Genomic DNA, 112273 nt, shown 5'->3' with positions numbered 1-112273 from the left:
CGCAACAGGGCGGGAAACGTACGCGATTCGGACATAGGCCACAGGTTGCTGATCGACGGAAAAGCGTAGGCCATCGATCAGAGGTGCAGAAGCATCCGACTGTTGCCCAAGGTGTTCGGCTTCACTCGTTCGAGACCGAGGAACTCGGCGACACCCTCGTCATAGGAACGCAGGAGCTCCATGTAGACATCGGTGTCGACCGGGGTCTCGCCGATCTCGACGAAGCCGTGCTTCGCGAAGAACTCGACTTCGAAGGTCAGGCAGAAAACCCGGCTCACCCCGAGGGTGCGGGCGGTCCGCAACAACTGCTGCAGCACCTTGTGGCCCACGCCGGCGCCCTTCAAGCCGCGGTCCACGGCGAGAGTGCGCACTTCGGCAAGGTCTTCCCACATCACGTGGAGAGCGCCACAGCCCACCACCTGACTGTCGGAGTCGCGTTCCGCGACCCAGAACTCCTGGATGTCCTCGTAAAGGACGACCGGGGCTTTGTCCAGCAGGATCCGCTGCTGCACGTACTGGTCGAGGAGGCGGCGCAGCGCGGGAACATCACCGGTGCGGGCACGGCGGATCGTCACTGTTTCTGCATGTGCAGAGGAAAACTCTCCCATGGCTGCGGACGCTATCGCCCCGGCTCCTGCGGGCGCTCGGCGGAGTCCCCTTCGGCTTCCTGCGCGGCGGGGGGTTCGGCGACAGGTTCGGCGGGGGGTTCGGCCGCGGCCTCGGGGCCGGACTCGCCGTCGTGCTGGACGACCCGGACGGCGTCCCTGAGTGCTTCCCGCTGTTCCGCGGACATCATGCCGAAGAAGGCGACGAGGGCGGCCGCGGGGTTGTCGCTCGTCGACCAGGCTTCGTTCATCAGTGCGGCCGAGTAGGCGGCGCGGGTGGAGACCGCCGTATATCGATAGGCGCGGCCTTCGGCTTCCCGACGGACCCAGCCCTTCTGATGGAGATTGTCCATAACGGTCATGACCGTGGTGTACGCGATGGACCGTTCCTGCTGGAGGTCTTCCAGTACTTCACGAACGGTGACCGGGCGGTTCCACTGCCACACCCGCGTCATCACGGCGTCTTCGAGTTCTCCCAAGGGGCGAGGCACAACAGCACGATAGTGCTGCTTGTGGGGAATTGCCCGACTATTCGCTCGGCAACGCGCGACAAAATCGGGAGTGCGGCCGACGCGGCCCCACTCCCGTCGCCCAAGCGGCCAGGCCGTCTCTTTCGGATCTTGCCGGGGCCCGCGGCGGCTGGCACCGCACCTGGCCGCGTTGTCGGAGCGCCCCAGTACGTCCAGTACACGGGCGCCCCTCCGCCTTGCCATGCACGGCACCAGCCACCGCGGGCAAGGCCGACAAGATCCGAAAGAGACGGCCTAGTTCTGCTGGCGCGCGGCCTCGGCCCGGGCGATCACGGCGTCGACCGCGGCGTCTTCCTTGGCCTTGTTGGCGCCGCCCTGGCTCTTCACGATCGTCACCACGAGAGCGATGAAGAACGCGGCCATCACGACGGGGGGCACGAGCGCGGAGACGTAGTCCATGCCCCCCAGACTAGCTACCCGACGGCCCACTCGGCCGCCGGGGGCGGGGTGGGCTTGCGGCGCGGCGGGAACACCTCGCCGGGGGTGGGGACCGGCCGTTCGGGACGCGGCGGCTCCTTGGGCTGCGGAGCCGGCTTCGGCTGCTCCTCCCGCCCGCCGGCCAGCGCCAGCAGCCGGGTCCGGGGAGCGGGGGTCGTCGAGAGCCGGCGGCGTACGGAGCGCTCCGCGACGACCTGGGCCCGCTCCAGCAGCGCCGCGGCGACCGGGTTGGCGCGCAGCGCGCGCAGGGCGGCGAGGTCGTCGGGAGCCGGTTCGTAGCCGGCGGCCAGGGCGTCCTGGAGCAGCTCCAGGTAGCCCGTGAGACTGCCGGGCAGGGCGCCCCGGTAGCGGGCGAGGTCGTCGAGCAGGAACGCTCTGAGCCGGCCCGCCTCCTGGACCGCGTCGTCCACCGACTGCGCGAGGTGCAGGCAGTCCTGGACCTCCGCGGCCGCCAGGGGGGCCGGGGAGGGCTGAAGGGCGTGGGCGAGGAGACGCCTGAGCACGTGCAGCTCAGCAGCGCTGAACGCCATGCCGCCGCGGGATCCGTAGGGCGTGGGCATGGGCCGAAGATACGCGCTAATCGGACAAAATCCCCTGAGGGTGAGCCCTTACGGCGCGGCGGTTTCCTTGACGGCCCGGATGAAATCGGCCCAGGCGGCCTGCGTCGTGGCGAGCACGAGGTGCGCGGGGTCGACGCGGTCGGCGACCTTCACGAGGGCTCCGGGGGCCGTGGCGACATAGACGCAGGCGTCGCCCTCACTACAGAACGAGGACTTCCGCCACGTGGGCTGAGCGGTCATGGTGTCTCCTCCGGGCAACGGTGGCCGGTAATTGCCGTCGAGGGGACGGTAACTCCGACACCGGCCCGGACCGAGGAGTTTCCCGGAATTCGGTGATTCGTGGCGCAGCCGTGCACAGGGCCGCCGCCCCCCGCCGGAAAACCTAGAGCCGGGCCACGAAGTCGGCGGCGGCCCGCTTCACGTCGGCCTCCGTCCAGGCCAGCCCCGGCTCGGTGATGTCCAGTTCCGTCACCGCCAGACCCGGCGGCCCCTCGGCGGACCACCGGCGGAAGAGGACCGTGCCCGTCTCCTCCGCCAGCCGCAGGCCCGCCTCCGTCAGACGGTCCGCCTCGTACGGCAGCCACACCTGGAACTGGTGCGTGTGCGGCTCCTGCGGGTGGATCCGCGCCCACGGGACCGACGACTCCTCGAACGCCGAGCGCAGCGCTCCCGCCACCATCCGCGCCTGGGCCACGTACGACGGCAGCCGGGGCAGTTCCCGTTCCAGACCGGCCAGCGCGGACAGGGCCTGCGGGAACTGCCGGAAGATCTGGCCGCCGTACCGGTGGCGCCAGACGCGGGTCTCCTCCACGAACTCCCGCGGCCCGGCCAGGCAGGCCCCGCTCAGGCCGCCCAGCGACTTGTAGAAGGAGACGTACACCGAGTCCGCGAGCCCGGCGATCTCCGGCAGCGGGCGCCCGAAGTGGACGGTGGACTCCCACAGGCGGGCCCCGTCGAAGTGGACCACCGCCTCCCGCTCCCGGGCCGCCTCGACGAGCGCCTCCAGCTCGTCCCACGTGGGCAGGAGGAAACCGGCGTCCCGCAGCGGCAGCTCCAGCATCAGCGTGCCGAAGGGCTCCCGGACCGCCGCGACCTCCGCGGGCGTCGGCTGGCGGGCCTCCGTCGTCGGGTGCACCACCCTCAGCCCGGAGACGTTCGACAGCGCGTCGCCCTCCCACCGCTCCGGATGGCTCATCGGGTGCAGTGCCACCACCGGGTTCCCGGTGCGGCCCGCCCAGCAGCGCAGCGCGATCTGCTGGGCCATCGTCCCGCTGGGGAAGAACGCCGCGTCCTGGGTGCCGAGCAGCTCCGCGACCCGGCGCTCCAGCGCCTCGACGATCCCGTCGCCGTACACGTCGGCCGGTCCGTCCATGGCGTACGGGGCTTCGGCGAGCCCGGCGAGCAGCTCCCCCACCGTGGGTTCGAGCAGGCTGCGCGACAGCTTGCGCTCCGCTCCCCGCCAGGCCGCCACCTGCCGCTTCGTACGTTCCGTGTCGTCACTGTCGTCGCTCATGGAGCCCGATCCTCACCCACGTCGTCGCCGTCCGGCCAATTGCCCCAGGAGCTAGCATGGCGGCGTATCGTCCGGTACCCCCCGCGGACTGGAACGGAAGGCCCTCCCCGCGTGAATCCATCACAGCAGCCACGCCCTGCCCGGCTCGCCGTCGGCGTCGTCGGAGCCGGCCGTGTCGGTCCGGCGCTGGCCCGCGCGCTCCAGCAGGCCGGGCACCGGCCCGTCGCCGTCTCCGGAGTGTCCGACGCGTCCGTGCGCCGGGCCGCGCGGATGCTGCCCGACGTACCGCTCGTGCCGCCCGCGCAGGTGCTGGAACGGGCCGAGCTGGTGCTCCTCACCGTCCCCGACGACGCGCTGCCCTCCCTGGTGGAGGGCCTGGCCGAGACCGGCGCGATCCGGCCCGGCCAGCTCCTCGTGCACACCTCGGGCCGGTACGGGACCGCCGTGCTGGACCCGGCGCGCCGCGCGGGCGCCCTGCCGCTGGCCCTGCACCCCGCGATGACCTTCACCGGCACCGAGGTCGACGTGCAGCGCCTGGCCGGCTGCTCCTTCGGCGTCACCGCCCCCGAGGAGCTGCGGCTGGCCGCCGAGGCCCTGGTCATCGAGATGGGCGGGGAGCCCGAATGGATCGCGGAGGAGAACCGCCCGCTCTACCACGCGGCCCTCGCCCTCGGCGCGAACCACCTGGTCACGCTGGTCGCCCAGTCGATGGAGCTGCTGGGCGAGGCCGGGGTCGAGCACCCCGACCGGATGCTCGGCCCGCTGCTCGGCGCGGCCCTCGACAACGCCCTGCGCTCCGGCGACGGCGCCCTGACCGGCCCGGTGGCCCGCGGTGACGCCGGTACGGTCGCCGCGCACGTCTCGGAGCTGCGCCGGCACGCGCCGGCCGCGGTCGCCGGGTACCTGGCGATGGCCCGCACCACCGCCGACCGGGCCCTCGCCCACGGGCTGCTCAAGCCCGAGCTCGCCGAGGACCTGCTCGGCGTGCTCGCCGACACGGACACCGACGGGGGCCACCAGTGACCCAGCTGCTGCACACCGCCGAGGAGCTGCACGGTCTCGCGCGAACCGGCCGCCGGGCCGTGGTGATGACGATGGGCGCCCTGCACGAGGGCCACGCCACCTTGATCCGCACCGCCCGCGAACAGGTCGGGCCGGCGGGCCAGGTCGTCGTCACCGTCTTCGTCAACCCGCTGCAGTTCGGGGTGAACGAGGACCTCGACCGCTATCCGCGCACCCTCGACGCCGATCTGCTGATCGCCGAAGGGGCGGGCGCCGACGCCGTGTTCGCGCCGGCCGTGGACGAGGTGTACCCGGGCGGCGACCCGCAGGTGCGGATCACCGCCGGGCCGATGGGCGAGCGCCTCGAAGGGGCCACCCGCCCCGGCCACTTCGACGGCATGCTGACCGTCGTCGCCAAACTGCTCCACCTCACCCGCCCCGACCTGGCCCTCTTCGGCCAGAAGGACGCCCAGCAACTGGCGCTGATCCGGCGGATGGTGACTGACCTGAACTTCCCCGTCGAGGTGGTCGGCGTACCGACCGTCCGCGAGGAGGACGGGCTCGCCCTGTCGTCCCGCAACCGCTTCCTCTCCCCCGCCGAGCGGCACACCGCCCTGGCCCTGTCCCGCGCCCTGTTCGCCGGGCAGGACCGGCTCGCCGCGCAGGCGGCGCTGCGCGCCCGCGCCGAGGCCTCCCCGACCAGCGACGAGCGGGCCACCGCCCTGGCCCGGCTGGGCGAGATCCGCGCCTCGGCCGACGCCCACGCCGTCTCGGCCGCGGGCGGGGGGCTGCCGGACGCCGTACGGGCCGCCGCGCTGCACGTCCTGGAGGAGGCGGGCCGCCACGAGCCGCCGCTCGACCTGGACTACCTGGCGCTGGTGGACCCGCAGGACTTCACCGAGGCCGGTCCCGACTTCACCGGGCAGGCCGTGCTGGCCGTCGCCGCGAAGGTGGGCGCGACCCGGCTGATCGACAACATCCCATTGGAATTCGGAGCACACTCGTGAGCACCCCAGGCAGAGGCCCCGCCGGCAGCGACGGCGGAGACACGGCCGCGGGCACCGGCATACGCCTGCACGCGCCCGCCCCCGGCTGGTCCCTCGACGCCGATGTCGTGGTCGTCGGTTCCGGTGTGGCGGGCCTGACCGCCGCCCTGCGCTGCGCCGCCGCGGGCCGCCGCACCGTCGTCGTCACCAAGGCCCGGCTCGACGACGGCTCCACCCGCTGGGCCCAGGGCGGCATCGCCGCGGCCCTCGGCGACGGCGACACCCCCGAGCAGCACCTCGACGACACCCTGGTCGCGGGCGCGGGCCTGTGCGACGAGGAGGCCGTACGGCTGCTCGTCACCGAAGGCCCGGACGCGGTACGGCGGTTGATGGCCACCGGAGCGGTCTTCGACACGTCCGCGGAGACCGGCGAGATAGAACTGACCCGCGAGGGCGGCCACCACCGGCGGCGCATCGCGCACGCGGGCGGCGACGCCACCGGCGCCGAGATCTCCCGGGCCCTCGTCGAGGCGGTCCAGGACGCGGGCATCGAGACCGTCGAGAACGCCCTCGTACTGGACCTGCTGCACGACGCGCAGGGCCGCACGGCCGGCGTCACCCTGCACGTGATGGGCGAGGGCCAGCACGACGGCGTCGGCGCCGTCCACGCGCCCGCCGTGATCCTCGCGACCGGCGGCATGGGCCAGGTCTTCTCGGCCACCACCAACCCGTCGGTGTCCACCGGTGACGGCGTGGCGCTCGCGCTGCGCGCCGGCGCCGAGGTCTCCGACCTGGAGTTCGTGCAGTTCCACCCCACGGTGCTCTTCCTCGGCCCGGACGCCGAGGGGCAGCAGCCGCTGGTGTCGGAGGCGGTCCGCGGGGAGGGCGCGCACCTCGTCGACGCGGACGGCGTCCGCTTCATGGTCGGCCAGCACGAGCTCGCCGAACTCGCCCCGCGCGACATCGTCGCCAAGGGCATCATGCGCCGCATGCAGGAGCAGGGCGCCCAGCACATGTACCTGGACGCCCGGCACTTCGGCGCCGAGATGTGGGAGCAGCGCTTCCCGACGATCCTCGCCGCCTGCCGCTCGCACGGCATCGACCCGGTGACCGAGCCGATCCCTGTCGCGCCCGCCGCGCACTACGCGTCCGGCGGCGTACGGACCGACCTGCACGGGCGGACCACCGTCCGCGGCCTGTACGCCTGCGGTGAGGTCGCCTGCACCGGTGTGCACGGCGCGAACCGGCTCGCCTCCAACTCGCTGCTGGAGGGCCTGGTCTTCGCCGAGCGGATCGCCGACGACATCGCCGCGCAGCGCTTCGGCGGCAACGGCCCGGTCGTCCCGGTCCCGGCGACCGGCCCGCTGCAGCCCGCCGCGGCCCGGCACGAGGTCCAGCGGATCATGACGGAGGGCGCGGGCGTGCTCCGCTCCGCCGCCTCGCTGGCCACGGCGGCCGAGGCCCTCGAAGCGCTGTACGCGACCGCCCTGAACGACCTGGAGACGCACGGCAAGACCGCCGAGCCGGGTGTGGACACCTGGGAGGCCACGAACCTGCTGTGCGTGGCACGGGTCCTGGTCGCCGCCGCGCAGCGGCGCGAGGAGACCCGCGGCTGCCACTGGCGCGAGGACCACCCGGACCGGGACGATGCCCACTGGCGGCGTCACCTCGTCGTCCGGCTCTCGGCGACCGAGAAGCGGGCCCTGGTCGTCGTACCCACCGACTCCGCGGACTTCCCGTCCGTGCACCCCCTGAGCACCCCGAGCCTGGAGCAGTGACCGTGAGCACCCCCGAACTTCCCCTGATCGACCAGAACGACGGCGGCTGCGGCGACGACTGCGCCTGCGGTGACGGCGAGGAGAGCGGCCTGGACCCGGCGCTCGCCCAGCTGCTGGCCGACGCGGGCCTGGACCCCATCGAGGTCGAGGACATCGCGCACATGGCGCTCTCCGAGGACCTGGACGGCGGCGTGGACGTCACCACCGTCGCCACGGTGCCCGAGGAGGCCGAGGCGATCGCCGACTTCGTCGCCCGCGAGAACGGCGTCGTGGCCGGCCTGCGGATCGCCGAGGCCGTGTTCTCCGTGGTGTGCACCGAGGCGTTCGAGGTGGAGCGGCACGCGGAGGACGGCGACAGCGTCGAGGCCGGGCAGCTGCTGCTGTCGGTGCGCTCGCGCACCCGCGACCTGCTCACGGCGGAGCGCAGCGCGCTGAACATCCTGTGCCGGCTGTCCGGCATCGCGACGGCCACCCGCCGCTGGGCGGACGTACTGGAGGGCACCGGGGCGAAGGTCCGCGACACCCGCAAGACGACGCCGGGGCTGCGCGCGCTGGAGAAGTACGCGGTGCGCTGCGGCGGCGGCGTCAACCACCGGATGTCGCTGTCGGACGCCGCGCTGGTCAAGGACAACCACGTGGTGGCGGCGGGCGGGGTCGCGCAGGCCTTCAAGGCCGTGCGGGAGGCCTTCCCGGAGCTCCCGATCGAGGTCGAGGTCGACACCCTGGAGCAGATCGGCGAGGTCCTGGAGGCCGGCGCCGACCTGATCCTGCTGGACAACTTCACGGTCGAGCAGACCGCCGAGGCCGTGGCCCTGGTGGCCGGGCGCGCGGTGCTGGAGTCCTCGGGCCGCCTCTCCCTGGACACCGCCCGCGCGTACGCGGAGACCGGCGTGGACTACCTGGCCGTCGGCGGGCTGACCCACTCCTCGCCGATCCTGGACATCGGCCTCGATCTGCGCGAGGCGGTGTAACCCGTGCTCCTCACCATCGACGTAGGCAACACCCATACGGTCCTGGGCCTGTTCGACGGTGACGAGATCGTCGAGCACTGGCGCATCTCGACCGACCCGCGGCGCACGGCCGACGAGATGGCCGTGCTCATGCAGGGCCTGATGGGCATGCACCCGATGCTCGGCAGCGAGCTGGGCGACGGCATCCACGGCATCGCGATCTGCTCGACGGTGCCGTCGGTCCTGCACGAGCTGCGCGAGGTCACCCGGCGCTACTACGGCGACGTGCCGGCGGTCCTGGTGGAGCCGGGCATCAAGACGGGCGTCCCGATCCTGATGGACAACCCGAAGGAGGTCGGCGCGGACCGCATCATCAACGCGGTCGCGGCGGTCGAGCTCTACGGGGGCCCGGCGATCGTGGTCGACTTCGGTACGGCGACCACCTTCGACGCGGTGTCCGCGAAGGGCGAGTACGTGGGCGGGGTCATCTCCCCCGGCATCGAGATCTCCATGGAGGCCCTCGGCGTCCGCGGCGCCCAGCTCCGCAAGATCGAGCTGGCCCGGCCGCGCAACGTGATCGGCAAGTCCACGGTCGAGGCGATGCAGTCGGGTGTGGTGTACGGCTTCGCGGGCCAGGTCGACGGGGTCGTGGCCCGCATGGCGAAGGAACTGGCCGGACCGAACGGCGACCCGGACGACGTCCGCGTCATCGCGACGGGCGGGCTGGCCCCGATGGTGCTGGGCGAGTCCTCGGTGATCGACGACCACGAACCGTGGCTGACCCTGATCGGGCTGCGACTGGTCTACGAACGCAACGCCCCGAACTTCGACTGAGCCGTTACCCGCCGGGGCTCCGCCCCGCACCCGCGCCTCAGACGCCGGAGGGGCTGAAGTGTGCGGCGAGGCTGAATTGGGGGGCGGCCGGGCCGGTCGGGGCGGGGTCGGGTGTGTGTCGGGGTGATCCCCGCAGGGCGCCGAACGCAACGGGGCCCGGCTCTGCGACCCCTCGTCACGTTCGGCGTCCGAGGAGACGCCCCGGCGCGCGCCCGGCCCCGCCCCCACCGGCCCCAGCCGACCCCGTCCGAGCGGCACGGCCACGCGACGCCCCGGCCCCGGCGCAGCCGGCCCGGCACGACCCACCAGTCGGGTCCGTCAGCCGGTGGCGGCTCAGCAAGCCCGCGGCCGGCTCAGCATCCGGCGCAGGGCGGCGCGCCAGGGGTGGCCGGCCGGGCGGCCTTCCACCACGGCCTTGACCTGCTCGTAGGACCGGATCTCGCGCAGGACGGCGACGTCGTCGCGGCCGGGGGGCGGGGGCATCGGCTCCGCGTGCTGGGAGGCCCGCCAGGTGTCTATGAGGTACTGCTCGATCGCGCTCATGGCTCTACCCTCACCCCGTCGGCGGCACCGCGCACGACAGTTGACGTTCCCCGTCAATCGACGGCTCCCCACGGCCGCCCCAGGGCCGAACGATCACTCGTCCGGCCGCCGCGCCGGACGGCCCGCGGCCACTCGTACGGCGGCTGCGCACGGTCCCCCCGGCACCACCCTCGGTGAGCGGGACGACAGAATGGCCTGATGAGCGTCACCATCGACATCGCCGGACTCCCCGCAGAGCGGATCACCTTCGCGCCCTCCCCCCTCGCGGAGCTCTGCATGGCGCTGCACGCGCTCTCCCAGCCCGCCCACCACCCCGCCCTCACCTCCTGGACCACGGCCACCGCCGCCTCGCTCGATCCGTGCCTCGCGGACCGGCTGCTGGAGGGCGAGTTCATGTGGCGGAGCTCCTTCTCCGACATCTTCATGGCCTTCGCCGGGATCCCCGGCGGGACCGGGGTACCCGCCGGGACGCTGGCGCAGGAGCTCGACGTGCTCGACCGGCTGGACGACGAGCAGTTCGTGCTGGCCGCCCTGGAGCACTGCTGGCTGGCGCTCTACAACGAGGGCGGCGGCCCGTCGCCGCTGACGAACCCGGCGGCCCGGGCCAAGGCGCTGGAGGTGGCCGCCGCCCGCGGCCCCCACCAGCTGGAGTTCTCCGTACGCCTGCTGGACGACACCGCCGGCGTACGGGTGTGGATGCGCCGGCTCCTGGAGGACTGCGACGAGGCGTTCTTCGCGGAGACCTGGAAGCGCGTGGAACCGGGGCAGAGCGCCGACGCCCGGCACAAGACCGAACTGCTGCGCCGCAGGGGGCTGCCGGCCGCGCTGAGGGAGGTCTCGGCGGCGCTCAGCGTCGACGAGGGCCTCACCACCATCACCGTCGACAAGATGGTCCACGGGACGACCACCGCGACCGACGCTCGAATAGGCAGCGGCCTCGTCTTCGTGCCGACCAACTTCGGCTGGCCGCATCTGCTCGTGGGGCACGCCCCGGGCTGGCGGCCGGTGGTCCACTATCCGCTCGGCACCCCCGAACCGGTCTCCGCGCCGGGCTCGGTGGAGCTGCTCCAGCGGCGGATGGAGGCACTGGCCCACCCCATGCGGATGATGCTGTGCCGGAGCCTGGCGCGGGCCCCGTACACGACGAGCGAACTGGCGACCGTGTACGGGATCACCGCGCCGGAGGTGTCACGGCACCTGGCCGTCCTGAAGAAGGCCGGCCTGATGCACACGCGAAGGCAAGGCCGCTACGCCCAGCACCAGTTGGACCTGGGTGCGGTCGCCCGCATCGGGGCCGACTTCATCGAGGGCGTCCTGCGCTAGGCGGTACCGGCGGGCGTTTGGCCGGATTCGACCGGCGCAGAGTCACCGATATACGGAATTCATCAACCGGAAACAGCGAAAACTCTGGCCTTGATGGCCACTTGCTGTCTAACGTGCGCTCACTGTTGCCCCACCTGACGCGCACCGATTCCGCGTTTCAGCCGCACCACGTTCCACCGCGCCGTGCCCTGCTGTGCCTTGCTGTGCCCAGATCCGCCCGCCCTGCTCGTCTTTGTCGTGGAAGGACCTTCATGCCCTCACGCCGTATAGCCGCAGCAACCGCCGCCCTGGCCGCAGCGGCCCTCGTCTCACCGCTGCTGCTCGCCGGACCGGCCGGAGCCACCGGGAGCCCGCAGAGCGACGCCGCCCGCGGTGACGCGCTCGCCAGGAAGCTGGTCAAGGACGCGACCGGCAAGGGCGCCTACAACCACCTCAAGGTGCTGCAGTCCCTGGCCGACTACAACAACGGCACCCGCGTGGCGGGTTCCAAGGGCCACGAGCAGTCGGCCAAGTACATCGAGGCCGTGCTGAAGGCGGCCGGATACACGGTCACCCGCAACGAGTTCGACTTCGTCTACGTCGAGACCATCGAGCAGAAGCTGACGGTGGGCGGCGCGAACCAGCGCGACGTACCGATCCACCTGATGACCTACACGGCGAACTCCCCGGAGGGCGGTGTGACGGCCCAGGTCGCCGTCGCCCCGGTCGACGCGGACGGGACGAACGGCTGCGAACCCGGCGACTTCGCCCCGGGCACCTTCACCGGCAAGATCGCCCTGATCAAGCGCGGCGGCTGCACCTTCGCGGTGAAGCAGCAGAACGCGGCGGCCGCCGGCGCGGTCGGCGCGATCATCTACAACAACACCGCGGGCGCCCTGAACGGCACCATCGGCGACCCGGCCGCCGGCAAGGTGCCGACGGGCGGCATCACCCAGGAGGAAGGCCAGAAGCTCGCGGCCGAGGCCGCCGCCGGTCCGGTCGAGGTCACCCTCGACATCCGTGAGCTGCGCGAGAACCGCAAGACGTTCAACGTCATCGCCGAGACCAAGGGCGGCGACGAGAACAACACCGTCTTCCTCGGCGCGCACCTCGACTCGGTCGCGGCCGGCCCGGGCATCAACGACAACGGCTCCGGCTCGGCGGGCATCCTCCAGGTCGCCCAGCGGCTCGCGAGCGAGCAGAAGAAGATCAAGAACAAGGTCAAGTTCGCCTGGTGGTCGGCGGAGGAGTTCGGCCTGCTCGGCTCGGAGGCGTACGTCGCCGGGCTGACGGACGAGCAGAAGAAGCAGATCAAGCTCTACCTGAACTTCGACATGATCGCCTCGCCGAACTCCGCGTACTTCGTCTACGACGGCGACGACTCGGACGCCACCGGCGCGGGCCCCGGCCCGGCCGGCTCCGCCCAGCTGGAGAAGGGGATCACCGACTTCCTCGACTCCAAGAAGATCCCGCACGAGGGCACGGACTTCTCCGGCCGCTCGGACTACGGCCCGTTCATCGAGGTCGGCATCCCCTCCGGCGGCACCTTCACCGGCGCCGAGGGCATCAAGACCCCGGCGCAGGCCGCGAAGTTCGGCGGCCAGGCGGGCGTCGCCTACGACGTGAACTACCACGGCAAGGGTGACGACATCACCAACATCGACCAGAAGGCGCTCGACATCAACGTCGACGTCATCGCGGACGCGGTCGGCCACTACGCGTACGATCTGGCCCCGCTGGCGAAGCCGGTCACCTCGACGCCCACCAGCGGCTCGGGCAGCGGCGGCGGTCTCCACGACGGCCACGACGAGGTCACGCAGTAACGGCTCCCCCTCCCGAACCGTCGGGCGCGGCTGACCACCAGCCGCGCCCCACGGCGTACGGGGCCGCTCTCGCCCCGCCCCACCACCCGGCCGCGCCCGACGGACGACACCGCACGACCGCGTCAGCCGGTGGCGGCCCCGGGCCAGGCCGCCCGGATCCCGACCGGCTGGCAGAGCCACAGGAAGTCGCCGAGCCCGCCGCGTGCGGTGAGCTCGGCGGCTTCCCCGGCGGACGCCAGCGCCCGCACGTACGCCACCGGGTCGGCCGAGGCCAACGCCAGCGCGGGGCGGGAGCCCGAGATCCCGAGCCCCGACAGCGCCTCGCGCTGCGTCAGCAGGGCCGCGCCCGGCCCCGCGCAGGAGTCCAGCGCCACGTGCGCGGTGACGTCGCAGCTCCCGTCCGGGACGGGCGGGACCTCCCGGCCCGCACGGAAGCCCGTCAGCGTGCCGTACGGCGGCCGGGCGTCCCGCGTGTGGCCGTAGTCCACCGCCACCGCCAGCCCCCGCTCCAGGCTCGCCACGGCCCCCGCCCAGGCCTCGTCGCGCGCCCGACCGATCTCGGCCCGGCCGGTCTCGTCCGGGCCCACGCCGCCGGGCCACCACCGCTCCAACCAGTCCCGGTCCGCGCCGTCCAGCGGGCCGCCGGGGCTCTCCGTGCCGTCCGGGGCGACCAGGACGTAGCGCCCGTCCTCCGCGATCTCCAGCGGGACGTTGTCGAGCCACTCGTTGGCGAACAGCAGCCCCGTCGTCCCTTCGGGCGGCTCCCCGACCCAGCGGATCCGCGGGTCGAGCCCCGCGGGCCGCTGCGCCCGCTCCACGGCGTACGGACGCACCCGCGCGGCCGTCTCCGGCTCCAGCGCGGCCAGCACCCCGGTCAGCAGCTCGCCGCGCCCGGCCCCGACATCGATCAGGTCCAGCCCCTGCGGGTGCCCGAGCTCCGCGTCCACCCACCGCAGCAGCCGGGCCACGGCTCCCGCGTACAGCGCGGAGGCGTGCACCGAGGTACGGAAGTGCCCGGCCGGCCCCGGCCCGCCCGGGCGCACGTAGAAGCCGCCGGGCCCGTACAGGGCGACGTCCATCGCGTCGCGCCACCGGACCGGAGTCGACTGTCCACCCTGGGTGCTCACCCCACAAAGGCTAAGCTCGACTCCACCTTCGGGAGTACGCCCCCGAGGCCAGGTTCGAACCTCTGGTTGACTCCAGCACCTATCACCGTTCCCTACGCTGGGTTACGTGCAGCGCCTCTACGACTTCCTCCGCAGACACCCGACGGGCGTCGACAGCTTCTGGGCTGTCCTCCTCTTCGGGGTCTCGATGCTGAACGTCGTGGGCGAGCCCGACATCAGCCGGCCCCTGAAGTTCGCCGCCGTCCCCGTCGTGCTCGCCCTGAGCACGGCCGTGGCCCTGCGCCGCAAGTGGACGCAGGCGATGTTCTGGCTCACCCTCGGGGCGGGCGTCTTCCAGCTCTCCCTGGGGATCATCGCGGGCGTCTGGGACCTCGCCATGTTCGTGATCCTCTACACCGTCGCCGCGAGCGAGGTCCCGCGCTGGGTCTCGCGCACCGCGCTGGGCTGGGGGCTGGCGGCCGCGCCGCTCTACTTCGTCCGCTTCGGCGTGGACAAGGGCAGCAACGACGTCGACAACCTCCTCTTCGCCATCTTCATGATCATTCCGTTCGTGCTGGCGTGGGTGCTGGGCGACTCGCTGCGCACCCGCCGGGCCTACTACGCCCAGCTGATCGAGCGCAACCAGCGGCTGGAGAAGGAGCGCGAGGCCCAGGCCAAGGTGGCCGTGGCCGGCGAGCGCGCCCGGATCGCCCGCGAGCTGCACGACGTCGTCGCGCACAACGTCTCGGTGATGGTGGTCCAGGCGGACGGCGCGGCGTACGTCATGGACGTGGCCCCCGAGCAGGCCAAGGAGGCCCTCCAGACCATCTCCGGCACCGGCCGCCAGGCCCTCGCCGAGATGCGCCGGCTGCTGGGCGTCCTGCGCACCGGCGAGCCCCAGGAGTCCGAGGACTACGTGCCGCAGCCCGACGTCGAGCAGATCGAGGTCCTGATCGAGCAGGTGCGGGCGGCCGGGCTCGTGGTGGACTTCGAGGTCGAGGGCGCGCCGCGGCGGCTGCCCAGCGGGGTCGAGCTGACGGCGTACCGGATCGTGCAGGAGGCGCTGACCAACACCCGCAAGCACGGCGGCCCGGAGGCGACGGCCAGCGTCCGGCTGGTCTACTTCGACGACGGGCTCGGCCTGCTGGTCGAGGACGACGGCCGGGGCGCGGCCCACGAACTGTACGAGGACGGCGGCGCGGACGGCGCCGGGCACGGACTGATCGGCATGCGCGAGCGCATCGGTATGGTCGGCGGAACCCTGGACGCGGGCCCGCGTCCCGGCGGCGGCTTCCGGATCAGCGCACTGCTCCCCCTGAAGAACAGATGACGAGGACGAGGTAACTGATGTCCATCCGAGTGATGCTGGTCGACGACCAGGTGTTGCTGCGCACCGGCTTCCGGATGGTGCTCGCCGCCCAGCCGGACATGGAGGTCGTCGCCGAAGCGGGCGACGGCCTGGAGGCGCTGGAGGTGCTGCGGGCCACGAAGGTGGACGTGGTGCTGATGGACGTCCGCATGCCGAGGCTGGACGGTGTCGAGGCGACGCGGCGGATCTGCGAGCCGCAGGAGCACCCCAAGGTCATCATCCTGACCACCTTCGACCTGGACGAGTACGCCTTCTCGGGCCTGAAGGCCGGTGCGAGCGGCTTCATGCTGAAGGACGTCCCGCCGGCCGAACTGCTGGCGGCCATCCGCTCGGTGCACAGCGGGGACGCGGTGGTCGCCCCGTCCACGACGCGGCGGCTGCTGGACCGCTTCGCGCCGATGCTGCCCACGACCACGCAGGAGCCGCAGAACAAGGAGATCGAGCGGCTGACGGAACGCGAGCGCGAGGTCATGCTGCTGGTGGCCCAGGGGCTGTCGAACGGGGAGATCGCGGCCCGGCTGGTCCTGTCGGAGGCGACCGTGAAGACCCACGTGGGCCGCATCCTGACGAAGCTGGGGCTGCGCGACCGCGTCCAGGTGGTGGTCCTGGCGTACGAGACGGGCCTGGTCCGCGCGGGCGGCGGCGCCGGCTAGCCCCTCGCCGCAGGGCACGGGGGTCCTGCTCGGCTCACGGCTCCGGCTGCGTCATCCAGCGGTCCGGGCGGGCCGAGGCGCGGGAGGTGCGGGCGCGGACGGCCTGGGCGGCCAGCAGGGCGGCGGCCTCGTCGGCCGCCCGCAGCCGGGCCGTGACGGTACCGTTCGCGCCGGTGTCCACGTGCACGTCGGCGAGGCCGCCGGCGCGGGCCCACGGGCCCTGGCTGAGACGGACGCTCTGCGCCTTGGCGTGCGGGACGATCTCCGTACGGCGGCACAGGCGGCCGTGCCGGGCGGCGAACACCTCCGGGGAGACGGCCAGCGCGTAGCCCTTCCACCACACCGGGACCACCCAGCGCGAGCCGGCGCGCGGGGAGCCGGAGAAGGCCAGGGCCGCCAGGTCCACCCCGGGCAGCACCCGGGCGATCACGGCGTACGCGGCGGCCCGCGAGGCCACCGGGACCAGGACCTCGTTCTTCGAGCCGGCCACGGCCAGCTCCACGCGGACCCGGTCGCGCCGCCGCCACAGCAGCGGCTCCACGATCCGTACGGTCTGCACGCGCCCCGGCGGCACGGTCTCGTGGGCCCGGTCCAGCATGCCGTGGTCCAGGCGCAGCCCGTCCGGTGACTCCGCGACCCGCCAGTCGTACTCCGCGAGGAAGCGGCCGGCGGTGCCCGCCCAGACCGCGCCGAGCAGCGGGAGGAGGGCGACGACGGCCGCCCACGGGCTGGAGCTGAACCACCACACGGCCACCGGCGCGACGATCCCGGCCGCGAGCGCGCCCAGGACGCCGAGGCTGAGCAGCAGCGACACGACGAGCTCGCGCGGGCTCACGCGCAGCAGCTCCGTGTCGGGGGCCTCGCCCAGGCGCACCGCTTCCTCGGGGGCGAAGCCCGCCGCGCGGGCGAGGAGTTCGGCGCGCAGGGCGACGGCCTCCTTCTCGCCGAGGAAGGACAGCTGGTCCTTGTCGTCGGTGCCGATGACGTCGAGGCGCAGGCTGGCGACGCCGGTCAGGCGGGCCAGCAGCGGGCGGGTGACGTCCACGGCCTGAAGGCGGTCGAGGCGGATGTGCGCGGTGCGGCGGAAGAGCAGTCCGGTACGGATGCGCAGTTCGGTGTCGGTCACGGCGTAGTGGGTGAACCACCAGCTCAGGAAGCCGTACACGGCGAACACGAGGATGATGCCGACCAGCGCCAGCAGCCGGAGCAGGACGGACAGGTCCGCGACCCACTTCTGGGCCTGGTCGCCCTGCTGGGCGACCACGCCGACGGTCGCGGCGATCGGCACCCAGGCGCGGCGCAGCGGCGTGAAGGGGTGCAGCCGCCGTCCGTCCGCGCCGGGCTCGACGCCGGCGGGAGCGGCCGCGGGGGCGGCTGCGGGGGTCAGCGGGTCGCCGCCCGCCGGGCTTCCGGCGGTCACAGGCCCGCCGACCTTGCCTCGCCGAGGGCGGTGAGGCGGTCGCGCAGCCGCTCCGCCTCGGCCGGCGCCAGGCCCGGGATCTTGGCGTCGGTGGCGGCCGCGGCCGTGTGCAGCTGGAGGGAGGCCAGCCCGAAGCGCCGCTCCAGCGGGCCCGAGGTGACCTCGACCAGCTGCATCCGCCCGTAGGGGACGACGGTCTCCTCCCGCCACAGCACCCCGCGGCTGATCAGCAGGTCGTCCGCCCGCTCGGCGTACCGCCAGGACCGCCAGTTCCGGCCGAGGAGCACCCAGCCCCAGCCCAGGACGGCGAGCCACACCAGCCCGAGGGCCGCCCACCCGGGGCCGACCGTCAGCCCCAGGACGACGGCGGTCAGGGCGGCGAAGCCCGTCGCCCAGCTCACCAGCAGCAGCCGCCGCAGAGTGAGCAGCCCGCCCGGCAGTCCCACCCACACGGGCCCGCCCGTCTCACCCTCTGTCCCCGTATCCATCCACCAAGCGTAGGGCTGAGACAATGCCCGCATGACGGAGACCACGGTCGGCATCGGCGGAGCGGCGGAGAGCACCGACATGGTGCTCAACATCGGCCCCCAGCACCCTTCCACGCACGGCGTGCTGCGCCTGCGCCTCGTCCTGGACGGCGAGCGGATCGTCAGCGCCGAGCCGGTGGTCGGCTACATGCACCGCGGCGCCGAGAAACTCTTCGAGGCCCGCGACTACCGGCAGATCGTGATGCTCGCGAACCGCCACGACTGGCTGTCCGCGTTCTCCAACGAGCTCGGTGTGGTCATGGCCGTCGAGCGGATGCTCGGCATGGAGGTCCCCGAGCGGGCCGTGTGGATGCGGACCCTGCTCGCCGAGCTGAACCGGGTGCTGAACCACCTGATGTTCCTCGGCTCGTACCCCCTCGAACTGGGTGGGATCACCCCGATCTTCCACGCGTTCCGCGAGCGCGAGGAGCTCCAGGCCGTCATGGAGGAGATCTCCGGCGGCCGCATGCACTACATGTTCAACCGCGTCGGCGGCCTCAAGGAGGACCTCCCGGCCGGCTGGCTCGGCCGGGCCCGCGCCGCGATCGCCGACGTCCGCACCCGCATGGACGTCTACGACAAGCTGGTCCACGGCAACGAGATCTTCCGCGCCCGCACCCGCGGCGTCGGCGTCCTGTCCGCCGAGGCGGTGCACGCGTACGGGGTCTCCGGCCCGATCGCCCGCGCCTCCGGCGTCGACTTCGACCTGCGCCGCGACGAGCCGTACCTGGCCTACGGCGAGCTCCAGGACGTCCTCAAGGTCGTCACCCGCACCGAGGGCGACTGCCTGGCCCGCTTCGAGTGCCTGCTGGACCAGACCCACAACGCGCTCGAGCTGGCCGTGGCCTGCCTGGACCGGATGGCGGAGCTGGCGCCGGGGCCGGTCAACCAGCGGCTGCCCAAGGTCCTGAAGGCGCCCGAGGGCCACACGTACGCCTGGACCGAGAACCCCCTCGGCATCAACGGCTACTACCTCGTCTCGAAGGGCGAGAAGACCCCGTACCGGCTGAAGCTGCGCAGCGCCTCGTACAACAACATCCAGGCCCTGGCCGTCCTGCTGCCGGGGCAGCTCGTCGCGGACATGGTGGCGATCCTGGGCTCGCTGTTCTTCGTGGTCGGAGACATCGACAAATAAGGCCCGCCCGAGCGGCTCTGCGGCGGCAGACTGGACGGGTCCCGTCCGACGAGGAGGTCGCCCGTGCCCGTCCCGATCATCATCGACTGCGACCCCGGGCACGACGACGCGCTGGCGATCATGCTGGCGGCGGCGAACCCGGCGGTCGACCTGCTGGCGATCACCACCGTCGCCGGCAACCAGACGCTGGAGAAGACCTCCCTCAACGCCCGCCGGGTGTGCACCGTCGCCGGGATCACGGGCGTGCCCATCGCCGCCGGGTGCGACCGGCCGCTGCTCCAGCCGCTGGCCGTCGCGGACGACGTGCACGGCGCGTCCGGGCTGGACGGCCCGCGGTTCCCCGAACCCACGGTCGACCTGGTCCCCGAGCACGCGGTGGAACTCCTCCACCGGATCCTCCTGGACCACCCGGAGCCGGTCACGCTGGTCCCCACCGCCCCGCTGACCAACATCGCCCTGCTGCTGACCCGCTACCCCGACAGCGCCGCCCGCATCCGCGAGATCGTGCTGATGGGAGGCTCCACCGGGCGGGGCAACCGCACCCCGGCGTCGGAGTTCAACATCCACACCGACCCGGAGGCCGCGGACATCGTCTTCCGCAGCGGGGTCCCGGTGACCATGTGCGGGCTCAACGTCACCCACCAGGCCCTGGCCACGCCCGAGGTCCTGGCCCGCTTCGAAGCCCTCGGCACCGAACTCGGCGACATCTGCGCCGGATTGCTGGCCTACTTCGCGTCGACGTACAACCGGCTGTGGAACATGCCCCACCCCCCGCTGCACGACCCCGTCGCCGTGGCCCGCGTGATCGACCCGGCCGTCGTCGAGTGCGTGGAGGCGAACGTCACCGTGGAACTGCACGGCCGGTACACGCGCGGGGCCACCGTCGTGGACCTCCACCGGTACCTGGACCGCCCGGTCAACGCGAAGGTCGCCGTGTCCCTCGACACCCGGCGCTTCTGGGACCAGATGGTCGATGCCGTCGCGGCCCTCGGCAGGACCCGCCCGTGAGCTCCGCGGCCCACGCGGCCCGGCTCGCCGGCCGGCGGGGCCGATGTCGGCGGGGCAGGGCAGACTGGGGTCCATGTCCCACTCTCCCCGTCGGGCCTGCCCCTCCTGCGGCCGCGACTGCGCCGTCACCGCCGGCCGGATCGCCCGCCACGACCCCCCGGCCGGGCGCGGACGCGGCGACCTGGTGTCCTGCCCCGGATCCCGGGCCCGGGTGGTGCTCGGCGCCTCCGCGCCGACGCTGGACGGCTTCGTGCTGCCCGAACACCCGGGACAGCTCCCGCTGTTCTGAGACCCCGACCCGAGCCGACCAGCAGCGGGGCGACGGGAGCCGGACGACGGCGGGCGCTACGAGATCGCGGTGCGCAGCCGGACCACGTCGATCGGCTCGGTCTCGTCGTGGGCCGTGAGGTCGATGACCTGGCCCACCGCACGGGTCTCGGCGGTCGCCGGCTTGAACTCCGGTCCCGGCGCGGCCTCGCCGGACTCCGCCTTGTGGACGGCGAGGGCCTCGGCGCCGACCACGTCGGCCAGGTCCTCGTTCTGGACCGCCTCGATCACCGCGCGGGCCTGCGCCGCGTTCTTGGTGCCGAAGAAGTCGAAGCCGCCCTCGACGCGTGAGGTCGTACGCCGCTGGGCCGCGTACGGGGCCACCGCCGCGGCCGGCCGCCGGGCGGGGACCGACGAGGCGGGAACGGACGAGGCGGGAACCGGGGACGCGGGGGCCGGGGACGCCGCGGCGGGCGCCGGGGGCAGGGCCGCCTGCGTCTGCTTCCTGCGGGCCAGCGCCCCCAGGGCCGCGTGGGCCCGGGCGTAGCCGACCGAGGTGGGCGCGCCCGCCGAGGTGCGCTCCTCGGTGACGGCCGGAAGTTCCTTCTGCGCGGCGGCCGGAGCCGCTGCGGCCTCGATGGCCAGCAGCCGGCGGCCCTCCAGGGCGCTGGCGCGCTCGGTCTCGGCCGTCGCGTAGCGCCGCAGCAGCGCCGCGTGCTCGCCCCGCAGCCCGGCCAGTTCGACCCGCTTGGCGCGCAGCTTGGCGTCGAGCCGGTTGCGCAGCACGCGGGCCTCTTCGAGATCGGATTCGAGCTCGGCTATGCGCTCGTCCGTCCGCCACTCGTCCTTGACCCGCTCGCGGGCGAGCTCCGCGACGCGGCGGCCCGCCGAACGGTCCCAGGCGCGCATCACGACGGCGCCGCCGATCCCGGCGGCCGCGGTGAGGGCCACGAGCAGCCTCAGCGCGGTGCCGTCGTCGGGGCCCGCGAGCAGCCAGGCCGCTCCGGCGCTGATGACGGACACACCTGCGATGGTCGTCGGCGTGAGCAGCCGGTGCAGGGGTTCGGGATTGCGGTGGCGTCCACGGGGCATGGCCCGAAATTTACAGGGCGTGGGGGTCCAGCGGGATACCCGCCCGGCAATCTCTTTGCCGCTCTTCCCGGGCAGGTACGCCGCATTCCTCCGTCAACCGGCGTGACTTCTACTTCTTGAGAAGGCCCTTGGACTCCAGGTAGGCCTTCGCGACGTCCGCCGGCTTGGCGCGCTCCGCGTCCACCTTCCGGTTCAGGTCGACCAGATCGGCCGTCGTGAGGACCTTGGTGAGCCGGTCGAGGGCGGCCGCGACCTCGGGGGCGCCGGCGTCCTTGGCGTTGACCACCGGGAGCACGTTGTCGGCGTTCTGGAGCTTCTTGTCGTCCTCCAGCAGGACCAGGCCGAAGCCGTCGAGGGTGGCGTCCGTGGTCGTGGTCAGCACGAGCTGGTCGGCGCCGTCCTTGACGGCCTGCTTGGCCTGCGGGGTGCCGACGCCCTTCGGGTCAATACCGGAAACCTGAATTCCGTATGTCTTCGTCAACCCCGGTGCGCAGAAGGGCCGTACGGAGCATTCGTCGCCCGCCGCGATCTTCACCTTCAGCCCGGACCTGCCAAGATCCGAAAGCGTCTTCAGGTTGTTCTTCTGGGCGAATTCCTTGGTCACCGCGAATGCGTTCTGGTCGACGGCCCCGCCCGCGGGCAGCGCCTTCAGCCCGAGCGGGGCCGCGAGCTTCTCCAGGGCCGCCACCGTCGCCGCGAGGTCGCTCGACGCCACCGGCTTCTCCTCGGGCGCCTTCGGACCGTTCACCTTGGCGTTGAGGAACTCCGCGAGCGTGGCCGCGTACTCCGGGACGACGTCGATCTCGCCCTTCTCCAGCGAGGGCTCGTACAGCTCGCGGTTGTTGACCGTCTTGACGGAGGTGCCGTAGCCCGCGTCCTTGAGGACCTGCGCGTACAGCTCCGCCAGCACGTTCGACTCGGTGAACCCGGCGGCGCCGATCACCAGACTGCCCTTGCCGTCCGAGGCCGGGGCGGACGAACCGCCGTCCTTGCTCTTCTCCAGGCTGTCGCCGCCGCACGCGGCCAGCGACACCGTCAGCGCAAGGGCGCCCAGGGACGCGCCGAGGACGCGCGTGGTCTTGGTCATGGAGCAACTCCGTTTCGAGCGATGGACAGGAATCAGCGGTGGCCCGCAGCCCGCGGCAGCAGTCGGTCCGCCGCCACCAGCACGCCCTCGACCAGCAGGGCGAGAACGGCCACCAGCAGGGCGCCCGCGACGACCTGCGGGGTGTTGTACGTGTTGAAGCCGGCCGTGATGATCCGGCCGAGACCGCCTTGGCCGACCATGGCGGCGATCGTGGCCGTGGCGATGACCTGCACCGCTCCAGAGCGCAGCCCGGTCATCACCAGGCCGCGCGCGAGCGGCAGTTCGACGTGCAGGAAGAGCTGGCCGCCGGACATGCCCATGCCCCGGGCGGCCTCAACCACCGCGCGGTCCACCTCGCGCATGCCGACGTACGCGTTCGTCAGCAGCGGCGGCAGGGCGAACAGCACCAGCGCGGCGATGGTCGGCACGTAGCCGGCGTTGCGCAGCGGGGAGACCATGAACAGCGCCAGCACCGCGAATACCGGAACGGCCCGGCCGATGTTGGAGACGTTGATCGCGAGGGCGCCGCCCTTGCCGAGGTGGCCGAGGTACAGGCCGACGGGCAGCGCCAGCGCGCAGGCGATCGCCAGGGCGACCCCGCTCACGTACGCGTGCTCGCCGAGCCGGTGCCAGACCCCGCTCTCCCCCGACCAGTGGGCACCGTCCGCCAGCCAGTCCCAGGTCTGTCCCAGTACTCCCACGGCCTCAGGCCCCCTTCCCCGGAGCCGCCGGCCGGGCTCCGGCCCGGGTCCACGGCGTGAGCAGCCGCTGGACGCCCAGCAGCAGCAGGTCGGCCACCAGCGCGAGCAAGACGCACAGCACCGAGGCCGTGAGCACCTGGGCCTTGAACGAGCTGTTCACCGCCGGGGCGATGAGGTTGCCGAGGCCCCCCTTGCCGACGATGGAGCCGACCGTGGTCAGCGCGACCGTCGAGACCGTGGCGATCCGTACGCCGGCGAGCAGCGCGGGCAGCGCCAGCGGCAGTTCGACCTGCCACAGCAGCCGGCCCGGGCCGTACCCCATGCCGCGCGCGGCCTCCCGCACCTCCTCGGGCACGGCCTCCAGGCCGGCCAGCACGTTGCGCACCAGGATCGTCAGCGAATACAGCACGAGCCCGGTGACCACCAGCGCCGCCGAGAGCCCGAAGAGCGGCAGCAGCAGGGAGAACATGGCCAGCGACGGGATCGTGTAGAGCAGCGTGGTGAGGGCCAGCACGGGCGCCGCCCAGCGGCGGCTGCGCCGGGCCAGCAGGGCGAGCGGCACGGACACGGCTATGCCGATCAGGACGGACACGCCCGTGATCCAGAGGTGTTCGAGGGTGGCGTCCGCGAGCTCCTGGGAGCGGGAGGTGACGTAGTCCCAGCAGATCCAGTCGTTCGCCACCAGGCAGTTCCGCCCGGCCATGCACCCCACCCCCCGTCATCGAACACATGCTTCCCGATCACATCCACGAGCGACCATAACCCGCAGCGCCCTCCATGGCCGGAATCCTTCGCACCGGAGCAACACGCCCTTCACAAAACCGCACCGCCCGTGCGGAAGGATGGACCCGTGATCCGATTCGAGCATGTGACCAAGCGCTACCCCGACGGGACGACAGCCGTCGAGGACCTGTCCTTCGAGGTGGCGGAAGGTGAGCTGGTCACGCTCGTGGGACCGTCCGGCTGCGGCAAGACGACCACGATGAAGATGGTCAACCGGCTGATCGACCCGACCTCCGGCCGGATCCTGCTCGGCGGCGAGGACATCGCGGCCGCCGACCCGGTCGAGCTGCGCCGCCGCATCGGGTACGTCATCCAGCAGGTCGGGCTGTTCCCGCACAAGACGGTGCTGGAGAACACGGCGACCGTGCCGCAGCTGATCGGCACCCCGAAGGCCAAGGCCCGCGCCCGGGCGGCCGAGCTGCTCGAACTGGTGGGACTGGACCCGGCCGTCTACGGGGGCCGGTACCCGGAGCAGCTGTCCGGCGGCCAGCGCCAGCGCGTCGGCGTGGCCCGCGCGCTCGCCGCCGACCCGCCGGTGCTGCTGATGGACGAGCCCTTCGGCGCGGTGGACCCCGTGGTGCGCGAACGGCTGCAGAACGAGTTCCTGACCCTGCAGAAGACGGTCCGCAAGACGATCCTGCTCGTCACCCACGACCTGGAGGAGGCCATCCGGCTCGGCGACCGCATGGCGGTCTACGGCGCGGGCACCATCGAGCAGTTCGCCCGCCCCGCGGCGGTCCTCGGCGCGCCGGCCACCCCGTACGTGGCCTCCTTCGTCGGCGCCGACCGGAGCCTGAAGCGGCTCGCGGTCACCGCAGTCGAGACGGCCGACCTGACGACCGTCGAGGGCAGCGCCCCGGCGACGGCCGTGGAGCTCGGCGCGACCCTGCGCGAGGCCCTCGCGGCCCTGCTCCAGGAGGACTCGGGCCGGATCGGGGTGACGGACCCCGACTCCGGCGCCCTGGTCGGCGTACTGACCCCGGAGGGCGTGCACCGGGCCCTGCGCCGGGCCCAGTTGCAGGAGGCGTAGCGCACAGCACGCGCGAGGGCCCGGCTCTCCCGAGCCGGGCCCTCGCGCGTGCGTGCGTCCACGGCCTCAGGCCTGGATGCGCCCGCTCATCCACACCAGCATCGGCGGGATCTCCCGTCGCCACGTGTTGAAGTTGTGGCCACCGCTGTCGAGGATGATCGAGGAGACCCGGTCCGGGCCCTGCACCTTCTTGATGAACTTCCGGGTGTCACCGAGGTTCGGCTCGCCCTTCTCACTGCTCGTCACGAGGAAGGACGTACCGCTCGGCTTCTTGTGCTCGATGCTGTGCAGCACGTCCGCGCGCTTCTTCAGCTTCTCGTCGCCGTGGAACAGGTCACCCGTCGTCGGGTCGTCCGGGGCGTCGTAGTACGCCGACAGACCGGCCGCGGCACCGAACGTCTGCGGGTAGTGCGCGGCGATCTTCAGGGCGCAGTAACCGCCCGTCGAGTTGCCGATGAAGCCCATGTTCTGCGGCTTCTTGCCGACCCGGAAGGTGTTCGTGATGGCCTGCGGAAGGTCCTCGCCGAAGAAGGTCTCGGTCTGCGGGCCACCGGGTATGTCGACGCACTCCGTGTCACGCGGCGGCGCGATGGTCGGGCGCAGCATGACCAGGATCATCGGCTTCATCTTGCCCGACTTGGACAGGCTGAAGGCCTTCATGGGGTAGTCGAGCCCTTTGATCAGGTTCTCGGCGGTGCCCGGATAGCCCGTCAGGACGATGGAGGCGGGGAAGTTCTGGTCCTTGTGCTGCGGCTGGAAGTACTCCGGCGGGAGCCAGACGTAGCCGGGGCTCGTTATCTTCGACTTCTGCCCGGTTATGGCAACCTTCAGGATCTGACCACCGACCTGGGGCTTGGCGCCACCGGGGACGTCCAGCTTCTGCTTGTCGACGACCTTGATGTCGTCACTGCTCATCGAGTGGTCGACGACCTTGCCCATGGACGTCTCCTGGCCGAGCAGGTCGGCCCAGGAACCGTAGAAGAGGAACGACTTGTTAGCCGCGAGACCCACAGCCGAGAACAGCGCCAGCTGCGTCGCCAGCAGGAGCCCGATCCGGCCGACGACGGCACGCCAGGTGCGGCCCGACAGCTTCGGCCACAGCCAGACCGTGGCCGCGAAGAGCAGCACACCGGCCAGGATGGCCAACGCCAGAACCGTAGTACTCGTGAGACCCATGAGCAGTCAGTCGACTTTCTGGTGGCAGGACTTTTTTTTTACGACGAAAGAGTGAACCCGCTCCTCGTCGATGTCGTCCTAAGGGACGCACCACACACCGGAGGCTGTCGCGGCCTTCGGCCACATGATCTCTCGCGGAGCAACGGGAAGCGATGTCTAGCAGGATAGATGGCGATAAGTCGGGACAGGTTCCGAGCAGGGTCCGCCGAATCCTCCGAGGCCCACAGCCGGAGTCGGTGCCCGGCCTGGTAGGTACGGCCGTCATGATCGTCGGCCTTCTGGACATCGCGGCAGGAGTCTTCCCGCGCTTCCGGCACAGCAGGATCCACGCCGTGGCGGAGGTGCTGCCGGTCTTCGGCCCGTTCGCGGCCGCCCTCGCCATCAGCGCGGGCGTCCTGCTCCTCCTCCTCGCGCACGGCCTCAAGCGCCGCAAGCGCCGCGCCTGGCGAGCGGCGGTCGTCCTGCTGCCCGCCGGCGCCGCGGCGCAGTTCCTGTACCGGCACTCGATCCCCGGCGTGGTCATCGCCGCGGTGCTCTTCGCCCTGCTGCTGCGCCACCAGGGTGAATTCAAGGCACTGCCCGACCCCCGCAGCCGCTGGAAGGCCCTCGCGAACTTCGTGCTCATGAGCGCCGGCTCCATCGGCCTCGGCCTGCTCATCGTCAACGTCCACCCGAACAAGGTCGTCGGCAACCCGGGCCTGTACGAGCAGATCACGCACGTCGTCTACGGCCTCTTCGGCTTCGAGGGCCCCGTCGACTACGCCGGCCAGGTCTCCTGGACCGTCGGCTACTCCCTCGGCGCCCTCGGCATGCTGACCGCCCTCACCACCATGTACCTCGCCTTCCGCCCCGAGCACCCCGCCGCCCGGCTCACCGCCGACGACGAGGACAAGCTGCGCGAACTGCTCGCCAAGCACGGCGGCCGCGACTCCCTCGGCCACTTCGCGCTCCGCCGCGACAAGGCCGTCGTCTTCTCCCCCAGCGGCAAGGCCGCCGTCACCTACCGCGTCGTCTCCGGCGTCATGCTCGCCTCCGGCGACCCCATCGGCGACGTCGAGGCCTGGCCCGGCGCCATCGAGCGGTTCATGGAGGAGGCCAAGGCCCACTCCTGGACCCCGGCCGTCATGGGCTGCAGCGAGACCGGCGGCGAGGTCTGGACCCGCGAGACCGGCCTGGACGCCCTGGAACTGGGTGACGAGGCGATTGTCGATGTCAAAGACTTCTCCCTCTCGGGCCGCGCCATGCGCAATGTCCGCCAGATGGTGAAGCGCATCGAACGCAACGGCTACACCACCAAGGTCCGCCGGGTCAGCGAACTCACCGACACCGAGCTGGAGCAGGTGCGCGGCGCCGCCGAGGCCTGGCGCGGCACCGACACCGAGCGCGGCTTCTCCATGGCCCTGGGCCGGGTCGGCGACCCGGGCGACGGCGACTGCTTCATCGCCACCGCCCACCGCGTCGAAGAGGGCGACACCAGCCCCTTCGGCGACCTCAAGGCCGTCCTGCACTTCGTCCCGTGGGGCAACGACGGCATGTCGCTGGAACTGATGCGCCGCGACCGCGCCGCCGACCCCGGCATGAACGAGCTGCTGATCGTCGCCTCCCTGGAGGCCGCCCCCAGCCTGAAGATCGAAAAGGTCTCGCTGAACTTCGCGATGTTCCGCTCGGCCCTCGCCCGCGGCGAGAAGATCGGCGCCGGCCCCGTCCTGCGCATGTGGCGCAGCCTCCTGGTCTTCCTGTCCCGCTGGTTCCAGATCGAATCGCTGTACAAGTTCAACGCGAAGTTCCGCCCCCGCTGGGAGCCCCGCTTCGTGGTCTTCCGCACCACCCGTGACCTGCCCCGCATCGGCTTCGCCGCGATGCAGGCCGAAGGCTTCGTGACCCTCGCCCTCCCGCGCCTCTTCGCGAGCCGCCGCCGCCCCAAGCCCGTCCGCACCTGCACCCACAACCACATGACGACCGTCCCGAAGCAATCGGAACGCGAGGTCCAGGCCGCCTAAGCCGTCTCTTTCGGATCTTGGCGAGGCAAGATCCGGAAGAGACGGCCCAGGCCCCCACCCCACCGGACCCCGGCGGCCGCCAGACCGCCGGGGCCCTTCCGTATCCAGGTCAGCCCTACCCTTGGACCCATGAACACGAAGCGCGGAGCCACCGGCAGGGGCCGGGTCACAGGTCTGCCGGAGTGGGACCGCTGCGCGGTCATGGGCGTCGTCAACGTCACGCCCGACTCCTTCTCCGACGGCGGCCGCTGGTTCGACACCACGGCGGCCGTCAAGCGCGGCCTCGACCTCGTCAAGCACGGCGCCGACCTCGTCGACGTCGGCGGCGAGTCCACCCGGCCCGGCGCCTCCCGCGTCGACGAGGAGGAGGAACTGCGCCGGGTCGTCCCCGTCGTGCGCGGCCTCGCCTCCGAGGGCGTCACCGTCTCCGTCGACACCATGCGCGCGGCCGTCGCCGCCCAGGCCGTCGCCGCAGGCGCCGCACTCGTCAACGACGTCAGCGGCGGCCTCGCCGACCCCGGCATGATCCCGGCCGTCGCCGCCGCCGAGGTGCCCTTCGTCGTGATGCACTGGCGCGGCTTCAGCGCCGACATGAACAGCCTCGCCGTCTACGACGACGTGCTCGCCGAGGTCACCGCCGAACTCCGGGCCCGCATCGACGCCGTCGTGGCCGGCGGAATCGCCCCCGAGCGACTCGTCGTCGACCCCGGCCTCGGCTTCGCCAAGAACGCCGAGCACGACCTGGCCCTCGTCGCCCACCTGCCGGAACTGCGCGCACTCGGCTTCCCGCTGCTGGTCGCCGCGTCGAGGAAGCGTTTCCTCGGCCGGGTCCTGGCCGGCGCACACGACGCGGCCCCGCCGCCCGCCCGCGAGCGCGACGCGGCGACGGCCGCCGTCTCGGCCATCGCCGCCCACCAGGGCGCCTGGGCCGTACGGGTCCACGAGGTACGGGCGACCGCGGACGCGGTTCGCGTGGCCCGCGCCGTGGAAGGGGCACTCTGATCCTCAACGACCGACAAGGAGCACTGTGAGCAGAACCGACATCGAAGCGGTCGAAGAGGTCAACACGGCCTTCTACGAGGCAATGGAGCGGGGGGACTTCGACACGCTGTCGGCGCTCTGGCTGGAAGACGAGATCTCCTGCGTCCACCCCGGCTGGCCCGTGCTCTCCGGCCGCGGCGAGGTGCTCCGCTCATACGCCCTGATCATGTCCCACACGGACTACATCCAGTTCTTCCTCACCGACACCAAGGTGGCCGTCATAGGCGACACCGCCCTGGTCACCTGCACGGAGAACATCCTCAGCGGCGGACCCGCCGAGGACGGCGGCGAGCTCGGCCCGCTCGTCGGCCAGCTCGTCGTCGCCACGAATGTGTTCCGACGCACATCCGAGGGCTGGCGCCTCTGGTCCCACCACGGTTCTCCCGTCCTCACGGAGTCCGAGGACGACGACGAGGACGACGCCTCCTGACCCCTACGGCGGGACCCGGAGTATTTCGCAGGTAAATTCGAAGACGGACGACGCCGACCGCACTCGGCGTGGGCCCATGGCCCCGGGGAGCCCCGGGACCGGAAGCATACGAAAGCAGGAGTGATTCGCGTGGATCGTGTCGCGCTGCGCGGCCTCAAGGCTCGCGGGCACCACGGCGTCTTCCCCCGGGAGCGCGAGGAAGGCCAGACCTTCATCGTCGACCTGGTGCTGCACCTCGACACCCGCCCCGCGGCGGCCGGAGACGACCTGGCGAAGACCGTGCACTACGGGGTGGTCGCCGAGGAAGTCGTCGACGTGGTCCAAGGAGAGCCCGTGGACCTGATCGAGACCCTCGCCGAGCGGATCGCCCAGCAGTGCCTCAAGCACGAAGCGGTGGCGCAGGTGGAGGTCGTCGTCCACAAGCCGGACGCGCCCATCACCGTCCCGTTCGACGACGTGACCATCACGATCACCCGGAGCCGCGCATGAACAACGGACTGAACGCCCAGAGCGACCCCACCGTCCAGCCGGTACCCGCCTCCGTCGTGGAGACGGTCGACGCGGCGGACGTCACCCTGTCCAACCCCAAATGGGCCGTCATCGCGCTCGGCGCGAACCTGGGCAACCGGCTGGAGACCCTCCAGGGCGCCGTCGACGCCCTCGGCGACACCCCGGGCCTGCGGGTCAAGGCCGTCTCCCCCGTCTACGAGACCGAGCCGTGGGGCGTCGAGCCCGGCTCGCAGCCCTCGTACCTCAACGCGGTCGTCGCCGTGAAGACCACGCTGCCCCCGTCCTCGCTCCTGGAGCGCGGCCACGCCATCGAGGAGGCCTTCGACCGCGTCCGCGAGGAGCGCTGGGGCCCCCGCACGATCGACGTGGACATCGTCGCGTACGCCGACCGGGTCTCCGACGACCCCGTCCTCACCCTGCCGCACCCGCGCGCCCACCAGCGCGCCTTCGTGCTGGCCCCCTGGCACGACATCGACCCGGAGGCCCAGATCCCGGGCCGCGGCCCCGTCGCCGCGCTCCTGGCCGAAACCGGCCTGAGCGGCGTCACGCCGCGCCCGGACCTGGAACTCCACCTCCCGGAGTAGTCGTTACCCTGTGGACTGCCTGACGGATCAGCGCGGAAAGCGGGGAACGGGCAAGTGAAGCAACTGAGGCCGGCGGTCCTGGCGGGCATCTTCGTGGTCGCCGGGGTCCTGTCCTGGGCGGGTGCCCGGCTGTGGAACGCCTACGGCACCCTTCCGGGCGTTCCGCTCGCCGCGCCGATCGTCCTGGGCGTCATCGCGGCCGTGCTGCTGGCCACGGCCCTGTCCATGCGCTCCCGGCTCAAGGCACAGCGCGAGCGCCGGCCGGGGGCCAAGGGCGTGGAGCCGCTGATGGCGGCCCGTGCGGTGGTCTTCGGCCAGGCCAGCGCGCTCGTGGCGGCGCTGGTGGCCGGCATGTACGGCGGGGTGGGCGTCTTCCTGCTGACCGACTCCCTCGACATCCCCGCCCGCCGCGATCAGGCCTGGTACGCCGGCGCCTCGGTCCTCGCGGGGGTGGCCGTCATCGCCGCCGCCCTCTTCCTGGAGCACGTGCTCAAGCTCCCCGAGGACGACGACACCACCCCGGAAGCCCCGGCCCGCGCCTGAGACCCGTCACCCGGGCGCCACGCGGAACGTCTGCCGGCCCGTGACCACATCCACTACCGCGCGGCCTTTCACGGCCCTCACAGCCGTGACGGCGGTCTGCACCTTCCGCGACCCGTCGAGTACCCAGAGCCGGTCCCCCACCCTGACTGTTCTGGCCTGGGCCTGCCCGTCCACCCCGTTCCCCGACTGCGTGCTGGGCAGCCCACCCATACCGCCCCTCGATCAGCGTGAATCACCTGATCAGCGACGATATCGGGCGGGTCTGACCATCCGGCTAGCGCGCCATGATCAGGGACATGGCCTCGTTGCGGGTGGCGGGGTCGCGGAGCTGGCCGCGGACCGCCGAGGTGATGGTCTTCGCGCCGGGCTTGCGGACACCGCGCATGGTCATGCACATGTGCTCGCACTCGATGACCACGATGACGCCGCGCGGCTCCAGGATCTCCATCAGGGAGTCCGCGATCTGGGTGGTCAGCCGCTCCTGGACCTGCGGCCGGCGAGCGTAGACGTCCACCAGGCGGGCCAGCTTCGACAGGCCGGTGATCTTGCCGTCGGAGGACGGGATGTAGCCGACGTGGGCCACCCCGTGGAAGGCCACCAGGTGATGTTCACAGGTGCTCTGCACCTCGATGTCCTTGACCAGGACCATCTCGTCGTGACCGAGGTCGAACGTCGTGGTCAGGACGTCTTCGGGCTTCTGGTAGAGGCCGGCGAATATCTCCTTGTACGCCCGCGCCACGCGCGCCGGGGTCTCCAGCAGGCCCTCGCGGTCCGGGTCCTCGCCGACCGCGATCAGGAGCTCACGGACCGCCGCCTCGGCGCGCTTCTCGTCGAACACGCCGATGGTGCCCTCGTCGCCGGTCAGGGTCACTGGGTCCGTCATTGCTTCCTCGTTCCTGTGAAAAAAATGCCGCGCCCCCCAGGCTAGAACCTGGGGGGCGCGGCTTCCATTCCGGGTGGATCAGGCCTCAGGGCGGTCCTCGGGGGCCACCTCGATGCCCTTCTCCGTCGAGACCGGCGAAACGGCGTTCGTCGCCGAGGTGCCGTTCGCCGAGTTCGTCAGCTGGAGCTCCTTGGGAGAGAGCACCGGCGGACGGGTGGAGGGAGTGCGGCGGGAGGAGCCGGTCCACGCGGGGCGGGCCGGACGCTTCACGATCGTGGAGAAGATCTCCGCGATCTGCTCCTTGTTCAGCGTCTCCTTCTCCAGCAGCGCGAGGACCAGGTTGTCGAGGACGTCACGGTTCTCGACGAGGATCTCCCAGGCCTCGTTGTGCGCGGTCTCGATGAGCTTCTTGACCTCTTCGTCGACCAGCGCCGCGACCTCTTCCGAGTAGTCCCGCGGGTGCGACATCTCGCGGCCCAGGAACGGCTCGGTGTTGTCGCCACCGAACTTGATCGCACCGAGACGCTCGGTCATGCCGTACTGCGTGACCATGGCCCGCGCCGTGGCGGTGGCCTTCTCGATGTCGTTCGCCGCGCCCGTGGTCGGGTCGTGGAAGACCAGCTCCTCGGCCGCGCGCCCGCCCAGCATGTACGCCAGCTGGTCGAGCATCTCGTTGCGCGTGGTCGAGTACTTGTCCTCGTCGGGCAGGACCATGGTGTAGCCCAGGGCCCGGCCGCGGGACAGGATCGTGATCTTGTGGACCGGGTCGGAGTTCGGGGAGGCCGCCGCGACCAGGGCGTGTCCGCCCTCGTGGTACGCGGTGATCTTCTTTTCCCGGTCCGACATGATCCGGGTCCGCTTCTGCGGGCCCGCCACGACGCGGTCGATCGCCTCGTCCAGCGAGTGGTTGTCGATCAGCTTCTTGTCCGAGCGGGCCGTGAGCAGCGCGGCCTCGTTCAGGACGTTGGAGAGATCGGCACCGGTGAAGCCGGGCGTGCGGCGGGCGACGGCGCCCAGGTCGACGTCCGGGGCGACCGGCTTGCCCTTCTGGTGGACCTTGAGGATCTCCAGACGGCCCTGCATGTCCGGACGGTCGACCGCGATCTGCCGGTCGAAGCGGCCGGGGCGCAGCAGTGCCGGGTCGAGGATGTCCGGACGGTTCGTGGCGGCGATCAGGATGACCCCGCCCTTCACGTCGAAGCCGTCCATCTCGACCAGCAGCTGGTTGAGGGTCTGCTCGCGCTCGTCGTGACCGCCGCCGAGACCCGCACCGCGGTGCCGGCCGACGGCGTCGATCTCGTCGACGAAGACGATCGCCGGGGCGTTGGCCTTGGCCTGCTCGAACAGGTCGCGGACACGCGAGGCACCGACGCCGACGAACATCTCGACGAAGTCGGATCCGGAGATCGAGTAGAAGGGGACACCGGCCTCGCCCGCGACGGCGCGCGCGAGCAGGGTCTTTCCGGTGCCGGGCGGGCCGTACAGCAGCACGCCCTTGGGGATCTTGGCGCCGACGGCCTGGAACTTCGCCGGCTCCTGGAGGAACTCCTTGATCTCGTGGAGTTCCTCGACGGCCTCGTCCGAGCCCGCGACATCGGCGAACGTGGTCTTCGGGGTGTCCTTGGTGATGAGCTTGGCCTTGGACTTCCCGAAGTTCATGACCCGGGAGCCGCCGCCCTGCATCTGGTTCATCAGGAACAGGAAGACAACGACGATGAGGACGAAGGGCAGGAGCGAGAGGAGAACGCTCAGGAACGGGCTGGTCTTGTCCGGCGTGACGGAGTATCCGTCCGGGATCTGACCGGCGTCGTACTTGGTCTGGAGGTTCTGGGCGAGCTGGACGCCCTGATCCCCGATGTAGTTGGCCTGGAACTTGGTGCCGTCATGCTTGCCGAGCTTCTGGCCGTCGCGCAGCTCGATCTTGATCATCTGGCTGTCGCCGGTGGTCAGCTTCGCTGTCTCCACCTGGCCAGTGTTGATCGCCTTGATGACCTCGCTGGTGTCCACCGACTTGTAGCCGCCGCCGGAGCCGACGACATTCATCAACACGACCACGGCGAGGACGGCCAGCACGATCCACATGACCGGCCCACGGAAGTATCGCTTCACGTCCATCCATACGGGGCGCCAGGCACCCCGTCCCTCCTGCCCGTAGGTAAATGCTGCTGTGAGTAAAGACTGTTCTTCGGAATGTACCCCTGTATTGTCACCCGCGGCCCCGTGGGACGGCTGACAGACCCGCCTTCCCCTGCTCCAACGGCGGGAATCGCCCACAGGTTCCCCGGAGCCCGCGGTGCTTTCCCGCAGGGCCCCGGAGACCGCGTGCGGCCGGGGCGGCCGGGAGCGGGGTCAGCCGCCGTAGACGTGCGGGGCGAGCGTGCCGACGAACGGCAGGTTGCGGTACTTCTCCGCGTAGTCGAGGCCGTAGCCCACGACGAACTCGTTGGGGATGTCGAAGCCGACCCACTTCACGTCGATCGCGACCTTCGCGGCCTCGGGCTTGCGCAGCAGCGTGACGACCTCGAGGGAGGCCGGCTGGCGCGAGCCCAGGTTCGACAGCAGCCAGGACAGCGTCAGCCCGGAGTCGATGATGTCCTCGACGATCAGGACGTGCTTGTCCTTGATGTCGGTGTCCAGGTCCTTGAGGATCCGGACCACGCCCGAGGACTGGGTTCCGGCGCCGTAGGAGGACACCGCCATCCAGTCCATGGTGAGCGGGGTGGACAGGGCGCGCGCCAGGTCCGCCATCACCATGACGGCGCCCTTGAGCACGCCGACGATGAGCAGGTCCTTGCCCGCGTACTCCGCGTCGATCTTCGCGGCCAGTTCGGCCAGCTTCGCGTCGATCTCTTCCTTGGTGATGAGCACCGACTGGAGGTCGTTGCCCATGTCCTTCTCGTCCACCCGCATCACTTTCGTTGTCGGCCGGGGCTCCGGGGGTGTCCCCGGAGGACTCAGCCGTGTTTCAGCACCTATCAGCCCTGCCGGATGACAAGTCTGCCACCCTGCCGCTGGGCCTCGACCCGGCCGGGCAGGTTGATGGCGCCCTGGCCTCGCCATCCGGTGATGAGGCGGTCGACTTCCTCGATGTGGCGGGCGAAGAGGGAGCCTGCGGGGGAGCCGGCGGCGACCACGGCCCTGCGCAGCACCCGGCGGCGGACGGCGGGGGGCAGGGCGTACAGCTTGGCGCACTCCAGGCGGCCGTCCGCGTCCCGTACGCCGGTCTCGGCCTCGGCGGCCCAGGCGTCGAGGGCGTCGGCGTCGTCACGGGAGAGCTGGGCGGTGCGGGCGAGTGCCTCGACGACCCCCTTGCCCAGCGCCTTCTCCAGGGCGGGCAGTCCCTCGTGGCGCAGCCGGGAGCGGGTGTAGGCGGGGTCGATGTTGTGCGGGTCGTCCCAGACGGGGAGGGACTGGACCATGCAGGCCTTGCGGGCGGTCTGGCGGTCGACCTGGAGGAAGGGGCGGCGGTAGCGGTGGCTGCGGCCGGGGCCTCCGGACTTCTCGGCCATGCCGGACAGCGAGCGGATTCCGGAGCCGCGGGCGAGGCCCAGCAGGACGGTTTCGGCTTGATCGTCCCGGGTGTGGCCCAGGAGTACGGCGGCGGCTCCGAGGCGGTCTGCGGCCTCGTCCAGGGCCCCGTAGCGGGCATCGCGGGCGGCGGCCTCGGGTCCGCCGTCACGGCCGACGCGCACGGCGACGGACTCCACCGGGTCGAGGCGGAGTGCGGTCATGCGGGTGACGACCTCGGCGGCGCGCAGGTCGGATCCGGCCTGGAGCCCGTGGTCGATGGTGATGCCGCCGGCCCGGATGCCGAGTTTGGGGGCCTCGAAGGCGAGGGCGGAGGCGAGCGCCATGGAGTCGGCGCCGCCGGAGCAGGCGACGAGCACGAGTGGCCGGGTGCCCGCTGTGGTGCGAGGGTCGGCAGGGGTGTCGGTGAGGTCGGTGAGGACGTCGTGGAGTACGCGGCGGACCGCCAGGCGTATCGCCGCGACCGCAGGATGGGGACCCATGTCCGGTGCCCTTCGATGGAGTTCGGATGCCTCGGAGGCGTTTGGGGGTGTGGTGCGCTGGGGGTGGTGCCCGGCTCCCCCGCGGGGCGGGGGCTGTCACGCAGGGATGTCACTCAGAGTGCGTCGATGGTGACAGAACCGAGCCGTTCCCCGAGCATCGCACGCCCTTCCACGGCCCACGGTCCCTCGGACGGGTGATGCTGCTTCCCCCAGTGAGACATGTTCACGCCCCTTGAGTCACCCTCATTCGCTCTGTTCGCTCCCCTTGCGGTGGACCCGGGCCACCCACTCGGCGGGCTTGGCGATCTCGGCCTTGGTCGGCAATGTGTTCGGGGAGGTCCAGACCCGGTTGAAGCCGTCCATGCCGACCTGGCCGACGACGGCGCGCACGAAGCGTTCGCCGTCGCGGTACTGGCGCAGCTTGGCGTCGAGGCCGAGGAGCTTGCGCAGGGCGGAGTCGAGGCGGCCGGCTCCGCTGGCCCTGCGCTGCTGGAACTTCTCGCGGATCTCGGCGACCGAGGGCACCACGTGGGGACCGACGCCGTCCATGACGAAGTCGGCGTGCCCCTCCAGGAGGGACATGACGGCGGTGAGGCGGCTCAGGATCTCGCGCTGCTCGGGGGTCTGGACGAGCTCGACGAGGGAGCGGCCCTCGTCGCCGTGTTCGTCGGCCGGGCGGGCTCCCGCGAAGGACTGGGCGGCCTCCCGGATGCGCTCGAGCACGGCCGCCGGGTCCACCTCGGTGGCGCCCAGGAACGTCTGGATTTCGCCTTCGAGGTGGTCGCGCAGCCACGGGACGGCCGTGAACTGTGTACGGTGCGTCTCCTCGTGCAGGCAGACCCACAGCCGGAAGTCGTGCGGGTTCACCTCCAGCTCGCGCTCGACGTGCACGATGTTGGGGGCGACGAGCAGCAGCCGGCCGCCCGCGGCCGAGGCGGGCAGGTCCCGGGAGGCGGGGGCGAAGGTCTCGTACTGGCCGAGGACCCTGGAGGCCAGGAAGCTCAGCAGCATGCCCAGCTCGACGCCGGTGACCTTGCCGCCGACGGCGCCGAGGACGGCTGCGCCGGGGGTGCCCGCGCGGCGGTCCTGCATCTTGCCGAGGAGCGGCTGGAGCAGTTCGCGGAACCCGGCGACGTTGGCCTTGATCCAGCCGGCCCGGTCGACGACCAGGACGGGGGTGTCGGGGACGGCGGATCCTTCCGGGATCATGCCGGTGAACTCGCGCACGTGTCGTTCCGAGATCCTGGCGTGCCCGCGCAGCTCCGCGACGACCGCCCGTGCCTCGTCCCGGGTGACCTCCGGCCCGGGACGCACCAAGCGGGTCGCGGTCGCCACCGCGAGGTTCCAGTCGACCATCTCCGCACCACTGATGCTCGTCATGCGTCAACCGTACGTGGGCGGGGCGCGCTGCGGACCCCCTCAGGTGCGGCCGGGCTGGGCCTACGACGTGGTGGCGACGGCCGCGGCCAGCTTGTCGAGGGCCTTCTCCGCGGCCTCGGGGCCGGGGGCGTTCGCGGTCAGGAAGGCGAAGGCGAGGAGTCGGCCGGAGGAGTCGACGACGGTCCCGGAGAGGGAGTTCACGCCGGTCAGGGTGCCGGTTTTGGCCCGGAGGAGGCCGGCGGCCGGGGAGGTGCCGGCGTTGCGGCCGCGCAGGGTGCCGGTGAAGCCGGCGACGGGCAGTCCGGTCAGGACCGGTCGCAGCTCCGGGCGCTGGGGGTCGGCGGCCTTGGCGAGGAGGCCGGTCAGCAGGCCGGCGCTGACCTTGTCGGCGCGGTTCAGGCCGCTGCCGTCGGCGAAGCGGGAGTCCGTGGTGTCGGCCCCGAGGGCGGCGAGCCGGGCGGCGACGGCCTTTTCGGCGCCTTCGAAGCTGGCGGGCTGTCCGGAGGCGAGGGCGGTCTGGCGGGCGAGGGCCTCGGCGATGTCGTTGTCGCTGTTGGTGAGCATCCGCTCGACGAGCCCGGCGACGGGGGTGGAGAGGGTGGTGGCGAGCGGCTGGACGGAGGTGCCCGTGCCGGCGGCGGGGGACTTGGCCTTGGCGGGTTCGCCGGTGACCTTGATGCCGCGTTCGGTGAGCAGGGTGCGGAAGGCGCGGGCGGCGTCCCTGGAGGGGTCCTCGGTCCGGTCCACGGGCCCGGAGGTGGAGTCGTCGGGGCGGCCTTCGTCGGCCGTCAGGGCGGTCACGAGCGCGAGGTTGGGGTTGACGCCGATCGGGTGGCGGCCGGGGCCGGTGTAGAGGCTGTCGTCGTAGCCGAGGGTCACGGTGTCGGTTCCGGCGGCCTTGAGGGCCTGTGCGGTGTCGGCGGCGAGGGCGACGAGGCTGCCGCCGGATCCGGCGGGGCTCTTCTTCTTCGCGGTGAGGGAGGGGTCGCCGCCGCCGACCAGGACGATCTGTCCGGGGGTCGCTCCGGGTACGACGGTGGTCCTGATCCGGTGTTCGGGTCCGAGCGCGGACAGGGCGGCGGCAGCGGTGACGATCTTGACGGTGGAGGCGGGGGTCATGGCGTCCCGCGCCCCGGAGTCGTAGAGGACCTGCCCGGTGGCGGTGTCGACGACGGAGGCGGTGCGGACGGTGCCGAGGGCGGGGTCGGCGAGCAGCGGTTTGAGCGCGGCGGCGAGCTTGTCGGAGACGGCGGGGGCGGCGGCCTGCCCCTGGGGGACGCCGGGGCCGATCGCGCCGAGCACGCCGGGGGCGCTGGGGGCGGCCTGCGGCAGGAGTCCGGAGCCGGGTCCGCGGCCGTGATCTGCGCCACCCGTGAGGCCCCAGGAGGCGGCTCTGTCCCGCTCGGCCTTACGCTGGCCGGAGTCCCAGGGACCGGCGGCGGCCACCGCTGCCACCGACAGGGCGAGGCCGGCGACGGCCGCACCCGCGATGAGCTGCCACGACTTGACCAATGGCACCTCGGACCAGCCCCTTTCGCGATCACACATATGCGTGAGGGACACTTAACCATTGCGTCTTGCCGCGAGCATGGCACCCCACCCGGCAGGGCCGGGGCGGTCGCGCACGCAGGTGAATCAAACGCAGTCTCGAAGCAATGAAGCTGATCATGGAGGAGCAGGACGTGGAGTTCGACGTCACCATCGAGATCCCCAAGGGTTCGCGGAACAAGTACGAGGTGGACCACGAGACCGGCCGGATCCGTCTGGACCGTCGCCTCTTCACCTCGACCAGCTACCCGGCCGACTACGGCTTCGTCGAGAACACCCTCGGCGAGGACGGCGACCCGCTGGACGCGCTGGTCATCCTGGACGAGCCGACGTTCCCCGGCTGCCTGATCAAGTGCCGCGCCATCGGCATGTTCCGCATGACGGACGAGGCGGGCGGCGACGACAAGCTGCTCTGCGTGCCGGCCTCGGACCCGCGTGTCGAGCACCTGCGCGACATCCACCACGTCTCCGAGTTCGACCGCCTGGAGATCCAGCACTTCTTCGAGGTCTACAAGGACCTGGAGCCGGGCAAGTCGGTCGAGGGCGCGAACTGGGTCGGCCGCACCGAGGCCGAGGCCGAGATCGAGGCCTCGTACAAGCGCCTTGAGGCGCAGGGCGGCCACCACTAGGTTCCGCCGGTGGGCGGGTCGGGGGATCTTCCCCGGCCCCTGGGCTTCGACAGTGGGCGGCACCTCCGCGACGGGGGTGTCGCCCACTGTCGTTCCCCGGCACCGGCACGTGTCGTTCCCCGGCTCCGGCACGACCTGCCTTCGCAATGGAGCAAACGGTTCCGCATACTGGTACCGCAGGTGATCAAGGAGGGGAGGACGCGTGGCGGAGGCCGACGGGGCAGAGGACAGGAAGCCCCAGTCCGACGAGGCGCACAGCGCCTTCACGCCGCCGCCCGGGATGGAGCCGGACGCCCTCGACGACGACCAGCCCACCTCGGAGTTCGCCCTTCCGGCCGGCGCCGGGCCGGTGCGGCCCGAGCCCGAGGGTTCGGCGTTCGCCACGCCGGCCACCTACAGCGCCGCGCACTACCCGCCCGCCTACACCCCGGGCCAGGACTTCCACGCCGTCCAGCTGAAGGAATCCCCCTGGCAGGACCGCATGCGCACGATGCTGCGCATGCCGGTGGACGTGCGTCCCGTACCGGACCTCGTGCAGCGGCCGAGCGAGGCCGGGCCCGCCGTGGGCCGCGTCCTCGACCTCACCCTGCGCATCGGTGAGCTGCTGCTCGCGGGCGGCGAGGGCGCCGAGGACGTGGAGGCCGCCATGTTCGCGGTGACCCGCTCCTACGGGCTGGACCGCTGCGAGCCCACCGTGACCTTCACCCTGCTGTCGATCACCCACCAGCCCTCGCTGGTGGACCACCCGGTGTCGGCGAACCGGACCGTGCGCCGCCGCGGCACCGACTACAACCGGCTCGCGGCCGTCTACCGGCTGGTGGACGACATCAGCGCCCCCGAGATCGACATCTCGCTGGAGGAGGCCTACCGGCGCCTCGCGGAGATCCGCCGCAACCGGCACCCGTACCCCGGCTGGATGCTCACCTCGGCCGCCGGACTGCTCGCCGGCGCCGCCTCCACCCTGGTCGGCGGCGGGGTGCTGGTGTTCATCGCGGCGGCGCTCGGCGCGATCCTCGGCGACCGGCTGGCCTGGCTGTGCGCGGGCCGCGGGCTGCCGGAGTTCTACCAGTTCATGGTCGCGGCCATGCCGCCGGCGGCGATCGGGGTGGCGCTGAACATGACCGCGATCGACGTCAAGGCCTCCGCGGTGATCACCGGTGGGCTCTTCGCGCTGCTGCCCGGGCGGGCGCTGGTCGCGGCCGTGCAGGACGGCCTGACCGGCTTCTACATCACCGCCTCCGCCCGCCTGCTGGAGGTGATGTACCTCTTCATCGGCATCATCATGGGCGTGCTGGTGGTGTTGTACATCGGCCTGCAGTTCGACGCCTCCCCCCGCCCGGAGGAGGTCCTGGAGATCCAGCAGCGGCCGCTGATCCAGATCGCGGCGTCGATGGTGCTGGTCTTCACCTTCGCGATCCTGCTCCAGCAGGAACGTTCCACCGTGTTGATCGTGACCCTCAACGGCGGGGTCGCCTGGGTCACCTTCGGCGCCCTGCACTACGCGGGGGGCATCCCGCCCGTGCCGTCCACCGCCGTCGCCGCCGGTCTGGTGGGCCTCTTCGGGCAGCTCTTCTCCCGCTACCGCTTCGCTTCCGCCCTGCCGTACGTGACGGCCGCCATCGGCCCGCTGCTGCCCGGCTCGGCGACGTACTACGGGCTGCTGCTGATCGCCGAGAACCGGCTGAACGAGGGTCTGGGCTCGCTGGTGAACGCCGCGGCCATCGCGCTGGCCATCGCCATCGGGGTCAACCTGGGGTCGGAGACGTCCCGGCTGTTCATGCGCATCCCGGGGGCCGCGAGCGCCGCGAAGCGCCGTGCGGCGAAGCGCACCCGCGGCTTCTAGCCGGCCCGGCGCCGGGTACGCGTACGCCCCGCGGGCTCGTGCGTGCCTGCGGGGCGTACGTGACGGCTGCACCGGCCGGGGCTGCGCCCCGGGCCGAGACCGCTAGCGCTTGGCGTGGCGGCCGCGGGTGCCCGGGGCCTGGGGGCCCGAGCCGTCGACGGCGGCGGCCTCGGGCCGCGCGTCGGCGCCGTTCGCCTTGTTCTCCTTGCGGGCCTTGAGCACCTCGAAGATCACCGGGATGACCGAGATGAAGACGATGGCCACCAGGATCGGCTCGACGTTCGTCTTGATGAACTCGATCTGGCCGAGCCAGTACCCCGCCATCGTGACGCCCGCGCCCCAGCCGATGCCGCCGATGACGTTGTACGTCAGGAAGGTGCGGTACTTCATCGAGCCGGCGCCGGCGACCATCGGCGCGAAGGTGCGGATGATCGGCACGAAGCGGGCGAGCACGATGGCCTTCGGGCCGTGCCGGTCCATGAACTCGTGCGCCTTGTCGAGGTTCTCCCGCTTGAAGAGCTTGGACTTCGGCCGGTTGAAGATCTTCGGCCCGAAGAACTTGCCGATCATGTAGCCGACCTGGTCACCGAGGATCGCGGCGGACACGATCAGGGTGCAGACCAGCCACAGCGGCTGCTTGATGTACTGCCCGTCCGCGACCAGCAGGCCCGCCGTGAACAGCAGGGAGTCGCCGGGCAGGAACGCGAAGAGTCCCGACTCGGCGAAGACGATGACCAGGATGCCGATCAGGCCGAAGTGCGAGATCAGGTAGTCCGGGGACAGCCACTCAGGGCCGAGCGCAATCGTGTACACGGGTTCCGGACTCTCCTGGATCGGGGGGCGTGCCGGGGGCAGCAGGCGGTTGCGGGCAGGGTAAGGGCGGTTTCAATTATCAACGCACACGACCCCCTCCCGGTTCCAGGTACCGGAGGGGGTCGGATGCGTGACATTCCGCTTACCCCGCGCCGCTCACGCCCTGCGCACTGCTCACACCTTGCGCACCGCGTTCGCCATGATCGCGTCCCGCAGGTGCGCGGCGAGGCCCGGCTTCATGGAGTCGTAGTACTCCTTGAACCGCTCGTCCGCCACGTACATCTCCCCGAGGCCCGTGTGGATCTCGTACGAGCACTCGTAGTACCAGGTGCTGATGTGCCGGCGGTGCTCCTCGGCCAGGTCCATCGCCGCCTCGCCGTCGGCGGACTCGCCGGCGTCCATCAGGGCGGCGTACCGCGCGCCCCAGGCCGCGACCTCGTCCTGGATGCCCCGCCAGTCCTCCTTGGTGTAGGTGGCGACCCGCCGCTGCGACTCCGCGTAGGCCTCGGTGCCGCCCCAGCGCTCCTCCGCCTCCTGCGCGTACTGCTCGGGGTCCTTGTCCCCGAAGACCTCGAACCGCTCCTCGGGCGTGAGGTTGATGCCCATCTTCTTCGCCTCCATGGCGTGCTCAACGGCCTTGGCCATCTGCTGGAGCCGGGCGATCCGGTCGGTCAGCAGGGCGTGCTGCCGGCGCAGATGCTCCCGCGGATCCGATTCCGGGTCGTCCAGCAGGACCGCGACCTCGTCGAGGGGGAAACCGAGCTCCCGGTAGAACAGGATCCGCTGCAGCCGGTCCAGGTCGGCGTCGTCGTACCGCCGGTGACCCGCGTGGCTGCGGCCGCTCGGGCAGAGCAGACCGATCTCGTCGTAGTGGTGCAGGGTGCGCACCGTCACTCCGGCGAATCCGGCGACCTGGCCCACGGAGTAGCCCATCGTCCCGCCCCTCTCCTCTGGTTGGGTACGCCCTTCACTGTGGTCCCTCACGTGGCGTGAGGTGCAAGTCCACGCCCCCGGCCTACCGGCTCAGGCCGCGGAACCTCGCCACCGCCAGCGGGAGGAAGACCGCCAGCAGCAGCACCGGCCAGCCGACGGCGAGCAGGGCGGCATGGTCACCGGCCCAGGACGGGGAGGCCGCCGCCGGGTTGCCGAACAGGTCGCGGACGGCCGTGGCCGTCGCCGACATCGGGTTCCATTCCACCACCGTCCCCAGCCAGCCCGGCATGGCCTGCGGCGTGGCGAAGGCGTTGGAGAGGAAGCCCACCGGCCACACCAGGATCTGCACGGCCTGCACCATCTCGGGCCGGCCCGCGACCATGCCGAGGAAGATCCCGATCCACAGCATCGCGAAGCGCAGCAGCAGGAGCAGGGTGAAGGCCGCGAGCGCGGCCGCCGGGGAGCCGTGCCAGCGCCAGCCGAGCAGCAGGCCGACGCCCGCCAGGACGGCGAGCCCCACGGCCGACTGGAGCATGTCCGCGGCGCTGCGGCCGACCAGGACGGCCGCGGAGGACATCGGCATGGCGCGGAAGCGGTCGATCACCCCCTTGCCGAGGTCCTGGGTGAGCGCCGTCATCGTCGCCTCCAGCCCGAAGGCCATGGTCAGCGCGAACATGCCGGGCACGAGGAACTCGACGTACTCGCCGTCGATTCCGCGGCCGCCGCCGACGAGGAAGCCGAACATCAGCAGCAGCATCACGGGGAAGACGAGCCCGACGACCAACTGCACCGGCTGCCGGGCCCAGTGCGCGAGCTCGCGCCGGGTCATCGTCCAGGAGTCCACGGCCACCCAGCCCGCCGCGGACATCGTGGGCTGCGTCATGCGGCCACCTCCGTGGTGTTCGTACGGTCCGTCAGGTGCAGGAAGACCTCGTCGAGCGTGGGCCGCCGGACCGAGAGGTCCGCCGCCTCGATGCCCGCCCCCTCCAGAGCGCGCAGGGTCAGGGCCAGGCCCGCCATGCGGTCCTGAACCGGGAAGCCGAGGGTGAGGGCGTCCGGGTCCACGACCGGGTCCGGCAGCAGCGCCGCCGCCTGCGCGAGCCGCGCCGCGTCCCGCAGGACGACGACGATCCGGTCCGGTCCGACGCGGGACTTCAGCTCGTCGGCCGTGCCCTCGGCCGCCACCCGCCCGGCGTCGATCAGCGCGATGCGGTCGGCCAGCTGGTCGGCTTCCTCCAGGTACTGCGTAGTCAGCAGGACGGTCGTACCGTCGCCCACCAGGGAGCGGACCGCGCTCCACACCTCGGCGCGGCCGCGCGGGTCGAGCCCGGTGGTCGGCTCGTCGAGGAAGAGCACCTCGGGCTCGGTGATCAGGGACGCCGCGAGGTCGAGTCGGCGTCGCATGCCGCCGCTGTACTGCTTCACGGGCTTGCGGCCGGTGTCGGCGAGGCCGAAGCGGTCCAGCAGCGCGTCGGCCCGCAACCCGGCCCGGCGCGCTCCCAGGTGGTGGAGGCGGCCGAACATCTCCAGGTTCTGCCGCCCGGACAGTTCCTCGTCGAGCGCCGCGTGCTGGCCGAGCAGCCCGATCCGGGCGCGGACGGCCGCGGGGTCCTTCCGTGCGTCGTGGCCGGCCACCCGGACCACGCCCTCGTCGTGCCGGAGCAGGGTGGTCATGATGCGGACCGCCGTGGTCTTCCCGGCCCCGTTGGGGCCCAGGACGGCGTGCACCGTGCCGCGTGTCACCTCCAGGTCCAGCCCGGCCAGGGCCGATGTGTCGCCGTACCACTTGTGGACACCTTCGACGAAGATCGCCAACGTGCTTCCAACTCCTCACGTCCCGCTCATTAGTCAAATTTGAGTAGCAGGGGGCGCCAAAGTACTGCCCGAAGCCGGGCTAGTCAAACTTGATTAGGCGGGGTTCAGGCGTAGGGGTTCTCCTGGCCGTCCGCCAGGACCCCGACGAACGGGTCGCCGCCCTCCCCCGCGAAGGAGTACGCGCCCGCCTCGATCCGGGCGATCAGACCGCGGGTCCACTCCGCCTCGGCGTCCGCCGAATGGACCCAGCGGTGCATGATCTCGCCGATGTGCCCCAGCGCCTGGGGGCCTTCCTCGGGCGTGTAGTAGTCCGTCACCGACGTCCGCCACGCCGCCAGCTTCGCCAGCCGCTCCCCCAGCAGGGCCAGGACCTCCGCCCGGGGCAGGTCGACCATGAAGCCGATCGCCGCCGAAAGGAGGTCCGTCTTCTGGTCGAACGCCGCCAGGGCCTCGCGGAGCAGCTTGAAGTACTCCTCGCGGCCCGCGTCCGTCACCTCGTACTCCGTGCGCGGCGGCCCGCCCGCCGCGCTCGGCGCCACCTCGTGGGCGTGCAGGACGCCCTGCTTCGCCATCTGCTTGAGCGCGTGGTAGATCGAGCCGGGCTTGGTGTTGGACCACTCGTGGGCGCCCCAGTACTCCAGGTCGTTGCGCACCTGGTACCCGTGCGCCCGCCCGTGCTGGCGGACCGCGCCGAGGACGAGAAGCCTGATCGCTGACATGCGGCCAGGCTAGTGGCCGGGCCCTCAGCCCATGGCGCGGGTGCCGTCCAGCGACTCGCGGACGATGTCCGCGTGGCCCGCGTGCCGGGCGAACTCCTCCACCAGGTGCAGGAGCATCCAGCGCATCGAGACCTTGCCGTTCTCGGGGAACCAGGGCGCCGGCGGGAGCGGGAAGGTCTCGTCGAGGCTGGGCACGGCGGCGATGAACGCCTCCGTCTCCTTCGCCACCCCGTCCCAGAAGGCCAGCACGCCCGGCATGGACTCGCCCTCGACCAGCCGGAAGGCGTCGCCCCAGCTCTCCTCGCTGTGCTGCCGCTCGTTCGGCGCCTGCTGGGCCATCCGCAGCCAGGACAGCTCGCACTCCGCCGCGTGCTTGAGCAGCCCCGACAGGGAGAGCTCGCTGACGCTGGGGCGGCTCGCCGCCTGCTCCTCGGTCAGTCCCTGCGCCGCCTCGCGCAGGGCGGCCCGCTGGGACTCGACGAAGGCGAGGAGCGTGCCGCGCTCGTCGCCGGGCACCTCGGTGGAAATCTGGGCCATGACAGGACCGCCTCTTCGTGTCGGGTGCCGGGGGTCCTCCCCCCGACACCTCCCACGCTACGGAGCCTTGCGGTCAGCTCCTGTCCTAGAGGACCGCTCAGTTCGGGGAAATCTCCCCGTCCGGGCGAACCGCGGGCAGCGCGTCGGCCGGCTTCGGCAGCAGGGCCTTGCTGAGGTCCTGCTTGCCCGTCGGGTCCAGCCCGTACATCGCCTCGTAGATGCTGCGGACCGCGGGCCCCGACGCACCCGATCCGGTACCGCCCTGGGAGATCGTCATGACGATCGCGTAGTCCTCGGTGTAGGAGGCGAACCACGAGGTGGTCTGCTTGCCCTGCACCTCGGCCGTGCCGGTCTTGGCGTGCATCGGGATCTGCTTCTGCGGCCAGCCCCCGAAGCGCCAGGCGGCGCTGCCGTTGGTGGCCACGCCGGCGAGGGCCTCGTCGATGTCGTCGCGGGTCTTGCGGTCCATCGGCAGCCTGCCCTGCTCCTTCGGCGCGATCTCCTGGACCGACTTCCCGTCGGCGCTGACGATCGCCTTGCCGACGCTGGGCTGGTGGAGGGTGCCGCCGTTGGCGATGGCCGCGTAGACGGAGGCCATCTGGACCGGGGTGACGAGGGTGTCGCCCTGGCCGATCGAGTAGTTGATGGCGTCGCCCTCGCGCAACTGGTTGCCCTGCCGGCAGTTCTCGTAGGCGATCTTCTCGGCGAAGCTGCCGTTCTTCTTGCCGTCCCGGCACCAGGCGTCCTTGTTCGCCTCGAAGAAGTCCTGCTTCCACTTGCGGTCGGGGACCCGGCCGGGCACCTCGTTCGGCAGGTCGATGCCGGTGCGCTTGCCCAGCCCGAACTCGTGCGCGGTCTTGAAGAACCAGTCGTTCGGGTCCTTCTTCGGCCTGATGCCGCCGTCCTTCTTCCACTCCTGGTCGGCGAGGGCGTAGTAGACCGTGTCGCAGGAGACCTCCAGGGCCCGGCCGATGGTGATGTCACCGTGGCCCTGCGACTCGAAGTTCGTGAAGGTCTGGCTGCCGACCGAGTAGGAGCTGGGGCACGGGTAGCGGTTGTTGAACGGGTATCCGGCGTTGACCGCGGCGGTCGAGGTGACCACCTTGAAGATCGAGCCCGGCGCCGCCTGCGCCTGGATCGCCCGGTTCAGCAGCGGATAGTTGGAGTCCTTGTCGGTCAGGCCGGCGTAGTCCTTGGCGGAGATCCCGCCCACCCAGGCGTTCGGGTCGTAGGTCGGGTTCGAGGCCATCGCGACGACGCGGCCCGTCTTGGTCTCCATCACCACGACGGCGCCCGAGTCGGCCTCGTAGTTGCGGCCGGTGTTCCGGTCGTTGACCTTGCGGGCCTCGACCATCGCGTGGTTCAGCTCGCGCTCGGCCACCGCCTGCACCCGCGAGTCGATCGAGGTCACGACGTTCGAGCCGGGCTGCGCCGGGTCGGTCTCGCCCTGCCCGATGACCCGGCCGAGGTTGTCCACCTCGTAGCGGGTGATGCCCGCCTTCCCGCGCAGCTCCTTGTCGTAGGTGCGCTCCAGGCCGGAGCGGCCCACCTGGTCGGAGCGCAGGTACGGCGAGTCCGTCTTCTTGGCCTTGGCGATCTCCTCGTCGGTGACCGGCGAAAGGTAGCCCAGCACCTGGGAGGTGTTGGCCTCGTCCGGGGCCGCGTAGCGGCGCAGGGCGGTCGCCTCGGCCGTGATGCCCGGGAAGTCCTCGGGGTGCTCGCGGATCTGCAGGGCCTGTTCGGTGGTCGCCTCGTCGCTGACCGGGATCGGCTGGTACGGCGATCCGTTCCAGCAGGGCTGCTTCGTCTTGGCGTCGCACAGCCGGACCTTGTCGACGACCTCCTGGGCGTCCATGCCGAGGACCCCGGCGAGCCGGGTCAGCACGGACCTGCCCTTGTCCTTCATGGTCAGCAGCTCGGTGCGGCTGGCGGACACCACGAGGTGGGTGGCGTTGTCGGCGAGCGGGACGCCGCGCGAGTCGAGGATCGAGCCGCGGACGGCGGGCTGGACGACCTGCTGGACGTGGTTGTTCTTCGCCTCGTCCGTGTACTCCTGGCCATTGCGTATCTGGAGGTACCAGAGCCGCCCGCCCAGGGTGAGCAGCAGCGAGAAGACCACGATCTGGATGACGACGAGACGGTTCTGGACCCGAGGGGTCCGCCCGGTCTCCGGTATGTTGCTCAACGCTGATCTCCCCCGGACGCATGCCGTACGCCCGGCTGAGTCTAGAACGGGAAGCGGCTCCGTCCGTGCTGCACGGAGATCCACTTTTGGGTGGTGAAGGCCTCGATCGTGGCCTCGCCGTTGAGTCTGCCCAGGCCGGAGGCTTTCTCACCACCGAACGCGGCCAGCGGTTCGTCCCCGATCGTGGAGTCGTTGACGTGCATCATGCCCGTCTCGATGCGCTGTGCGAAGCGGACGCCCCGCTCCACGTCCCGGGTGTGGACGGCGCCGCTCAGGCCGTACGGGGTGGCGTTGGTCAGCCGTACGGCCTCGTCCTCGCCGTCGAAGACCACCAGCAGGGCCACCGGGCCGAAGATCTCCTGGCCGAGCAGCGGGGAGTCCTCGGGGAGCCCTGCGAGCACGGTCGGTTCGACGAGGTTGCCGCGCGTAGACCCCCGTACGAGCGCCTGCGCGCCGGATTCCACGGCCTGGTCCACGAGTGCGGTCAGGGCGTCGGCCTGGAAGGAGTTGATCAGCGGGCCGATGTGGGTGTCGGCCTCGTGCGGGTCGCCCGTCTTCAGGCCGCGCACGCGGGCGATGAACTTCTCCGTGAACTCCTCGGCGACGCAGGCGTCGACGAGGATGCGGTTGGCGGCCATGCAGACCTGGCCCTGGTAGACGAAGCGGCTGAAGACGGCCGCGTCCACCGCGTAGTCGAGGTCGGCGTCGTCGAGGACGACGAGCGCGCTGTTGCCGCTGAGTTCGAGGACCGTGCGTTTGAAGTGGCGGGCGGCGACCGCCCCGACGTGCCGGCCGACCCGGTCCGAGCCCGCGAAGGAGATGACCTTCGGGACGGGGTGGGTCAGGAGCGCGTCGCCTATCTCGGCTATGTCGGTGACCAGGACGTTCAGCAGGCCGGCCGGCAGTCCCGCGTCCTCGAAGATCTTGGCGATGAGCCCGCCGCCCACGACCGGCGCGTTCTGGTTCGGCTTGATGACGACCGCGTTGCCCAGCGCCAGGGCCGGGGCGATCGACTTCAGGGTGACCAGGAAGGGGAAGTTGAAGGGGCTGATCACGGTGACGACGCCGACGGGGAGCCGCTGGACGCGGTTCTCCTTGCCCTCGACCGGCGAGGCGAGGATCCTGCCCTCGGGCCGGACGGCCAGCTGGATCGACTCGCGGATGAACTCCTTGGCGAGGTACACCTCGTACTCGGCCTTGGGACGGGTCCCGCCGAGCTCGTCGATCATCGCCTCGACGATCTCCTTCTCGCGCTCCTCGGTGATCCGGAGGGCGCGTTCCAGGACCGTGCGTCTGATGTACGGGCTGGTGGCCGCCCACTCCGCCTGGGCGCGCTCGGCGCCGCGGTAGGCCTGGTCCACCTGCTCGACGGTGGCCACGGTGATGGCCGCGAGCTTCTCCCCGTTGTACGGGTTGACGTCGATGATGTCCCACGAACCGGTGCCGGCCAGCCATTCGCCGTCGATGTACTGGTGAGCCAGGTCGCTGAATATGGACATGCCATCCCTTACTGCGAGCGCGCACCCGTGCGCTGCACCGGAGACCGATCGGTCATCATGCACTGATCAGACGTCATACTACGTGCGAATCAAGACAGTTGGAGCAGGCCACGGAGAAGATCCCTGGTCCGGTCGGGGTCGGGGCAGTCGGCCTGGAGTCGCTCCATCGCCCGCCCGTACTGACCCACTTCCTCGTCTTTGTCCAGGTAGAGGGCGCTGGTGAGCTGTTCCAGATAGACGATGTCCTGGAGGTCCGACTCCGGGAAGCGCAGCAGGGTGAAGGCTCCGCTCTCGCCCGCGTGGCCGCCGAAGGAGAAGGGCATCACCTGGAGCTGCACGTTGGGCCGCTGGGAGACCTCGATGAGGTGCTCCAGCTGACCGCGCATGACGTTGCGGTCGCCGTACGGGCGGCGCAGCGCGGCCTCGTCGAGGACGGCGTGGAAGACCGGGGCGTTCTCGGAGACGAGGACCTTCTGCCGCTCCAGGCGCAGGGCCACGCGGCGGTCGATCTCGGCCGCGGTGGCACCGGGCATGCCGCGGCTGACGACGGCGTGGGCGTAGGCCTCCGTCTGCAGCAGGCCGTGGACGAACTGGACCTCGTAGATCCGGATGAGCGAGGCGGCGCCCTCCAGGCCGATGTACGTCTGGAACCAGCCCGGCAGCACGTCGCCGTAACTGTGCCACCAGCCCGTCGCGTTGGCCTCGCGGACCAGTCCCAGCAGGGACTCGCGCTCCGCGGTGTCCGTGACGCCGTAGAGCGTCAGGAGGTCCTCTACGTCCCTTGCCTTGAAGCTCACCCTTCCCAACTCCAAGCGGCTGATCTTCGATTCGGATGCGCGGATCGAGTAGCCGGCCGCCTCACGGGTGATGCCGCGGGATTCTCGGAGTCGCCTGAGCTGGGAGCCCAGGAGGATGCGGCGCACCACAGAACCGCTTGCTTCTGCGGTCACTAGTACTGCCCTCCCCATCGCATTGGCGTGCGCGTGGTGTGCGCGTGCGTCGCGGGGCCCCCGTACCCCAGGGCCCGCAGTCTGCCACCAAAACGCATCGGCTCGTACTCGTTCTGTAACGGAATCCCGCCTCCGGGAAAAGAAGTCCGCAAGGATGCGTAGGAAGAAATGAGCAAGAACCGTCACGGGAGTGGACAGGTCCGGCGCGTGCACGTGCATCTGCCCTTGCATCCGGCTCACGCATTCGGAACGATGGTCCCCGCGCACCTGCGTGCTCTTCGCGCCGGCGCCGGACCCACCCCGCAGTTCTCTTTGGACGAAGCCGCCGCTTCGTCCGCGAATCCCGGGAGTGCCTCGCATGGGGACGAATGGATCGACCATGCTCGAGCCGTTACGGCAGGGGCTTCCCCCGGTCGACCCCACGGCTGTCTCCGGGTCCGCCTCCTGCGCTCTGCCCGCACGGTTCGACGCGGTGCGGGGCGCGCGCACTTTCACCCGGTCGACGCTCTCCCAGTGGGGCCTCGACGGCCGCTTCGACGACGTGGCCCTCGTCGTCTCCGAGCTCGTCACCAACGCGTTGCGCCATGCCCTGCCGCAGGACGCGCGGGGCGCGGACGCCGAGCCGGAGCCGCCGGTACGGCTGCACCTGATGCGGTGGAGCACCCGACTGGTGTGCGCGGTGCGCGACCCCAGCGAGGACCGGCCCGGCGGGGCCTTCTCACCGGAGCGCACGGAGGAGAACTTCGACCTGGAGTCCGGGCGCGGGCTGTTCCTGGTGGACTCGTACAGCGACAGCTGGGGCTGGCACCCGCTCGCGGGGCGGCTCACCGGCAAGGTGGTCTGGGCGCTGTTCCTGCTCCACGACTGACCCGGCCGGTACAGGCCACGGGCGCACGACACTGGCCGGGATCGATCACTGCGATCGGTCCCGGCCAGTGCACGTGCATGGCTTGATGAATGCGCCGTTCCGTCAGCCGATCAAGTGATCGAACTCGCCGTCCTTGACGCCCAGGAGCAGGGCCTCTATCTCGGCCGGCGTGTAGACGAGCGCCGGTCCGTCCGGAAAGCGCGAGTTGCGCATGGCGACGTCGCCTCCCGGCAGCTTCGCGAACTCCACGCAGGAACCCTGCGAGTTGCTGTGTCTGCTCTTCTGCCACGTCAGCTCAAACAAGGAAGCGAGTTCTGCAGCTGCCATCCCGTTGTACGCGTGGTCCACAGGAAGCCCCCGATAGTGCAGATGTCAACTCCTCCGGATCATAGCTGTGTTCAATGGCGGCTGCACGGGCAGATGCACGTGCACGCGGGGTGGTTCGTTGATCACAGACAGGTCCGCCCGCAGGGTCGAAGGGCAAAGGCTTTCAGGACTTCTTCAGATTTGTCCGGACCGCCGGCCTGCGTGTTCCATGGGCCGACCGTCCGAAAGGGGAGCGCCCGTGTTCCACAACGCCGTCCAGCCCTGGCACCTGCTGATCGTCCTCGTGGTCTGCCTGCTGGTGTTCGGTTCCAAGAGGCTGCCCGACATGGCCCGCTCACTGGGCAGATCGGTGCGCATCCTGAAGTCGGAGGCCCGGGCCCTGCGCGCGGAGGACGAGCCGAGGCCCTAAGTCGTCTCTTTCGGATCCTGCCGGTCAGGCAGGATCCGAAAGAGACGACCTAGCGGGGCAGCGGCTTCCGCCTGCCGCCCATGTGGGCGCGGTCGGCGGCGGCCGTGCCGTCCTCCCAGCCCGCGTGATCGGTGGCGCCGCGCAGCCGGGTCGTCGTGGTGCGGGGGAACATCTCGTCGGCCCGTGAGGTGACGGCGACATCGCGCGCCACGAGCGCGGGCAGGTTGTCCGGGGCCTCGCTCGCCGTGTGTTCGGCCGTCTCGGCGAGCCGGTGGCCGAGCCGGCTGGCGTAGGCGAGCAGGAAGGACTGCCTGAAGGTCTTAGTCCGCTTGCGCCCGCCCGAGCGCTGCGCGGCCTCGGCGCGGGTCATCGCCGCCGTGCCCTGGACGAGCAGCGAGGTGTACAGCAGCTCGACCGCCTCCAGGTCGCTCTCGAAGCCGACCACCGTGGAGAACTCGAACCCGCTGTTCCACACCGCCCGGCAGCGGTTCGCGGTGGCCACCGCGTCGAGCAGTACCGCCTTCGCCTCCTCGTACGGCGGCTCCACGCCGATCCGGCAGGCCCCGGGCGCCCGGGCCGGTCCCCTGCCGCTCGCCGCGAGCAGCGCCTCGTCCACGGTGTGCCGGGCCATCAGCTCCTGGGCCTTGGCGCTGAGCGCCTCCGCCTCCTCGGGGAAGGTGGTCGCCTCGGCCTTGGCGAGCAGTGCCCGGATCCGGCCCAGCATGCGCGGCTCGATGTGCGCGTGCTCCAGGGCGTCGGCGGCCGGGTCCCCGGGAACGGGACCCACCGGTTCGATGGAGGGCAGCCGGATCAGCAGCCGCAGCACCTCCAGGAAGGCGGTGGCCAGCGTGAACCGGTCCGCCCGTTCCCGCTGCGCGAGCCGTTCCGCGTACGTGTCGTCGCCGGTCCACCACACCTCGGCGTCGGTCCACCGCTCGGGAAGCCGGGCGTAGCGGCGCGCCTCGGCGGCGATCAGGTCCCCGGTGATCCGCAGGTGCCGCTCGTCGAGGTCCCGGCGGACGAGCCGCAGCACGTCCGCGGGCCGCCACCCCCGTTCCCACCCCTGCCGTACGTACGCCTCCCCGCGCGCCAGCAGCTCCCGCCCGACCCCGCCCCACCGCCCCTGATCGGCGACGAGCATCGAGGCCCCGGTGTCCAGCCCGGCGTCGTCCTGGGCATGGAGGGCGGCGGCAAAGGCCCGATCCACGATCTCGGCAAGCTCTCTCACACCTCCCAGCTTGGCATGTCCCCACCTCCGGCCCGGCGGGCCGGCCTGCCCGCCGGTGGTCGGGGCGCCGGGGGTCCCGCGGGAGGGTCCGGCGCCGGCGCCCGCGGCAACGGCGCCGCACCCGCCCGGCCCGGCGGGACCGCCCCTGTCAGACCCCGGTGGGACACTCGCACCCATGAGCGACCCCACCCCCCGCTGGGCCCTCGCCGAGGACGCCGACGGCTGGTGGCACGCGACGCCCGTACCGCCCACGGAGGGAGCCCGGCTCCGCGTCCGCGATCCGGCCGAGGCGGTCCGCGCCGCCCCGCCCGGCACCCGCTGGGTCTGGCGGTCCACCGCCGCGGTGTATCCCCGCCTGCTCGCGGCCGGTGCCCGCGTCGAGCGCTGCCACGACATCGAGGACGCCGAGCTGCTGCTCCTCGGCCACGAGGGCCGCTTCGGCGAGCCCCGCTCGGCGGCGGCCGCCTGGGCCCGCCTCACCCACGCCCCCGTACCGCCCGATCCGCGCCCGCGCGCCGCCGAGCCCCGCGCCCAGGACTCCCTCTTCGACCCGCAGCCGACCCCCGTCCCCCTGGACGCCCTCCTCGCCGTCCACGCCGACCAGGTGAAACGGCTCGCTGCCACCGCCCACCCCGACCGGATGCGGCTGCTGACCGCGGCCGAGTCCGCGGCCTTCCTCGTCGCCGCCGAGATGAACCGCGCGGGCCTGCCCTGGCGGGCCGACGTGCACCGCGCCCTGCTGACCGAACTGCTCGGCGAGCGGTACGCGGGCGGCGGGGAGCCCCGGCGTCTCGCCGAGCTGGCCGACCGCGTCTCGGCCGCCTTCGGCAGGCGGGTGCGCCCCGAGCTGCCGGCCGACGTCATCAAGGCCTTCGCCGAGGCCGGGATCAAGCTCAAGTCCACCCGCCGGTGGGAGATCCAGGAGCTGGACCATCCGGCCGTGGAGCCGTTGCTCGCGTACAAGAAGCTGTACCGGATCTACACCGCCCACGGCTGGAGCTGGCTCGCGGACTGGGTCCACGACGGCCGCTTCCGCCCGGAGTTCATCCCCGGCGGCACCCTGACCGGCCGCTGGGTCACCAACGGCGGCGGCGCCCTGCAGATCCCCAAGGTGATCCGCCGGGCCGTGGTGGCCGACCCCGGCTGGCGGCTCGTCGTGGCCGACGCCGACCAGATGGAACCGCGGGTGCTCGCCGCGATCTCCCGCGACCCCGCCTTCATGGAGGTGGCGGGGCGGCCGGAGGACCTCTACACCGCCGTCTCCCGGCAGGGCTTCTCCGGCGACCGGGACAAGGCCAAGATCGCCGTTCTCGGCGCCGTCTACGGCCAGACCTCCGGGGACGGCCTGAAGAACCTGGCCGCGCTCCGCCGCCGCTTCCCCCGGGCCGTGGCGTACGTGGACGACGCGGCGAAGGCGGGCGAGGAGGGCCGGCTCGTACGGACCTGGCTCGGCCGCACCTGTCCGCCGCCCGTCTCCGCGCGCGACGACGACGGGGACGGCGACGGCGGTCCGGGCGGCGGCGAGGCCGGGATCCCCCAGGACGGGGACGGCGAGGGGTGGACCCCGAGCTACGCCTCCACCAACACCCGGGCCCGCGGCCGGTTCACCCGGAACTTCGTGGTCCAGGGCAGCGCCGCCGACTGGGCCCTGCTGCTGCTCGCGGCCCTGCGGCAGGCGACCGCCGGGATGCGCGCCGAGCTGGTGTTCTTCCAGCACGACGAGGTGATCGTGCACTGCCCGGCCGAGGAGGCCGAGGCCGTCGCGGAGGCGATCCGCGCGGCCGGCGACCGGGCCGGCCGGATCGCCTTCGGCGACACCCCGGTCCGGTTCCCCTTCACCACGGCGGTCGTCGAGTGCTACGCCGACGCCAAGTAGCACCCGGCGGGAACGGTGGCACCTCCCAGCAGCGGCCAGGGGAGCAGGAGCCGGTCAGGCAGGATCCGCTCGGGCAAGATCCGAAAGGGACGGCCTAGTTCCGGGTGCGGTTCCACCCCGGCGCGAGCGCGAGCGCCTTCAGCCGGTCCAGCGTCAGCGCGGGCTCCTCCCGGGTGGCCGTGCCGTTCTGGTCGGCGGTGTTGAAGGCGGAGACCACCACCCGCAGCCCGTCCGTGCGGATCGTGTCCACCTTCCACTCGGTCACGCCCTTCCCCTTCTCGCCGGGGCCCTGCGTGACCCGCACCAGGGTGCCGTCCGGCTGCGGCGGCAGGTTGGGGCCCGGGAAGCCGGAGTGGCCGGAGTCCCGGTCCTCGCTCAGGTTGAGCTGGAGCAGGGACCTGCCCTTGCCGTCGTCGAAGACGACGTAGCCGTAACGGCCCTCCCCGCCCCGGGAGACGACCGGGATCCTGACCCCCAGCCCGGGCAGCAGCTCCTCCAGTGCCTCCACGGCCGGCCGGTCCCGCAGCGCGGTCGGCGAGCCGGTGCGGGTCTGCGCCCCCGTCCCGGCCTCGGGCGCCGGCTGCGCCTCCGGTTCGACCGCCGGCAGGTCCATCAGCGCCGGGTACCACAGGTCCGAGGTGACCAGGGTCTTCAACTGGTCGATCGGCAGGGGCGGGTTGCTCCGGGAGACGGCGGCGCCCTTCTCGGCGGGGGCGTTCCACTCGTTCGCCTCGACCATGAAGCCCTGCGGGGTCACGCGCACGGCCCGCCAGACCTTGGTGTCCTCCCGCCGGTCCGTGTACTCGTAGCCCTTGTGGAGCAGCACCGTCGAACCGTCCGCCAACTGCTCGGTCCCGCAGTAGTCGTACCGTTCCAGGTTCTTGTCCCCGCACTCGGTCCCCGCGCGGGCCTGGTTCCCGTACGGGTCCACCCGGTTGAGGCTGAGGCTGACGGCCGCCTTGCCCTTCCCGTCGTCGTACACGCCGGAGGCCGTCGGCACCTGGTCGTCGGTCCCCCGCCCGACCGGCCCGGTCAGCTGCCCGCCGGGCAGGAGCGCCCGCAGGTTCGCGATCATCTGCTCGGCCGTGACGCGGCCCGAGCCGGCCCGCGGCCCCTTGTCGTCGCCGGTCGGGGTCGGGGGCGCCGCGACGTACACCGAGGTAGTGCCCGCGTTGCCGTCGAGCAGACCGCCGGCGTAGGCGCCCGCCGCCGCGATCAGGGCCAGGGCCAGCACCGATCCGCCGGCGACGGCGGCCCGGCGGCGCACCGCCACCAGCCGTCGGCCGCGCTGCTCGCCGGCTTCCGCGAGGGCGTCCCGGTCGGCCGTGAAACCGTCACCCGCACGCCGGAGGGCTACGCCGAGTTCATCTTCGAAGGGCATGGGGAAGTGGACCTTCCGTTTCAAGGATGGGGTGAGGAAGAGGAGGGAACGGGACCGGGGGGCCGGTCCGGCAGTGCCGGCGCCCTCAGAGGTCCGCGAACTCGGTGAGGCTCCCGCCCAGTTGGTCCCGCAGCCGGGCCAACGCCCGTGAGGTCCGGGTACGGACCGCCGCCGAGCTGGCGTTCATCGCGTCCGCGGTCTCCTCGACGCTGCGGTCCTCCCAGTACCGCAGCACCAGCACCGCCCGGTCCTTGGGGGCCAGCCGCCCCAGCGCCTCCAGCAGCGTCAGCCGCAGCTCCGGATCGGCGCCGCCGGCCGCGGCGGCCGTCGCACCCGAGTCGGGGAACTCCCCGACCGGGCGCTCTCCCGCCGACCGGCGGCGCTGGTGCGTGAGGAAGGCCCGCACCAGCACCGTCTGCGCGTAGGCCGCCGGATTGTCGATGCGGGAGATCCGCCCCCAGCGCAGGTACATCCGGCCCAGGGTCTCCTGGACCAGGTCCTCCGCGAGATGGGTGTCCCCGCTCGCCAGTAGACATGCCGACCGGTACAGATGGCCCGAGCGGCCCGCCGCGAACTCACGGAACCCGTCTCTGCGACCGTGCCGCATTCGTTCCCCCTCGCGTCCGTCTCACCCCATTGACGCGGCGACCGTGCGGGAATGTTTCACCCCGCGGTCGGAGTCAATCAGCCCAGGTCGTGGAAGTACACGTGGAACTCCTCACGGACGAACCCCTCCGCCTCGTACAGCCCCTGCGCGACCGTGTTGTCGTACGCGGTCTCCAGCTGTACGCCCGACACCCCGGCCTCGCGGGCCCGGCGCAGCACGTCGCGCAGCAGCGCCCGGCCGGCACCGGTGCGGCGGCCGGCGGGGGCGACGTAGAGGTCGTTGAGCACCCACGCGGTGCTCAGGGAGAGGGACGAGAAGGCGCGGTAGACCTGCGCGAAGCCGACCGTGCCGAGCCCCGGGACCTCGGCGAGCAGGACGAGCGACTCGTCCTTCGCGATCCGCTCGGCGAGGAAGTCCCGCGGACCGTCCGGGTCTTCGACGTCCACCTCGTAGAAGTCGAGGTAGCCGCGGAACAGCGCGGCCGCCGTGTCGAGGTCCGCCTCGCCGGCGGCCCGGACGGCCACCGCTCCCGCCGCCCCGCCCGCCCCCTGCGGGGACCGGATGTCCTGCCGTGCTGCTGCCTGACCGCTCATGTACGTCTCACATCTCCCTGAAGGGTGTCTCGCGCCGCGACCATGGTGCACGGACGGCGCGGATCCGCACCAGCGGTCCGGGGGAGGACCGTTGGGCCGCGAGGAGGCCCGTTCAGTGCCCGGTGACGGGCTGGGCGGGCAGGGTGAAGACGTGCTCGGGGGTCACGATCTCGGTGATCGCCCGGCCGAACAGCGTGCTGGGCTCGCTGCCCTGGTACGCGGTGTCGGTGTTGAGCAGCACGACCAGCGTGGCCTGCGCCTGCGGCAGGTACACGGTCAGCGACTGGTAGCCGGGCAGTGAACCGTTGTGCCCGATCCAGCCCTGGACGTTGAAGATGCCCAGGCCGTAGCCGGTGCCCGGGAGCGCGTCGATCACCTTCAGCCGCTCGGCCTGGGTGGCGGGGGTCAGCAGGGTCCCGGTCGCCAGGGTCTTCGCCCAGCTGCGCATGTCGGTGAGGTCGGAGATCATCGCACCGGCCGCCCAGCCCCAGGACGGGTTCCAGTCGGTGGCGTCCTCGGTCTTGCCGGTGGCCGTCTGGTCCGTGTAGCCGTGGGCGTGCGGTTCGGGGAACTCCGCACCCGTCGGGAACAGCGTGTGCTTCAGCCCGGCGGGTGTGACGACCTCCTGGTCGATGTAGTCGGCGAGGCGCATCCCGCTGACCTTCTCCACCACCAGTCCGAGCAGGATCAGGTTGGTGTTGTCGTAGTAGAACTTCGCGCCCGGCTCGAAGAGCACCGGGTGCTTGAAGGAGTACGCGAGCAGCTCCTGCGGGGTGAAGGGCCGCCGCGGATCACTGGTCAGCGCCTTGAAGAACTCTTCGTCCGCGGAGTAGTTGAAGAGGCCGCTGCGCATGTCCGCCAGCTGGCGCAGGGTGATCCGGTCGCCGTTCGGGACCCCCGCGACGTACTTGCCGATCGGGTCGTCCAGTCCGACCTTGCCGTCGTCCACCAGCTCCAGCAGTGCGGTCACGGTGAAGGTCTTCGTCTCGCTGCCGATCCGCATGTTCAGGCCGGGGGTCATCGGCGCGCCCGTCGCCTTGTCGGCGACGCCGAAGGCCCGTACGTACTCGCCCTTGCCCGGCGCCGACAGGGCCACGATCACCCCGGGCACCTTCGCCTCGGTCATCACCTTGCGGACCGCGTCGTCCAACTGCCGGGCCACGGCGGGGGTCAGCTGCGGAAACGCGCCGGAGGCGGGCGTGGGCGACGGAACCGGGACCGTCACCGTCGGGGCGGGCGCCGTCGCGTCCCGCGCGTACGCGGCCGCCGGTCCGACCGCGGCCGCGGCGGGCGGTGCCAAGAGGCCGGCCGCCACCGCCACCACCGCTGCGAACACTGCCGACCTGCGCCGATGCGTAGTCATACCCGGCCTCCTCGCACACCAGGACAGGAGCCCACTCAGTCCAACGTAGCCCTGCGGCCCCGGCCGGGCGACCTGAAGGGGCACGGCGAAGAAGTCTAAAAATCTATTCTAGAAAGGGTCCTGTACCGGCCACACTCTCCCCATGAGCGATGAGCAGTGGCGCGGCGGCTTCGGACCCCCGCCCGAACCGTTCGAACCGCAGCCGCGGCCGCAGCCGCCCGCGGCGGCGCAGCCACAGCCGCCGGCACCGGCACTGCCGGTTCCGGCCTCCGGGGGCTCCGCGGCGGGTGGTGGCCTCGGCGGCCGGTTCAAGCGCCGGCCGGCCGTCCTGACGGCACTGGGCGTGGCCGTCCTGCTCACCGTCGGCGGCGGTGTGTACTTCGCGGTCGGCGACGGCCGCGACGGGTCCTCCCGGGCCGAGCCCTCGTCCTCGCCCTCGATCGACAAGGGCGACGGCAAGGGCCCCGGCGTCGGCCCCGACACCTATGACCCCAACGCCGGCATCAAACCCGGTGAGGCCAAGGTCTGGCTGCGCGACAACCAGATCGAGCTCGGCGGCTCGGGGACCGGCCAGTACGGCCCGTGGCGGGTGGGCGACGCGGTGGTCAAGGCGATCGCCACCGAGATCACCGCCTACGGTGCGGCCGACGGCCAGGACAAGTGGAAGATCCCGCTCCCGACCCCGCTCTGCGCGGTTCCGCCGGCCCCGACCGCGGACGGCAAACTGGTCGTCGGGCTGAAGGAGAGCGGCTCGGACAGCTCGCACTGCACACACCTCCAGCTGATCGACCTCGCCACGGGCAAAACCGGATGGAAGGTGGCGGTGCCGGCGGAGAACGCGTACGACTCCTCGAACGAGTTCGAGATCGCGATCAGCGGTGACACCGTGGCCCTCGCCCGGTCTGCGGTCATGAGCGGCTTCTCGGTCACCGACGGCAGGAAGCTCTTCGGCACGTCGAAGACGGACGGATGCACCCCGTCCGGTTTTGCCGGGGGGTCCCGGCTGATCGGCGTCCGCAACTGCTTCGACCTGAAGGACCCCACCGCGCGCGGCCAGTCGATGGTCGAGGAGCTGGATCCGGCCACGGGCGCTTCCAAGTGGGCCTACAAGTACGACAAGGGCTGGACCGTCGGCCGGGTGCTCTCCGTGAACCCGGTGGTGGTCGCCGCGCACCACGAGGACCGCAAGACCTGGAACATCACGGCGTTCGCGGCCGACGGCAAGGTCCGCTCGCAGGGCCCCGCCGCGTTCGGGGTCAGCGGCCGGTGCAACGGCTTCGGCAACGCGGGCAGGCACCAGGAGTGCTACGCCGCGGTGGCCGACGCCGACACCCTCTACATCGGCGCCGGCAAGCCCGCCGCCACCCTGGACACCGAGGAGACCAACCAGGTCGTCGCCGTCGACCTGAACACGGGCAAGGAGCGGTGGCGCACCGCGGAGCAGCCCAAGAACCGCACCATGTGGCCGCTGGCGATCGAGGAGGGCAGGGTCCTCGTGTACGTCTCCCCCGGCAGCGGCGCGGCGGCCTCGGTCGTCTCGCTGGCACCGGCGGACGGCGCCTCGCAGCCCGTCCTGCAGAGCCCGGCCGTGTCCGCCGGAGCGGCGAGCGTCTTCTACTCCCACGGCATCCGCACCACCTGGTCGGGCGGACGAGTGTTCCTGCTCAACGGCCGGGTCTACAGCCCGGAGCCCAAGAAGAAGAGCCGCGCGATCCTCTCGTTCGGCAAGTAGCGTCCCGCAGTCCCGCACCCCAGGAGGGGCACGTGCAGAACCCGTACCAACAGCCGAACGAGCCGGGCGCCCTGTACGAGCCGCCCCTCCCCCATCCCCCGCACCCCGCGCAAGCCCCCCAGTCGCCCCAGTCGCCCCAGCCGCCGCAGAAGCGCACCAACCGGCTCATGATGGCGCTCACGGCTCTGATGGCCGTGGGGGCCATCGCCGCGGTGACGGCCGTCATCATGGCCAGGGACGAGCAGGACGGCCCCCCGGACCCGTCGAAACCGCTGATCGCGGGCTGGAAGACGGTGGTCAACCCCAAGCACGGCACCTCGTTCGACGTCCCGCCGGACTGGGAGGTCCTCTCGCCGGACGTCTTCAGCGGCCACGGGGACGACAAAGACCCCGACAAGCTCCTCATCGGACACACGGCGCCCGCCTTCTACAAGTCCCAGTGGTGCAGCATCGACGGCGACGGCGACGGCGTGGTCTCCGACTTCCCGCTCGGCAGCGTCGGCACCAAGGGCGCCGAAGGCGCCAAGGACACCACCGAGGTCGCCGAGAAGAACGCCCCGACCTGGGTCTACGCCGCCTTCACCCAGCCCGACAAGAGCGTCGTGAAGTGGGACAAGCCCGTGGAGTACACGACGCGGTACGGCCTCAAGGGCACCTACGTCAAAGCCCACTCCGAGGGCGCCGAACAACCCCACCGCTGCGCCGGCGACGGCCAGTCGATCGTCTTCGCCTTCAAGAACTCCGCGGGCGCCTTCGCGGCCTGGGACTTCTACGGCCGCACCGGCGTCCCCGGCGCCGTCCCCGACTCCCTGATCATGCGCATCCTCAGCACCGTCCGCCTCACCCCCACGGCGACCCCCACGGCCACCCCCACCCCGTAGCTTGATCTCGGCCTGCCGGGTGCCCGACCTCGTCACCCGCGATCAGCTCTGCGTCTCCTCGCGGCGTCCGACAGCGGCCGCACCGGGTACGAGGAGCAGCTTGCCGGTCGTACGCCGAGCCTCCAGATCACTGTGGGCCCGGGCGGCCTCGGACAAGGCGTAGCGGCCCGTCACGGTGACCTCGAGAGCCTTGGAACGCACCCACTCGAACACATCGGCGGCCCGTCGGAGCAGCTCCGACCGATCGGCGATGTAGTGCCCGAGGCTGGGCCGGATCAGGGTCAGCGAACCGCCCTGGGCGAGCCGCATCGGATCGAACGGCGGCACGGCACCACTCGCCGCGCCGAAGAGCACGAGATGGCCGCGGGTGCGCAGGCTGGCGAGGCTCGCGTCGAAGGTGTGCGCGCCGACGCCGTCGAAGACGACCGGCAGTCCCTGACCGCCGTTGAGCCGCCTCACCTCGGCTGCGAGATCGTCGACTGCGGAGGAGAGGATCACCTCGGCGGCCCCGGCCCGCTTCGCCAGCTCGGCCTTCGCCGTGGTCGACGTGGTGCCGATCACCCTGCCGCCGAGATGGGTGATGAGCTGGGTCAGAAGCAGCCCCATGCCACCGGCAGCCGCATGCACGAGCACTGTGTCGCCCCCCTGAACCGGGTAGGCGTCCTTGATGAGATAGTGCGCGGTCATGCCTTGGAGGAGCACGGCGGCGGCTGTCTCGAAGCCGATGTCGTCGGGCAGCGGCACCAGCCGGGAGGCGTCCACGACGGCCCGCTCGGCATACGTGCCGGGGATCTCCACCCAACCGACCCGGTCCCCGACTGCGACGTCAGCGACGCCGGGTCCCACTTCGACGACCGTGCCGGCGCCCTCGGCGCCCGGGGTGAAGGGCAGCGGGAGGCTGTACCGGCCTTCGCGGTGGTAGACGTCGAGGAAGTTGACCCCGGATGCGGCGACCTCCACGAGCGCCTCGCCCGGACCCGGCCGCGGCTGCTCCACCTCGGCCTCCTGCAACACCTCGGGACCGCCCACTTCGTGCACCTGAATCGCTCGCATGGCCCTCCAATGACGGTTTATCCCCCAGCAACCCCGTTGACGGCGATCCGATTCCCGGCAGGCGGACCAGTCCGCAGACTCGACGTGCCCCGGCGTCGGCCGTGCCCGGCCAACTGCTCGGCCCACAAGGGCTACAAGCGCGGCTGCCCACAGCTGTGCGCTCTCACGGGAGGCGATGCGCCGGATGGGCGAGGCGCACGTCGGCGGCGCACGATCCGGAAAATAGCAAAAGCCCCAGGTCACGGCGAGTGAGTCCTGGGGCTTCTACAGAGCCGCCTTCGGGATTCGAACCCGAGACCTACGCATTACGAGTGCGTTGCTCTGGCCAACTGAGCTAAGGCGGCACCGCTGGTTTGACAAGTATTCCCTCGAAGAGGGGCGCTCATCAGCAGCGGCGCCAAGTCTACAGGGTGTGGACGGGTGCCCTGAACCGGGTTCTGCGGGGGTGAGGCGGAGGTCACAGACCGGGACGGATACGCCGTATTCGGGGCATCGCCTGCTGTGCGTCCGCCGGGCGTTGGGCGAGGCTCGCCGGGCGGTGCGCCAGCCCGCTGCCGGCGTCGGCGGCGCCCCGGTCATGCCGTTCACCGTCTTCCGGATCCCTACCAGGCCGGGCGCGGGTCCCGCAGTTCCTTCGGGGTCTGTTCGGGCAGCCAGGTGTGGCCGACGTCCGTGCGCCACAGGAAGCCGGGGCTCGGCGGGTACTCCTGGGTGGCCGGGGCCGGCTTGTGGAAGCGCTCCGTGCCCGGAAGCGGCACCTCCACCAGCCGCCCCTCACGGAACATCCACAGCCCGAAGCAGTCGTCCTCCTCGTCGTGGAGCATGACCTGCACGCACTCGGGCGAATTCCACGGCAGCCCCTCCAGGTCCTTCAGGATCCCCGCGCGCTGGCTCTCCCGGTAGAACTCCAGGAACCACCCGCCGACGAACCAGTCGGGTATCCGCTCGAACCGGCCGCGCCAGCTGCGTGACTCGTCGTACCGCGTCAGCGGCTCCATCACCTCGTTCTCGTACCGGGCCAGCACGAGGACCTGCGCCATTCTGCTCATGGCCGGATTTCACCGTCCACGGCCCGGCACGGGCAAGTCCATTACCGGGGCGGCGGCCTCAGCACTTCTTGCCGTCCGCCGGCGCCTTGCCCTCCAGCAGGTAGCGGTTGATCGCGGTGTCGATGCAGTCGCTGCCGCGCCCGTACGCCGTGTGGCCGTCGCCGTCATAGGTGAGGAGGGTGCCCGAATCGAGCTGGCCGGCGAGCGCCTGCGCCCACTTGTACGGGGTCGCCGGATCCCTGGTGGTGCCCACCACCACGATCGGCTGGGCGCCCTTCGCGGTCAGCTTCTCCGGCCTGCCCGTGGCCGCCACCGGCCAGTACGCGCAGTTCAGCGAGGCCCAGGCCAGACCCGCGCCGAAGACCGGAGAGGCCTTCTCGAAGGAGGGCAGCGCGGCATCGACCGCGGCCGGGTCCTTGAAGGCCGGGGGCTGGTCGAGGCAGTTCACGGCGGCGTTCGCGAACATCAGGTTGGCGTACTTGCCGTCCGCGTCGCGCTCGTAGTAGCTGTCGGCCAGGCTGAGCAGGCCCGACCCGTCGCCGTTCATCGCCGCCGTGAGCGCCTCGCGCAGCTGCGGCCAGGCGCTCTCGTCGTACAGCGCCGCGATCACCCCGGTCGTGGCGAGGGACTCGCCGAGCGGGCGGTCCGCGTCCCCGCTGGGCACCGGCTGGGCGTCGACCTTGCGGAAGAACTCCTTCAGGCGCGCCGCCACCGCGTCCGGGTCGCCCTTGCCGAGCGGGCAGTCGGGCTGCTTCGCGCAGTCCTTGGCGAAGGAGGTGAAGGCCGTCTCGAACCCTGCCGTCTGATCCCGGTTCAGGTCGATCGCGGACCGGGTGGGGTCCATCGCACCGTCCAGGACCAGTCGGCCGACGCGGTCCGGGAACAGGTCGGCGTACGTCGCCCCGAGGAAGGTGCCGTACGAGGCCCCGACGTAGTTGAGCTTCTTGTCGCCGAGCACGGCGCGCAGCAGGTCCATGTCGCGGGCGGCGTCGACGGTGGAGACGTGCGGCAGCACCCGCTGCGAGCGCTCGTGGCAGCCGGCCGCGAACTTCTTGAAGGCGGCCACCAGCGCGGCCCGCTCGGCCGGGTCGTCCGGCGTCTGGTCCACCTGCGTGTAGGCGTCCATGGCCGGGCCGGTCAGGCACTCGACGGGGCTGCTGCGGTCCACCCCGCGCGGGTCGAAGGAGACCATGTCGTACCGGGCGCGGACCGGCGCGGGGTAGCCGATGCCCGCGTACGCCTGCAGGTAGCCGATGCCCGAGCCACCCGGGCCGCCCGGGTTGACCACGAGCGAGCCGAGCCGTTTGCCGGGACCGGTGGCCACCCGGCGCGCCACCGCGATGTCGACGTCCTGGCCGGAGCGGGGGTTCGCGTAGTCCAGGGGGGCCTTCATCGTGGAGCACTGGAATCCGGGGACACCGCAGTCCCGCCAGGTCAGTTTCTGCTCGTAGTACGGGCGCAGCGCGGCGCCGTCGGGTGACGGCCGGGCCGACCACCGGCCGGCCGGCGTCCCGGAGGGCTCGGCGCGCGGGCCGTCCGAACCGCCCGCGACGGCGCGGGGAGCGTCCAGGCCGCCCGAGGTGCACCCGGAGAGCAGCAACCCGGCGGCTGCGATCACGGTCCCGGTCGTACGCAGCAGGCGACTGGTGTCCATCCCCGGAGCGTACGGCCGCCGGAGGGCGCCGGGGGGCTCTTCCGCGGCCGGACGGCTGCGGGCCTAACGTGGCCCCCGCCGGGCGGCGCACGGAGCGGGCCCCTCCCGGCCGTGGCGGCCGGTCCGCCCATACGGGTGAGTCCGTCAACCGGGTGTGGATCCGCGACGACGGCCGGGCAGCGGACAAACCCTCGCCCGGCGGTGGCCCGACGGCAGCCCGGTTGCGGCCCGGCGGCCGGTCAGCCCGCGCGCAGTGCCATCGTCATCGCCTCGACCGCGAGGAGGGGGGCGACGTTGCGGTCGAGGGCCTCGCGGCAGGCGATGATCGCCTCGATCCGGCGCAGGGTCCGCTCCGGGCCCGAGGCCCGTGCGATCCGGTCGAGGTCGTGCCGTATCTCCTCGTTGGCGATGGCCACGGACGAGCCGAGCTGCAGGGCCAGGACGTCCCGGTAGAAGCCGGTGAGGTCGCTCAGTGCCACGTCGAGGGTGTCGCGCTGGGTCCTGGTCCGGCGGCGCTTCTGCCGGTCCTCCAGCTCCTTCATCACGCCCGCCGTGCCGCGCGGCATCCGGCTGCCGGCGCCCGCTCCGGCGCCGAGCGCGGCCCGCAGCTCCTCGGTCTCCTTGGTGTCGACCTCCTCCGCGACCTGCTTGGCGTCCTCGGCGGCGGTGTCGCAGAGCTCCTGCGCGGCTTTCAGGCAGGCTCCGACGTCGTCCACCCGCAGCGGCAGCTTCAGGACCGTCGCCCTGCGCGCCCGGGCCTCCTCGTCGGTGGCCAGCCGACGGGCGCGGTCCACGTGCCCCTGCGTGGCCCTGGCGGCGGCCAGGGCGACCGTCGGCTCCACGCCGTCCCGCCGGACCAGCATGTCGGCGACGGCGGCGACCGACGGGGTGCTGAGGTTGAGGTGGCGGCAGCGGGAGCGGATCGTGGGCAGCACGTCCTCCACGGAGGGCGAGCACAGCAACCAGACCGTACGGGGCGCGGGCTCCTCCACGGCCTTGAGGACCGCGTTCGCGGACTTCTCGTTCAGCCGCTCGGCGTCCTCGACCAGGATGACCTGCCAGCGGCCGGTGGCGGGGGACGTGTAGGACTTGCGGACCGTGTCCCGCATGTCGGCGACGAGGACCTGGCTGCCGACCGCGACGACGGTGGAGACGTCCGCGTGCGTGCCGACCATCGTGGTGTGGCAGCCGTCGCAGAACCCGCAGCCGGGCTCACCCCCGAGGGCGCGGTCGGGGCTGGTGCACTGCAGGGCGGCCGCGAAGGCCCGGGCGGCGGTGACCCGCCCGGCTCCGGGCGGACCGGTGAACAGCCAGGCATGGGTCATCTTGGACGCCTCGGGCGGGGCGGTTCCGTTCGTGATGGCCGTGACCAGGGCGTCGGCGTCGCGGGCGGCGGCGGACAGCTGGGCCTGGACCCTCTCCTGTCCCACCAGGTCGTCCCATACGGGCATCCCGCCCACCACCTTTCACTCTCCGTACACCCATTGTGGCGGGCGCCACTGACAATCCGGTCCGCCCCGAGGTCAGCGGCGGCGCGGTTCCCGTTCGCCCTCGTCGTCCTCGTCGTCCCGGTGGCGGCCCAGCAGTTCGTCCGCCAGCGTCGGCAGATCGTCCAGCGGGGTCTCCTCGGCCCAGTCCGGGCGCGGCCGCTTCGGCCGGCCGTCCTCGCCGAGCACGGGGAGCTCCCGCGTCCGGTCGTTGGTCGAGTCACGGAAGATGCCCGAGGGCACCCGGTCGGCCGGGTCCTCCTCGGGGCGCCGGGCCGTCGGCCGCGAAGCGGACCGGGACCGGCTGGAGGCGGCGCCGGCGTCGCCGCCCTGCGGGGCTGCGGCCGGGCGGACCGGCGGCAGCACCGCCGTCTCGTCGACCGGGCGGACGGGGGGCAGTACGGCCGTCTCCTCGGCGGACGCCCGCTCGACCTTCGGCACCGGGACGGTCTGGGTGACGTCGTCCGGCTGGACGACCCGCTTGACCACCGGCGTCTCGACCGTCACCGCGTCGTCCGGGTGCGGCTCCTTCGTCATGGGCACCTTGGGAGCCGGGGCGGGCGCAGGAGCCGGCGTGGGAGCCGGAGCAGGCGCAGGCGCCGGGGCAGCCGCCGAAGCCGCAGCGGCCTCCGCAGCGGCAGCCGCGGCCGCGGCCTTCGCCGCCGCCTCGGCCGACGCGGCCTCCACCAGCCGGCGGGCCTCCTCGGCCTTCAGCAGGGCCTCCTCGGCGCGCCGCTGCTTCTCCAGCCGCCGCTCCTCGGCCTCGGCCCGCAGCCGGGCCTCTTCCTCGGCCTGCCGGCGCAGCCGCTCGGCCTCCGCAGCGCGGGCCTTCTCCTCGGCCTCCGCGCGCAGCCGCTCGGCCTCGGCCCTGGCCCGGGCCTCCTCCTCGGCGCGCTGCCGCTCCTCGGCGGCCTTGCGCGCGGCCTCGGCCTCCGCCTTGATCCGTGCTTCCTCGGCCTCGCGCGCCAGCCGGGCCTCCTCCTCGGCCCGGAGCCGCGCTTCCTCCGCCTTGCGGGCCGCCTCTTCCTCGGCCTTGCGCCGGGCCTCCTCCTCGGCGAGGCGCCGGGCCTCCGCCTGGGCGGCCACCTCGGCCTCGGAGAGCGGGAGCATCCGGTCCAGGCGGTGGCGCACGACGGTGGTCACCGAGTCCGGGTCCTGGCCCGCGTCGACCACCAGGTAGCGCCCGGGGTCGGACGCGGCGAGCGTCAGGAAGCCGGAGCGCACCCGCTGGTGGAACTCCGCCGGCTCCGACTCCAGCCGGTCCGGTGCCTCCGTGAAGCGCTCCCGCGCCGCCTCCGGCGACACGTCGAGCAGGACGGTCAGGTTCGGCACGAGCCCGTCGGTCGCCCAGCGCGAGATCCGCGCGATCTCGGTCGGGGACAGGTCACGGCCGGCGCCCTGGTAGGCCACCGAGGAGTCGATGTAACGGTCCGAGATGACGACCGCGCCGCGCTCCAGGGCCGGGCGCACCACGGTGTCCACGTGTTCCGCGCGGTCGGCGGCGTACAGCAGCGCCTCGGCGCGGTTCGAGAGTCCGGCGGAGGACACGTCGAGCAGGATCGAGCGGAGCCGCTTGCCCACGGGGGTCGCCCCGGGCTCGCGGGTCACGACGACCTCGTGGCCCTTGTCCCGGATCCAGGCGGCCAGCGCCTCGACCTGGGTGGACTTGCCGGCGCCGTCGCCGCCCTCCAGGGCGATGAAGAACCCGGTGTCGGACGCGGCCTGCACCGGCTCCCCGCCGCGCAGCGCCTCGCGCAGGTCGCGCCGCAGGGGTACGCCGCTGCGGTCGTCGGCCTTGGTGAGCACCACGACGGCCACCGGCAGCAGCAGGGCGCCGACCAGCATCAGGGTGAAGGCGGCGCCGCCGTGCGCGAAGACGACCTCGGCGCCGGTCAGCCGGTGCGGGCCGATCAGCGCGGCGAGCGCCGGAGCGCCGACGGCGCCGAGCGCCACCGCCACCCGTACGACCGCCTGGAGGTGCTCGGTGACCCGGGCCCGGCGGAACTCCTCGGTCTCCTGGTCCAGCAGCGTGTGGCCGGCGTTGGCGGCGATGCCCGCGGCGACGCCGGCGAGCAGCGAGAGGAAGAGCACGGTCGCGGTGTCCGGGACGAGGCCGGTCAGCAGCAGCGCGAGCCCGGTCACCGCTATGGCGAGGGCCAGCAGCCGGCGCCGGGACAGGCCGGGCAGGACCTTGCCGGCCTGGGTGGCGCGGATTCCGACGGCGGTGCCGCCGACCAGCGCGAGGACGAACAGCGCGAAGGCGGCCGGGCCACCGCCCAGGTCGAAGGCGTGCAGGACGGCCACGGCCACGGCGCAGGACACCGCTCCGGCGACCGCTGCGCAGCTGAGGACCAGCAGGGGGATGGCGCCCGTACGGCCCTTGTCGGGGCGGTCGCCCGCCTTGGGGGCGCGCAGGCCCTCCAGCGGGGAACGCGGGCGCGGGGTCGCCCCGGTGGGCAGCACCAGCGGGAGCAGCAGCGAGACCGACGCGGCGAACAGTCCGGCGGCCACGTACGAGCCGAGGGCGGCCTGGTTCGCGGCGAACCAGTCCACGCCGAGGCCGAGCGCCTTGCCCACGAGGGTCGCGGCGAGCAGCGCGGCCGCGGCGACGGGGAGCGCCGCGAAAGCCGTACGCAGGGTCAGCCGCCGCAGCGCGTCCAGGTGGTCCGGGAGCGGTCGTACGGTCGCGCCCTCCGGCGGCGGCGCGGGCAGCAGGGCGGGCGCCGCGCTCTCCTTGGCGAGCGTCCACAGCCGCTCGGCGGCGCCGGAGACGAAGACGGTGGCCAGCAGCGCGGTGAGCGCGTGGGCCGGGATCCAGTCGAGCCAGAGCGGCGCGACGACGAAGAGGCCGATGCGGACCCCGTCGGCGCCGATCATCGTCCAGCGGCGGTCCAGCTTGCCGCCCGAGCCGAGGAGCCCGGCGAACGGGCCGAGGAGGACCGCGCCGAAGAGCAGGGTGGCGAGGATCCGGACCCCGAAGACGGCGGCGACGGCGAGGGCCGCGCCGCGGTATCCGCCGCCGAAGGCCCCTTCCGTGGCCGCGGCCTGGAGGGCCAGCAGCACCAGCACCAGCAGGGCGAGGGCGTCTCCGATGCCGCTCACCAGCTGCGCGCTCCACAGCCGGCGCAGCCTGGGGGTGCGCAGCAGTGCGCGCACCGCACGCTCGCGGGAATCCGCGGCTAGGGCTTCGTCGTAGGTGGGGTTCGCCGGGGCGGTCACGACCGTTGGCTGCTCGGCTCGCGTCATCCGCCCAGCCTATCCGCTGCGCTTGGCGGGTGCGGAAGCCTGTGGACAAGGCCGGGTGTGACTCCGGACCCACCTTCCCGGACCCGCCTTCCCGGCGCTCCCGCCCCGGCCCCGGACCCCGCGCCGCGCACGCCGGCGGGGCCGGATCCGGCTCGGGCGGACGAAGAGCCCCGTACCGGTCGGGCACGGGGCTCTTCGTACGGACGGTTCGTCCTGTTCGTCCTACTCGTCCGCGGGCGCGGCGGCGGTCTTCTCGGCCACCGCCGTCTTGGCCACGGTCTTCTTCGCGGTCGTCTTCTTCGCGGTCGTCTTCTTGGCCGCCGTCGTCTTCTTCGCGGCGGCGGTCTTCGTCGCTGTCGCCTTCTTCGCCGGGGCCTTCTTGGCGGGCGCCTTCTTCGCCGTCTTCTTGGCGGGGCCCTTCGCGCGCTTCTCCGCGAGCAGCTCGTAGCCCCGCTCCGGCGTGATGGTCTCGACGTCGTCGTCCCGCCGCAGCGTCGCGTTCGTCTCGCCGTCCGTCACGTACGGACCGAAGCGGCCGTCCTTGACGACCACCGGCTTCTCGCTCACCGGGTCCGTGCCCAGTTCCTTCAGCGGCGGCTTGGCCGCGGCCCGGCCCCGCTGCTTCGGCTGTGCGTAGATCGCGAGCGCCTCGTCGAGCGTGATCGAGAAGAGCTGGTCCTCGGTCTCCAGGGACCGCGAGTCCGTGCCCTTCTTCAAGTACGGGCCGTAGCGGCCGTTCTGGGCCGTGATCTCCACGCCCTCGGCGTCCGCGCCGACCACGCGCGGCAGCGACATCAGCTTCAGTGCCTCGTCCAGGGTCACCGTGTCGAGGGACATCGACTTGAAGAGCGAGGCCGTGCGCGGCTTGACCGCGTTCTTGCCCGTCTTCGGGGTGCCCTCGGGCAGGATCTCCGTCACGTACGGTCCGTAGCGGCCGTCCTTGGCGACGATCTCGTTGCCGCTGACGGGGTCCTTGCCCAGCTCGAACTCGCCGCTCGGCTTCGCGAACAGCTCCTCCGCGTACCCGACCGTCAGCTCGTCCGGGGCCATGTCGTCGGGGACGTCGGCGCGCTGGTGGCCCTCCGCGTCCTTCTCGCCCCGCTCCACGTACGGCCCGTAGCGGCCGACGCGCAGCACGATGCCCTCGCCGACCGGGAAGGAGGAGATCTCCCGGGCGTCGATCGCGCCCAGGTCCGTGACCAGCTCCTTCAGACCGCCCAGGTGGTCCCCGTCGGCCGGCACGACCTCGGTCGCGTCCTCCGAGCCGAAGTAGAAGCGCTTCAGCCACGGCACGGACTGGGCCTCGCCCCGCGCGATGCGGTCGAGGTCGTCCTCCATCTTCGCGGTGAAGTCGTAGTCGACGAGCCGGCCGAAGTGCGTCTCCAGCAGGTTGACCACGGCGAACGACAGGAAGGACGGCACGAGCGCCGTGCCCTTCTTGAAGACGTAGCCGCGGTCGAGGATCGTGCCGATGATCGACGCGTACGTCGACGGGCGGCCGATCTCGCGCTCTTCGAGCTCCTTGACCAGCGAGGCCTCGGTGTAGCGGGCCGGCGGCTTGGTCGAGTGCCCGTCCGCCGTGATCTCCTCGGCGGCGAGCGCGTCGCCCTCCGCGACCTGCGGCAGGCGCTTCTCGCGGTCGTCGAGCTCGGCGTTCGGGTCGTCCGCGCCCTCGACGTACGCCTTCATGAAGCCGTGGAAGGTGATCGTCTTGCCGGAGGCGGTGAACTCGGCGTCGCGTCCGTCGGAGGCCCGGCCGCCGATCTTCACGGTGACGCTGTTGCCGACCGCGTCCTTCATCTGGGAGGCGACGGTCCGCTTCCAGATCAGCTCGTACAGGCGGAACTGGTCGCCGGTCAGACCCGTCTCGGCCGGGGTGCGGAAACGATCACCCGAAGGCCGGATCGCCTCGTGCGCCTCCTGCGCGTTCTTGACCTTGCCCGCGTAGACGCGCGGCTTCTCCGGCAGGTAGTCGGCCCCGTAGAGCTGGGTGACCTGCGCCCGCGCCGCCGACACCGCGGTGTCGGACAGCGTGGTGGAGTCGGTACGCATGTAGGTGATGAAGCCGTTCTCGTACAGCTTCTGCGCCACCTGCATCGTCGCCTTCGCACCGAAGCCCAGCTTGCGCGAGGCCTCCTGCTGGAGCGTCGTCGTACGGAAGGGGGCGTACGGGGAACGGCGGTACGGCTTGGACTCGACCGAGCGGACGGCGAACGAGGCGTCCGCCAGCGCGGCGGCGAGCGCCCGAGCGTTCGCCTCGTCGAGGTGCAGCACCTCGCTCTTGAGCTGCCCGTTCGAGCCGAAGTCGCGGCCCTGCGCCACGCGCTTGCCGTCCACCGTGTTCAGGCGGGCGACCAGCGTCGAGGGGTCGGAGGCGTCACCGGCGCGGCCGGTGGAGAAGGTCCCGGTCAGGTCCCAGTACTCGGCGGAGCGGAAGGCGATGCGCTCGCGCTCCCGCTCGACGACGAGACGGGTGGCCACCGACTGCACGCGGCCCGCCGACAGCTTCGGCATGACCTTCTTCCACAGGACCGGCGAGACCTCGTAGCCGTAGAGGCGGTCGAGGATGCGGCGGGTCTCCTGGGCGTCGACCATGCGCTGGTTCAGCTCGCGCGGGTTGGCGACGGCGTCGCGGATCGCGTCCTTGGTGATCTCGTGGAAGACCATCCGGTGGACGGGGACCTTGGGCTTGAGGACTTCCTGCAGGTGCCACGCGATGGCTTCGCCCTCGCGGTCCTCATCGGTGGCGAGGAAGAGTTCGTCGGACTCGGCCAGCAGCTCCTTGAGCTTCCTGACCTGGGCCTTCTTGTCCGCGTTGACGACGTAGATCGGCGCGAAGTCGTGTTCGACGTCGACGCCGAGACGGCGGACCTCACCGGTGTACTTGTCGGGAACCTCGGCCGCGCCGCTCGGGAGGTCGCGGATGTGCCCGACGCTCGCCTCGACGACGTATCCCGGGCCGAGGTAGCCCTTGATCGTCTTCGCCTTGGCTGGGGACTCGACGATGACGAGTCGGCGGCCGCCCTTTGCGGTCTCGCTAGTCGGGGACAACTTGGCTCTTCTCTCCGGTCGGCACTCGGTCGCGGTACGGCGACGCTGCGGAGTGTGACGGTACAACCCGCCCCCGTGTCAAACGGCAGAAGCCCGCAACGGCCACTCGAACGGTAACCCGACAAGTGCCGTTTCTGCCGCCCGGATGCCGCGCCGGGGCGTTCCCGATCACCGGGCCGGGTGGCCGCGGGGCCGTCCGGCGCCGCTCCCGCACCCCGTCCCACGTCGGCTTTCCCGGCCGGATCGGGGCCGAACCGGGCCCTCGTACGGACCCTCGCACTCCGGTGTCGGAGCCGGGCGAGGCACCACGCCCCGAGGCCGGCGAGCCCCCGCCGGCGAGCCCCCTTCGGCGAGCCGGATCAGCGCGGCCGCCACGGCGGGGGCGCACGCTCTCGGCCACCGGCTCGCGGTGCAGGGCGCGCGCCCCCGTCCAGGCTGGCAGAGCGGCCCCGAACAGCAGGAACACGGCCGGCGCGAAGATCGCCGGACCGTTTTCCGTGCCGCTCCCCCTACCCCCGGGCCACCCTCGGGATTCCCCCCGGAACCCGCTGCGCAGGACACTGCCAGCCCCGGGGATACAGCGGGCGAACTCCGGGTTACATCCCGGCGCCGCTAGTGCGCGGGGCCCCGCCCCGGCTCCAGGAATCCCTGCTCGACCAGCATCCGGATGGACTCGGGCGTCCGGTCCCGCAGCACCACCGGATCCTCCTGCACCAGCTGCGCGATCGCGTCGAGGATCCGGCCCGCGGTCAGTGAGCCGTCACACACTCCGGCGAAGCCCGCGCCGACCGTGTCGACCTTGGTGGCGCGCCGCATCCCGCGGTTCTGCCGGAGCACCACGTGCTCGGGGTCCTCCGCGCCGGGCGCGCCGACCTGCTCCTGCACGACTTCCTCGGCCAGCACGAAGTACGCCTCCAGCAGCGCCGCGTCATCGTGTTCCCGCAGGTAGTCCTGGCGGGCGAAGTGGGCGAGCACCGCCTCGCCGAGCGGCTGCTCCACCGTGTGCGGCCACTCCTCGACCACGATCGAGGGCTCGGCGGCGTCCGACCGGCGCAAGGTGATCCAGCCGAAGCCGACGGACTTCGTCTTGCGGGCCTCGAACTCGTCCAGCCAGTCCTCGTACCGCCGCGCGTACTCCTCGGGGTCGGTCCGGTGGTCGCCCGCGTCGCGCAGCCACAGCTCCGCGTACTGCGTCACGTCCTGCACGTCACGCTGCACGATCCAGGCGTCGCAGCCTTGCGGCACCCAGGAGCGCAGCCGGTCGCGCCAGTCCTCGCCCTCGACGTGCTGCCAGTTGCCGAGGAACTGCGCGTACCCGCCCGGGTTGAGCCGTGCTCCGGCCCCCTGGACCAGGGTCCGGCACAGGTCGTCGCCGCCCATTCCGCCGTCGCGGTACGTCAGCCGGGCACCCGGGGAGATCACGAACGGCGGGTTCGACACGATCAGGTCGTACGTCGCCTCGCCGACCGGTTCGAAGAGGGACCCGGTGAGCAGCTCGGCCTCCGGTGCGCCCGACAGGGCCAGCGTCAGACGGGTGAAGTCCAGGGCGCGCGGGTTGACGTCGGTGGCGGTGACCCGGGTCGCGTGCCGGGAGGCGTGCAGCGCCTGGATGCCCGATCCGGTGCCGACGTCGAGGGCGGAGCCGACGGGGGTGCGGACGGTGATCCCGGCCAGCGTGGTGGAGGCACCGCCGACGCCGAGGACCACCCCCTCCTCACGGCTGCCGATCCCGCCGGCCCCGCCGACGGCGCAGCCGAGGTCGGAGACGATGAACCAGTCCTCGCCGTCCGGGCCGCCGTACGGGCGTACGTCGACGGTCGCGTGCACCTCGTCGCCCTCCAGCCGGAGCCAGCCGTCGGCCAGGGCCGCGTCGACGGGGAGCGCGGCGGCGGCGTTCACGTACGGCTCGGGCTGCTGGAGCAGGAACAGCCGGACCAGGCTCGCGAGCGGGCCGTCGCCGGCGCCGCGCGTGGCGCGCAGGGCGGGGACCGTCTCGCTGCGGGCCAGGGCGGCGTAGGCGGGGGCGCCGAGCAGGTCGAGCAGCCCGTCGGCGGTGAAACCGGCGGCCAGCAGGGCACTGCGGAGTTCGGCGGCATGGGCGGACGTGGGAAGGCTGGTGGTACTCACGCGTCCATTGTGTCCGCTGGGGCCCCTCCTGCCGATCAGCCGGGCCCCGTACGCGCGAAAGGGCGGCCGCGGCCCCTTCCGGGACCCGGCCGCCCTGAGCGGACGCCCTACTTCGGCGTGGGCGACGGCGCGGCGACCTGACAGCCCTTCTGGGCGTTGATCGCCTTGTCCAGACCGCCCGCGTTGAGCGTGGCGAGGGCGTCCTGGCCGCCCTTCGTCGCCTCCTGGAGGCCGCCCGCGACCTCCTTCAGGCCGTCGGCGAACTTCGTCTGCTCCTTGGGGTCGAGAGCGTCCATCTTCGTCTTCAGGTCGGCGTACCCCTTGGACGTCGACTCGAAGCCCTTGGCGGCCTCCTGCTGAGTCGCCGCGCCGTCCTTGACCGGCGGAACTCCCGCCGACTGCAGGGCGGCCCCCATGGTCTTGTACGACTCCGACATGGTCGCGAAAGCCGCGGAATCGGTCTGCTGGACCTCCTCGGGCTTGCTGCTCTCCGTCGCCACGCGCTTGATGTCGGCGTTGGCGGTCTCGATCTTCTTCAGTTCGGGCTGCCACTTGTCGCAGACCTTCTTGGCCCAGGCGCTGGCCTTCTCGTCGGTCTCGTCCCCGCCGCAGCCGGACAGGACGAGCATCAGCACCGCACCGCCCGACAATGCGGCCGCAAGCTTCTTGTTCACCGGATTGGTCCCTTCGAAGGCTCTCGGCCCGGAAGATACACGCCTGCCATCCGGGGACGCACAAAGGCGGACAGACGGCGCGTCAGTCCGCGCTGCCTGTCCGCCCTTCGGGCGTACGGCCGGCCCTGCCCGGCCCCGCCCGTCCTGCTGCCGGGACCTCGGGTCAGGAGACCGTCGCGGGGTCGGCCGGCTGCTGGGCCACCCGCTCGGCGGCTCCGCCCTCGGTCTCGTCGCCGACCGCGATGCCGCGGCGCTTGGACACGTACACCGCGCCGATGATGACGGCGATCGCGAGGACCGCGACGATCGCCCGCACGGTCGGGTTGGTGTCCGGGCCGTAGCTGAACTGCACGACGGCGGGGGCGATCAGCAGCGCCACCAGGTTCATGACCTTGAGCAGCGGGTTGATCGCGGGACCGGCGGTGTCCTTGAACGGGTCGCCGACCGTGTCGCCGATGACGACCGCGCCGTGGGCCTCGCTGCCCTTGCCGCCGTGGTGGCCGTCCTCGACGAGCTTCTTCGCGTTGTCCCACGCACCACCGGAGTTGGCGAGGAAGACCGCCATCAGCGTGCCCGTGCCGATGGCGCCGGCGAGGAAGGAGCCGAGCGCGCCCACGCCGAGGGAGAAGCCCACGGCGATCGGGGTGAGGACGGCGAGCAGGCCGGGCGTGGCGAGCTCGCGCAGCGCGTCCTTGGTGCAGATGTCGACGACGCGCCCGTACTCGGGCTTCTCGGTGTAGTCCATGATCCCGGGGTGCTCGCGGAACTGGCGGCGCACCTCGTAGACCACGGCGCCCGCGGAGCGGGAGACCGCGTTGATGGCGAGGCCGGAGAACAGGAACACGACCGCCGCACCCAGGATCAGCCCGACCAGGTTGTTGGGCTGCGCGATGTCCAGGCTGAGGTTCATCTCCCCGGCCTTGGCCCCGACTTCCCTGACCGCGGTGGCGATCGCGTCGTTGTACGAGCCGAAGAGCGCCGCCGCGGCGAGCACGGCCGTGGCGATGGCGATGCCCTTGGTGATGGCCTTGGTGGTGTTGCCCACGGCGTCCAGGTCGGTCAGGACCTGCGCGCCGGCGCCCTCGACGTCGCCGGACATCTCGGCGATGCCCTGGGCGTTGTCGGAGACGGGCCCGAAGGTGTCCATGGCGACGATGACGCCGACGGTGGTGAGCAGGCCGGTGCCGGCCAGGGCCACCGCGAACAGCGCGAGCATGATCGACGTACCGCCGAGCAGGAACGCGCCGTAGACGCCGAGACCGATGAGCAGCGCCGTGTAGACGGCGGACTCCAGGCCGACGGAGATGCCGGCGAGGACGACGGTGGCCGCGCCGGTCAGGGAGGACTTGCCGATGTCCCGGACGGGACGGCGGTTGGTCTCCGTGAAGTAGCCGGTCAGCTGCTGGATCAGGGCCGCCAGCACGATGCCGATCGCGACGGCGACGACGGCCAGGATCCGCGGGTCACCGGAGTGGTTGGAGATCGCCGCGTCCTCGACGCCGATGAGCTCCTTGTAGGTGGCCGGCAGGTAGGCGTAGACGGCGATCGCGACCAGCACCAGGGAGATCACGGCGGAGATGAAGAAGCCGCGGTTGATGGCGGTCATGCCGCTGCGGTCGGAGCGTCGCGGGGAGACCGCGAAGATGCCGATCATCGCGGTGACGACGCCGATCGCGGGGACGATCAGCGGGAAGGCGAGGCCCAGGTCGCCGAAGGCGGCCTTGCCGAGGATGAGCGCGGCCACCAGGGTGACCGCGTAGGACTCGAAGAGGTCGGCCGCCATTCCGGCGCAGTCTCCGACGTTGTCGCCCACGTTGTCGGCGATGGTCGCGGCATTGCGCGGGTCGTCCTCCGGAATGCCCTGCTCGACCTTGCCGACCAGGTCGGCGCCGACGTCGGCGGCCTTGGTGAAGATGCCGCCGCCCACGCGCATGAACATCGCGATCAGGGCGGCGCCGAGACCGAAGCCCTCCAGGACCTTGGGGGCGTCGGCGGCGTAGACCAGCACGACGCAGGAGGCGCCGAACAGGCCCAGGCCGACGGTGAACATGCCGACCACGCCGCCCGTGCGGAAGGCGATCTTCATCGCCTTGTGGGCCACCTCGGTCAGGTCCTTGGCGGGCTCTCCCTCGGCGGGGGTCGCCTCCCGTGCGGCGGCGGCGACGCGGACGTTGGCGCGGACCGCGAGACGCATGCCGATGTAGCCGGTGGCCGCCGAGAAGATGGCACCCACGAGGAAGAAGGCGGAACGTCCCGCCCGCTGCGTCCAGTCGTCTGCGGGAAGCAGGAAGAGCAGGAAGAAGACCACGACGGCGAAGACGCCGAGGGTGCGCAGCTGCCGGCCGAGGTAGGCGTTGGCGCCTTCCTGGACGGCCGCGGCGATCTTCTTCATGCTGTCGGTTCCCTCGTCGGCGGCGAGGACCTGGCGGACCAGGATCTGCGCGACGACGAGTGCGGCGAGTGCCACGGCCGCAATGACGATCACGATGAGCCGATTGTCATCGGTGAGTACTGCGGATGCCAGATCCGTGGTGCGATCCGGCGCGATAGGGGTGAAGAGCCCCGTCATTCGTCCTCCTTGACGTGATGAGCTCAAGATGTGGACGGATTGTAGGGAGCGCGCCCCGATCAAAACAGTGCGCAGGAAACGCAATTGGCGTGCTCTTGCTCCTCAGCAATAGATCGCGTCACTCCATTACCCTCGAAAGTGGTAATGGGACAAAGGCATTGACGGCCGGTCATTGATCTAGGGAAATGAAAAAGGCCCTGCTCAGCAGGGCCTTGATAAAGATCGGAAGATATGAAGGGCCGTACGCCCGGTGGATCTCAGGGAAGATCGGAGGACCCGGACACGGGCCAGCTCATCCGGATGGTCCCGCCCGATTCACCACTGGTCACCTCGACGTCGTCGACGAGCCCGCTGATCACGGCGAGACCCATCTCGTCCTCCGTGTCGGTGTCGGGGTCGAGGGCCGCGTCGAGTCCGGACACGGCCTCGCCCGAGCCACCGCCGGGCGCGGGCACCTCGTCGCCGACCTCGATGGAGAACGTCTTGTCCTCCTCGGTCAGGACCACCCGGACGGGCCCGGTCAGCCCGTAGCTGCGATGCAGTCCGACGGCACGCGAGCAGGCCTCACCCACGGCGAGGCGGACCTCGTCGAGGACGGCTTCCTCCACACCGGCCCGGCGCGCCACGGCGGCCGCGACGAGGCGGGCCGTCCGGACGTGTTCGGGCTGGGCGCTGAAGCGCAGTTCAACGGTGGCCATGCGCGTCCCCCTCGGACTACGGGCGTGCCTTGACAGGGGCCCGGGCCGTCCACGGCCCGGTACCCCCGCTCTCCTTGCCGGCTCCCGGCCGCCCGAAGGCCGCCGAGGGCCGCCTGGAGACGTCAGTCGGTGGCGTTGACGGCGTCTTCCACCGTGGTGTGGATCGGGAAGACCTTGGTCAGACCGGTGATGCGGAAGATCTTCAGGATGCGCTCCTGGTTGCACACCAGGCGCAGCGAACCCTCGTGCGCACGGACGCGCTTGAGACCTCCCACCAGCACACCAAGTCCGGTGGAGTCGAGGAAGTCCACTCGCTCCATGTCGACAACCAAGTGGTAGCTGCCGTCGTTCACCAACTCGACCAACTGCTCGCGCAGCTTGGGCGCGGTATACACATCAATCTCGCCACCGACCTCCACGACCGTACGGTCGCCGACAGTGCGAGTCGACAGGGACAGGTCCACGGATCCTCCAGCACCTTGCTATCGAGCGGCGCCCCCTAGGGGCCTCCCCACCCGAAGGTAGGCGAGGGATTGGCTGCCGCGATGGCATTCAATCACTTACCGGCAGGCGCGCACGACGCCTTCGGACCATTGTCCCGCACGCCGGTGACACACTCGGTTCCAATGGCCAATACTCACGGTCCCGGACGGCCCAAGCCACCCGTGGACCCAAGACCCACTCCCGGCACGGTCCTGGACCGCCTGTCACGGGGGCCTTCCCGAGCTGCGCGCATCACCCATACGGAGCACTTGCCCCCTCGGGCGGGTCGTCATGCAGTCTGGCCCGATCGCATCCGAACGGATGTCGTAGCCGCGATCCAGGCCGCGGGCATCGACCATCCGTGGGAGCACCAGGCCGCGGCGGCCGAGCACGCCCTGGACGGCGAGTCCGTGGTCGTCGCCACCGGCACCGCGTCGGGCAAGTCCCTGGCCTACCTCGCGCCCGTGCTCTCCGCCCTCGCGGACGGCGCCGAGGCCCCGAACGGCAGGGGTGCCACCGCCCTGTACCTGGCCCCCACCAAGGCCCTGGCGGCCGATCAGCGGCGGGCCGTACGGGAGCTGGCCGCCCCGCTGGGCAACGCCGTGCGGCCCGCCGTCTACGACGGGGACACGCCCGTCGAGGAACGCGAGTGGGTGCGCCAGTACGCGAACTACGTCCTGACCAACCCCGACATGCTGCACCGCGGGATCCTCCCGGCCCACCCGCGCTGGTCCTCCTTCCTGCGGGCCCTGCGCTACGTCGTCATCGACGAGTGCCACACCTACCGCGGGGTATTCGGCTCCCACGTGGCTCAGGTCCTGCGCCGGCTGCGGCGGCTGTGCGCCCGCTACGGCTCCGAACCGGTCTTCCTGCTGGCCTCCGCCACGGCCAGCGACCCCGCGGCCGCCGCGTCCCGGCTGACCGGCGTACGGGTGATAGAGATCACCGACGACGCCTCTCCGCGCGGCGAGGTGGTCTTCGCCCTGTGGGAGCCGCCGCTCCTCACCGAGCTGCGGGGCGAGAAGGGCGCTCCCGTACGCCGAACGGCCACCGCGGAGACCGCCGACCTGCTGACCGACCTGGTGGTCCAAGGGGTCCGCACGGTCGCCTTCGTCCGCTCCCGGCGCGGCGCGGAGCTGATCTCGGTGATCACGCAGGAGCGGCTCGCTGCGGTGGACCGCTCGCTGGCCCGGCGGGTCGCGGCCTACCGGGGCGGCTACCTGCCCGAGGAGCGCCGGGCCCTGGAGCGGGCCCTGCACTCCGGCGAGCTGCTGGGACTGGCCGCCACGACGGCCCTGGAGCTGGGCGTGGACGTCTCCGGGCTGGACGCCGTACTGATCACCGGGTACCCCGGTACGAGGGCCTCCCTGTGGCAGCAGGCCGGCCGCGCAGGGCGGGCCGGCCAGGGCGCCCTGGCCGTGCTGATCGCCCGCGACGACCCCCTGGACACCTACCTGGTCCACCACCCCGAGGCGCTGTTCCGCCAACCGGTGGAGGCCACCGTCCTCGACCCCGACAACCCGTACGTCCTCGCCCCCCACCTGTGCGCGGCCGCGGCCGAGCTGCCGCTGACCGACGCCGACCGGGACCTCTTCGGCCCGACGACCGAAGAACTCCTCCCCCAGCTGGAAGCGGCGAAGCTGCTGCGCCGCCGGGCGACGGCCTGGCACTGGACCCGCCGGGAGCGGGCCTCGGACCTGACCGACATCCGGGGCGGCGGCGGCCGCCCGGTGCAGATCGTCGAGGCCGCCACCGGCCGGCTGCTGGGCACGGTCGACGAGTCCGCCGCCCACACCGCCGTCCACGACGGGGCCGTCCACCTCCACCAGGGCCGCACGTATCTCGTGAAGCATCTGGACCTCGAGGATGCGGCGGCCCTCGTGGAGGAGGCCGATCCGCCCTTCTCCACCACCGCCCGCGACACCACCTCCATCTCCATCCTGGAGACCGAGACCGAGATCCCGTGGGGCTCGGCCCGGCTCTGCTTCGGTTCCGTCGAGGTCACCAACCAGGTCGTCTCCTATCTGCGCCGCAAACTGATCACCGGCGAGGTCCTGGGCGAGGCCAAGCTGGACCTGCCGCCCCGCGTCCTGCGCACCCGGGCCGTGTGGTGGACGGTGACCGAGGACCAGCTCGACGAGGCCCGGATCAACCCGGAGATCCTCGGCGGAGCTCTGCACGCCGCCGAGCACGCCTCCATCGGCATGCTCCCGCTGTTCGCCACGTGCGACCGCTGGGACATCGGCGGCGTCTCCGTGCCGCTGCATCCCGACACCCTCCTCCCCACGGTCTTCGTCTACGACGGCCACCCCGGCGGGGCCGGCTTCGCGGAGCGGGCCTTCCACACCGCCGCCGCCTGGCTGACGGCGACCCGTGACGCGATCGCCGCCTGCGAGTGCGAGGCCGGCTGCCCTTCCTGCATCCAGTCCCCCAAATGCGGCAACGGCAACGACCCCCTCCACAAACGTGGTGCCATCCGCCTCCTCACCCGGCTCCTCGCCGAATCCCCACCGACCCCGCCCGCCGAGCCCGCCCACTGAGCCCGCACACTGACCCGTCCATCGGCCCGTGCCAGGCCCTGACCCGGGCCCTGGCACCTCCCGAGTCCCGCACCGGTCCCCTGGCCCCGCCTCACTCCGGCGACGCCCGAGGCGGGCCCGCACGGGCCGCGACGGCGGGGGCGAAGGGACCCGCCGTCACCCGGGCCGTCACCTCGGCGACCTCCCCGTGGAGACGGCAGCCGGCGAGCGCCGCCTCCTGAGCCCGGGCCACCCGCAGCGCCGTGGCGCAGGCGGTCTCCGGTCCGTGCGCCCAGGTGGCCGCCGCCGCGAGCGCCGCGAGGTCCGCGGCGGCGGCCGCCCGGTGCCGGGCCACCACGGCCTGGCCGAGCAGCAGCACCCCGCCGAACACCGCGCCCAGCACCGTGGCCACCAGGGCCGCCCAGACCGTGGCCGAGCCCCGGTCCCGGCTCACGGCGGCGGCCCCACGCTGTCCTCGGCCAGGGCCACCGCCTGCGCCCCGAGCCGTACGGGCAGCCCGCCCGGCCCCGGCGCGGGCGCCGCCACCCGGACCCGCCAGAGGTCGCCGACCCGCTCCAGCTCCACCCGCGCCCCCGGCGGCGCGGCCTCCTCGGCCGCCGCCACGGCCACCGCGGCCGGCTCCGAGCGGGACGCCGCCCGGGCGCCGGCCCGGGCCGCGTCCACGCACCGGATCTGCGCGGCCGCCGCCATCAGGGCCCACACCAGCAGCGCCGCGAACAGCACCAGCGCCGGGATCACGAGGGCGGCCTCGGCCGTCACATATCCCCGGTCCCCGATTTTCCGGCGCGCCGGCGACTTCCCCTCAGAAGGGCACATCGAGCGCCTTCCCGATGGTCGACTGAAGGGCCGTCGCGACGACTTCGCTCGTCACCACCTTGTAGAGAACGGCCGCGAATGCGCAGGCCGCGATCGTGCCCATGGCGTATTCCGAGGTGGACATCCCCGCGTCGCCCCCGCGCCCGCTCAATGCCGTCCGCAGCCGAAACCAGATGATCCTCATGGCAAACCTCCTGTGAGTTTCCGTTGTTGATGTGTGTGGTCAATGCGACGTCAGGTGTTCGAGAGAAGTCCCGAGGCCATTCCGATCACCACCGGTGCCACCCCGATCGCGAGAAAAGCGGGGAGGAAACACAGCCCCACCGGCGCGGTGACGAGCACCGCCGCCCGCTGCGCCCTGGCTCCCGCCCGGCGGGCCCGGTCCTCCCGGAGGCCCGACGCGAGCCGGGAGACCGGTTCGGCCGCCGGCACCCCCGTCCGGGCGGCCCGTTCCAGGCATTCCGCGAGTGCCCGGGCGCCCGGTATCTCCGCCAACCTCCCCCACCCGGCGCCCGGTTCGCCGCCGAGCCGCAGCTCCGCCCCGGCCCGCGCCAGCCGCTCGCCCACCGGGCCGCCCAGTGACTCCCCGACCACTTCCGCGGCCTCCACCGGCCCCGCCCCGGCCGCCAGACACGCGGCCAACAGATCTGCGGCGAACGGCAGCTGACGCTCCGCCTCCCCCGCATCGACCTCGGCCGGCGGCCGCGCCCTGGCCCGCCACCGCCACACGCCGATCGCGGCCAGCACGCCGACCACCGCACCCGCAGGCCCGCCGACGAGCACCCAGCCCGCCAACAGCGCCCCGGCCGGCGCGGCCCATGCCACCGACGCGCCCCGTACCGCGGAAGCGAACGCCGCTCCGCGAGGGACCTGTTCCGCCCCGAGCAGCGCCGCGATCCTGCGCCGGGCCGCCCGCTCCCGGACCCGCGCCACCACCGCCGACCCGACCAGCCAGAGGGCCGCCACCGCGACGCACAGCGCGATCCCCAGCCTGTGGACGAAGACGCCGTCCATCACCGCTCCCCCGCCCGTACGATCCGCCGGCACCACAGCAGACCCAGCGCCTCCAGCAGCACGCCCGCCAGCAGGCACCCCCAGCCCATCGGGGTGTGCAGCAGCACCCTCAGCGGATCCGCCCCCAGTCCGGTGCCGATCAGCAGGCCCACCAGCGGCAGCAGGGCGAGCACCAGCACCGTCGAACGCGCCCCCGCCAACTGGGCCCGCAGCGACTCCTGTCGGTCGCGCTCCGCCCGCAGGGCCCCCTCCAGCCGGTCCAGCCCGGCGGCCAGCCCCGCACCGCCGTCCACGGACACCCGCCAGCAGGCAGCCATCCCGGCCAGCCCCTGCGCGCCGGACTCCCTCGCCGCCTGGCGCAGCGCTCCCGGCACGTCCCCGCCGAACGCCGCGGCGGCCAGCACGCCCGCCTCGGCCGCTCCCGGCCCGCCGGGGCCCGGGGCGGTGCGCCGCATCGCCGCCGTCAGCGCCTGCCCGGGCTGGGCCCCCGCCCGCAGCTCGCCCACCACCGCCCCGCACAGGGCCACCACCTCGGCGGCCCGCGCCGCCCGGGCCCGTTCCCGCGCCCGTACCCGCAGCCATCGCCGCAGCAGCGGCAGCGCCGCCGCGCCCGCCAGCAACGGAATCACCGACCCGCCGAGCACCGCGACCAGGAGACCGGCTCCGAGGCAGGCCCACTCGCGCCACCTCGCGGCCCGCACCCGTACGGCGATGAGCAGCCGCTCCCAGTGCAGCGGGCCGCCCGGAACCGCCGGAGCGCCCCCGGCCAGTACCACCCGGGCCCGCCGGGCCACGCGGTCGCCCCCGGAGAGCCCCCAGGCGGCCGCCCCGGCGCAGATCATCCCGGCGAACACCGGCACGGGCAGCCCCGCCGCGGCGCTCACCGGACACCTCGCAGCAGCGGACGCAGCCGGTCCCAGCCCTGCTCGCGCACGAACCCCCGGGCAGACCAGCGCAGCGCCGGTACGGTGACCACCAGTCCGGCGGCGTCCCGCTCCAGCACGTGCACCTCGGCCAGGCGTCGGCGCCCCTCACGGTCCCGGACGAGGTGGAGCACCAAGGTCAGCGCGGCCGCCAACTGGCTGTGCAGGGCGGCCCGGTCGAGTCCGGCAGCCGTCCCGAGCGCCTCCAGCCGGGCCGGGACGTGGGCGGCGGCATTCGCGTGGACCGTGCCGCAGCCTCCTTCGTGTCCGGTGTTCAGCGCGGCGAGCAGATCCGCCACCTCGGCGCCCCGCACCTCTCCGACCACCAGCCGGTCGGGCCGCATCCGCAGCGCCTGCCGGACCAGGTCCGCCAGGGTGACCAGGCCAGCCCCTTCCTGATTGGCCGGCCGGGTCTCCAGCCGCACCACGTGCGGATGGTCGGGGCGCAGCTCGGCCGAGTCCTCGGCCAGCACGATCCGCTCACCGGGCCCGACCAGCCCCAACAGGGCGCTGAGCAGGGTGGTCTTGCCGGTTCCGGTGCCGCCGGAGACGAGGAACGACAGCCGGGCCTCGACCATCTCGCGGAGCAGCCGGTGTCCGCCGGGCGGCAGCGTGCCCGCCACGACGAGCTCCTCCAGCGTGAAAGCCCGCGGCCGCACCACCCGCAGCGAGAGGCAGGCCGAGCCGACCGCCACCGGCGGCAGCACGGCGTGCAGCCGGGTGCCGTCCGGCATGCGGGCGTCCACCCAGGGCCGGGCGTCGTCGAGGCGCCGCCCCGCCACGGCGGCCAGGCGCTGGGCGAGCCTGCGCACGGCTTCGGGGTCGGCGAAGGTCACCCCGGTCAGTTCCAGCCCGCCACCGCGGTCCACCCACACCCGGTCGGGGGCCGCCACCAGCACATCGGTGACCTCCGGGTCGGCCAGCAGCGCCTCCAGAGGGCCGGCGCCGACCAGCTCGGACCGTAACTCCGCGGCCACACCCAGCACTTCGGCATCACCGAGCAGCCGGCCCTGGGCGCGCAGGGCCGCCGCCACCCGCGCCGGGGTCGGTTCCGCCCCGCTCTCGGCGAGCCGGCGGCGCACCGCGTCCAGCAGTACCGCGCTCATGCCGGCACCCCCTGGGACGGACCGAGCGCCCGCTGCCAGAAGCCGTCGCAGAAGCGGGCCAACGCGCCCCGCCCCTGCGCCCCCGGCGGTTCCCCCTCGGCCACCCGCCCCGGAAGTCCCACCTCGACCGGCACCTCGCCGGCCAGCGGCGCACCCAGCAGCCCGGCCACGGCCTCCGGATCAAGACCGCCCGGGCAGCGGCCCCGTACGACGACGCGCACGTCCCGCGCCACCATCCGCACTCCGGCCGCCACCCGGCCCGCGGCGGCCACCGACCGCAGCTCACCCGGCACCACCATCAGCACCAGGTCGAGCTGGGCCAGCACCTCGGCCACGGCTTCGTCCACCCGCCGCGGGAGGTCGACCACCACGACCCCGCCCCGGCGGCGCGCGGCGGCCACCACCGACCGCATCGCAGCGGGCGGCACCACCACCCGGTCCCCGCGGTCCCAGCTGAGCACCCGCAGGGCGTGCAGCTCGGGCAGGGACTCCTCCAGGGCTCCGGCGCCGACCCGCCCCCGCGACGCCGCGAAGTCCGGCCAGCGCAGCCCCTCGGCGCTCTCGCCGCCGAGCAGCACGTCCATGCCCCCGCCGAGGGGATCGCCGTCGATGAGGATGGTCCGCTCCCCGGCGCGGGCGGCCCGGACGGCGAGCGCGCAGGCGAGGGTGGAGGCTCCGGCCCCGCCGGCGCCGCCGATCACCCCGACGGCGAGGGCGGGCCGTCCGGCCCCTTCGACGACGTCGGCGATGCGGTCGACGAGCAGGCTCTCGGCGTCGGGAAGGCGCAGCACCTCCTCGGCACCGATCTCCACCGCGCGCTGCCACACGAGGGGGTCGTCGAGGTCGCGGCCGACGAGGAACACGCCGGTCCTGCGCGGCGCCCCCCGCACCCGCCCCGCGGCGTCGTCCCCGACGAGCACGAGCGGCGCGGATTCCCAGCCAACACCTGCGGAGCCCGGGTCGCTTGCGCCGGCCGGGCCGCCCGCTCCGTCCTGTTCGGCCACCCCGTGGCGCACGTGCGGCTCGGCGCCCGCGGCGGCGCACAGCCTCAGCAGGTCGTCGAGGAGCACGGGGTCCTCGGTGATGATCAGCGGCCGGCCCCCACCGGGTGCGGCCGGGACCCCCGCTCCGCCCCCCGCCACCGCGGACTCCGGCGTTTCGCACGACTTCGATCGAGCCATGATCTCGGCCCCCTTCTCACTGCAAATCCAGCACCGCGGACTTCGCGGCTGGAATCACCGTGCAGCGATCAGGAAAAACAAGTGGATCTTGCTCGATATCTGTGGACAACCCGTCGATTGTGAATAACCCGGTCACCCTCCCAGGTGAGTTCCGGAGCGCGGCGGAACCACTACGCAGCGTCACGAGTCTGATGTGGTGAGGGCCTTCGCCGCGTCGGCCCCGCAGAAGAGGAGGGCCGCAGACATGGTCACTTGGGGCCGAAGGAGGGGACGCGAACCGCGTCCGGACATGCGACGACCCCCGCCGGGGGGGAGAGCGGGGGTCGTCCCCACGGTCCGACTCGGGGGGGGAGGAGCCAGACCGGGTTAGCACGGTCGCGAACGATCCGTGACTTCCATGGTGTACCCGAGAGCCTTCTCAGGCAAACCCACGCGCCACACCTTACGCCGAATGGTGGGCGCATATGCTCGGGGCGTGGAAAATCAGCCCTTGCCGCACTCCTCGCCTCGCACCGCAGCCTTCTTCGACCTGGACAAGACGGTCATTGCGAAGTCGAGCACCCTGACGTTCAGCAAGTCCTTCTACCAAGGCGGCCTGATCAACCGGCGAGCCGTGTTGCGGACCGCGTACACGCAGTTCATCTTCCTGGCCGGCGGCGCCGACCACGACCAGATGGAACGGATGCGGGAGTACCTGTCCGGCCTCTGCAAGGGGTGGAACGTGCAGCAGGTACGGGAGATCGTCGCGGAGACCCTCCACGACCTCATCGACCCGATCATCTACGACGAGGCCGCCTCGTTGATCGAGGCCCACCACACCGCGGGTCGCGACGTCGTGATCGTGTCGACCTCCGGCGCGGAAGTCGTCGAGCCCATCGGGGAGATGCTCGGGGCGGACCGGGTCGTCGCCACGCGCATGGTCGTGGGCGAGGACGGCTGCTTCACCGGGGAGATCGAGTACTACGCCTACGGGCCCACGAAGGCGGAAGCCGTGCGCGAGCTCGCGGAGTCCGAGGGGTACGACCTCGCCCGCTGCTACGCCTACAGCGACTCGGCCACCGACATCCCGATGCTGGAGGCCGTGGGACACCCGCACGCGGTCAATCCCGACCGGGCGCTGCGGCGGGAAGCCGTGGCCCGCGAGTGGCCCGTGCTGGTGTTCAACCGCCCGGTGCGGCTCAAGCAGCGGGTGCGCGGGCTGTCGATGCCCGCGCGCCCGGCCCTGGTCGCCGCGGCCGCCGTGGGCGCGGCCGCCGCCACGGCGGGGCTGGTCTGGTACGCGAGCCGGCGCCGGGCCCACGCGCTCGCCGCCGCCGCGTCTGCCTGAATGTCCTGAGCTGCACCGATACGGGCTGTCCGTTTCACCCGAACTCGTCCCGGATAGTAAAAAGTGGAGCCAGGGGTTTCGCATGGCTCCCAAGCGGAGTACAAATAGAGCAACGGCCCGCGAGACCAAAGAACATCCGAGAGGATCATCTTTAAAACGCAGTAAGGCCCACGGACCGAAGCATGAACGCCGAGTACCCACGCGACGTCGACCCGTCGATTACGGGCCAGCCGCACCAGGTAACGGGCAAAGTCCCCGACCTGATGGGCAACTATCGAGGACGCTTGGTAACTCGGCGTGAATGCCAGCGGCGACACCAAAGCAGTACGGTGTCGCCGCAACCCATGTCCGGGCCCGATCCGCCCCGCGTCAGGCCGCGCCGCGCTGCAGGGCCTCGCACACCGCCGTCGACTCGCGCACCCCGAGCTCGATCGCCCGCCCGCAGTGGGCGATCCACGCGGACATCCCCTCCGCGGTGCCGGAGACGTAGCCCTCGAAAGCGGCCAGGTACGCCTCGCGCCCCTGCTCCGCGTGACCGACCTCCGCCGGACAGATCGCCTTCGGGTCCAGACCGCTGTTGATCAGGACGATCCGCTCGGCCGCCCGCGCGACCAGCCCGTTGTACGAGGCGAACGGGCGCAGGGCCAGCAGCTCGCCGTGCACCACCGCCGCCGTGACCAGGGCCGGGGCGGAGCCACCGGCGATGATCAGGCGGGACAGCCCGTCCAGCCGGCCCGCGACCTCCTCGGCGCCCGGCAGCGGGAGGTCCACCAGGGGCTCCACCACCCGTTCGCCGGCCAGACGGGGGCGGCCGACCACGTCACCCTCGGCCGTCGACCCGGAAGCCACCAGGTGCAGGCGCGCGAGGACCCGCAGCGGCGACTGGCGCCAGATGCTCAGCAGCTGCCCGGCCTCCGCGGTGAGCCGCAGGGCCGCGCCCACGGTCAGCGCCTCCGGCTCCGATCCGAAGTCGGTGCGGCGCCGCACCTCTTCCAGCGCCCAGTCCGCACCGGAGAGCGCCGCGCTCCCGCGGGCCCCGCGCAGGGCGGCTTCCGAGGTGATCTCACCACTGCGGCGACGCATCACCCGGTGCCCGTAGACCCGGTCCACGGCCTTGCGTACGGAATCCACGGACTCGGCGACACCCGGCAGCCCGGCCAGGGCGACCAACGGGTCAGAAGCGCTACTCATAAGTAGGGAGCCTACGCACTGCGCACCCATAGCACCGACCCCTCCTTGGAGTGGTCTTCTTCACTCACCTTGACAACACTGTGCTACTTACCCACTACGCTTAGTGAACATGAAGATCGCTTTCGTGGGAAAGGGCGGCAGCGGCAAGACCACGCTGTCCTCCCTCTTCATCCGCCACCTCGCCGCCAATGAGGCTCCCGTCGTCGCGGTGGACGCCGACATCAACCAGCACCTCGGTGCCGCGCTCGGCCTCGGCGAGGACGAGGCCGCCGAACTGCCCGCCCTGGGCGCGCACCTGCCCCTGATCAAGGAGTACCTGCGGGGCTCCAACCCGCGCATCGCGTCAGCCGACACGATGATCAAGACCACCCCGCCCGGCCGGGGCTCGCGCCTGCTGCGGGTCACCGAGGACAACCCGGTGTACGAGGCCTGCGCGCGCACGCTCCTGCTGGACGGGGAGCCCGTGCGGCTCATGGCCACCGGGCCGTTCACCGAGGCCGACCTCGGCGTGGCCTGCTACCACTCCAAGGTCGGGGCGGTCGAGCTGTGCCTCAACCACCTCGTCGACGGCCCGGACGAGTACGTGGTCGTCGACATGACGGCCGGGTCCGACTCCTTCGCCTCGGGCATGTTCACCCGCTTCGACATGACCTTCCTGGTGGCCGAGCCGACCCGCAAGGGCGTCTCCGTCTACCGCCAGTACAAGGAGTACGCGCGGGACTTCGGGGTCACGCTGAAGGTCATCGGCAACAAGGTGCAGGGCCCCGAGGACATCGAGTTCCTCCAGGACGAGGTGGGCGAGGACCTGCTGGTCACCGTCGGGCACTCCGACTGGGTACGGGCCATGGAGAAGGGCCGTCCGGCCGCCTTCGAGCTGCTGGAGGCGACCAACCGGTTCGCCCTCCAGGCGCTCCAGGACGCGGCCGACGACTCGTACGCCCACCGCGACTGGGACCGGTACACCGAGCAGATGGTGCGCTTCCACCTCAAGAACGCGGAGAGCTGGGGGAACGCCAAGACCGGGGTCGACCTGGCGGACCAGGTCGACCCCGGTTTCACCCTGCGCGAGGGTGTCGCGGGCAGCGCGGCGGGCGAGTCCTTCGTCAGCCCTCGTCCGCACTCTCCTCAGCCGGCTCCGCAGCCGGCTTGACGCCCGCGGGGGCTGCCGGCGGCGCCGGCGGCCCCGCGGTCAGGAACTTCGCCCAGCCCTGCTTCGGCGCCTCGCCGACGTCGAGGGTGCGCATCCACTCCAGGGCCTTCGGGTCCTGGGCGTCCAGCCAGTCCACCAGCTCGCGGAACGGCACGCAGCGGACCTCCGGCTTGGTGCACATGGTCTTGATGGACTCCTCGACGGCGCGCATGTAGGTGCCGCCGTTCCAGGACTCGAAGTGGTTGCCGATGATCAGCGGCGCGCGGTTGCCCTGGTAGACGCGGTCGAAGGCCTCCAGCAGGCCGTCACGCATCTGGTCGCCCCAGTAGGCGTGCTGCGAGGGGTCTCCCTGGGAGGTCGTCCCGGACTGGTTGACCATGTAGTTGTAGTCCATGCTCAGGGTGTCGAAGGCCCGGCCGGGCATGGGCACCAGCTGGAGCGGGACGTCCCAGAGCCCGTCCGTCTTCTTGGGCCAGATCTGCTTGCTGATGCCGCTGGAGTCGTAGCGGAAGCCCATGTCCTTCGCCGCCAGCATGAAGTTCTTCTGGCCTTCGAGGCAGGGGGTGCGGGCGCCGATGAGCTCCTTGTCGTAGTCGAAGGGGAGCGCCTCCATGGTCTTCAGGCCCGCGTTGGTCTTCCAGTTCTTGACGAAGGACTTGGCCTGGTTGATCTCGCTCTTCCACTCGTCCACGGACCAGGTGCCGACGCCGCCGTCGGGGCCGCAGAAGTGCCCGTTGAAGTGGGTGCCGATCTCGTTGCCCTCCAGCCAGGCCGCGCGGACCTGGGTGGCGGTGTCCTTGATGCCCTGGAGATCGCCGAACCCGATGTCGGAGCGGCCGGGCGAGTGCTGCGGTGCCGTGTAGAGGGAACGTTTCTCCTCCGGGAGCATGTAGACGCCGCTGAGGAAGTACGTCATGCGGGCGTTGTACTGCTTGCCGACCTCGCGGAAGTGCGAGAAGAGCTTCTGGCTGTCCTCGCCGGCCCCGTCCCAGGAGAACACCACGAACTGCGGCGGCTTTTCGCCGGGCTTCAGCTTCTGCGGCTTCTGCACGTTCGGCTGGAGGCCGGTGTACGCGGTCGAACCGTCGCCGATGGGCCGGTTGACGCTGCCGGGGGCCTCCGCCCCGGCACCCTTCCGTGCGTTCGGCGCCCCGGGAGCCGGTGACTTGGCGGGACCCGAGGCGCTGCACCCGGCGACTCCCAGGACCAGTGCCGTGGCGACGAGGCCACCGGCGATCTTCTTCGTGGCGGCGATCATCCGCCCCACCTCTCCCTCGCAGTTCCATCGCAGGACTTCCGCGCCGCAACCTCCCACGCGGTCAGCTTTGAGGAAGGTATGACAAGCCGTACAAAATGCTTAATCACTCTTGAGTGCTAATTCATAAGCCATTTGCCCGCATTATTCACCGCACACCTTTACTCTCCATTACCATCCATTTACCGAGTGTTGAGACTCCCGCCGCTTCATCCCTCCCCCGAGGAGACGGGAACCCATGACAGTCACTTCCCCCACCCGTGCGCCCCGGGAGATCCGCAAGGACCTCCCCACCGATTTCTCCGCCTCCATCGCCGTCTTCCTGATCGCCCTGCCGCTCTCGCTCGGCATCGCCCTGGCCACCGGGGCCCCGCTCCAGGCGGGGCTGGTCGCCGCGGCGGTCGGCGGGATCGTCGGCGGTTGGCTCGGTGGCGCTCCGCTCCAGGTGAGCGGGCCCGCCGCCGGACTCACCGTGGTCACCGCCGAGTTGATCCAGCACTACGGCTGGCGCACCACCTGCGCGATCACCGTGCTCGCCGGCGTGTGCCAGCTCGGCCTCGCCGCGCTGCGCACGGCCCGGTCGGCCCTGATGGTCAGCCCGGCCATCGTGCACGGCCTGCTCGCCGGGATCGGCGTGACGATCGCTCTCGCCCAGCTGCACATCGTGCTCGGCGGCAATCCCCAGAGCTCCGCCGTGGCCAATGTCCTCGGGCTGCCCGCCCAATTGGCCGATCTGCACCCTGCGGCACTCGGCGTCAGCGTCCTCACCCTCACCGTCCTGCTCGCCTGGCCATGGCTGCCCGGACGGGTCGGCCGGGTCCTGCGCAAGGCCCCCGCCGCACTGGCCGCCGTGGCCGGGGCCACCGCCGTCGCCTCACTGTCCGGGCTCTCGCTGCCCCGGGTGGACCTGCCGTCCTGGCGCAGCCACGCCCTGCCCGAGGTACCCGACGGCCCGGTCCTCGGCATCCTCGCCGCCGTCCTGACCATCGCCCTGGTCGGCAGCGTGCAATCCCTGCTCTCCGCGGTCGCGACGGACAAGCTGATCGCCTCCGAGCGGCGTACGGACAACCGCCCGCCCCGTGCCGACCTCAACCGTGAGCTGTGGGGGCAGGGTGCGGCGAACATCGTCTCCGGCGCGCTCGGGGGACTGCCCGTCTCGGGTGTGGCCGTCCGAAGTGTGGCCAACGTCAAGTCCGGTGCGGTCAGTCGCCGATCGACCATGCTGCACGGCCTCTGGGTGGTGCTGGCGGCCGGTCTGCTCGTCCCGGTCCTCGACCTGATCCCGCTGGCCGCGCTGGCCGCGCTGGTGATGGCGGTCGGCGTGCAGATGGTCAACATCACGCACCTGCGCAGTGTCACCCGGCACCGCGAGATCCTCGTCTACGGCACGACCATCGTCGCCGTGGTCCTCGGCGGGGTCCTCGAAGGCGTGGCCATCGGTATCGCGGTGGCCGTCGCGTTGGCCCTGCACCGGCTCGCCCGGACCCGGATCACCGTGGAGCGACTGGACGACGGGGTCCACCGCATGCGTGTACGCGGGCAGTTGACCTTCCTCGCGGTACCCCGGCTGAGCCGGGAGCTGAACCGGATTCCGCACGACGGGCACGTGGTGATCGAGCTGGACGGCTCTTTCATGGACCACGCGGCCTACGAGACGCTGCACGACTGGCAGGATTCCCACCTGGCGCACGGGGGCTCGCTGGAGGTCACCGGCCGCGGCGGATCGTCGGCGCGACTGCCGGAGGCCGTGCCCGTGGCCGCGCCCGCCGACGGGCCCGACGGTCGGCCCGCCGACGCGAGCCACCACGGGGACCGGTCCCGCCGCGCGCCGCAGCGCGGGGTGCACCAGTGCTGCCGGCCCTGGACACCCTGGCAGAACCACTGCGACCACCGCCCCGCGGGCACCCGTACGGTCACTGCCACCGCCGCGGCCAAGGCAGCCGCGGCGACCACCGAGGCGCAGGCGGAGGCCGCCGGCGGGCAGGCCGGCCCGACCGCGTCCCGGCGGCGCGGCGCCGGACAGCTGGCGAGCGGGATCACCGCCTTCCAGCGGGACACCGCCCCCCACGTGCGGGACGAGCTGGCCCGGCTGGCCCGCGAGGGGCAGCGGCCTTCGCAGCTCTTCCTCACCTGCGCGGACTCCCGCCTGGTGACCAGCATGATCACGGCCAGCGGGCCGGGCGACCTGTTCACGGTCCGCAATGTCGGCAACCTGGTCCCGCTGCCCGGCGCGGAGTCCACGGACGACTCCGTCGCCGCGGCCATCGAGTACGCCGTGGACGTGCTGAAGGTCGACAGCATCACGGTGTGCGGGCACTCGGGCTGCGGGGCCATGCAGGCCCTGCTCAGCTCCGCGCCCGGGCTGCCGATGACCCCGCTGCGCCGCTGGCTGCGGCACGGGCTGCCCAGCCTGGAGCGGATGGCCAGTCGCGACCACGCCTGGGCCCGGATCTCCGGCCGGCTCCCGGCGGACGCGGTGGAGCAGTTGTGCCTGACCAATGTGGTCCAGCAGCTGGAGCACCTGCGGGCACACGAATCGGTGGCCAGGCGGCTCGCCGAGGGCACGCTGGAACTGCACGGCATGTACTTCCACGTGGGTGAGGCGCAGGCCTACCTGCTCTCCGAGGGCGAGGACTTCTTCGACTGCCGGGTCTTCGACACCGTGGGCCAGCACGCCTGAACCGATACTCTCCGCTATCCGTGCAATCGTTTGGCCCCTTCCCGCACCCTGCAGCGGGAAGGGGCCATTCGCACGCCGTTCTCGTGCGGGCCGATCGTGATATAGGTCTAAACCAATTCTCGGCTACCCCTTGTCACCTGGGCCGCTGACTGATGAGCTATGCCCGGGGACACAACGGACACCCTGGGAAAGGGAGATGTCGTGAGCAATGAGAGCCTGGCCAATCTGCTCAAGGAGGAGCGGCGGTTCGCACCGCCCGCCGATCTGGCCGCCGCCGCCAATGTGAAAGAGGCTGCGTACGCACAGGCCGACGCGGACCGGCTGGGCTTCTGGGCCGAGCAGGCCCGGCGGCTGACCTGGGCCACCGAGCCGACCGAGACGCTCGACTGGACGAACCCGCCCTTCGCGAAGTGGTTCGCGGACGGCAAGCTGAACGTCGCGTACAACTGCGTGGACCGCCACGTCGAGGCCGGCAACGGCGACCGCGTCGCCATCCACTTCGAGGGCGAGCCCGGGGACAGCCGGGCGATCACCTACGCCGAGCTCAAGGACGAGGTCTCCAAGGCCGCGAACGCCCTGATCGAGCTGGGTGTCGAGGCGGGCGACCGCGTCGCCGTCTACCTGCCGATGATCCCCGAGGCGGTCGTCGCGATGCTCGCGTGCGCCCGCGTCGGCGCCGCGCACTCCGTGGTCTTCGGCGGCTTCTCCGCCGACGCCGTCGCCTCCCGCATCCAGGACGCCGACGCCAAGCTGGTCATCACCGCCGACGGCGGCTACCGCCGCGGCAAGCCCAGCGCCCTGAAGCCCGCCATCGACGAGGCCGTCGCCAAGTGTCCGCAGGTCGAGCACGTGCTCGTCGTGCGCCGCACCGGGCAGGACACCGCCTTCACCGAGGGCCGCGACGTCTGGTGGCACGAGGTGGTCGGCCGGCAGTCCGCCGAGCACACTCCGCAGCCCTTCGACGCCGAGCACCCGCTCTTCATCCTCTACACCTCGGGCACCACGGGTAAGCCGAAGGGCATCCTGCACACCTCCGGCGGCTACCTCACCCAGGTCGCGTACACCCACCAGGCCGTCTTCGACCTGAAGCCCGAGACCGACGTCTACTGGTGCACCGCCGACATCGGCTGGGTGACCGGGCACTCCTACATCGTCTACGGGCCGCTCGCGAACGGCGCCACCCAGGTGATGTACGAGGGCACGCCGGACACCCCGCACCAGGGCCGGTTCTGGGAGGTCGTGCAGAAGTACGGCGTCACCGTCCTCTACACGGCGCCGACGGCCATCCGTACGTTCATGAAGTGGGGCGACGACATCCCCGCGAAGTTCGACCTGTCGAGCCTGCGCGTGCTGGGCTCGGTCGGCGAGCCGATCAACCCCGAGGCCTGGATCTGGTACCGCAAGCACATCGGCGGCGACCGCTGCCCGATCGTGGACACCTGGTGGCAGACCGAGACCGGCGCGATGATGATCTCCCCGCTGCCGGGCGTCACGCACACCAAGCCGGGCTCCGCGCAGCGCGCCCTGCCCGGCATCTCCGCCACCGTCGTGGACGACGAGGCGCACGAGGTCCCGAACGGCGGAGGCGGCTACCTGGTCCTCACCGAGCCGTGGCCCTCGATGCTGCGCACCATCTGGGGTGACGACCAGCGGTTCATCGACACCTACTGGTCCCGCTTCGAGGGCAAGTACTTCGCGGGCGACGGCGCCAAGAAGGACGACGACGGCGACATCTGGCTGCTCGGCCGGGTGGACGACGTGATGCTGGTGTCCGGCCACAACATCTCGACCACCGAGGTGGAGTCGGCGCTCGTCTCGCACCCCTCGGTCGCCGAGGCGGCCGTGGTCGGCGCAAACGACGAGACCACCGGTCAGGCCATCGTGGCCTTCGTCATCCTGCGGGGCAGCGCCTCCGAGACCGAGGGCCTGGTCGCCGACCTGCGCGATCACGTGGGCGCCACGCTCGGCCCGATCGCCAAGCCGAAGCGGATCCTGCCGGTCCAGGAGCTGCCCAAGACCCGCTCGGGCAAGATCATGCGCCGTCTGCTGCGCGACGTGGCGGAGAACCGCGCGGTCGGTGACGTCACCACGCTCGCCGACTCCTCGGTCATGGACCTGATCCAGAGCAAGCTCCCGGCCGCGGCCGGCAGCGAGGACTGACCCCGGGGCTCACTCACCGGAGCGGGCACTCGGCGCGACGCGCCGGGTGCCCGTTTCGCACATAAAGTGACGATCACCGGATTCGCCCTCGCGTGTGCCCTGTAAAATATTGAAAGCGTAAAGAAACATCAGGGTGCGCCGGGAAGTCTGGTCGGCAATGAGCTTCGCCATGCCGTCCAACCGACCCCGGAGGTGTCACCTCGTGGCCGCGCCCAGCCCCACCGACCACCAGAACCGCAAGCTCCTCGGCCGGCTCTCGCTACCCGAGCGCCGCTTCGTCACCGACGCCCTGCGCACCGAGACCGTCGGCGGCGTGCTCCTGCTCGCGGCCGCCGTCGCCGCACTGGTCTGGGCGAACACCCCGCCGCTGGCGGACAGCTACCAGGCGGTCCGGGACTTCCACATCGGCCCCAGCGCCCTCGGCCTGGACCTGTCGATCCAGCACTGGGCGGCCGACGGGCTCCTCGCGATCTTCTTCTTCGTCGCCGGCATCGAGCTCAAGCGCGAGCTCGTCGCGGGTGACCTGCGCGACGCCAAGGCCGCCGCCCTCCCGGTGATCGCGGCCGTCTGCGGCATGGCCGTGCCCGCGCTGGTCTACGTACTGGTCAACTCCCTCGGCGGCGGCTCGATGAACGGCTGGGCGGTCCCGACCGCCACCGACATCGCCTTCGCGCTCGCCGTCCTCGCCGTCCTGGGCACCTCGCTGCCCTCGGCCCTGCGCGCCTTCCTCCTGACGCTCGCGGTCGTCGACGACCTCCTGGCCATCATGATCATCGCGGTGTTCTTCACCAGCGAGATCGACTTCCTGGCGCTCGGCGGCGCGCTCGTGGGCCTGGCCCTCTTCTGGTTCCTGCTCCGCCGGGAAGTCCGCGGCTGGTACGTGTACGTCCCGCTCGCGCTGGTCATCTGGGGCCTGATGTACAACAGCGGCGTCCACTCCACCATCGCCGGCGTCGCCATGGGCCTGATGCTCCGCTGCACCCGCAGGGAAGGCGAGGAGCGGTCGCCCGGTGAGCGCATCGAGCACCTGGTCCGGCCCCTCTCGGCCGGTCTCGCCGTGCCCCTCTTCGCGCTGTTCTCCGCCGGGGTCTCGCTCTCCGACGAGGCCATCGCGCAGGTGTTCACCCGGCCCGAGCCCCTCGGCGTCGTCCTCGGCCTCGTCGTCGGCAAGGCCCTGGGCATCTTCGGCGGCACCTGGCTCGCCGCCCGGTTCACCAAGGCCGAACTGAACGAGGACCTCGCCTGGCCCGACGTACTCGCCGTGGCCGCGCTCGCCGGCATCGGCTTCACCGTCTCCCTCCTGATCGGTGAGCTCGCGTTCGCCGGCGACCCGGTGCTCACCGACGAGATCAAGGCGGCCGTACTGATCGGCTCGTTCATCGCCGCCGTGATCGCGGGCGTCATGCTCAAGCTCCGCAACCGCAAGTACCGGACACTGACCGAGGCCGAGGAGCGGGACGAGGACCTCGACGGCATCCCGGACATCTACGAGGAGCACAACCCCGAGTACCACCTGCGGATGGCGAGGATCTACGAGGAGCGCGCCGCGGAACACCGCCGCAAGGCCGAGACCGCGGCTGCCGCGGCGCTCCAAAGCGCGGCCGGGTCCACCACCGAGGGCGACCGTCCGGCATGATCTGACTGACGACGCAGGACAGCCGCACGGCAGCAGACGACAGAGGGAGAGAGCGATGAGCGCAGTGGACCAAGAGGCGCAGGGAGCCGAGCGCACACTCGGCCAGCTGGTCGCCTCGGCCACCGCCGAGATGTCCGCCCTGGTTCACGACGAGATCGCCCTCGCGAAGGCGGAGATCCGCGAGGACGTCAAGCGCGTGGGCAGCGGCTCCGCCTCCCTCACCGTCGCCGGTGTGTTCGCGGTCTTCTCGCTTCCGGTGCTGACCTTCGCCGCGGCGTACGGGATCCACAACCTCGGGCTCGGGCTCGCGTGGTCCTTCCTCATCGTGGGCGGTGCGTTCCTGCTCATCGCGGGTGTGCTCACGCTGATCGCGGTGCGGAAGTTCAAGAAGGTCAAGCCGCCGGAGAGGTCCATCGCCTCCGTCAAGCAGACCGCCGCGCTGGTCGGGACCGTCAAGCCGCACCCGCGGCCGGTGAGTGACCAGGCTGTGGGTGTGGCACGCTCGTCCTCATGACAGCGCCCACGCCGGACCCCAGCGTTCCCCCCACGGCTGCCACGGCGGTACGGCTCGACCTGCCCGGCGGGCAGACGGTGACGCACCGGGACGTCGCCGCCAACGGCGCCCGCTTCCACGTCGCCGAACTCGGTGACGGGCCACTCGTGCTGCTGCTCCACGGCTTCCCGCAGTTCTGGTGGACCTGGCGGCACCAGCTGACCGCGCTCGCCGACGCCGGCTACCGGGCGGTGGCGATGGACCTGCGCGGGGTGGGCGGCAGCGACCGCACCCCGCGGGGCTACGACCCGGCCAATCTGGCCCTCGACATCACCGGGGTCGTACGGTCCCTCGGCGAGCCGGACGCCGCCCTCGTCGGGCACGACCTGGGCGGATACCTCGCCTGGACCGCGGCGGTGATGCGGCCCAAGCTGGTGCGCCGGCTCGTCGTCTCGTCCATGCCGCACCCGCGTCGCTGGCGCTCGGCGATGCTGTCGGACTTCGGGCAGACGCGCGCCAGTTCGCACATCTGGGGCTTCCAGCGGCCGTTCGTGCCGGAGCGTCAGCTCGTCGCCGACGGCGGGGCCCTCGTGGGGGACCTGATCCGGGACTGGTCGGGGCCGCGGCCGCCCGAGGAGGAGGACCTCGCCGTGTACCGGCGGGCCATGTGCATCCCGTCCACCGCGCACTGCTCGATCGAGCCGTACCGCTGGATGATGCGGTCCATGGCGCGACCCGACGGGCTCCAGTTCAACCGGCGGATGAAGCGCCCGGTGCGCGTCCCGACGCTGCACCTGCACGGCTCGCTCGACCCGGTGATGCGGACGCGGAGCGCGGCCGGGTCCGGGGAGTACGTCGAAGCCCCGTACCGGTGGCGGCTGTTCGACGGACTGGGGCACTTCCCGCACGAGGAGGACCCCGTGGCCTTCTCCACGGAGCTGGTGAACTGGCTCAAGGACCCCGAGCCCGACCGCTGAGCCGGACGGCCCCGACCGCCCTGTGAAAATCGGGCAGTTCGCTCATACGCTCGTCTTACGAGCATTCAATTGCCCGACGCATAGGCCAATTGGCCGCCCCTGACGGGATTACCGACCTTGGGGCACGGGCACAGCTCGGAGTATGAGCTGGACGCACGACCACGGTGACACCGCGCACGAACGCCGCTCGGCAGCTACGCCGGGCACCCACGAGAGGGCCGGCACGCACGGCCACGACCTGCACCTCGGGATTCCGCGCATCCTGCGCCGCCGGGCCCGCTGGGTCTCGGCGCGCCTGCGCCATCCGCGGACGTAGGGCCCCGGCGGGCGCGCTCGCTCAGAGGGCGCAGCCCTGGCTGGGGACCCGCTGCTCGGCGACCTTGCCGGTCTGGATGTCGTCGCGGATCTCGTCCACGGTCAGCGCGTAGCCGGTGTTCGGGTCGTCAAGGGACTTCGCGAAGACGACCCCGTACACCTTGCCCTCGGGCGTCAGCAGCGGGCCGCCGGAGTTGCCCTGACGGACCGTCGCGAACAGCGAGTAGACGTCCCGTCGGACAGTACCGCGGTGGTAGATGTCCGGTCCGGTGGCGTTGATCCGGCCCCGGACGCGCGCCGCGCGGACGTCGTACGCGCCGTTCTCCGGGAAGCCGGCGACGATCGCGTCGACGCCGCTCGTCGCGTCCTTGTCGGTGAACTCCAGCGCCGGCGCCTTCAGCTTGGGCACGTCCAGTACGGCGATGTCGCGCTCCCAGTCGTAGAGCACGACCTTGCCGTCATACAGCCTGCCCTCGCCGCCGACCTGCACGGTCGGCTCGCCGACCCCGCCGACGACGTGCGCGTTGGTCATCACCTTGCCGGGCGCGAAGACGAAGCCCGTGCCCTCCAGCACCTTGCTGCAACCGGGCGCGGTGCCGACGACCTTCACGATCGACCGCTTGGCCTGTTCGGCGACGGGGCTGATCGCGAGCGCCGGGTCGGGCGCCTTGACCTCGGTGATCGGCTCGTTGGAGAACGGGGTGAAGACCTGCGGGAAACCGTTGCGCGCGAGGGTGGAGCTGAAGTCCATGAACCAGGTGTTCGCCTGGTCGGGCAGCACCCGCGTCACGCCGAGGAGCACCTTGGAGTTGCGGACCTCCTTGCCCAGCGTGGGCAGCGAGGTGCCGGCGAGCAGCAGGCCGATCAGCCATGCCACCAGCAGCATCGCTGCCACGTTGACCAGGGCGCCGCCGGTGGCGTCGAGGGCGCGCGCCGGTGACCAGGTGATCTGGCGGCGGACCCGGTTGCCCAGGTGGGTGGTCAGGGCCTGGCCGATCGAGGCGCAGACGATGATCACGACGACGGCGATGACGACGACGGTGGTGGACACCTGGGTGCCGTTGTCCGTCACCCGGTCCCAGATCAGCGGGATCAGGGACACGGCGATGAGGCCGCCGCCGAGGAATCCGATCACCGACAGGATGCCGACGACGAACCCCTGGCGGTAGCCGACGATCGCGAACCACACCGCGGCGAGCAACAACAGGATGTCCAGCACGTTCACGTGGGCCACCGTCTCATGCGCGCCAGTCGAGCGGGACCTGGCGCGTGCGGTCCCAGGGGCGCTCCCAGCCCGCGAAGTGCAGGATCCTGTCGATCACCCCGGCGGTGAAACCCCAGACCAGAGCGGATTCGACGGTGAATCCCGGCCCCTGGTGACCGGCCGGGTGGACGGCCATGACCCGGTGCTCGGGATCCGTGAGATCGGCCACCGGAACCGTGAAGACGCGGGCCGTCTCGGCCGGGTCCACGGCGCCGAACGGGCTGGGGGTGCGCCACCAGCCGAGGACCGGGGTCACCACGAACTCGCTGACCGGGATGTAGAGACGGGGCAGCACACCGAAGAGCTGAACACCGGAAGGATCCAGTCCGGTCTCCTCCTCGGCCTCGCGCAGCGCCGCGCGCAGCGGGCCGATGGTCTGCGGATCGCCGTCTTCCGGATCCAGCGCGCCACCGGGGAAGGACGGCTGCCCCGCGTGCGAGCGCAGGGTGCCGGCGCGCTCCATGAGGAGCAGCTCGGGGCCGCGGGGGCCCTCTCCGAAGAGGACGAGCACGGCGGACTGCCGCCCGCGGCCGTCCTCGGGCGGCAGGAACCGGCTCAGCTGCCGCGGCTGCACGGTCCGGGCGGCCTCGACGACGGGGTCGAGCCAGGCGGGCAGGCCCTGCGTGCTGAGCGCGACGGCGTCGCCCTCGCGGGCTCCCGCCGCCGTCTCGTCCCGTGTACCGCTACCGCGCGTCATAGGCATCCCCGTCCGTGATCTCCCACACCGCCAAACGCCGTGCGGGTACTGATTGGTTCCTCAGGTGCGGCGCCGCCGCGGGTCCGCCCGGACCGCTCAGGAAGGCGCCGGAGCACCCCCCAGCGGCGGCGCGGGGAGGCCCGGGTAGTCCGGGGGCGGGCTCAGCCGCTGGCCCGGCTGACCGCCCTTCTCGTACTTGAGCAGCTTCCGCGCCTTCTCCGGGTCCGTCTCGCCCTCCCCGTACGCCGGGCAGAGCGGGGCGATCGGGCAGGCCCCGCAGGCCGGCCGCTGCGAATGGCAGATCCGTCGGCCGTGGAAGACGACGCGGTGCGAGAGCATCGTCCACTCGCTCTTCGGGAAGATCGCGCAGATCTCCGCCTCGACCTTCTCCGGGTCCTGCTGCTCGGTCCACTTCCACCGGCGCACCAGGCGGCCGAAGTGGGTGTCGACGGTGATCCCGGGGACACCGAAGGCGTTGCCGAGGACCACGTTCGCCGTCTTGCGGCCCACTCCGGGCAGGGTGACCAGGTCCTCGAGCCGGCCCGGCACCTCCCCGCCGAAGCGGTCCCGCAGGGCCTGCGAGAGGCCGAGCAGGGACTTGGCCTTCATCCGGAAGAACCCGGTCGGCCGGATCAGCTCCTCCAGGTGCTCGGGAGCGGCCGCCGCCATGTCCTCGGGGGTCGGGTAGGCGGCGAAGAGGGCCGGGGTCGTCTGGTTCACCCGCAGGTCGGTCGTCTGCGCGGAGAGCACCGTCGCGACGAGCAGCTCGAACGGATTGCGGAAGTCGAGTTCCGGATGGGCGTACGGATAGATCTCGGCCAGCTCACGATTGATGCGCCGCGCCCTGCGCACCATGGCCAGGCGCGATTCCGGCTTTGCCGCCTTCGGTTTCTTGGCCGAAACTTTGCCCTGAGGGGCTGCTGTCCCCTTCGGGGGCGCCCCCGCGGAGGCTTGTTCGCCCACGGCTGAATTTTGGGGCTCCGTCACTCCTGCGGACCCCTTGGCCTGTGCTCTCACCGGCTTATTGGACACCCGACCAGCCTAAGGCCGGCCGCTGACACCCGCCCGGACCTCAGGTAACACCACTCCGATTGGCCTCCCGCCGCACAGCACGCCCGTCCGTCCGGCATCCTTGTGATTGATCGCACTGTTTCAGCCGTCCGGCAAAATGGGGAGCGGTCCCCTTGAGCTGGTCGACATAGGAGAGAGACTCGTGGACGACGTTCTGCGGCGCGCCCCGCTCTTCGCGGCGCTCGATGACGAGCAGGCCGCGGAGCTCCGCGCCTCCATGGGCGAGGTGACCCTCGCACGCGGTGACGCCCTGTTCCACGAGGGCGACCCCGGCGACCGGCTGTACGTGGTGACCGAGGGCAAGGTGAAGCTGCACCGCACCTCCCCCGACGGCCGCGAGAACATGCTGGCCGTCCTCGGCCCCGGCGAGCTGATCGGTGAGCTGTCGCTCTTCGACCCCGGCCCGCGCACCGCCACCGCCACCGCCCTGACCGAGGTCAAGCTGCTCGGCCTCGGCCACGGCGACCTCCAGCCCTGGCTCAACGCCCGGCCCGAGGTGGCGACCGCCCTGCTGCGCGCCGTCGCCCGGCGCCTGCGCAAGACCAACGACCAGATGTCCGACCTGGTCTTCTCCGACGTTCCCGGCCGGGTGGCGCGGGCGCTCCTCGACCTGTCGCGCCGCTTCGGCGTGCAGTCGGAGGAGGGCATCCACGTGGTGCACGACCTCACGCAGGAGGAGCTCGCGCAGCTCGTCGGCGCCTCCCGCGAGACCGTGAACAAGGCCCTGGCCGACTTCGCGGGCCGCGGCTGGCTCCGCCTGGAGGCGCGCGCGGTGATCCTGCTCGACGTGGAGCGCCTCGCGAAGCGCTCGCGCTGACGCCGGTCCCGGCTGTTCGTCAGGGGTCCTGCCCGAGGGGGCGGGGCCCCTTTCGCACGTCCGGGGCGAGCCCCCGCGCCCCCGCGCCTCGGGCGCCGGCGGGGCCGCACGAGGCACAGTGGAGGCATGGAGCACAGAGGGCTGGACGCGGACGGCTGCTTCGAGCGCGAGGGCTCCCTCGGGCAGGTCCCGGGCGCGTTCGCGGGCGTCGTCGCGACCGCCCGCGGGCGGATCCGCGACGCGTACGGGCGCCGGCTGCACAGCGCCTACCTCTACGGGTCCGTGCCGCGCGGGACGGCCCGGCCCGGGCACTGCGACCTCGGCCTCCTGCTGGCCCTGCACCACGAGCCCGCCGACGAGGACCGCGACGCCGCCGAGGTGCTGGCGCGCGGGCTCGACGAGGACTTCCCGGAGGTCGACGGCGTCGGCATCCTGCTCTACGGCAAGGACACCCTGCTGAGCGAGGCGGAACGATTCGACCTGGGCTGGTTCCTCGCCTGCCGGTGCACGCCGCTGCTCGGCGCGGACCTGGCCGAGCACCTGCCGCGCTACCGTCCGGACAGCCTGCTCGCGCGCGAGACCAACGGCGACCTGGCCGACGTACTGCCCCGGTGGCGCCGGCTGATGCGGGAGGCGTCGACCCCGGACGAGTACCGGAGGCTGTGCCGGCTCTTCTCGCGGCACCTGGTGCGCACCGGGTTCACGCTGGTCATGCCCCGGTGGGGCGGCTGGACCAGCGACCTCACCGAATCCGCGGAGGTCTTCGGCGGCTACTACCCGCAGCGCGCGGACCAGATGCGGGCCGCGGCCGCCGCGGCACTGGACCCGGTGGCCGACCCGGCCGTGCTGCGCGCGTACGTCGAGGACCTCGGGCCCTGGCTCGCGGACGAGTACACGGCCCGGCACGGCACGAAGACCCCGCGGCCGGCCGGAGGGGCACCGCGCTAGGGCTTGCGGGCGTCGGCCAGCGCCTCCACGGCCAGTTTGGCCTCGGCCAGGCCCGCGCCGGTGATGCGGCGGTAGGCCTTGATCGCCGAGATCTGCCGGTCCTCCCCGATGAGGGCGCGCACCTCGTCCATGCCGGCCGGCTCCGGCTCGTCGATGCCGAGGTGGTCCAGCACGAGGGCCAGGCGGCGCTCGGCCCGGTCCGCCTGCATCTGGAGGCTCTTCACGCGCAGCGACACGGTCGACGTGATCCATCCGGCCGTGCCGATCAGCATCACGAGCAGGAACACGGTGTTCATTCGGGCCCTCCGGGGATCAGTCCGTGATCTTGAAGGTACTCGAGCTGGGCGCGGACGGACCATTCCGCCGCCGGCCACAGGGAGCGGTCCACGTCCGCGTAGACCTGGGCCACGACCGCCTCGGGGGTCACGAAGCCGTTCTCGACGGCGGTCTCGACCTGGGCGAGCCGGTGCGCGCGGTGGGCCAGGTAGTACTCGACGGCCCCCTGCGCGTCCTCCAGGACGGGCCCGTGCCCCGGCAGGACGGTGTGCACCCCGTCGTCCACGGTCAGCGAGCGCAGCCGGCGCAGCGAGTCCAGGTAGTCGCCCAGACGCCCGTCGGGGTGGGCGACGACGGTCGTGCCGCGGCCCAGGATGGTGTCGCCGGTCAGCACGGCCCGGTCGGCGGGCAGGTGGAAGCAGAGCGAGTCGCTGGTGTGGCCCGGGGTCGGGACCACGCGCAGCTCCAGCCCCCCGGTGCGGATCACGTCCCCGGGGGCCAGGCCCTCGTCGCCGAGCCGCAGGGCCGGGTCGAGGGCGCGGACCTTCGTACGGGTGAGCTCGGCGAAGCGGCCCGCGCCCTCGGCGTGGTCGGGGTGGCCGTGGGTGAGGAGGGTGAGGGCGATCCGCTTGCCGGCCTGTTCGGCGGCGGCGATGACCGCCCGCAGGTGTACCTCGTCCAGCGGGCCGGGATCGATGACGACGGCGAGGTCGGAGCCGGGCTCGGACACCAGCCAGGTGTTGGTGCCGTCCAGGGTCATCGCGGAGGCGTTGGGGGCCAGGACGTTCACCGCGCGGGCCGTCGCCGGCCCCGAGGTGACCACTCCGCGGGGATGTCCGGGCAGTGCGACGGCGTCGCTCACGCGGTGCCCCCCGGACGGCCGAGGCGGACCCGCTTGGTGAACTCGTCGTGGCCCGGCCAGCTCAGCACGACCTCGCCGTCCTCCAGCACGGCCTCCGCCAGCACCGGGGTGAGGTCCTGGGCGGCGGCCGCGGTGAGCGCGTCGGCGGCGCTCCCGTACGGCTCCAGGGAACGCAGGGTGGAGATGGTGGGCGGCATCATCAGCAGCTCGCCCTTGTCGTAGCCGGCGGCCGCGTCACCCGGGCGGATCCACACGGTCCGGTCGGCCTCGGTGGAGGCGTTGCGGGTGCGCTGGCCCTCGGGGAGGGCGGCGACGAAGAACCAGGTGTCGTAGCGGCGCGGCTCGAACTCGGGGGTGATCCAGCGCGCCCACGCCCCGAGCAGGTCGGAGCGCAGCCGCAGGCCGCGGCGGTCGAGGAAGTCCGCGAAGGACAGCTCACGGGCGACCAGCGCCTGCCGGTCGGCCTCCCAGTCGTCACCGGTGGTGTCGCCGATGACGGTGTCCGGGGTCTGACCGGCGAGCAGGACGCCCGCCTCCTCGAAGGTCTCCCGCACGGCGCCGCAGACGATGGCCTGGGCGGTCAGGACGTCCGTTCCGAGCCGGTCCGCCCAGTCCTGCTGCGAGGGCCCGGCCCAGCCCACCTGGTGCTCCTCGTCGCGGGGGTCGACCCCGCCACCCGGATAGGCGTACGCGCCCCCGGCGAAGGCCATGGAGGTCCGTCTGCGCAGCATGTGCACGGCGGGACCGGCGGGGGTGTCGCGCAGGAGCATGACGGTGGCGGCGCGGCGGGGTGGCACCGGGACGAGGGAACCGTCCGCGAGCGCGCGGATGCGGTCGGGCCATTCCGGCGGGTACCACTGGCCTCCGGCGGGAGGCTGCTGCTGACCATGCTGACCATTCGGCATGGCCGGATGCTACGGCCATCCGGCCCGATGTTCGAGGGTCACCTGCCCCGGCGGGCGGCACGGGGGGCGGCGCCCGGCCTCGGGACCCGGGGCTCCGCCCCGCGTACCCCGCTCCCCGATCGCCGGAGGGGCCGGCACCGCCCGGTGGCGAGCCGGCCCCTCCGAGGACGCGTCAGGCTCCGGCGACCAGTTCGACCTGGATCTCGACCTCGACCGGGGCGTCCAGCGGCAGGACCGCCACGCCGACCGCGCTGCGGGCGTGGACGCCCTTGTCGCCGAGGACGGCGCCCAGGAGTTCGCTCGCGCCGTTCAGCACGCCCGGCTGGCCCGTGAAGTCGGGAGCCGAGGCGACGAAGCCGACGACCTTCACGACACGCGCGATCTTGTCGAGGTCACCGACGAGCGACTTGACGGCGGCCAGGGCGTTCAGCGCGCACGTGACGGCCAGCTCCTTGGCCTGCTCCGGCGAGACCTCGGCGCCGACCTTGCCGGTGACCGGCAGGTTGCCCTTCACCATCGGGAGCTGGCCCGCGGTGTAGACGTACACGCCCGAGCGGACGGCCGGCTGGTACGTGGCCAGCGGCGGGACGACCTCGGGCAGGGTCAGGCCGAGCTCGGCCAGCTTCGCGTCGACAACGCCGCTCATGCCTTCTCCCGCTTCAGGTAGGCCACGAGCTGCTCGGGGTTGTTCGGGCCGGGCACGACCTGGACGAGCTCCCAGCCGTCCTCGCCCCAGGTGTCCAGGATCTGCTTGGTGGCGTGAACCAGCAGCGGGACGGTCGCATATTCGAACTTCTTGGTCATGGGAGCGAGGGTAGTGCCTGCGGTGCCGAGCCTCCCCCAGGGCCGGGTCCGGGGGAGGCTCATGCGTGTTCCGGGAGGCGAGTGGTTAGGCTCGGACGCTGTGAGCAGGCTCCAGGTGGTCAGCGGCAAGGGCGGCACCGGCAAGACCACGGTCGCCGCAGCACTCGCGCTTGCCCTCGCACGCGAGGGCAAGCGGACTCTTCTGGTGGAGGTCGAGGGCAGGCAGGGGCTCGCGCAGCTCTTCGGTGCCGAGGCGCTCCCGTACGAGGAGCGGAAGATCGCCGTCGCGCCCGGCGGGGGCGGTGAGGTCTTCGCGCTCGCCATCGACGCCGAACGGGCGCTGCTGGACTACCTCCAGATGTTCTACAAGCTCGGCTCGGCCGGCCGCGCGCTGAAGAAGCTCGGCGCCATCGACTTCGCCACGACCATCGCCCCCGGTCTGCGCGACGTCCTGCTGACCGGCAAGGCGTGCGAGGCGGTGCGCCGCAAGGACAAGGCCGGCCGGTACGTCTACGACCACGTGATCATGGACGCCCCGCCGACCGGGCGGATCACCCGGTTCCTGAACGTGAACGACGAGGTGGCCGGCCTGGCCCGGTTCGGGCCGATCCACAACCAGGCGCAGGCCGTCATGAAGGTGCTCAAGTCCCCCGAGACGGCCGTCCACCTGGTCACCCTCCTGGAGGAGATGCCCGTCCAGGAGACCGCCGACGGCATCGAGGAGCTGCGGCAGGCCGGGCTGCCCGTCGGCCGCGTCATCGTCAACATGGTGCGGCCGCACCACCTGGACGAGGACACCCTGCGCACCGCTGCCGGCGACCACCGCGCCGAGGTCGCCAGGGCGCTGTCCCGGGCCGGCCTCGGCGGCGCGCGCCGCGGCGGGCTGGCCGAGCGGCTGGTGGACCCGCTGCTCACCCAGGCCGCCGAGCACGCGAGCCGGGTGGAGCTGGAGCGCGCGCAGCGCACCGTACTGACGGACCTGGACCTGCCGACGTACGAACTGCCTCTGCTCGGCGCCGGGGTGGATCTGGCCGGGTTGTACGAGCTGGCCAAGGAACTGCGGAAGCAGACGGTGGCCGAATGAGCGAGGGGGTGGACACCGTGGGGCTGGACATTCCGCCGCGGCTGGCGGTCGACCGGCTGCTGGACGACCCGGAGACCCGGATCGTCGTGTGCTGCGGGGCGGGCGGGGTCGGCAAGACCACCACGGCCGCGGCGCTGGGCGTACGGGCGGCCGGCCGCGGGCGCAAGGCGGTCGTGCTCACCATCGACCCGGCGCGCCGGCTCGCGCAGTCGATGGGGATCGACTCGCTGGACAACACCCCGCGCAGGGTGGCGGACGTCGGCGCCGACGGCGGCGAACTGCACGCCATGATGCTGGACATGAAGCGGACCTTCGACGAGATCGTCGAGGCGCACGCGGACGGCGAGCGGGCCCGGGCCATCCTCGCCAACCCCTTCTACCAGTCCCTGTCGGCCGGCTTCGCGGGCACGCAGGAGTACATGGCGATGGAGAAGCTGGGTCAGCTGCGGGCCCGGGACGACTGGGACCTGATCATCGTCGACACCCCGCCGAGCCGGTCCGCGCTGGACTTCCTGGACGCGCCGAAGCGCCTCGGGTCCTTCCTGGACGGGAAGTTCATCCGGGTGCTGATGGCCCCGGCGAAGGTGGGCGGCCGGGCGGGGATGAAGTTCCTCAATGTCGGCATGTCGATGATGACCGGCACCCTCAGCAAGCTGATGGGGGCCTCGCTGCTGAAGGACGTGCAGACCTTCGTGGCCGCGATGGACACGATGTTCGGTGGCTTCCGCACGCGCGCCGACGCGACCTTCCGGCTGCTCCAGGCGCCCGGTACGGCCTTCCTGGTGGTCGCGGCGCCCGAACCGGACGCCCTGCGCGAGGCGGCGTACTTCGTGGAGCGACTGGCCGCGGAGAGCATGCCGCTGGCCGGGCTGGTACTGAACCGGGTGCACGGCAGCGACGCCGACCAGCTGTCCGCCGAACGGGCGTTGGCCGCCGCAGAGAATCTTGAAGAAGGCGGCATTGTCGATCAGGAGTCCGGGAAAGCTGGACTTCGTGACACGGCCGCGGGACCGACCGGGGCGGGCTCCCCCGGCACCGAAGGCGATACCGCGGTCGTCGACCGGATCACGGCAGGACTGCTGCGCCTGCATGCCGAACGGATGCAGGTGATCGCGCGTGAACAGCGCACACGCGATCGCTTCACCTCACTGCATCCCGAGGTGGCGGTGGCCGAAGTGGCCGCCCTGCCCGGCGATGTGCACGACCTCGCCGGGCTTCGGGCCATCGGAGAGCGACTCGCGGCCGGGGTTCCGGCCGGAGCGTAGGCGTTCGTACGTCGTGGCGTCGGAGTGGTCTACCCGACTGCCGCGTATGTCTCGTACGGAACGTCGATCTCCGCGTCTGCATCCATGGTGAGGATGCCCGTACTGCGCTCGTACTCCGTACGGGCGGTTTCGAGCAGCCGTCGCCACGAGGTGACGGTGGGACGCCGGCGCAGCAGCGCACGTCGTTCCCGCTCGGTCATTCCGCCCCACACGCCGAACTCGACGCGATTGTCGAGCGCATCGGCCAGGCATTCGGTCCGCACCGGACATCCGGTGCACACCGCCTTGGCCCTGTTCTGTGCCGCTCCTTGAACGAACAGTTCATCCGGATCGGTAGTGCGGCAGGCTGCCTGCGCACTCCAGTCGGTAACCCAGCCCATCCCGGCGCCGTCCTCTCCCGAATCGAGGCTCCCCCACGGCGGTAGCGGCATATTCACCGCTGCCAGTTGAGGACGTTACGGAAGGTGGGCACAGTGCAACACCCCCGACGGGCCCAATCTTGAATGGTCCGAACGGACTATGGGTAAGCGGCAGATCACCCGACGGAGTGATCCGACGACATGCCCGACCATTCCGGCAATTCGGGTGGAATCGGCGGATGAGCTTCAGCCGAGGGGCGAGATTCGGACATGTGTCCACCCCATTCGGGAAGGGTGAAAATCAAGCCGAGGGGTTGATGTCGCACCGCGCTGCTGTGACAGTTGGGGCCAGCTTAGGCCAAGGCATTCGCGTGTGTCCGGCGAATGAGAACGTAGGCTGCCCTCCATGGGAAAGAAGCGCTCGGGCGGCGGGCTCACGGGGAGCCAGCAGGCCGCCAAGTTCCTCGGGGTGTCCGTTCTCTCCGGAGTTGTGCTGGCCGGCATGGCGATTCCGGCTGCAGGCGCCCTGGGGCTGGCGGCCAAGGGCACGGTCGAGGGATTCGATGAGATCCCGGCCAATCTCAAGACTCCGCCGCTGAGCCAGCGGACCACGATTCTGGACGCCGAGGGCGGCTTGATCGCCACCGTCTATTCACGCGACCGTCAAGTGGTCCCGCTCACGTCGATCTCCCCGTACATGCAGAAGGCGATCGTCGCCATCGAAGACTCCC

General features: G+C 72.0%; 104 protein-coding genes, 1 tRNA gene and 2 pseudogenes (1 of these 107 cut by a window edge). 40 read left to right on the top strand and 67 right to left on the bottom strand.

From position 1 onward, the window contains the following. Positions 1 to 77: 77 nt before the first annotated feature. From ACFYP3_RS04940 to ACFYP3_RS04915, 6 genes are all read right to left on the bottom strand, one after another. Positions 78 to 608, bottom strand: a complete 531-nt coding sequence (locus ACFYP3_RS04940) for an amino-acid N-acetyltransferase (protein ID WP_376618161.1) — start codon at positions 606 to 608, stop codon at positions 78 to 80. An 11-nt stretch (positions 609 to 619) separates the two neighbouring features. Further along, positions 620 to 1096 (bottom strand): BlaI/MecI/CopY family transcriptional regulator, encoded by a 477-nt coding sequence (locus ACFYP3_RS04935; RefSeq protein WP_388826794.1) that lies wholly within the window; start codon positions 1094 to 1096, stop codon positions 620 to 622. Between the two features lie 273 nt (positions 1097 to 1369). Continuing rightward, entirely contained in the window at positions 1370 to 1534 is a 165-nt protein-coding gene (locus ACFYP3_RS04930) for a hypothetical protein (protein WP_030720505.1), read from the bottom strand. Between the two features lie 14 nt (positions 1535 to 1548). Next, entirely contained in the window at positions 1549 to 2133 is a 585-nt protein-coding gene (locus tag ACFYP3_RS04925; protein WP_388826791.1) for a hypothetical protein, read from the bottom strand. Positions 2134 to 2181: 48 nt separating this feature from the next. Then, positions 2182 to 2373, bottom strand: a complete 192-nt coding sequence (locus ACFYP3_RS04920; protein WP_030720495.1) for a DUF397 domain-containing protein — start codon at positions 2371 to 2373, stop codon at positions 2182 to 2184. Positions 2374 to 2515: 142 nt separating this feature from the next. Then, positions 2516 to 3646: a threonine aldolase family protein gene (locus ACFYP3_RS04915; protein ID WP_388826788.1), complete on the bottom strand. Its 1131-nt coding sequence runs from the start codon at positions 3644 to 3646 to the stop codon at positions 2516 to 2518. 111 nt (positions 3647 to 3757) lie between these two features. Between ACFYP3_RS04915 and ACFYP3_RS04910 the strand changes: the two genes are divergently transcribed. Genes ACFYP3_RS04910 through ACFYP3_RS04890 form a run of 5 tightly spaced genes read left to right on the top strand, consistent with a single transcriptional unit; the run spans position 3758 to position 9196 of the window. Further along, a complete protein-coding gene (locus tag ACFYP3_RS04910) occupies positions 3758 to 4669 on the top strand; it encodes a Rossmann-like and DUF2520 domain-containing protein (RefSeq protein WP_388826785.1) in 912 nt (303 codons plus the stop codon). Next, positions 4666 to 5655 (top strand): pantoate--beta-alanine ligase, encoded by a 990-nt coding sequence (gene panC, locus ACFYP3_RS04905; RefSeq protein WP_388826782.1) that lies wholly within the window; start codon positions 4666 to 4668, stop codon positions 5653 to 5655. The genes ACFYP3_RS04910 and panC overlap by 4 nt, the downstream gene beginning before the upstream one ends. Then, positions 5652 to 7412, top strand: coding sequence for an L-aspartate oxidase (locus ACFYP3_RS04900; protein ID WP_388826779.1), 1761 nt, complete (start codon positions 5652 to 5654; stop codon positions 7410 to 7412). Before panC ends, ACFYP3_RS04900 begins: the two co-directional genes overlap by 4 nt. Positions 7413 to 7414: 2 nt before the next feature. Continuing rightward, positions 7415 to 8383 carry a carboxylating nicotinate-nucleotide diphosphorylase gene (nadC, locus tag ACFYP3_RS04895; RefSeq protein ID WP_030720477.1) on the top strand — a complete coding sequence of 323 codons (969 nt, stop codon included), beginning with the start codon at positions 7415 to 7417 and terminating at the stop codon, positions 8381 to 8383. Positions 8384 to 8386: 3 nt separating this feature from the next. Then, a complete protein-coding gene (locus ACFYP3_RS04890) occupies positions 8387 to 9196 on the top strand; it encodes a type III pantothenate kinase (RefSeq protein ID WP_319732869.1) in 810 nt (269 codons plus the stop codon). Between the two features lie 333 nt (positions 9197 to 9529). Here ACFYP3_RS04890 and ACFYP3_RS04885 read toward each other — a convergent pair whose 3' ends face one another. After that, positions 9530 to 9739 (bottom strand): hypothetical protein, encoded by a 210-nt coding sequence (locus ACFYP3_RS04885; RefSeq protein ID WP_388826776.1) that lies wholly within the window; start codon positions 9737 to 9739, stop codon positions 9530 to 9532. Positions 9740 to 9937: 198 nt separating this feature from the next. Between ACFYP3_RS04885 and ACFYP3_RS04880 the strand changes: the two genes are divergently transcribed. Together ACFYP3_RS04880 and ACFYP3_RS04875 are read left to right on the top strand one after the other, a co-directional pair. Continuing rightward, on the top strand, positions 9938 to 11062 hold the full coding sequence (locus tag ACFYP3_RS04880; RefSeq protein WP_388826773.1) for a DUF5937 family protein: 1125 nt from the start codon (positions 9938 to 9940) through the stop codon (positions 11060 to 11062). Positions 11063 to 11313: 251 nt separating this feature from the next. After that, the gene (locus ACFYP3_RS04875; protein ID WP_388826770.1) at positions 11314 to 12864 is read left to right on the top strand and encodes a M28 family metallopeptidase; all 1551 of its coding nucleotides are present in this window, start codon (positions 11314 to 11316) and stop codon (positions 12862 to 12864) included. A gap of 122 nt (positions 12865 to 12986) precedes the next feature. On the opposite strand, the gene ACFYP3_RS04870 is transcribed toward ACFYP3_RS04875, so the two are convergent. Continuing rightward, positions 12987 to 13943 carry an SAM-dependent methyltransferase gene (locus ACFYP3_RS04870; protein WP_388826902.1) on the bottom strand — a complete coding sequence of 319 codons (957 nt, stop codon included), beginning with the start codon at positions 13941 to 13943 and terminating at the stop codon, positions 12987 to 12989. Between the two features lie 154 nt (positions 13944 to 14097). Here ACFYP3_RS04870 and ACFYP3_RS04865 point away from each other — a divergent pair, with 154 nt between their 5' ends. Then, positions 14098 to 15300, top strand: a complete 1203-nt coding sequence (locus ACFYP3_RS04865) for a sensor histidine kinase (RefSeq protein ID WP_388826767.1) — start codon at positions 14098 to 14100, stop codon at positions 15298 to 15300. A 17-nt stretch (positions 15301 to 15317) separates the two neighbouring features. Continuing rightward, entirely contained in the window at positions 15318 to 15992 is a 675-nt protein-coding gene (locus ACFYP3_RS04860; protein WP_388826764.1) for a response regulator, read from the top strand. A gap of 34 nt (positions 15993 to 16026) precedes the next feature. Here ACFYP3_RS04860 and ACFYP3_RS04855 read toward each other — a convergent pair whose 3' ends face one another. Together ACFYP3_RS04855 and ACFYP3_RS04850 are read right to left on the bottom strand one after the other, a co-directional pair. Continuing rightward, on the bottom strand, positions 16027 to 17412 hold the full coding sequence (locus ACFYP3_RS04855; protein ID WP_388826761.1) for a PH domain-containing protein: 1386 nt from the start codon (positions 17410 to 17412) through the stop codon (positions 16027 to 16029). Further along, the gene (locus ACFYP3_RS04850; RefSeq protein WP_388826758.1) at positions 17409 to 17900 is read right to left on the bottom strand and encodes a PH domain-containing protein; all 492 of its coding nucleotides are present in this window, start codon (positions 17898 to 17900) and stop codon (positions 17409 to 17411) included. Before ACFYP3_RS04850 ends, ACFYP3_RS04855 begins: the two co-directional genes overlap by 4 nt. Before the next feature lie 31 nt (positions 17901 to 17931). Between ACFYP3_RS04850 and ACFYP3_RS04845 the strand changes: the two genes are divergently transcribed. The 3 genes from ACFYP3_RS04845 (at position 17932) to ACFYP3_RS04835 (ending at position 20371) form a co-directional block, all read left to right on the top strand. Further along, positions 17932 to 19074, top strand: a complete 1143-nt coding sequence (locus tag ACFYP3_RS04845) for an NADH-quinone oxidoreductase subunit D (RefSeq protein ID WP_388826755.1) — start codon at positions 17932 to 17934, stop codon at positions 19072 to 19074. Between the two features lie 63 nt (positions 19075 to 19137). Beyond that, positions 19138 to 20082, top strand: coding sequence for a nucleoside hydrolase (locus tag ACFYP3_RS04840; protein ID WP_388826752.1), 945 nt, complete (start codon positions 19138 to 19140; stop codon positions 20080 to 20082). A 73-nt stretch (positions 20083 to 20155) separates the two neighbouring features. Then, entirely contained in the window at positions 20156 to 20371 is a 216-nt protein-coding gene (locus tag ACFYP3_RS04835) for a hypothetical protein (protein WP_030720437.1), read from the top strand. Positions 20372 to 20427: 56 nt separating this feature from the next. Here the strand turns inward: ACFYP3_RS04835 and ACFYP3_RS04830 are convergent, their stop codons facing one another. From ACFYP3_RS04830 to ACFYP3_RS04815, 4 genes are all read right to left on the bottom strand, one after another. Further along, a complete protein-coding gene (locus ACFYP3_RS04830; protein ID WP_388826749.1) occupies positions 20428 to 21441 on the bottom strand; it encodes a hypothetical protein in 1014 nt (337 codons plus the stop codon). Positions 21442 to 21550: 109 nt separating this feature from the next. Further along, positions 21551 to 22528, bottom strand: coding sequence for an ABC transporter substrate-binding protein (locus ACFYP3_RS04825; RefSeq protein ID WP_388826746.1), 978 nt, complete (start codon positions 22526 to 22528; stop codon positions 21551 to 21553). Between the two features lie 32 nt (positions 22529 to 22560). Continuing rightward, positions 22561 to 23229, bottom strand: coding sequence for an ABC transporter permease (locus tag ACFYP3_RS04820; RefSeq protein WP_388826743.1), 669 nt, complete (start codon positions 23227 to 23229; stop codon positions 22561 to 22563). A gap of 4 nt (positions 23230 to 23233) precedes the next feature. Then, positions 23234 to 23932 carry an ABC transporter permease gene (locus tag ACFYP3_RS04815; RefSeq protein ID WP_388826740.1) on the bottom strand — a complete coding sequence of 233 codons (699 nt, stop codon included), beginning with the start codon at positions 23930 to 23932 and terminating at the stop codon, positions 23234 to 23236. Between the two features lie 147 nt (positions 23933 to 24079). On the opposite strand from ACFYP3_RS04815, the gene ACFYP3_RS04810 reads away from it, so the two are divergent. After that, on the top strand, positions 24080 to 25042 hold the full coding sequence (locus tag ACFYP3_RS04810; protein ID WP_388826738.1) for an ABC transporter ATP-binding protein: 963 nt from the start codon (positions 24080 to 24082) through the stop codon (positions 25040 to 25042). A 66-nt stretch (positions 25043 to 25108) separates the two neighbouring features. On the opposite strand, the gene ACFYP3_RS04805 is transcribed toward ACFYP3_RS04810, so the two are convergent. Continuing rightward, positions 25109 to 26218 carry an alpha/beta hydrolase gene (locus tag ACFYP3_RS04805; protein ID WP_388826735.1) on the bottom strand — a complete coding sequence of 370 codons (1110 nt, stop codon included), beginning with the start codon at positions 26216 to 26218 and terminating at the stop codon, positions 25109 to 25111. A 152-nt stretch (positions 26219 to 26370) separates the two neighbouring features. Here ACFYP3_RS04805 and ACFYP3_RS04800 point away from each other — a divergent pair, with 152 nt between their 5' ends. From ACFYP3_RS04800 to ACFYP3_RS04775, 6 genes are all read left to right on the top strand, one after another. Then, positions 26371 to 28218, top strand: a complete 1848-nt coding sequence (locus ACFYP3_RS04800; RefSeq protein ID WP_388826732.1) for a phosphatidylglycerol lysyltransferase domain-containing protein — start codon at positions 26371 to 26373, stop codon at positions 28216 to 28218. Between the two features lie 129 nt (positions 28219 to 28347). After that, positions 28348 to 29220, top strand: a complete 873-nt coding sequence (folP, locus tag ACFYP3_RS04795) for a dihydropteroate synthase (protein ID WP_388826729.1) — start codon at positions 28348 to 28350, stop codon at positions 29218 to 29220. Between the two features lie 25 nt (positions 29221 to 29245). After that, positions 29246 to 29689, top strand: coding sequence for a nuclear transport factor 2 family protein (locus tag ACFYP3_RS04790; RefSeq protein ID WP_388826726.1), 444 nt, complete (start codon positions 29246 to 29248; stop codon positions 29687 to 29689). Between the two features lie 129 nt (positions 29690 to 29818). Then, positions 29819 to 30178 (top strand): dihydroneopterin aldolase, encoded by a 360-nt coding sequence (gene folB / locus ACFYP3_RS04785; RefSeq protein WP_030010912.1) that lies wholly within the window; start codon positions 29819 to 29821, stop codon positions 30176 to 30178. Next, positions 30175 to 30783 (top strand): 2-amino-4-hydroxy-6-hydroxymethyldihydropteridine diphosphokinase, encoded by a 609-nt coding sequence (gene folK / locus ACFYP3_RS04780; protein WP_388826723.1) that lies wholly within the window; start codon positions 30175 to 30177, stop codon positions 30781 to 30783. The genes folB and folK overlap by 4 nt, the downstream gene beginning before the upstream one ends. A 54-nt stretch (positions 30784 to 30837) precedes the next feature. Beyond that, positions 30838 to 31326, top strand: coding sequence for a DUF3180 domain-containing protein (locus ACFYP3_RS04775; protein WP_030720407.1), 489 nt, complete (start codon positions 30838 to 30840; stop codon positions 31324 to 31326). Between the two features lie 274 nt (positions 31327 to 31600). Here ACFYP3_RS04775 and folE read toward each other — a convergent pair whose 3' ends face one another. From folE to dacB, 6 genes are all read right to left on the bottom strand, one after another. Next, the gene (gene folE / locus ACFYP3_RS04770; RefSeq protein ID WP_388826720.1) at positions 31601 to 32209 is read right to left on the bottom strand and encodes a GTP cyclohydrolase I FolE; all 609 of its coding nucleotides are present in this window, start codon (positions 32207 to 32209) and stop codon (positions 31601 to 31603) included. A gap of 78 nt (positions 32210 to 32287) precedes the next feature. Further along, a complete protein-coding gene (gene ftsH, locus ACFYP3_RS04765) occupies positions 32288 to 34324 on the bottom strand; it encodes an ATP-dependent zinc metalloprotease FtsH (protein WP_388826717.1) in 2037 nt (678 codons plus the stop codon). Between the two features lie 234 nt (positions 34325 to 34558). Next, a complete protein-coding gene (gene hpt / locus ACFYP3_RS04760; RefSeq protein ID WP_030010907.1) occupies positions 34559 to 35119 on the bottom strand; it encodes a hypoxanthine phosphoribosyltransferase in 561 nt (186 codons plus the stop codon). Between the two features lie 65 nt (positions 35120 to 35184). Beyond that, the gene (gene tilS, locus ACFYP3_RS04755) at positions 35185 to 36219 is read right to left on the bottom strand and encodes a tRNA lysidine(34) synthetase TilS (protein WP_388826714.1); all 1035 of its coding nucleotides are present in this window, start codon (positions 36217 to 36219) and stop codon (positions 35185 to 35187) included. Between the two features lie 243 nt (positions 36220 to 36462). Continuing rightward, positions 36463 to 37599 carry a zinc-dependent metalloprotease gene (locus ACFYP3_RS04750; RefSeq protein WP_388826711.1) on the bottom strand — a complete coding sequence of 379 codons (1137 nt, stop codon included), beginning with the start codon at positions 37597 to 37599 and terminating at the stop codon, positions 36463 to 36465. Between the two features lie 60 nt (positions 37600 to 37659). Continuing rightward, on the bottom strand, positions 37660 to 39117 hold the full coding sequence (gene dacB, locus ACFYP3_RS04745; RefSeq protein WP_388826708.1) for a D-alanyl-D-alanine carboxypeptidase/D-alanyl-D-alanine-endopeptidase: 1458 nt from the start codon (positions 39115 to 39117) through the stop codon (positions 37660 to 37662). 164 nt (positions 39118 to 39281) lie between these two features. On the opposite strand from dacB, the gene ACFYP3_RS04740 reads away from it, so the two are divergent. Together ACFYP3_RS04740 and ACFYP3_RS04735 are read left to right on the top strand one after the other, a co-directional pair. Beyond that, positions 39282 to 39776 (top strand): inorganic diphosphatase, encoded by a 495-nt coding sequence (locus tag ACFYP3_RS04740; RefSeq protein ID WP_008742522.1) that lies wholly within the window; start codon positions 39282 to 39284, stop codon positions 39774 to 39776. A 202-nt stretch (positions 39777 to 39978) separates the two neighbouring features. Further along, positions 39979 to 41619, top strand: a complete 1641-nt coding sequence (locus ACFYP3_RS04735) for a threonine/serine exporter ThrE family protein (protein WP_388826705.1) — start codon at positions 39979 to 39981, stop codon at positions 41617 to 41619. A 132-nt stretch (positions 41620 to 41751) separates the two neighbouring features. On the opposite strand, the pseudogene ACFYP3_RS04730 reads toward ACFYP3_RS04735, so the two are convergent. The 9 genes and pseudogenes from ACFYP3_RS04730 to ACFYP3_RS04690 all read right to left on the bottom strand — a co-directional run. Then, positions 41752 to 42432: pseudogene (locus tag ACFYP3_RS04730) on the bottom strand (DedA family protein); the annotation flags it as partial. 174 nt (positions 42433 to 42606) lie between these two features. Beyond that, positions 42607 to 43365, bottom strand: a complete 759-nt coding sequence (locus ACFYP3_RS04725; protein WP_388826701.1) for a MerR family transcriptional regulator — start codon at positions 43363 to 43365, stop codon at positions 42607 to 42609. Positions 43366 to 43447: 82 nt separating this feature from the next. Beyond that, positions 43448 to 44248, bottom strand: coding sequence for an ABC transporter permease (locus ACFYP3_RS04720; protein ID WP_388826698.1), 801 nt, complete (start codon positions 44246 to 44248; stop codon positions 43448 to 43450). Further along, positions 44245 to 45180: an ATP-binding cassette domain-containing protein gene (locus ACFYP3_RS04715; RefSeq protein ID WP_388826695.1), complete on the bottom strand. Its 936-nt coding sequence runs from the start codon at positions 45178 to 45180 to the stop codon at positions 44245 to 44247. The genes ACFYP3_RS04720 and ACFYP3_RS04715 overlap by 4 nt, the downstream gene beginning before the upstream one ends. 104 nt (positions 45181 to 45284) lie before the next feature. After that, entirely contained in the window at positions 45285 to 45899 is a 615-nt protein-coding gene (locus ACFYP3_RS04710; protein WP_388826692.1) for a PadR family transcriptional regulator, read from the bottom strand. Positions 45900 to 45923: 24 nt separating this feature from the next. Beyond that, a complete protein-coding gene (locus ACFYP3_RS04705; RefSeq protein ID WP_388826689.1) occupies positions 45924 to 46436 on the bottom strand; it encodes a DinB family protein in 513 nt (170 codons plus the stop codon). A gap of 109 nt (positions 46437 to 46545) precedes the next feature. Continuing rightward, positions 46546 to 48621: pseudogene (mrdA, locus tag ACFYP3_RS04700) on the bottom strand (penicillin-binding protein 2); the annotation flags it as partial. Between the two features lie 41 nt (positions 48622 to 48662). Continuing rightward, positions 48663 to 50120: an aldehyde dehydrogenase family protein gene (locus ACFYP3_RS04695; protein WP_388826686.1), complete on the bottom strand. Its 1458-nt coding sequence runs from the start codon at positions 50118 to 50120 to the stop codon at positions 48663 to 48665. Positions 50121 to 50209: 89 nt separating this feature from the next. Further along, positions 50210 to 51088 carry a helix-turn-helix transcriptional regulator gene (locus tag ACFYP3_RS04690; RefSeq protein WP_365471702.1) on the bottom strand — a complete coding sequence of 293 codons (879 nt, stop codon included), beginning with the start codon at positions 51086 to 51088 and terminating at the stop codon, positions 50210 to 50212. 340 nt (positions 51089 to 51428) lie between these two features. Between ACFYP3_RS04690 and ACFYP3_RS04685 the strand changes: the two genes are divergently transcribed. Continuing rightward, positions 51429 to 51938 carry an ATP-binding protein gene (locus ACFYP3_RS04685; protein WP_388826682.1) on the top strand — a complete coding sequence of 170 codons (510 nt, stop codon included), beginning with the start codon at positions 51429 to 51431 and terminating at the stop codon, positions 51936 to 51938. Positions 51939 to 52040: 102 nt separating this feature from the next. On the opposite strand, the gene ACFYP3_RS04680 is transcribed toward ACFYP3_RS04685, so the two are convergent. Further along, positions 52041 to 52286: a DUF397 domain-containing protein gene (locus ACFYP3_RS04680; protein WP_030656519.1), complete on the bottom strand. Its 246-nt coding sequence runs from the start codon at positions 52284 to 52286 to the stop codon at positions 52041 to 52043. Positions 52287 to 52473: 187 nt separating this feature from the next. Here ACFYP3_RS04680 and tatA point away from each other — a divergent pair, with 187 nt between their 5' ends. Continuing rightward, entirely contained in the window at positions 52474 to 52674 is a 201-nt protein-coding gene (tatA, locus tag ACFYP3_RS04675; protein WP_388826679.1) for a Sec-independent protein translocase subunit TatA, read from the top strand. 49 nt (positions 52675 to 52723) lie between these two features. On the opposite strand, the gene ACFYP3_RS04670 is transcribed toward tatA, so the two are convergent. Further along, a complete protein-coding gene (locus tag ACFYP3_RS04670) occupies positions 52724 to 53881 on the bottom strand; it encodes a DUF2786 domain-containing protein (RefSeq protein WP_388826898.1) in 1158 nt (385 codons plus the stop codon). 196 nt (positions 53882 to 54077) lie between these two features. Between ACFYP3_RS04670 and ACFYP3_RS04665 the strand changes: the two genes are divergently transcribed. Further along, positions 54078 to 55778: a bifunctional 3'-5' exonuclease/DNA polymerase gene (locus tag ACFYP3_RS04665; RefSeq protein WP_388826676.1), complete on the top strand. Its 1701-nt coding sequence runs from the start codon at positions 54078 to 54080 to the stop codon at positions 55776 to 55778. Between the two features lie 94 nt (positions 55779 to 55872). Here the strand turns inward: ACFYP3_RS04665 and ACFYP3_RS04660 are convergent, their stop codons facing one another. The 4 genes from ACFYP3_RS04660 to ACFYP3_RS04645 all read right to left on the bottom strand — a co-directional run bounded on the left by ACFYP3_RS04660 (position 55873) and on the right by ACFYP3_RS04645 (position 59722). Further along, entirely contained in the window at positions 55873 to 57159 is a 1287-nt protein-coding gene (locus tag ACFYP3_RS04660) for a hypothetical protein (protein WP_388826673.1), read from the bottom strand. An 85-nt stretch (positions 57160 to 57244) separates the two neighbouring features. Further along, positions 57245 to 57766: a SigE family RNA polymerase sigma factor gene (locus ACFYP3_RS04655; RefSeq protein WP_388826670.1), complete on the bottom strand. Its 522-nt coding sequence runs from the start codon at positions 57764 to 57766 to the stop codon at positions 57245 to 57247. Positions 57767 to 57843: 77 nt separating this feature from the next. Further along, entirely contained in the window at positions 57844 to 58359 is a 516-nt protein-coding gene (locus ACFYP3_RS04650) for a GNAT family N-acetyltransferase (protein WP_388826667.1), read from the bottom strand. A gap of 112 nt (positions 58360 to 58471) precedes the next feature. Then, positions 58472 to 59722 (bottom strand): serine hydrolase domain-containing protein, encoded by a 1251-nt coding sequence (locus ACFYP3_RS04645; RefSeq protein WP_388826663.1) that lies wholly within the window; start codon positions 59720 to 59722, stop codon positions 58472 to 58474. A 142-nt stretch (positions 59723 to 59864) separates the two neighbouring features. Between ACFYP3_RS04645 and ACFYP3_RS04640 the strand changes: the two genes are divergently transcribed. After that, a complete protein-coding gene (locus ACFYP3_RS04640; RefSeq protein WP_388826660.1) occupies positions 59865 to 61454 on the top strand; it encodes a PQQ-binding-like beta-propeller repeat protein in 1590 nt (529 codons plus the stop codon). Positions 61455 to 61486: 32 nt separating this feature from the next. Then, positions 61487 to 62335 (top strand): hypothetical protein, encoded by an 849-nt coding sequence (locus ACFYP3_RS04635; protein ID WP_388826657.1) that lies wholly within the window; start codon positions 61487 to 61489, stop codon positions 62333 to 62335. A gap of 42 nt (positions 62336 to 62377) precedes the next feature. Here ACFYP3_RS04635 and ACFYP3_RS04630 read toward each other — a convergent pair whose 3' ends face one another. From ACFYP3_RS04630 to bldG, 12 genes are all read right to left on the bottom strand, one after another. Continuing rightward, positions 62378 to 63388: a quinone oxidoreductase family protein gene (locus ACFYP3_RS04630; protein ID WP_388826654.1), complete on the bottom strand. Its 1011-nt coding sequence runs from the start codon at positions 63386 to 63388 to the stop codon at positions 62378 to 62380. Between the two features lie 270 nt (positions 63389 to 63658). Further along, positions 63659 to 63732: transfer RNA gene (locus ACFYP3_RS04625), tRNA-Thr, on the bottom strand. A 258-nt stretch (positions 63733 to 63990) separates the two neighbouring features. Then, positions 63991 to 64437, bottom strand: coding sequence for a hypothetical protein (locus ACFYP3_RS04620; protein WP_388826652.1), 447 nt, complete (start codon positions 64435 to 64437; stop codon positions 63991 to 63993). A 58-nt stretch (positions 64438 to 64495) separates the two neighbouring features. After that, positions 64496 to 66091, bottom strand: a complete 1596-nt coding sequence (locus tag ACFYP3_RS04615) for an alpha/beta hydrolase (RefSeq protein ID WP_388826649.1) — start codon at positions 66089 to 66091, stop codon at positions 64496 to 64498. A 239-nt stretch (positions 66092 to 66330) separates the two neighbouring features. After that, positions 66331 to 67542: a DNA polymerase III subunit delta' gene (locus tag ACFYP3_RS04610; protein WP_388826646.1), complete on the bottom strand. Its 1212-nt coding sequence runs from the start codon at positions 67540 to 67542 to the stop codon at positions 66331 to 66333. Positions 67543 to 67614: 72 nt separating this feature from the next. After that, positions 67615 to 70824, bottom strand: coding sequence for a dTMP kinase (gene tmk / locus ACFYP3_RS04605; RefSeq protein ID WP_388826643.1), 3210 nt, complete (start codon positions 70822 to 70824; stop codon positions 67615 to 67617). Positions 70825 to 71046: 222 nt separating this feature from the next. After that, on the bottom strand, positions 71047 to 73875 hold the full coding sequence (topA, locus tag ACFYP3_RS04600; RefSeq protein WP_388826640.1) for a type I DNA topoisomerase: 2829 nt from the start codon (positions 73873 to 73875) through the stop codon (positions 71047 to 71049). A 612-nt stretch (positions 73876 to 74487) separates the two neighbouring features. Further along, positions 74488 to 76002, bottom strand: coding sequence for a methyltransferase (locus tag ACFYP3_RS04595; RefSeq protein ID WP_388826637.1), 1515 nt, complete (start codon positions 76000 to 76002; stop codon positions 74488 to 74490). A 107-nt stretch (positions 76003 to 76109) separates the two neighbouring features. Further along, positions 76110 to 76676 carry a small secreted protein gene (locus ACFYP3_RS04590; protein WP_388826634.1) on the bottom strand — a complete coding sequence of 189 codons (567 nt, stop codon included), beginning with the start codon at positions 76674 to 76676 and terminating at the stop codon, positions 76110 to 76112. Positions 76677 to 76839: 163 nt separating this feature from the next. Next, a complete protein-coding gene (locus ACFYP3_RS04585; protein ID WP_388826631.1) occupies positions 76840 to 79245 on the bottom strand; it encodes a sodium-translocating pyrophosphatase in 2406 nt (801 codons plus the stop codon). Positions 79246 to 79502: 257 nt separating this feature from the next. Then, complete coding sequence (locus ACFYP3_RS04580; RefSeq protein ID WP_388826628.1) at positions 79503 to 79943, bottom strand: ATP-binding protein; 441 nt, start codon at positions 79941 to 79943, stop codon at positions 79503 to 79505. A gap of 122 nt (positions 79944 to 80065) precedes the next feature. After that, positions 80066 to 80407 (bottom strand): anti-sigma factor antagonist BldG, encoded by a 342-nt coding sequence (gene bldG / locus ACFYP3_RS04575; protein WP_008743037.1) that lies wholly within the window; start codon positions 80405 to 80407, stop codon positions 80066 to 80068. A gap of 81 nt (positions 80408 to 80488) precedes the next feature. On the opposite strand from bldG, the gene ACFYP3_RS04570 reads away from it, so the two are divergent. After that, positions 80489 to 82966 carry a DEAD/DEAH box helicase gene (locus ACFYP3_RS04570; protein WP_388826623.1) on the top strand — a complete coding sequence of 826 codons (2478 nt, stop codon included), beginning with the start codon at positions 80489 to 80491 and terminating at the stop codon, positions 82964 to 82966. Positions 82967 to 83057: 91 nt separating this feature from the next. On the opposite strand, the gene ACFYP3_RS04565 is transcribed toward ACFYP3_RS04570, so the two are convergent. Genes ACFYP3_RS04565 through ssd form a run of 7 tightly spaced genes read right to left on the bottom strand, consistent with a single transcriptional unit; the run spans position 83058 to position 88006 of the window. After that, a complete protein-coding gene (locus ACFYP3_RS04565; RefSeq protein WP_388826620.1) occupies positions 83058 to 83399 on the bottom strand; it encodes an Rv3654c family TadE-like protein in 342 nt (113 codons plus the stop codon). Next, on the bottom strand, positions 83396 to 83782 hold the full coding sequence (locus ACFYP3_RS04560; RefSeq protein WP_388826617.1) for a TadE family type IV pilus minor pilin: 387 nt from the start codon (positions 83780 to 83782) through the stop codon (positions 83396 to 83398). Before ACFYP3_RS04560 ends, ACFYP3_RS04565 begins: the two co-directional genes overlap by 4 nt. Next, positions 83769 to 83966: a DUF4244 domain-containing protein gene (locus ACFYP3_RS04555; protein WP_351286394.1), complete on the bottom strand. Its 198-nt coding sequence runs from the start codon at positions 83964 to 83966 to the stop codon at positions 83769 to 83771. Before ACFYP3_RS04555 ends, ACFYP3_RS04560 begins: the two co-directional genes overlap by 14 nt. Before the next feature lie 50 nt (positions 83967 to 84016). Next, on the bottom strand, positions 84017 to 84796 hold the full coding sequence (locus ACFYP3_RS04550; RefSeq protein WP_388826614.1) for a type II secretion system F family protein: 780 nt from the start codon (positions 84794 to 84796) through the stop codon (positions 84017 to 84019). Continuing rightward, positions 84796 to 85638 carry a type II secretion system F family protein gene (locus tag ACFYP3_RS04545; RefSeq protein ID WP_388826895.1) on the bottom strand — a complete coding sequence of 281 codons (843 nt, stop codon included), beginning with the start codon at positions 85636 to 85638 and terminating at the stop codon, positions 84796 to 84798. Before ACFYP3_RS04545 ends, ACFYP3_RS04550 begins: the two co-directional genes overlap by 1 nt. A gap of 38 nt (positions 85639 to 85676) precedes the next feature. Next, the gene (locus tag ACFYP3_RS04540; RefSeq protein ID WP_388826611.1) at positions 85677 to 86825 is read right to left on the bottom strand and encodes a TadA family conjugal transfer-associated ATPase; all 1149 of its coding nucleotides are present in this window, start codon (positions 86823 to 86825) and stop codon (positions 85677 to 85679) included. Further along, positions 86822 to 88006, bottom strand: a complete 1185-nt coding sequence (gene ssd, locus ACFYP3_RS04535) for a septum site-determining protein Ssd (protein ID WP_388826608.1) — start codon at positions 88004 to 88006, stop codon at positions 86822 to 86824. The genes ACFYP3_RS04540 and ssd overlap by 4 nt, the downstream gene beginning before the upstream one ends. A 451-nt stretch (positions 88007 to 88457) precedes the next feature. On the opposite strand from ssd, the gene ACFYP3_RS04530 reads away from it, so the two are divergent. Next, on the top strand, positions 88458 to 89333 hold the full coding sequence (locus tag ACFYP3_RS04530) for an HAD family hydrolase (protein WP_388826605.1): 876 nt from the start codon (positions 88458 to 88460) through the stop codon (positions 89331 to 89333). Between the two features lie 369 nt (positions 89334 to 89702). On the opposite strand, the gene ACFYP3_RS04525 is transcribed toward ACFYP3_RS04530, so the two are convergent. Continuing rightward, on the bottom strand, positions 89703 to 90524 hold the full coding sequence (locus tag ACFYP3_RS04525) for an oxidoreductase (protein WP_388826602.1): 822 nt from the start codon (positions 90522 to 90524) through the stop codon (positions 89703 to 89705). Between the two features lie 109 nt (positions 90525 to 90633). On the opposite strand from ACFYP3_RS04525, the gene ACFYP3_RS04520 reads away from it, so the two are divergent. Next, positions 90634 to 91674: an ATP-binding protein gene (locus ACFYP3_RS04520; RefSeq protein WP_388826599.1), complete on the top strand. Its 1041-nt coding sequence runs from the start codon at positions 90634 to 90636 to the stop codon at positions 91672 to 91674. Here ACFYP3_RS04520 and ACFYP3_RS04515 read toward each other — a convergent pair. Then, a complete protein-coding gene (locus ACFYP3_RS04515) occupies positions 91628 to 92932 on the bottom strand; it encodes a hypothetical protein (RefSeq protein ID WP_388826596.1) in 1305 nt (434 codons plus the stop codon). The genes ACFYP3_RS04520 and ACFYP3_RS04515 overlap by 47 nt on opposite strands. Positions 92933 to 93167: 235 nt before the next feature. Here ACFYP3_RS04515 and ACFYP3_RS04510 point away from each other — a divergent pair, with 235 nt between their 5' ends. Continuing rightward, a complete protein-coding gene (locus tag ACFYP3_RS04510; RefSeq protein WP_388826594.1) occupies positions 93168 to 95609 on the top strand; it encodes a bifunctional SulP family inorganic anion transporter/carbonic anhydrase in 2442 nt (813 codons plus the stop codon). A 159-nt stretch (positions 95610 to 95768) separates the two neighbouring features. Continuing rightward, the gene (gene acs, locus ACFYP3_RS04505) at positions 95769 to 97769 is read left to right on the top strand and encodes an acetate--CoA ligase (RefSeq protein ID WP_388826592.1); all 2001 of its coding nucleotides are present in this window, start codon (positions 95769 to 95771) and stop codon (positions 97767 to 97769) included. Between the two features lie 9 nt (positions 97770 to 97778). Here acs and ACFYP3_RS04500 read toward each other — a convergent pair whose 3' ends face one another. After that, positions 97779 to 97940 (bottom strand): hypothetical protein, encoded by a 162-nt coding sequence (locus tag ACFYP3_RS04500; RefSeq protein WP_388826589.1) that lies wholly within the window; start codon positions 97938 to 97940, stop codon positions 97779 to 97781. A gap of 31 nt (positions 97941 to 97971) precedes the next feature. Between ACFYP3_RS04500 and nhaA the strand changes: the two genes are divergently transcribed. The 4 genes from nhaA (at position 97972) to ACFYP3_RS04480 (ending at position 101191) form a co-directional block, all read left to right on the top strand. Next, positions 97972 to 99405 carry a Na+/H+ antiporter NhaA gene (nhaA, locus tag ACFYP3_RS04495; RefSeq protein WP_388826586.1) on the top strand — a complete coding sequence of 478 codons (1434 nt, stop codon included), beginning with the start codon at positions 97972 to 97974 and terminating at the stop codon, positions 99403 to 99405. A gap of 55 nt (positions 99406 to 99460) precedes the next feature. Next, complete coding sequence (locus ACFYP3_RS04490) at positions 99461 to 99919, top strand: phage holin family protein (protein WP_388826583.1); 459 nt, start codon at positions 99461 to 99463, stop codon at positions 99917 to 99919. Next, positions 99916 to 100875: an alpha/beta hydrolase gene (locus tag ACFYP3_RS04485; RefSeq protein ID WP_365471462.1), complete on the top strand. Its 960-nt coding sequence runs from the start codon at positions 99916 to 99918 to the stop codon at positions 100873 to 100875. Before ACFYP3_RS04490 ends, ACFYP3_RS04485 begins: the two co-directional genes overlap by 4 nt. 142 nt (positions 100876 to 101017) lie before the next feature. After that, a complete protein-coding gene (locus ACFYP3_RS04480) occupies positions 101018 to 101191 on the top strand; it encodes a hypothetical protein (protein ID WP_388826580.1) in 174 nt (57 codons plus the stop codon). Positions 101192 to 101212: 21 nt separating this feature from the next. On the opposite strand, the gene ACFYP3_RS04475 is transcribed toward ACFYP3_RS04480, so the two are convergent. From ACFYP3_RS04475 to nth, 3 genes are all read right to left on the bottom strand, one after another. After that, on the bottom strand, positions 101213 to 102415 hold the full coding sequence (locus ACFYP3_RS04475) for a MarP family serine protease (RefSeq protein WP_388826577.1): 1203 nt from the start codon (positions 102413 to 102415) through the stop codon (positions 101213 to 101215). A gap of 13 nt (positions 102416 to 102428) precedes the next feature. Then, positions 102429 to 103157: an NUDIX hydrolase gene (locus ACFYP3_RS04470; protein ID WP_388826574.1), complete on the bottom strand. Its 729-nt coding sequence runs from the start codon at positions 103155 to 103157 to the stop codon at positions 102429 to 102431. Positions 103158 to 103247: 90 nt separating this feature from the next. Further along, a complete protein-coding gene (gene nth, locus ACFYP3_RS04465; protein WP_388826571.1) occupies positions 103248 to 104138 on the bottom strand; it encodes an endonuclease III in 891 nt (296 codons plus the stop codon). Positions 104139 to 104364: 226 nt separating this feature from the next. Here nth and ACFYP3_RS04460 point away from each other — a divergent pair, with 226 nt between their 5' ends. Together ACFYP3_RS04460 and ACFYP3_RS04455 are read left to right on the top strand one after the other, a co-directional pair. Further along, positions 104365 to 105039, top strand: a complete 675-nt coding sequence (locus tag ACFYP3_RS04460) for a Crp/Fnr family transcriptional regulator (RefSeq protein ID WP_003981529.1) — start codon at positions 104365 to 104367, stop codon at positions 105037 to 105039. A gap of 126 nt (positions 105040 to 105165) precedes the next feature. Further along, positions 105166 to 105987 (top strand): nucleotidyltransferase, encoded by an 822-nt coding sequence (locus ACFYP3_RS04455; protein ID WP_388826567.1) that lies wholly within the window; start codon positions 105166 to 105168, stop codon positions 105985 to 105987. On the opposite strand, the gene ACFYP3_RS04450 is transcribed toward ACFYP3_RS04455, so the two are convergent. The 5 genes from ACFYP3_RS04450 to ACFYP3_RS04430 form a co-directional block, all read right to left on the bottom strand. Further along, on the bottom strand, positions 105984 to 106283 hold the full coding sequence (locus tag ACFYP3_RS04450) for a hypothetical protein (RefSeq protein WP_388826564.1): 300 nt from the start codon (positions 106281 to 106283) through the stop codon (positions 105984 to 105986). The two genes, ACFYP3_RS04455 and ACFYP3_RS04450, sit on opposite strands and share 4 nt — an antisense overlap. After that, positions 106280 to 107125 carry an MBL fold metallo-hydrolase gene (locus ACFYP3_RS04445; protein ID WP_388826561.1) on the bottom strand — a complete coding sequence of 282 codons (846 nt, stop codon included), beginning with the start codon at positions 107123 to 107125 and terminating at the stop codon, positions 106280 to 106282. The genes ACFYP3_RS04450 and ACFYP3_RS04445 overlap by 4 nt, the downstream gene beginning before the upstream one ends. Further along, on the bottom strand, positions 107122 to 108030 hold the full coding sequence (locus ACFYP3_RS04440) for an NUDIX hydrolase (protein ID WP_388826558.1): 909 nt from the start codon (positions 108028 to 108030) through the stop codon (positions 107122 to 107124). The genes ACFYP3_RS04445 and ACFYP3_RS04440 overlap by 4 nt, the downstream gene beginning before the upstream one ends. A gap of 172 nt (positions 108031 to 108202) precedes the next feature. Further along, positions 108203 to 108676, bottom strand: a complete 474-nt coding sequence (locus ACFYP3_RS04435; protein WP_388826555.1) for a RidA family protein — start codon at positions 108674 to 108676, stop codon at positions 108203 to 108205. Further along, positions 108673 to 108834, bottom strand: a complete 162-nt coding sequence (locus tag ACFYP3_RS04430; RefSeq protein WP_007264966.1) for a DUF4177 domain-containing protein — start codon at positions 108832 to 108834, stop codon at positions 108673 to 108675. Before ACFYP3_RS04430 ends, ACFYP3_RS04435 begins: the two co-directional genes overlap by 4 nt. A 100-nt stretch (positions 108835 to 108934) precedes the next feature. Here ACFYP3_RS04430 and ACFYP3_RS04425 point away from each other — a divergent pair, with 100 nt between their 5' ends. Next, positions 108935 to 109918, top strand: a complete 984-nt coding sequence (locus ACFYP3_RS04425) for an ArsA family ATPase (protein WP_388826552.1) — start codon at positions 108935 to 108937, stop codon at positions 109916 to 109918. Continuing rightward, entirely contained in the window at positions 109915 to 111183 is a 1269-nt protein-coding gene (locus ACFYP3_RS04420) for an ArsA family ATPase (RefSeq protein WP_388826549.1), read from the top strand. Before ACFYP3_RS04425 ends, ACFYP3_RS04420 begins: the two co-directional genes overlap by 4 nt. Before the next feature lie 29 nt (positions 111184 to 111212). On the opposite strand, the gene ACFYP3_RS04415 is transcribed toward ACFYP3_RS04420, so the two are convergent. Continuing rightward, positions 111213 to 111563: a WhiB family transcriptional regulator gene (locus tag ACFYP3_RS04415; RefSeq protein ID WP_030709359.1), complete on the bottom strand. Its 351-nt coding sequence runs from the start codon at positions 111561 to 111563 to the stop codon at positions 111213 to 111215. A gap of 385 nt (positions 111564 to 111948) precedes the next feature. Between ACFYP3_RS04415 and ACFYP3_RS04410 the strand changes: the two genes are divergently transcribed. Then, positions 111949 to 112273 carry the 5' portion of a transglycosylase domain-containing protein gene (locus ACFYP3_RS04410; protein WP_388826546.1) on the top strand. The gene runs 1958 nt beyond the window's last position, so the window shows 325 of its 2283 coding nt (coding positions 1–325); the start codon lies at positions 111949 to 111951; its stop codon lies off the right edge, out of view.

The sequence above is a fragment of the Streptomyces sp. NPDC005533 genome, assembly GCF_042871845.1.
In the GTDB taxonomy this organism is placed as follows: domain Bacteria; phylum Actinomycetota; class Actinomycetes; order Streptomycetales; family Streptomycetaceae; genus Streptomyces.
The sequence above is the reverse complement of the archived record's forward strand: the minus strand, read 5'-3'. Positions and strand labels throughout refer to the sequence as shown.

What these genes read in the sequence shown, in the direction of transcription:
- tilS (WP_388826714.1), bottom strand. Translation starts at nt 36,219, where the DNA reads ATGGGTCCCCATCCTGCGGTCGCGGCGATACGCCTGGCGGTCCGCCGC.
- ACFYP3_RS04490 (WP_388826583.1), top strand. Translation starts at nt 99,461, where the DNA reads ATGAGCGCAGTGGACCAAGAGGCGCAGGGAGCCGAGCGCACACTCGGC.
- ACFYP3_RS04615 (WP_388826649.1), bottom strand. Translation starts at nt 66,091, where the DNA reads ATGGACACCAGTCGCCTGCTGCGTACGACCGGGACCGTGATCGCAGCC.
- ACFYP3_RS04685 (WP_388826682.1), top strand. Translation starts at nt 51,429, where the DNA reads ATGGGGACGAATGGATCGACCATGCTCGAGCCGTTACGGCAGGGGCTT.
- ACFYP3_RS04885 (WP_388826776.1), bottom strand. Translation starts at nt 9,739, where the DNA reads ATGAGCGCGATCGAGCAGTACCTCATAGACACCTGGCGGGCCTCCCAG.
- ACFYP3_RS04880 (WP_388826773.1), top strand. Translation starts at nt 9,938, where the DNA reads ATGAGCGTCACCATCGACATCGCCGGACTCCCCGCAGAGCGGATCACC.
- ftsH (WP_388826717.1), bottom strand. Translation starts at nt 34,324, where the DNA reads ATGGACGTGAAGCGATACTTCCGTGGGCCGGTCATGTGGATCGTGCTG.
- ACFYP3_RS04420 (WP_388826549.1), top strand. Translation starts at nt 109,915, where the DNA reads ATGAGCGAGGGGGTGGACACCGTGGGGCTGGACATTCCGCCGCGGCTG.
- acs (WP_388826592.1), top strand. Translation starts at nt 95,769, where the DNA reads ATGCCCGGGGACACAACGGACACCCTGGGAAAGGGAGATGTCGTGAGC.
- ACFYP3_RS04800 (WP_388826732.1), top strand. Translation starts at nt 26,371, where the DNA reads ATGTCTAGCAGGATAGATGGCGATAAGTCGGGACAGGTTCCGAGCAGG.
- ACFYP3_RS04450 (WP_388826564.1), bottom strand. Translation starts at nt 106,283, where the DNA reads ATGAACACCGTGTTCCTGCTCGTGATGCTGATCGGCACGGCCGGATGG.
- ACFYP3_RS04835 (WP_030720437.1), top strand. Translation starts at nt 20,156, where the DNA reads ATGTCCCACTCTCCCCGTCGGGCCTGCCCCTCCTGCGGCCGCGACTGC.
- ACFYP3_RS04645 (WP_388826663.1), bottom strand. Translation starts at nt 59,722, where the DNA reads ATGACTACGCATCGGCGCAGGTCGGCAGTGTTCGCAGCGGTGGTGGCG.
- ssd (WP_388826608.1), bottom strand. Translation starts at nt 88,006, where the DNA reads ATGGCTCGATCGAAGTCGTGCGAAACGCCGGAGTCCGCGGTGGCGGGG.
- ACFYP3_RS04435 (WP_388826555.1), bottom strand. Translation starts at nt 108,676, where the DNA reads ATGAGCGGCGTTGTCGACGCGAAGCTGGCCGAGCTCGGCCTGACCCTG.
- ACFYP3_RS04655 (WP_388826670.1), bottom strand. Translation starts at nt 57,766, where the DNA reads ATGCGGCACGGTCGCAGAGACGGGTTCCGTGAGTTCGCGGCGGGCCGC.
- ACFYP3_RS04695 (WP_388826686.1), bottom strand. Translation starts at nt 50,120, where the DNA reads ATGTCCATATTCAGCGACCTGGCTCACCAGTACATCGACGGCGAATGG.
- ACFYP3_RS04585 (WP_388826631.1), bottom strand. Translation starts at nt 79,245, where the DNA reads ATGACGGGGCTCTTCACCCCTATCGCGCCGGATCGCACCACGGATCTG.
- ACFYP3_RS04805 (WP_388826735.1), bottom strand. Translation starts at nt 26,218, where the DNA reads ATGGGTCTCACGAGTACTACGGTTCTGGCGTTGGCCATCCTGGCCGGT.
- ACFYP3_RS04870 (WP_388826902.1), bottom strand. Translation starts at nt 13,943, where the DNA reads ATGGACGTCGCCCTGTACGGGCCCGGCGGCTTCTACGTGCGCCCGGGC.
- ACFYP3_RS04940 (WP_376618161.1), bottom strand. Translation starts at nt 608, where the DNA reads ATGGGAGAGTTTTCCTCTGCACATGCAGAAACAGTGACGATCCGCCGT.
- ACFYP3_RS04440 (WP_388826558.1), bottom strand. Translation starts at nt 108,030, where the DNA reads ATGCCGAATGGTCAGCATGGTCAGCAGCAGCCTCCCGCCGGAGGCCAG.
- ACFYP3_RS04455 (WP_388826567.1), top strand. Translation starts at nt 105,166, where the DNA reads ATGGAGCACAGAGGGCTGGACGCGGACGGCTGCTTCGAGCGCGAGGGC.
- ACFYP3_RS04930 (WP_030720505.1), bottom strand. Translation starts at nt 1,534, where the DNA reads ATGGACTACGTCTCCGCGCTCGTGCCCCCCGTCGTGATGGCCGCGTTC.
- ACFYP3_RS04560 (WP_388826617.1), bottom strand. Translation starts at nt 83,782, where the DNA reads ATGTGCCCTTCTGAGGGGAAGTCGCCGGCGCGCCGGAAAATCGGGGAC.
- tatA (WP_388826679.1), top strand. Translation starts at nt 52,474, where the DNA reads ATGGGCCGACCGTCCGAAAGGGGAGCGCCCGTGTTCCACAACGCCGTC.
- ACFYP3_RS04660 (WP_388826673.1), bottom strand. Translation starts at nt 57,159, where the DNA reads ATGCCCTTCGAAGATGAACTCGGCGTAGCCCTCCGGCGTGCGGGTGAC.
- ACFYP3_RS04845 (WP_388826755.1), top strand. Translation starts at nt 17,932, where the DNA reads ATGACGGAGACCACGGTCGGCATCGGCGGAGCGGCGGAGAGCACCGAC.
- ACFYP3_RS04720 (WP_388826698.1), bottom strand. Translation starts at nt 44,248, where the DNA reads ATGACGCAGCCCACGATGTCCGCGGCGGGCTGGGTGGCCGTGGACTCC.
- ACFYP3_RS04525 (WP_388826602.1), bottom strand. Translation starts at nt 90,524, where the DNA reads ATGAGTAGCGCTTCTGACCCGTTGGTCGCCCTGGCCGGGCTGCCGGGT.
- ACFYP3_RS04480 (WP_388826580.1), top strand. Translation starts at nt 101,018, where the DNA reads ATGAGCTGGACGCACGACCACGGTGACACCGCGCACGAACGCCGCTCG.
- ACFYP3_RS04470 (WP_388826574.1), bottom strand. Translation starts at nt 103,157, where the DNA reads ATGCCTATGACGCGCGGTAGCGGTACACGGGACGAGACGGCGGCGGGA.
- ACFYP3_RS04825 (WP_388826746.1), bottom strand. Translation starts at nt 22,528, where the DNA reads ATGACCAAGACCACGCGCGTCCTCGGCGCGTCCCTGGGCGCCCTTGCG.
- ACFYP3_RS04705 (WP_388826689.1), bottom strand. Translation starts at nt 46,436, where the DNA reads ATGGCCCAGATTTCCACCGAGGTGCCCGGCGACGAGCGCGGCACGCTC.
- tmk (WP_388826643.1), bottom strand. Translation starts at nt 70,824, where the DNA reads ATGACGCGAGCCGAGCAGCCAACGGTCGTGACCGCCCCGGCGAACCCC.
- folK (WP_388826723.1), top strand. Translation starts at nt 30,175, where the DNA reads ATGAACAACGGACTGAACGCCCAGAGCGACCCCACCGTCCAGCCGGTA.
- ACFYP3_RS04545 (WP_388826895.1), bottom strand. Translation starts at nt 85,638, where the DNA reads ATGATCTGCGCCGGGGCGGCCGCCTGGGGGCTCTCCGGGGGCGACCGC.
- ACFYP3_RS04515 (WP_388826596.1), bottom strand. Translation starts at nt 92,932, where the DNA reads ATGATCGCCGCCACGAAGAAGATCGCCGGTGGCCTCGTCGCCACGGCA.
- ACFYP3_RS04860 (WP_388826764.1), top strand. Translation starts at nt 15,318, where the DNA reads ATGTCCATCCGAGTGATGCTGGTCGACGACCAGGTGTTGCTGCGCACC.
- ACFYP3_RS04555 (WP_351286394.1), bottom strand. Translation starts at nt 83,966, where the DNA reads ATGAGGATCATCTGGTTTCGGCTGCGGACGGCATTGAGCGGGCGCGGG.
- ACFYP3_RS04485 (WP_365471462.1), top strand. Translation starts at nt 99,916, where the DNA reads ATGACAGCGCCCACGCCGGACCCCAGCGTTCCCCCCACGGCTGCCACG.
- ACFYP3_RS04750 (WP_388826711.1), bottom strand. Translation starts at nt 37,599, where the DNA reads ATGACGAGCATCAGTGGTGCGGAGATGGTCGACTGGAACCTCGCGGTG.
- ACFYP3_RS04830 (WP_388826749.1), bottom strand. Translation starts at nt 21,441, where the DNA reads ATGCCCCGTGGACGCCACCGCAATCCCGAACCCCTGCACCGGCTGCTC.
- ACFYP3_RS04690 (WP_365471702.1), bottom strand. Translation starts at nt 51,088, where the DNA reads ATGGGGAGGGCAGTACTAGTGACCGCAGAAGCAAGCGGTTCTGTGGTG.
- ACFYP3_RS04640 (WP_388826660.1), top strand. Translation starts at nt 59,865, where the DNA reads ATGAGCGATGAGCAGTGGCGCGGCGGCTTCGGACCCCCGCCCGAACCG.
- ACFYP3_RS04570 (WP_388826623.1), top strand. Translation starts at nt 80,489, where the DNA reads ATGGCATTCAATCACTTACCGGCAGGCGCGCACGACGCCTTCGGACCA.
- ACFYP3_RS04710 (WP_388826692.1), bottom strand. Translation starts at nt 45,899, where the DNA reads ATGTCAGCGATCAGGCTTCTCGTCCTCGGCGCGGTCCGCCAGCACGGG.
- folE (WP_388826720.1), bottom strand. Translation starts at nt 32,209, where the DNA reads ATGACGGACCCAGTGACCCTGACCGGCGACGAGGGCACCATCGGCGTG.
- ACFYP3_RS04925 (WP_388826791.1), bottom strand. Translation starts at nt 2,133, where the DNA reads ATGCCCACGCCCTACGGATCCCGCGGCGGCATGGCGTTCAGCGCTGCT.
- ACFYP3_RS04500 (WP_388826589.1), bottom strand. Translation starts at nt 97,940, where the DNA reads ATGGCGAAGCTCATTGCCGACCAGACTTCCCGGCGCACCCTGATGTTT.
- ACFYP3_RS04875 (WP_388826770.1), top strand. Translation starts at nt 11,314, where the DNA reads ATGCCCTCACGCCGTATAGCCGCAGCAACCGCCGCCCTGGCCGCAGCG.
- ACFYP3_RS04520 (WP_388826599.1), top strand. Translation starts at nt 90,634, where the DNA reads ATGAAGATCGCTTTCGTGGGAAAGGGCGGCAGCGGCAAGACCACGCTG.
- ACFYP3_RS04510 (WP_388826594.1), top strand. Translation starts at nt 93,168, where the DNA reads ATGACAGTCACTTCCCCCACCCGTGCGCCCCGGGAGATCCGCAAGGAC.
- ACFYP3_RS04580 (WP_388826628.1), bottom strand. Translation starts at nt 79,943, where the DNA reads ATGGCCACCGTTGAACTGCGCTTCAGCGCCCAGCCCGAACACGTCCGG.
- ACFYP3_RS04915 (WP_388826788.1), bottom strand. Translation starts at nt 3,646, where the DNA reads ATGAGCGACGACAGTGACGACACGGAACGTACGAAGCGGCAGGTGGCG.
- ACFYP3_RS04850 (WP_388826758.1), bottom strand. Translation starts at nt 17,900, where the DNA reads ATGGATACGGGGACAGAGGGTGAGACGGGCGGGCCCGTGTGGGTGGGA.
- ACFYP3_RS04620 (WP_388826652.1), bottom strand. Translation starts at nt 64,437, where the DNA reads ATGAGCAGAATGGCGCAGGTCCTCGTGCTGGCCCGGTACGAGAACGAG.
- ACFYP3_RS04530 (WP_388826605.1), top strand. Translation starts at nt 88,458, where the DNA reads ATGGTGGGCGCATATGCTCGGGGCGTGGAAAATCAGCCCTTGCCGCAC.
- folP (WP_388826729.1), top strand. Translation starts at nt 28,348, where the DNA reads ATGAACACGAAGCGCGGAGCCACCGGCAGGGGCCGGGTCACAGGTCTG.
- ACFYP3_RS04550 (WP_388826614.1), bottom strand. Translation starts at nt 84,796, where the DNA reads ATGGACGGCGTCTTCGTCCACAGGCTGGGGATCGCGCTGTGCGTCGCG.
- ACFYP3_RS04815 (WP_388826740.1), bottom strand. Translation starts at nt 23,932, where the DNA reads ATGGCCGGGCGGAACTGCCTGGTGGCGAACGACTGGATCTGCTGGGAC.
- ACFYP3_RS04650 (WP_388826667.1), bottom strand. Translation starts at nt 58,359, where the DNA reads ATGAGCGGTCAGGCAGCAGCACGGCAGGACATCCGGTCCCCGCAGGGG.
- ACFYP3_RS04630 (WP_388826654.1), bottom strand. Translation starts at nt 63,388, where the DNA reads ATGCGAGCGATTCAGGTGCACGAAGTGGGCGGTCCCGAGGTGTTGCAG.
- hpt (WP_030010907.1), bottom strand. Translation starts at nt 35,119, where the DNA reads ATGCGGGTGGACGAGAAGGACATGGGCAACGACCTCCAGTCGGTGCTC.
- ACFYP3_RS04415 (WP_030709359.1), bottom strand. Translation starts at nt 111,563, where the DNA reads ATGGGCTGGGTTACCGACTGGAGTGCGCAGGCAGCCTGCCGCACTACC.
- ACFYP3_RS04920 (WP_030720495.1), bottom strand. Translation starts at nt 2,373, where the DNA reads ATGACCGCTCAGCCCACGTGGCGGAAGTCCTCGTTCTGTAGTGAGGGC.
- ACFYP3_RS04725 (WP_388826701.1), bottom strand. Translation starts at nt 43,365, where the DNA reads ATGGGCTACTCCGTGGGCCAGGTCGCCGGATTCGCCGGAGTGACGGTG.
- ACFYP3_RS04430 (WP_007264966.1), bottom strand. Translation starts at nt 108,834, where the DNA reads ATGACCAAGAAGTTCGAATATGCGACCGTCCCGCTGCTGGTTCACGCC.
- ACFYP3_RS04610 (WP_388826646.1), bottom strand. Translation starts at nt 67,542, where the DNA reads ATGCCCGTATGGGACGACCTGGTGGGACAGGAGAGGGTCCAGGCCCAG.
- ACFYP3_RS04665 (WP_388826676.1), top strand. Translation starts at nt 54,078, where the DNA reads ATGAGCGACCCCACCCCCCGCTGGGCCCTCGCCGAGGACGCCGACGGC.
- ACFYP3_RS04540 (WP_388826611.1), bottom strand. Translation starts at nt 86,825, where the DNA reads ATGAGCGCGGTACTGCTGGACGCGGTGCGCCGCCGGCTCGCCGAGAGC.